Origin of the sequence: Ruminococcus sp. NATIVEDY161 (genome assembly GCF_045819895.1) — a bacterium.
Classification (GTDB): domain Bacteria; phylum Bacillota; class Clostridia; order Oscillospirales; family Acutalibacteraceae; genus Ruminococcoides.
The window spans coordinates 57,672-173,014 of sequence record NZ_CP162392.1 but is presented as its reverse complement, the minus strand read 5'-3'; the positions used below and the strand labels follow the sequence as shown (position 1 = coordinate 173,014).

Annotated in this window: 104 protein-coding genes and 6 tRNA genes (1 of these 110 only partly in view); 15 read left to right on the top strand and 95 right to left on the bottom strand. The window is 45.0% G+C overall.

What is annotated here, in order from left to right:
• The 57 genes from AB1I50_RS00795 to AB1I50_RS00515 form a co-directional block, all read right to left on the bottom strand.
• Nucleotides 1-186: the 5' portion of an AAA family ATPase gene (locus tag AB1I50_RS00795; RefSeq protein ID WP_407724323.1), read on the bottom strand. 1,725 nt of this gene lie to the left of the window's left edge; only the first 186 of its 1,911 coding nucleotides appear in the window; the start codon lies at nucleotides 184-186; its stop codon lies beyond the left edge, outside the window.
• Nucleotides 187-573: 387 nt separating this feature from the next.
• Entirely contained in the window at nucleotides 574-1,857 is a 1,284-nt protein-coding gene (locus AB1I50_RS00790) for a diaminopimelate decarboxylase (protein WP_407724322.1), read from the bottom strand.
• 263 nt (nucleotides 1,858-2,120) lie between these two features.
• On the bottom strand, nucleotides 2,121-2,705 hold the full coding sequence (yihA, locus tag AB1I50_RS00785; RefSeq protein ID WP_407724321.1) for a ribosome biogenesis GTP-binding protein YihA/YsxC: 585 nt from the start codon (nucleotides 2,703-2,705) through the stop codon (nucleotides 2,121-2,123).
• A gap of 57 nt (nucleotides 2,706-2,762) precedes the next feature.
• A complete protein-coding gene (gene lon / locus AB1I50_RS00780; protein ID WP_407724320.1) occupies nucleotides 2,763-5,168 on the bottom strand; it encodes an endopeptidase La in 2,406 nt (801 codons plus the stop codon).
• Between the two features lie 168 nt (nucleotides 5,169-5,336).
• Nucleotides 5,337-6,674 carry an ATP-dependent Clp protease ATP-binding subunit ClpX gene (gene clpX / locus AB1I50_RS00775; protein ID WP_407724319.1) on the bottom strand — a complete coding sequence of 446 codons (1,338 nt, stop codon included), beginning with the start codon at nucleotides 6,672-6,674 and terminating at the stop codon, nucleotides 5,337-5,339.
• Between the two features lie 13 nt (nucleotides 6,675-6,687).
• A complete protein-coding gene (gene clpP, locus AB1I50_RS00770; protein ID WP_407724318.1) occupies nucleotides 6,688-7,269 on the bottom strand; it encodes an ATP-dependent Clp endopeptidase proteolytic subunit ClpP in 582 nt (193 codons plus the stop codon).
• Nucleotides 7,270-7,319: 50 nt separating this feature from the next.
• A complete protein-coding gene (tig, locus tag AB1I50_RS00765) occupies nucleotides 7,320-8,606 on the bottom strand; it encodes a trigger factor (protein WP_407724317.1) in 1,287 nt (428 codons plus the stop codon).
• Between the two features lie 65 nt (nucleotides 8,607-8,671).
• Nucleotides 8,672-9,361: a metallophosphoesterase gene (locus AB1I50_RS00760; RefSeq protein ID WP_407724316.1), complete on the bottom strand. Its 690-nt coding sequence runs from the start codon at nucleotides 9,359-9,361 to the stop codon at nucleotides 8,672-8,674.
• Nucleotides 9,361-10,869 (bottom strand): threonine synthase, encoded by a 1,509-nt coding sequence (gene thrC, locus AB1I50_RS00755; protein WP_407724315.1) that lies wholly within the window; start codon nucleotides 10,867-10,869, stop codon nucleotides 9,361-9,363. Before thrC ends, AB1I50_RS00760 begins: the two co-directional genes overlap by 1 nt.
• 58 nt (nucleotides 10,870-10,927) lie before the next feature.
• Nucleotides 10,928-11,305, bottom strand: coding sequence for a YraN family protein (locus AB1I50_RS00750; RefSeq protein WP_407724314.1), 378 nt, complete (start codon nucleotides 11,303-11,305; stop codon nucleotides 10,928-10,930).
• Nucleotides 11,302-11,904 (bottom strand): ribonuclease HII, encoded by a 603-nt coding sequence (locus tag AB1I50_RS00745; protein ID WP_407724313.1) that lies wholly within the window; start codon nucleotides 11,902-11,904, stop codon nucleotides 11,302-11,304. The genes AB1I50_RS00750 and AB1I50_RS00745 overlap by 4 nt, the downstream gene beginning before the upstream one ends.
• 1 nt (nucleotide 11,905) lies before the next feature.
• The gene (ylqF, locus tag AB1I50_RS00740) at nucleotides 11,906-12,790 is read right to left on the bottom strand and encodes a ribosome biogenesis GTPase YlqF (protein ID WP_407724312.1); all 885 of its coding nucleotides are present in this window, start codon (nucleotides 12,788-12,790) and stop codon (nucleotides 11,906-11,908) included.
• Nucleotides 12,791-12,857: 67 nt separating this feature from the next.
• Nucleotides 12,858-13,595: a signal peptidase I gene (gene lepB / locus AB1I50_RS00735; RefSeq protein WP_407724311.1), complete on the bottom strand. Its 738-nt coding sequence runs from the start codon at nucleotides 13,593-13,595 to the stop codon at nucleotides 12,858-12,860.
• A gap of 101 nt (nucleotides 13,596-13,696) precedes the next feature.
• On the bottom strand, nucleotides 13,697-14,044 hold the full coding sequence (rplS, locus tag AB1I50_RS00730) for a 50S ribosomal protein L19 (protein ID WP_407724310.1): 348 nt from the start codon (nucleotides 14,042-14,044) through the stop codon (nucleotides 13,697-13,699).
• A 186-nt stretch (nucleotides 14,045-14,230) separates the two neighbouring features.
• Nucleotides 14,231-15,148 (bottom strand): RluA family pseudouridine synthase, encoded by a 918-nt coding sequence (locus tag AB1I50_RS00725; RefSeq protein WP_407724309.1) that lies wholly within the window; start codon nucleotides 15,146-15,148, stop codon nucleotides 14,231-14,233.
• Nucleotides 15,141-15,611 (bottom strand): signal peptidase II, encoded by a 471-nt coding sequence (gene lspA / locus AB1I50_RS00720; protein WP_407724308.1) that lies wholly within the window; start codon nucleotides 15,609-15,611, stop codon nucleotides 15,141-15,143. The genes AB1I50_RS00725 and lspA overlap by 8 nt, the downstream gene beginning before the upstream one ends.
• A gap of 62 nt (nucleotides 15,612-15,673) precedes the next feature.
• Nucleotides 15,674-18,439: an isoleucine--tRNA ligase gene (ileS, locus tag AB1I50_RS00715; RefSeq protein WP_407724307.1), complete on the bottom strand. Its 2,766-nt coding sequence runs from the start codon at nucleotides 18,437-18,439 to the stop codon at nucleotides 15,674-15,676.
• Nucleotides 18,440-18,470: 31 nt separating this feature from the next.
• Nucleotides 18,471-19,166 carry a DivIVA domain-containing protein gene (locus AB1I50_RS00710; protein WP_407724306.1) on the bottom strand — a complete coding sequence of 232 codons (696 nt, stop codon included), beginning with the start codon at nucleotides 19,164-19,166 and terminating at the stop codon, nucleotides 18,471-18,473.
• Between the two features lie 12 nt (nucleotides 19,167-19,178).
• On the bottom strand, nucleotides 19,179-19,925 hold the full coding sequence (locus AB1I50_RS00705) for a YlmH family RNA-binding protein (RefSeq protein WP_407724305.1): 747 nt from the start codon (nucleotides 19,923-19,925) through the stop codon (nucleotides 19,179-19,181).
• Nucleotides 19,912-20,376, bottom strand: coding sequence for a cell division protein SepF (locus AB1I50_RS00700; RefSeq protein ID WP_407724304.1), 465 nt, complete (start codon nucleotides 20,374-20,376; stop codon nucleotides 19,912-19,914). Before AB1I50_RS00700 ends, AB1I50_RS00705 begins: the two co-directional genes overlap by 14 nt.
• Nucleotides 20,377-20,391: 15 nt before the next feature.
• Nucleotides 20,392-21,105: a YggS family pyridoxal phosphate-dependent enzyme gene (locus AB1I50_RS00695; protein ID WP_407724303.1), complete on the bottom strand. Its 714-nt coding sequence runs from the start codon at nucleotides 21,103-21,105 to the stop codon at nucleotides 20,392-20,394.
• Nucleotides 21,083-22,363 carry a biotin/lipoyl attachment domain-containing protein gene (locus tag AB1I50_RS00690; protein ID WP_407724302.1) on the bottom strand — a complete coding sequence of 427 codons (1,281 nt, stop codon included), beginning with the start codon at nucleotides 22,361-22,363 and terminating at the stop codon, nucleotides 21,083-21,085. The genes AB1I50_RS00695 and AB1I50_RS00690 overlap by 23 nt, the downstream gene beginning before the upstream one ends.
• Nucleotides 22,356-23,306, bottom strand: coding sequence for a tRNA (adenosine(37)-N6)-dimethylallyltransferase MiaA (miaA, locus tag AB1I50_RS00685; RefSeq protein ID WP_407724301.1), 951 nt, complete (start codon nucleotides 23,304-23,306; stop codon nucleotides 22,356-22,358). Before miaA ends, AB1I50_RS00690 begins: the two co-directional genes overlap by 8 nt.
• A 4-nt stretch (nucleotides 23,307-23,310) precedes the next feature.
• The gene (gene mutL / locus AB1I50_RS00680; protein ID WP_407724300.1) at nucleotides 23,311-25,341 is read right to left on the bottom strand and encodes a DNA mismatch repair endonuclease MutL; all 2,031 of its coding nucleotides are present in this window, start codon (nucleotides 25,339-25,341) and stop codon (nucleotides 23,311-23,313) included.
• Between the two features lie 15 nt (nucleotides 25,342-25,356).
• Nucleotides 25,357-27,945, bottom strand: a complete 2,589-nt coding sequence (gene mutS / locus AB1I50_RS00675) for a DNA mismatch repair protein MutS (protein ID WP_407724299.1) — start codon at nucleotides 27,943-27,945, stop codon at nucleotides 25,357-25,359.
• Between the two features lie 37 nt (nucleotides 27,946-27,982).
• On the bottom strand, nucleotides 27,983-28,387 hold the full coding sequence (locus tag AB1I50_RS00670; RefSeq protein ID WP_407724298.1) for a YlbF/YmcA family competence regulator: 405 nt from the start codon (nucleotides 28,385-28,387) through the stop codon (nucleotides 27,983-27,985).
• 23 nt (nucleotides 28,388-28,410) lie between these two features.
• Nucleotides 28,411-29,823 carry a tRNA (N6-isopentenyl adenosine(37)-C2)-methylthiotransferase MiaB gene (gene miaB, locus AB1I50_RS00665; RefSeq protein WP_407724297.1) on the bottom strand — a complete coding sequence of 471 codons (1,413 nt, stop codon included), beginning with the start codon at nucleotides 29,821-29,823 and terminating at the stop codon, nucleotides 28,411-28,413.
• Between the two features lie 109 nt (nucleotides 29,824-29,932).
• Entirely contained in the window at nucleotides 29,933-30,589 is a 657-nt protein-coding gene (locus tag AB1I50_RS00660) for a sporulation protein YunB (protein WP_407724296.1), read from the bottom strand.
• A gap of 49 nt (nucleotides 30,590-30,638) precedes the next feature.
• Nucleotides 30,639-31,145 carry a CD1247 N-terminal domain-containing protein gene (locus AB1I50_RS00655; protein WP_407724295.1) on the bottom strand — a complete coding sequence of 169 codons (507 nt, stop codon included), beginning with the start codon at nucleotides 31,143-31,145 and terminating at the stop codon, nucleotides 30,639-30,641.
• 12 nt (nucleotides 31,146-31,157) lie between these two features.
• Complete coding sequence (gene efp, locus AB1I50_RS00650) at nucleotides 31,158-31,715, bottom strand: elongation factor P (RefSeq protein ID WP_407724294.1); 558 nt, start codon at nucleotides 31,713-31,715, stop codon at nucleotides 31,158-31,160.
• Between the two features lie 97 nt (nucleotides 31,716-31,812).
• Nucleotides 31,813-32,886 (bottom strand): aminopeptidase P family protein, encoded by a 1,074-nt coding sequence (locus AB1I50_RS00645; protein WP_407724293.1) that lies wholly within the window; start codon nucleotides 32,884-32,886, stop codon nucleotides 31,813-31,815.
• Nucleotides 32,873-33,316, bottom strand: coding sequence for a type II 3-dehydroquinate dehydratase (aroQ, locus tag AB1I50_RS00640; RefSeq protein WP_407724292.1), 444 nt, complete (start codon nucleotides 33,314-33,316; stop codon nucleotides 32,873-32,875). The genes AB1I50_RS00645 and aroQ overlap by 14 nt, the downstream gene beginning before the upstream one ends.
• A 63-nt stretch (nucleotides 33,317-33,379) precedes the next feature.
• Nucleotides 33,380-33,556, bottom strand: a complete 177-nt coding sequence (gene rpsU / locus AB1I50_RS00635; RefSeq protein ID WP_015523801.1) for a 30S ribosomal protein S21 — start codon at nucleotides 33,554-33,556, stop codon at nucleotides 33,380-33,382.
• A gap of 129 nt (nucleotides 33,557-33,685) precedes the next feature.
• A complete protein-coding gene (gene leuS, locus AB1I50_RS00630; RefSeq protein WP_407724291.1) occupies nucleotides 33,686-36,097 on the bottom strand; it encodes a leucine--tRNA ligase in 2,412 nt (803 codons plus the stop codon).
• A gap of 29 nt (nucleotides 36,098-36,126) precedes the next feature.
• Complete coding sequence (gene rsfS / locus AB1I50_RS00625) at nucleotides 36,127-36,480, bottom strand: ribosome silencing factor (RefSeq protein ID WP_407724290.1); 354 nt, start codon at nucleotides 36,478-36,480, stop codon at nucleotides 36,127-36,129.
• 3 nt (nucleotides 36,481-36,483) lie between these two features.
• Nucleotides 36,484-37,059, bottom strand: a complete 576-nt coding sequence (yqeK, locus tag AB1I50_RS00620) for a bis(5'-nucleosyl)-tetraphosphatase (symmetrical) YqeK (protein ID WP_407724289.1) — start codon at nucleotides 37,057-37,059, stop codon at nucleotides 36,484-36,486.
• Nucleotides 37,060-37,063: 4 nt separating this feature from the next.
• On the bottom strand, nucleotides 37,064-37,672 hold the full coding sequence (gene nadD, locus AB1I50_RS00615; protein ID WP_407724288.1) for a nicotinate-nucleotide adenylyltransferase: 609 nt from the start codon (nucleotides 37,670-37,672) through the stop codon (nucleotides 37,064-37,066).
• On the bottom strand, nucleotides 37,669-37,974 hold the full coding sequence (locus AB1I50_RS00610) for a YhbY family RNA-binding protein (protein ID WP_407724287.1): 306 nt from the start codon (nucleotides 37,972-37,974) through the stop codon (nucleotides 37,669-37,671). The genes nadD and AB1I50_RS00610 overlap by 4 nt, the downstream gene beginning before the upstream one ends.
• An 11-nt stretch (nucleotides 37,975-37,985) precedes the next feature.
• Nucleotides 37,986-38,579, bottom strand: coding sequence for an RdgB/HAM1 family non-canonical purine NTP pyrophosphatase (gene rdgB, locus AB1I50_RS00605; RefSeq protein ID WP_407724286.1), 594 nt, complete (start codon nucleotides 38,577-38,579; stop codon nucleotides 37,986-37,988).
• Nucleotides 38,580-38,584: 5 nt separating this feature from the next.
• The gene (gene ftsY / locus AB1I50_RS00600; protein ID WP_407724285.1) at nucleotides 38,585-39,499 is read right to left on the bottom strand and encodes a signal recognition particle-docking protein FtsY; all 915 of its coding nucleotides are present in this window, start codon (nucleotides 39,497-39,499) and stop codon (nucleotides 38,585-38,587) included.
• Nucleotides 39,500-39,511: 12 nt separating this feature from the next.
• Nucleotides 39,512-43,087 (bottom strand): chromosome segregation protein SMC, encoded by a 3,576-nt coding sequence (gene smc / locus AB1I50_RS00595; RefSeq protein ID WP_407724284.1) that lies wholly within the window; start codon nucleotides 43,085-43,087, stop codon nucleotides 39,512-39,514.
• Nucleotides 43,084-44,052, bottom strand: a complete 969-nt coding sequence (locus AB1I50_RS00590) for an elongator complex protein 3 (protein WP_407725349.1) — start codon at nucleotides 44,050-44,052, stop codon at nucleotides 43,084-43,086. Before AB1I50_RS00590 ends, smc begins: the two co-directional genes overlap by 4 nt.
• 22 nt (nucleotides 44,053-44,074) lie before the next feature.
• On the bottom strand, nucleotides 44,075-44,752 hold the full coding sequence (rnc, locus tag AB1I50_RS00585) for a ribonuclease III (protein WP_407724283.1): 678 nt from the start codon (nucleotides 44,750-44,752) through the stop codon (nucleotides 44,075-44,077).
• 13 nt (nucleotides 44,753-44,765) lie between these two features.
• Nucleotides 44,766-45,746 (bottom strand): phosphate acyltransferase PlsX, encoded by a 981-nt coding sequence (gene plsX, locus AB1I50_RS00580; RefSeq protein ID WP_407724282.1) that lies wholly within the window; start codon nucleotides 45,744-45,746, stop codon nucleotides 44,766-44,768.
• Between the two features lies 1 nt (nucleotide 45,747).
• Complete coding sequence (gene trmFO / locus AB1I50_RS00575; RefSeq protein ID WP_407724281.1) at nucleotides 45,748-47,061, bottom strand: methylenetetrahydrofolate--tRNA-(uracil(54)-C(5))-methyltransferase (FADH(2)-oxidizing) TrmFO; 1,314 nt, start codon at nucleotides 47,059-47,061, stop codon at nucleotides 45,748-45,750.
• Nucleotides 47,061-49,151, bottom strand: a complete 2,091-nt coding sequence (topA, locus tag AB1I50_RS00570; RefSeq protein ID WP_407724280.1) for a type I DNA topoisomerase — start codon at nucleotides 49,149-49,151, stop codon at nucleotides 47,061-47,063. Before topA ends, trmFO begins: the two co-directional genes overlap by 1 nt.
• Before the next feature lie 10 nt (nucleotides 49,152-49,161).
• On the bottom strand, nucleotides 49,162-50,370 hold the full coding sequence (gene dprA, locus AB1I50_RS00565; protein WP_407724279.1) for a DNA-processing protein DprA: 1,209 nt from the start codon (nucleotides 50,368-50,370) through the stop codon (nucleotides 49,162-49,164).
• A complete protein-coding gene (locus AB1I50_RS00560) occupies nucleotides 50,367-51,149 on the bottom strand; it encodes a TrmH family RNA methyltransferase (protein WP_407724278.1) in 783 nt (260 codons plus the stop codon). The genes dprA and AB1I50_RS00560 overlap by 4 nt, the downstream gene beginning before the upstream one ends.
• Nucleotides 51,150-51,219: 70 nt before the next feature.
• Nucleotides 51,220-51,570 (bottom strand): 50S ribosomal protein L20, encoded by a 351-nt coding sequence (rplT, locus tag AB1I50_RS00555; RefSeq protein ID WP_407724277.1) that lies wholly within the window; start codon nucleotides 51,568-51,570, stop codon nucleotides 51,220-51,222.
• A 55-nt stretch (nucleotides 51,571-51,625) separates the two neighbouring features.
• Nucleotides 51,626-51,823, bottom strand: a complete 198-nt coding sequence (gene rpmI, locus AB1I50_RS00550) for a 50S ribosomal protein L35 (protein ID WP_407724276.1) — start codon at nucleotides 51,821-51,823, stop codon at nucleotides 51,626-51,628.
• 51 nt (nucleotides 51,824-51,874) lie between these two features.
• Nucleotides 51,875-52,465, bottom strand: coding sequence for a translation initiation factor IF-3 (gene infC / locus AB1I50_RS00545; protein ID WP_407724274.1), 591 nt, complete (start codon nucleotides 52,463-52,465; stop codon nucleotides 51,875-51,877).
• Nucleotides 52,466-52,609: 144 nt separating this feature from the next.
• A complete protein-coding gene (locus AB1I50_RS00540; RefSeq protein WP_407724273.1) occupies nucleotides 52,610-54,385 on the bottom strand; it encodes a CDP-glycerol glycerophosphotransferase family protein in 1,776 nt (591 codons plus the stop codon).
• A 24-nt stretch (nucleotides 54,386-54,409) separates the two neighbouring features.
• Nucleotides 54,410-55,075: a ribulose-phosphate 3-epimerase gene (locus tag AB1I50_RS00535; RefSeq protein WP_407724272.1), complete on the bottom strand. Its 666-nt coding sequence runs from the start codon at nucleotides 55,073-55,075 to the stop codon at nucleotides 54,410-54,412.
• 10 nt (nucleotides 55,076-55,085) lie between these two features.
• Nucleotides 55,086-56,135 (bottom strand): galactitol-1-phosphate 5-dehydrogenase, encoded by a 1,050-nt coding sequence (locus tag AB1I50_RS00530; protein WP_407724271.1) that lies wholly within the window; start codon nucleotides 56,133-56,135, stop codon nucleotides 55,086-55,088.
• Nucleotide 56,136: 1 nt separating this feature from the next.
• A complete protein-coding gene (locus tag AB1I50_RS00525; protein WP_407724270.1) occupies nucleotides 56,137-56,832 on the bottom strand; it encodes an IspD/TarI family cytidylyltransferase in 696 nt (231 codons plus the stop codon).
• A 147-nt stretch (nucleotides 56,833-56,979) separates the two neighbouring features.
• Entirely contained in the window at nucleotides 56,980-58,068 is a 1,089-nt protein-coding gene (locus tag AB1I50_RS00520) for an NAD-dependent epimerase/dehydratase family protein (RefSeq protein WP_407724269.1), read from the bottom strand.
• Nucleotides 58,058-58,798, bottom strand: coding sequence for an IspD/TarI family cytidylyltransferase (locus AB1I50_RS00515; protein ID WP_407724268.1), 741 nt, complete (start codon nucleotides 58,796-58,798; stop codon nucleotides 58,058-58,060). Before AB1I50_RS00515 ends, AB1I50_RS00520 begins: the two co-directional genes overlap by 11 nt.
• A 283-nt stretch (nucleotides 58,799-59,081) precedes the next feature.
• On the opposite strand from AB1I50_RS00515, the gene AB1I50_RS00510 reads away from it, so the two are divergent.
• Together AB1I50_RS00510 and AB1I50_RS00505 are read left to right on the top strand one after the other, a co-directional pair.
• Nucleotides 59,082-60,002, top strand: a complete 921-nt coding sequence (locus tag AB1I50_RS00510; protein WP_407724267.1) for a CPBP family intramembrane glutamic endopeptidase — start codon at nucleotides 59,082-59,084, stop codon at nucleotides 60,000-60,002.
• 7 nt (nucleotides 60,003-60,009) lie between these two features.
• Nucleotides 60,010-60,435, top strand: coding sequence for a nucleoside deaminase (locus AB1I50_RS00505; protein ID WP_407724266.1), 426 nt, complete (start codon nucleotides 60,010-60,012; stop codon nucleotides 60,433-60,435).
• Nucleotides 60,436-60,475: 40 nt separating this feature from the next.
• Here the strand turns inward: AB1I50_RS00505 and AB1I50_RS00500 are convergent, their stop codons facing one another.
• From AB1I50_RS00500 to AB1I50_RS00470, 7 genes are all read right to left on the bottom strand, one after another.
• Nucleotides 60,476-60,784 (bottom strand): hypothetical protein, encoded by a 309-nt coding sequence (locus AB1I50_RS00500; RefSeq protein WP_407724265.1) that lies wholly within the window; start codon nucleotides 60,782-60,784, stop codon nucleotides 60,476-60,478.
• A gap of 8 nt (nucleotides 60,785-60,792) precedes the next feature.
• On the bottom strand, nucleotides 60,793-61,335 hold the full coding sequence (locus AB1I50_RS00495) for a prolyl-tRNA synthetase associated domain-containing protein (protein WP_407724264.1): 543 nt from the start codon (nucleotides 61,333-61,335) through the stop codon (nucleotides 60,793-60,795).
• 353 nt (nucleotides 61,336-61,688) lie between these two features.
• Nucleotides 61,689-61,763: transfer RNA gene (locus AB1I50_RS00490), tRNA-Gln, on the bottom strand.
• 40 nt (nucleotides 61,764-61,803) lie between these two features.
• Nucleotides 61,804-61,879 (bottom strand) — tRNA-Lys (locus AB1I50_RS00485).
• 3 nt (nucleotides 61,880-61,882) lie between these two features.
• A tRNA-His gene (locus AB1I50_RS00480) sits at nucleotides 61,883-61,959 on the bottom strand.
• A gap of 107 nt (nucleotides 61,960-62,066) precedes the next feature.
• A tRNA-Arg gene (locus AB1I50_RS00475) sits at nucleotides 62,067-62,143 on the bottom strand.
• 113 nt (nucleotides 62,144-62,256) lie between these two features.
• Nucleotides 62,257-63,354: an AAA family ATPase gene (locus AB1I50_RS00470; RefSeq protein WP_407724263.1), complete on the bottom strand. Its 1,098-nt coding sequence runs from the start codon at nucleotides 63,352-63,354 to the stop codon at nucleotides 62,257-62,259.
• A 157-nt stretch (nucleotides 63,355-63,511) separates the two neighbouring features.
• Between AB1I50_RS00470 and AB1I50_RS00465 the strand changes: the two genes are divergently transcribed.
• Nucleotides 63,512-64,537 carry a branched-chain amino acid aminotransferase gene (locus AB1I50_RS00465; protein ID WP_407724262.1) on the top strand — a complete coding sequence of 342 codons (1,026 nt, stop codon included), beginning with the start codon at nucleotides 63,512-63,514 and terminating at the stop codon, nucleotides 64,535-64,537.
• A 119-nt stretch (nucleotides 64,538-64,656) separates the two neighbouring features.
• Here the strand turns inward: AB1I50_RS00465 and AB1I50_RS00460 are convergent, their stop codons facing one another.
• From AB1I50_RS00460 to AB1I50_RS00450, 3 genes are all read right to left on the bottom strand, one after another.
• Nucleotides 64,657-66,864: a polyribonucleotide nucleotidyltransferase gene (locus tag AB1I50_RS00460; RefSeq protein WP_407724261.1), complete on the bottom strand. Its 2,208-nt coding sequence runs from the start codon at nucleotides 66,862-66,864 to the stop codon at nucleotides 64,657-64,659.
• Between the two features lie 194 nt (nucleotides 66,865-67,058).
• On the bottom strand, nucleotides 67,059-67,322 hold the full coding sequence (gene rpsO, locus AB1I50_RS00455; protein WP_092970427.1) for a 30S ribosomal protein S15: 264 nt from the start codon (nucleotides 67,320-67,322) through the stop codon (nucleotides 67,059-67,061).
• Between the two features lie 148 nt (nucleotides 67,323-67,470).
• Nucleotides 67,471-67,821 (bottom strand): helix-turn-helix domain-containing protein, encoded by a 351-nt coding sequence (locus tag AB1I50_RS00450; protein ID WP_407724260.1) that lies wholly within the window; start codon nucleotides 67,819-67,821, stop codon nucleotides 67,471-67,473.
• Nucleotides 67,822-67,999: 178 nt separating this feature from the next.
• On the opposite strand from AB1I50_RS00450, the gene AB1I50_RS00445 reads away from it, so the two are divergent.
• Nucleotides 68,000-68,075, top strand: a tRNA-Thr gene (locus AB1I50_RS00445).
• A 303-nt stretch (nucleotides 68,076-68,378) separates the two neighbouring features.
• Here the strand turns inward: AB1I50_RS00445 and AB1I50_RS00440 are convergent.
• The 13 genes from AB1I50_RS00440 to AB1I50_RS00380 form a co-directional block, all read right to left on the bottom strand.
• Nucleotides 68,379-69,824, bottom strand: coding sequence for a YdcF family protein (locus AB1I50_RS00440; protein ID WP_407724259.1), 1,446 nt, complete (start codon nucleotides 69,822-69,824; stop codon nucleotides 68,379-68,381).
• Nucleotides 69,825-69,927: 103 nt separating this feature from the next.
• Nucleotides 69,928-70,016, bottom strand: a tRNA-Ser gene (locus AB1I50_RS00435).
• 105 nt (nucleotides 70,017-70,121) lie between these two features.
• Entirely contained in the window at nucleotides 70,122-70,379 is a 258-nt protein-coding gene (locus AB1I50_RS00430) for a GIY-YIG nuclease family protein (protein ID WP_407724258.1), read from the bottom strand.
• The gene (locus tag AB1I50_RS00425) at nucleotides 70,369-71,730 is read right to left on the bottom strand and encodes an MATE family efflux transporter (RefSeq protein ID WP_407724257.1); all 1,362 of its coding nucleotides are present in this window, start codon (nucleotides 71,728-71,730) and stop codon (nucleotides 70,369-70,371) included. The genes AB1I50_RS00430 and AB1I50_RS00425 overlap by 11 nt, the downstream gene beginning before the upstream one ends.
• Nucleotides 71,731-71,901: 171 nt before the next feature.
• On the bottom strand, nucleotides 71,902-72,198 hold the full coding sequence (locus tag AB1I50_RS00420; RefSeq protein ID WP_407724256.1) for an STAS domain-containing protein: 297 nt from the start codon (nucleotides 72,196-72,198) through the stop codon (nucleotides 71,902-71,904).
• Entirely contained in the window at nucleotides 72,195-73,385 is a 1,191-nt protein-coding gene (locus AB1I50_RS00415) for a CapA family protein (RefSeq protein WP_407724255.1), read from the bottom strand. The genes AB1I50_RS00420 and AB1I50_RS00415 overlap by 4 nt, the downstream gene beginning before the upstream one ends.
• Before the next feature lie 9 nt (nucleotides 73,386-73,394).
• Nucleotides 73,395-75,089, bottom strand: a complete 1,695-nt coding sequence (locus tag AB1I50_RS00410; protein ID WP_407724254.1) for an ATP-binding SpoIIE family protein phosphatase — start codon at nucleotides 75,087-75,089, stop codon at nucleotides 73,395-73,397.
• Nucleotides 75,090-75,201: 112 nt separating this feature from the next.
• On the bottom strand, nucleotides 75,202-76,935 hold the full coding sequence (locus tag AB1I50_RS00405) for an MATE family efflux transporter (RefSeq protein ID WP_407724253.1): 1,734 nt from the start codon (nucleotides 76,933-76,935) through the stop codon (nucleotides 75,202-75,204).
• Nucleotides 76,936-76,949: 14 nt separating this feature from the next.
• A complete protein-coding gene (locus AB1I50_RS00400; protein ID WP_407724252.1) occupies nucleotides 76,950-82,883 on the bottom strand; it encodes a non-ribosomal peptide synthetase in 5,934 nt (1,977 codons plus the stop codon).
• 231 nt (nucleotides 82,884-83,114) lie between these two features.
• Entirely contained in the window at nucleotides 83,115-84,026 is a 912-nt protein-coding gene (gene tsf, locus AB1I50_RS00395) for a translation elongation factor Ts (protein ID WP_407724251.1), read from the bottom strand.
• 39 nt (nucleotides 84,027-84,065) lie between these two features.
• Nucleotides 84,066-84,803 carry a 30S ribosomal protein S2 gene (rpsB, locus tag AB1I50_RS00390; RefSeq protein ID WP_407724250.1) on the bottom strand — a complete coding sequence of 246 codons (738 nt, stop codon included), beginning with the start codon at nucleotides 84,801-84,803 and terminating at the stop codon, nucleotides 84,066-84,068.
• A 198-nt stretch (nucleotides 84,804-85,001) separates the two neighbouring features.
• On the bottom strand, nucleotides 85,002-85,826 hold the full coding sequence (locus AB1I50_RS00385; protein WP_407724249.1) for a hypothetical protein: 825 nt from the start codon (nucleotides 85,824-85,826) through the stop codon (nucleotides 85,002-85,004).
• Between the two features lie 315 nt (nucleotides 85,827-86,141).
• Nucleotides 86,142-86,429 carry a PRC-barrel domain-containing protein gene (locus AB1I50_RS00380; protein ID WP_407724248.1) on the bottom strand — a complete coding sequence of 96 codons (288 nt, stop codon included), beginning with the start codon at nucleotides 86,427-86,429 and terminating at the stop codon, nucleotides 86,142-86,144.
• 106 nt (nucleotides 86,430-86,535) lie between these two features.
• Between AB1I50_RS00380 and AB1I50_RS00375 the strand changes: the two genes are divergently transcribed.
• The 3 genes from AB1I50_RS00375 to sigE all read left to right on the top strand — a co-directional run bounded on the left by AB1I50_RS00375 (nucleotide 86,536) and on the right by sigE (nucleotide 89,133).
• The gene (locus AB1I50_RS00375; RefSeq protein ID WP_407724247.1) at nucleotides 86,536-87,405 is read left to right on the top strand and encodes a DegV family protein; all 870 of its coding nucleotides are present in this window, start codon (nucleotides 86,536-86,538) and stop codon (nucleotides 87,403-87,405) included.
• A 226-nt stretch (nucleotides 87,406-87,631) separates the two neighbouring features.
• On the top strand, nucleotides 87,632-88,438 hold the full coding sequence (locus tag AB1I50_RS00370; protein ID WP_407724246.1) for a sigma-E processing peptidase SpoIIGA: 807 nt from the start codon (nucleotides 87,632-87,634) through the stop codon (nucleotides 88,436-88,438).
• Complete coding sequence (sigE, locus tag AB1I50_RS00365; RefSeq protein ID WP_407725348.1) at nucleotides 88,438-89,133, top strand: RNA polymerase sporulation sigma factor SigE; 696 nt, start codon at nucleotides 88,438-88,440, stop codon at nucleotides 89,131-89,133. The genes AB1I50_RS00370 and sigE overlap by 1 nt, the downstream gene beginning before the upstream one ends.
• 51 nt (nucleotides 89,134-89,184) lie before the next feature.
• On the opposite strand, the gene AB1I50_RS00360 is transcribed toward sigE, so the two are convergent.
• The 3 genes from AB1I50_RS00360 to pfkA all read right to left on the bottom strand — a co-directional run bounded on the left by AB1I50_RS00360 (nucleotide 89,185) and on the right by pfkA (nucleotide 92,132).
• The gene (locus AB1I50_RS00360; protein ID WP_407724245.1) at nucleotides 89,185-89,511 is read right to left on the bottom strand and encodes a hypothetical protein; all 327 of its coding nucleotides are present in this window, start codon (nucleotides 89,509-89,511) and stop codon (nucleotides 89,185-89,187) included.
• A gap of 71 nt (nucleotides 89,512-89,582) precedes the next feature.
• The gene (locus AB1I50_RS00355; protein WP_407724244.1) at nucleotides 89,583-91,094 is read right to left on the bottom strand and encodes a hypothetical protein; all 1,512 of its coding nucleotides are present in this window, start codon (nucleotides 91,092-91,094) and stop codon (nucleotides 89,583-89,585) included.
• Nucleotides 91,095-91,163: 69 nt separating this feature from the next.
• Nucleotides 91,164-92,132, bottom strand: a complete 969-nt coding sequence (gene pfkA, locus AB1I50_RS00350) for a 6-phosphofructokinase (RefSeq protein WP_407724243.1) — start codon at nucleotides 92,130-92,132, stop codon at nucleotides 91,164-91,166.
• A gap of 181 nt (nucleotides 92,133-92,313) precedes the next feature.
• On the opposite strand from pfkA, the gene AB1I50_RS00345 reads away from it, so the two are divergent.
• From AB1I50_RS00345 to AB1I50_RS00335, 3 genes are all read left to right on the top strand, one after another.
• Entirely contained in the window at nucleotides 92,314-93,267 is a 954-nt protein-coding gene (locus AB1I50_RS00345) for a glycosyltransferase family 2 protein (protein ID WP_407724242.1), read from the top strand.
• 140 nt (nucleotides 93,268-93,407) lie between these two features.
• Nucleotides 93,408-96,386, top strand: a complete 2,979-nt coding sequence (locus AB1I50_RS00340) for an acyltransferase (RefSeq protein WP_407724241.1) — start codon at nucleotides 93,408-93,410, stop codon at nucleotides 96,384-96,386.
• A 104-nt stretch (nucleotides 96,387-96,490) separates the two neighbouring features.
• Complete coding sequence (locus AB1I50_RS00335) at nucleotides 96,491-98,212, top strand: phospho-sugar mutase (protein ID WP_407724240.1); 1,722 nt, start codon at nucleotides 96,491-96,493, stop codon at nucleotides 98,210-98,212.
• Between the two features lie 947 nt (nucleotides 98,213-99,159).
• On the opposite strand, the gene AB1I50_RS00330 is transcribed toward AB1I50_RS00335, so the two are convergent.
• Complete coding sequence (locus AB1I50_RS00330) at nucleotides 99,160-99,408, bottom strand: helix-turn-helix domain-containing protein (RefSeq protein WP_092965399.1); 249 nt, start codon at nucleotides 99,406-99,408, stop codon at nucleotides 99,160-99,162.
• Nucleotides 99,409-99,909: 501 nt separating this feature from the next.
• On the opposite strand from AB1I50_RS00330, the gene AB1I50_RS00325 reads away from it, so the two are divergent.
• The gene (locus tag AB1I50_RS00325; protein WP_407724239.1) at nucleotides 99,910-100,410 is read left to right on the top strand and encodes an RNA polymerase sigma factor; all 501 of its coding nucleotides are present in this window, start codon (nucleotides 99,910-99,912) and stop codon (nucleotides 100,408-100,410) included.
• 5 nt (nucleotides 100,411-100,415) lie between these two features.
• Nucleotides 100,416-102,509, top strand: coding sequence for a beta-propeller domain-containing protein (locus AB1I50_RS00320; RefSeq protein WP_407724238.1), 2,094 nt, complete (start codon nucleotides 100,416-100,418; stop codon nucleotides 102,507-102,509).
• Nucleotides 102,510-102,560: 51 nt separating this feature from the next.
• Here AB1I50_RS00320 and rpiB read toward each other — a convergent pair whose 3' ends face one another.
• The 4 genes from rpiB to AB1I50_RS00300 are packed head-to-tail and all read right to left on the bottom strand — an operon-like array spanning nucleotide 102,561 to nucleotide 105,808.
• The gene (gene rpiB, locus AB1I50_RS00315) at nucleotides 102,561-103,010 is read right to left on the bottom strand and encodes a ribose 5-phosphate isomerase B (RefSeq protein ID WP_407724237.1); all 450 of its coding nucleotides are present in this window, start codon (nucleotides 103,008-103,010) and stop codon (nucleotides 102,561-102,563) included.
• Nucleotides 103,007-103,717, bottom strand: a complete 711-nt coding sequence (gene tsaB / locus AB1I50_RS00310) for a tRNA (adenosine(37)-N6)-threonylcarbamoyltransferase complex dimerization subunit type 1 TsaB (protein WP_407724236.1) — start codon at nucleotides 103,715-103,717, stop codon at nucleotides 103,007-103,009. The genes rpiB and tsaB overlap by 4 nt, the downstream gene beginning before the upstream one ends.
• A complete protein-coding gene (gene tsaE / locus AB1I50_RS00305; protein ID WP_407724235.1) occupies nucleotides 103,717-104,139 on the bottom strand; it encodes a tRNA (adenosine(37)-N6)-threonylcarbamoyltransferase complex ATPase subunit type 1 TsaE in 423 nt (140 codons plus the stop codon). Before tsaE ends, tsaB begins: the two co-directional genes overlap by 1 nt.
• Nucleotide 104,140: 1 nt before the next feature.
• Nucleotides 104,141-105,808 carry a formate--tetrahydrofolate ligase gene (locus tag AB1I50_RS00300; RefSeq protein WP_407724234.1) on the bottom strand — a complete coding sequence of 556 codons (1,668 nt, stop codon included), beginning with the start codon at nucleotides 105,806-105,808 and terminating at the stop codon, nucleotides 104,141-104,143.
• A 180-nt stretch (nucleotides 105,809-105,988) separates the two neighbouring features.
• Between AB1I50_RS00300 and AB1I50_RS00295 the strand changes: the two genes are divergently transcribed.
• On the top strand, nucleotides 105,989-107,110 hold the full coding sequence (locus AB1I50_RS00295) for an FtsW/RodA/SpoVE family cell cycle protein (protein WP_407724233.1): 1,122 nt from the start codon (nucleotides 105,989-105,991) through the stop codon (nucleotides 107,108-107,110).
• A gap of 13 nt (nucleotides 107,111-107,123) precedes the next feature.
• Here the strand turns inward: AB1I50_RS00295 and AB1I50_RS00290 are convergent, their stop codons facing one another.
• The 4 genes from AB1I50_RS00290 to AB1I50_RS00275 all read right to left on the bottom strand — a co-directional run bounded on the left by AB1I50_RS00290 (nucleotide 107,124) and on the right by AB1I50_RS00275 (nucleotide 110,723).
• Nucleotides 107,124-108,377 (bottom strand): CdaR family protein, encoded by a 1,254-nt coding sequence (locus AB1I50_RS00290; RefSeq protein ID WP_407724232.1) that lies wholly within the window; start codon nucleotides 108,375-108,377, stop codon nucleotides 107,124-107,126.
• On the bottom strand, nucleotides 108,374-109,228 hold the full coding sequence (gene cdaA / locus AB1I50_RS00285; protein WP_407724231.1) for a diadenylate cyclase CdaA: 855 nt from the start codon (nucleotides 109,226-109,228) through the stop codon (nucleotides 108,374-108,376). Before cdaA ends, AB1I50_RS00290 begins: the two co-directional genes overlap by 4 nt.
• A gap of 131 nt (nucleotides 109,229-109,359) precedes the next feature.
• Nucleotides 109,360-110,499 carry an aminotransferase class V-fold PLP-dependent enzyme gene (locus AB1I50_RS00280; protein ID WP_407724230.1) on the bottom strand — a complete coding sequence of 380 codons (1,140 nt, stop codon included), beginning with the start codon at nucleotides 110,497-110,499 and terminating at the stop codon, nucleotides 109,360-109,362.
• The gene (locus AB1I50_RS00275; protein ID WP_407724229.1) at nucleotides 110,496-110,723 is read right to left on the bottom strand and encodes a putative Se/S carrier protein; all 228 of its coding nucleotides are present in this window, start codon (nucleotides 110,721-110,723) and stop codon (nucleotides 110,496-110,498) included. The genes AB1I50_RS00280 and AB1I50_RS00275 overlap by 4 nt, the downstream gene beginning before the upstream one ends.
• A 167-nt stretch (nucleotides 110,724-110,890) precedes the next feature.
• On the opposite strand from AB1I50_RS00275, the gene AB1I50_RS00270 reads away from it, so the two are divergent.
• Together AB1I50_RS00270 and AB1I50_RS00265 are read left to right on the top strand one after the other, a co-directional pair.
• Nucleotides 110,891-112,402 (top strand): YdcF family protein, encoded by a 1,512-nt coding sequence (locus tag AB1I50_RS00270; protein ID WP_407724228.1) that lies wholly within the window; start codon nucleotides 110,891-110,893, stop codon nucleotides 112,400-112,402.
• Between the two features lie 167 nt (nucleotides 112,403-112,569).
• Nucleotides 112,570-114,051, top strand: coding sequence for a DUF1846 domain-containing protein (locus tag AB1I50_RS00265; protein WP_407724227.1), 1,482 nt, complete (start codon nucleotides 112,570-112,572; stop codon nucleotides 114,049-114,051).
• 83 nt (nucleotides 114,052-114,134) lie between these two features.
• Here AB1I50_RS00265 and AB1I50_RS00260 read toward each other — a convergent pair whose 3' ends face one another.
• Genes AB1I50_RS00260 through AB1I50_RS00250 form a run of 3 tightly spaced genes read right to left on the bottom strand, consistent with a single transcriptional unit; the run spans nucleotide 114,135 to nucleotide 115,324 of the window.
• On the bottom strand, nucleotides 114,135-114,614 hold the full coding sequence (locus AB1I50_RS00260; RefSeq protein ID WP_407724226.1) for a hypothetical protein: 480 nt from the start codon (nucleotides 114,612-114,614) through the stop codon (nucleotides 114,135-114,137).
• A 34-nt stretch (nucleotides 114,615-114,648) separates the two neighbouring features.
• On the bottom strand, nucleotides 114,649-115,071 hold the full coding sequence (locus AB1I50_RS00255; protein WP_407725347.1) for a S24/S26 family peptidase: 423 nt from the start codon (nucleotides 115,069-115,071) through the stop codon (nucleotides 114,649-114,651).
• A complete protein-coding gene (locus AB1I50_RS00250) occupies nucleotides 115,064-115,324 on the bottom strand; it encodes a PqqD family protein (RefSeq protein ID WP_407724225.1) in 261 nt (86 codons plus the stop codon). The genes AB1I50_RS00255 and AB1I50_RS00250 overlap by 8 nt, the downstream gene beginning before the upstream one ends.
• Nucleotides 115,325-115,343 lie beyond the last annotated feature (19 nt).

The following is a 115,343-nucleotide window of genomic DNA, read 5'->3' as shown; positions in this document are numbered from 1 at the left end:
AAGCGCCTTCATAACGCTTTCGCCGTTAGCCGAGCACACAGGACAGCTCATAACAATCCCCTTGCTCCCTTCCCTGATATCAAGGCTCGGTCGGTGGTCGTCATGACACGGACAAAGCGCCTGAAAATGATTGCCGTTAAGGCGTTTTACGCCGTTTAGGTGATTTAGAAGTTGATTAATATTCATATTAATCCTCCTTATTTTTTTATTAAAAGGAAAAACTCCTTTCACCTATAAACCCAAATTTAAAAAAATTGCAGTGTTTTATGCAATATTTTAAAAAATTTTTTAGAGTTTAATGTTTAGAGTTTAGAGTTTAATTAATTTAGCGGAAACGTTTGTTGATAGTTTAAAGGCTCCCCCATTACTTGTCATGGGGGAGCTGTCAGCGTTAGCTGACTGAGGGGGCGGCTTTTCCTTTAACGCCCCGTTTTGTAATGCAACGTATAACTCGTGCTAATTCACACGTAGCCCCCTCCGTCATTTTGCAGAGCAAAATGACACCTCCCCCGTAGCTTGCGCGACGGGGGAGGCTTTAAATATTTATTCAAACGTTTCCTGTAAATTCAATTATTATTTATTACTCAACTTACCGTACTCACCAAAATCGAAGGTCGCAAAGTAGTCCTTCGGTTCCTCGGCGCGTCTGATAAGCTTATGGCTTCCGTCTGAGCAGAGCAGAACCTCTGCCGAGCGGAGCTTGCCGTTGTAGTTGTAGCCCATCGAAAAACCGTGAGCGCCTGCGTCGTGGATATATATAATATCGCCCTTGTCGATTTTCGGGAGCATACGGTCAACCGCGAATTTGTCGTTATTCTCGCACAGACCGCCTGTCACGTCATACTTATGGTCGCAGGGCATATTCTCCTTGCCGAGCACCGTGATGTGATGATATGAGCCGTACATCGCAGGACGCATAAGATTAGCCGCACACGCGTCAAGACCGATGTACTCCTTGTAAATGTGCTTTTCGTGGATTGCCGTGGCAACCAATGCGCCGTAAGGAGCGAGCATATACCTGCCGAGCTCGGTATAAATAGCGACGTCGCCCATACCGTTGGGGACAAGGATTTCGTCAAACTTCTTGTGAACGCCCTCGCCGATTACGGCAATATCGTTCTTCTGCTCCTCGGGCTTGTAGTCAACTCCCACACCGCCCGAAAGGTTGATGAACTTGATATGTACGCCTGTTTTCTTTTGAAGCCTTACCGCAAGGTTGAACAAAATCCCTGCAAGCTCGGGATAATAGCCGTTGGAAACGGTGTTTGAAGCGAGGAAAGCGTGAATTCCGAACTCCTCGGCGCCCGCCTCTTTGAGCTCGATAAACGCCTTCTCCATCTGCTGTTCGGTCATTCCGTACTTTGAGTCGCCGGGAGTGTCCATAACCTGAACCTTGTCCTCGCTGTCAGCCATCTTAAAAACTCCGCCGGGGTTAAAGCGACAGCAGATTGTCTTTGGAACTCCGCAGACCTTCTTGATAAACTCCACATGGGTGTAGTCGTCAAGGTTGATGTACGCGCCCATATCGTAGGCGAGCTTCATATCCTGCACCGGAGTTACATTCGAGCTGAACATAATATCACTGCCGGTAATTCCGCACGCCTCGCAGAGCTGTAATTCGGTGTAGGACGAGCAGTCCATACCACAGCCTTCCTCTTTGAGGATTTGCATAATATAGGGATTGGGAGTAGCCTTTACGGCAAAAAACTCCTTGTAACCCTTGTTCCAGCTGAAAGCCTTGTAAAGCTCACGTGCGTTCTCTCTGATACCCTTCTCGTCATACAGATGAAAAGGCGTAGGAATATCCTTGATAATATCCCGAGCCTGTTCAAGAGTAATAAACGGCTTCTTTTCCATTGTACTTCCCCCTAATATTTTTGCATTTTGATTTATATTGTAGGGGCGGACCCATGTGTCCGCCCGAGAAACGTGAACCGAATTTACCTTACAATCCGTTTTAATCGCGATAAACGGACGTTTAATTCAGCACACAAAAAAACACATATGAGAATATATGTTGTGTTCCTGTCCTGCGGGCGTCCGTAGCCTGACGGCAACCCTTTTGTCGCTACGCGACATTTCCCCTGACAGGGGAATTTCACATGGGTCCGCCCCTACGATTAACAACAGACATATTCCTCTATCGCCTGCTTTATATCATCCAAACCCTCTCCGTTAACGGCAGAGAACGGAATTAGCTGTACGCCCTCATAGTCCTGAAGCTCGTCCATAACCTCGTCAATGCGCTTTTCGTAGGCGGTTTTTTTGAGCTTGTCCTTTTTTGTCAGGACGATGACAAAGGGCGCGTTGCAGTTGTAGAGAAAGTTAATCATATCGTAGTCGTCCTTGGTCGGCTTGTGGCGGATGTCCACAATCTGGACGATAAGCGCGATGTTGCGCTCTGAGGACAGATATCCCTCTACAAGAGACGCCCACCGCTGTTTTTCGGTCTTTGAGACCTTTGCATAGCCGTAGCCCGGCAAATCGACCATACGAAAATCGTTTAGCTTATAAAAGTTAATCGTAGCCGTCTTGCCCGGCTGAGCGCTCACCCTTGCGAGAGCCTTGCGCTGAACCAGCTTATTGATAAGCGAGCTTTTGCCGACATTGGAGTGCCCCGAGAACACAACCTCGGGCATATCGGACTTTGGGAGCTGACTGACAGTTCCCGCCGCATATTCAAAACTAACTTCGTTGAAATTCATTTTAAAACACCTTGTTTTTAAACTCTAAACTCTTAACTCTAAACTCTTAACTCTTTATTACTGCCTAACCCCTGCCGGACTTGCTTTCGGCTCGACAGGCAAATTAATGTCGTTCCACGCCTTTTCGCTGACCTTTACGGGGTTGATTACCGCGAGCTTCACGACCTCGGTGAAGTCCTCAACCGCGATGAAATCTACCTTTTCCTTAACCGCAGGGTCGAGCTCGGACAAATCGGGCTCGTTGAGCTTCGGGATAAGCACCAGCTTTATTCCGTGCTTGTACGCCGCCATACTCTTTTCTTTAAGTCCGCCGATAGGCAGAACCTTGCCCCTCAGGGTAATCTCGCCTGTCATTGCGATATCGCACCTTACGGGCTTTGCCGAAAGCGCAGAATAAATCGCAGTAGCCATTGTAATGCCTGCCGACGGGCCGTCCTTGGGCACTGCGCCCTCGGGAGCGTGAATGTGAATGTCCTTATTCTTGTAGAAGCCGGGGTCAACTCCCAGCACATTTGCATGGCTTCTTATGCAGGTGATCGCGATATGCGCGCTCTCCTTCATCACGTCGCCGAGCGAGCCTGTCAGCTCGATCTTGCCTGTGCCTTCCATAACAGCAACCTCGATCGGCAGAAGCTCTCCGCCGACAGACGTCCACGCCAAGCCGTTAACAACGCCGATTTCGTTCTTCTTGCTATAGGTGTCGGGCAGGTACTTTTTGTTGCCCAAAAGCTTTTCAACTGCCTTGTCGTCAATCTTAAAGACTTCCTCGCCGTTCTCTAGCTTTTTAACCGCGCACTTGCGCATTACGGAAGCGATATAGCGCTCTAAGGTACGAACTCCCGACTCTCGGGTGTAGTAGTCGATGATGGTGTAAAGCGCTTTATTCGTGAATTTTAATTCTTTATTAGAAAATCCGTTGAGCTCCAACTGCTTTGGCACAAGGTGCTTTTTGGCGATATTGAACTTTTCCTCACGGGTATAGCTGTTGATCTCGATGATTTCCATTCTGTCCCTGAGCGGAGCAGGAATTGCTCCGAGGTCGTTCGCCGTGGTGATGAACATAACGTTCGAAAGGTCAAACGGAATGTCGATATAATGGTCGGTAAACTTGTAGTTTTGCTCAATATCGAGCACCTCGAGCAGTGCCGAGGTCGGGTCGCCCTTGTAGTCAGCCGACAGCTTGTCAACCTCGTCGAGGATAATAAGCGGATTGTTTGTGCCTGCATTTTGAACCGCAGCCATAATTCTGCCGGGCATTGAGCCGATATATGTACGCCTGTGACCTCGGATTTCAGCCTCGTCCTTTACGCCGCCGAGCGCGATCCTCTCGCTTTTTCTGCCGATAGCATTGGCGATAGATTTGGCGATTGAGGTCTTGCCCACACCGGGAGGGCCTGCAAGGCAGATGATCTGTCCCTTTTGCTTGTCGCTGAGCTTCCTGACCGCAAGCTGTTCAACAATTCTGTCCTTGATTTTTTCAAGCCCGAAGTGAGTTTTGTTGAGCTCTCTGCGGATTTTCGAGATAACGATTTTGTCCTTTGTAGAGGTGTTCCAAGGAAGGTCAAGCACGGTGTCAAGATAAGTGCGGATCACCGAAGCCTCCTGAGAGCCGTAGGGCATTTTCATCAGCTTACGGCACTCCTTAAGCAGGGTTTCCTGACTCTTTTCATCAAGCTTAAGCTCCAAAATCCTGTCGGCATAGTCCGCCGCTTCATCGGAAGGATTGTCATCTTCTCCGAGCTCCTCCTCGATAACCTTCTTTTGCTCTCTGAGGAAAAAGTCGCGCTGGGTTTCGTCAATCCTCATCTTGGCTTTAACAGTGATTTCTTCCTCGATTTTGAGAATATAAATCTCGTTCATCAGCTCGTCAAGCACGGTTTCGAGCCTGTCGTACTGATTGAGAGTTTCGAGTATCATCTGCTTAATGGTGTAGTCAAGCGGAATGTTCGCCGTGATATAATCGGCAAGCTCGCCTGTTGACTTGCAAAGCGCAACCTTGAAGATGATGTCGGGCGCGGTTTTGGGCGCAATCTCAATAAAGCGCTCAAACTGCTCCCTGACCGCACGAATAAGCGCGGTATCGCGCGAGGTGGGCGGAGTAATAGCGTCGGGAATAGGCTCAACCTCAGCCATCATACAGCCCTTGTCAAATACGGGCGATTCAATTTTTGCACGGTACTTACCCTCAATAACAATTCTCGTGGTGTTCTCGGGGAGCTTTTGCACCTGAATAACCTTTGCGACAACTCCGATTTTATATAAGTCAATCAGCTTAGGTTCGCTGTCGGATGCGTCAATCTGCGCCGAGAGGAAGATAAGCTGGTTGGTTTCCATCGCTTTTTTAATAGCGGTAATGCTCTTTTTTCTGCCAACATCAAAATGAATTAAAGACTTGGGAAAAACAACAAGCCCTCTGAGCGGCAGAACAGGAAGCGTCAGGGTGTTTGTATTTTCAAAATCCATTATAAGTCCTTTCTATAACCCTCATAAATTATAAATTTCAAACTTCTGTATATAAACAAGTAGGGGCGCACCAATGTGTGCGCCCGTTTTATACCGTCTTTTGTATTTATCGGGCGGACATTTCAGTCCGCCCCTACGGTTTTTACTAAAACGTATCTGCTTTTAAATTTACGAAGCCGAGCTTCTCTTTGTGCGCTTAAGCGCCGGCTTACCGGATAACTTAACAGGGAAAGAAGGCTTTTCTTTTCTCCTGATAATCTGAGGAGAGGCATTATCCGTAACAACCTCTTTGGTGATGATGATTTTCTCAATCGTGCTGTCGGACGGTGTTTCAAACATCGGGTTTTTAAGGATACCTTCCATAATGCCCCTGAGTCCTCTTGCGCCTGTGCGCTGTTCGTGAGCCATATCGGCAATAGCTTCAAGCGCTTCATCCTCAAAGTAAAGCTCAACATTATCGAGCTCAAAGAGCTTTTTGTACTGCTGAACAATCGAGTTCTTGGGAACGGTGAGGATTTTTACAAGCGCCTCGGTGTCAAGACCGCTGAGCGCCGTAATAACCGGCAGACGACCGATAAGCTCGGGGATAATGCCGAATTTTACGAGGTCGTGAGCCACAACATCCTTCATCCAGTAGGTTTCGTCAAGCTCCTTTTTGGACTTAACGAGCGACTCAAAGCCGATTACCGAACCCCCTTGGCGCTTTTCGACAATCTTTTCAAGTCCGTCAAAGGCTCCGCCGCAGATAAACAGAATGTTCTTGGTGTCAATCTGCAAAAACTCCTGCTGAGGGTGTTTTCTTCCGCCCTGAGGGGGAACATTGGCAACAGTGCCCTCGACAATTTTAAGCAAAGCCTGCTGAACGCCCTCGCCCGAAACATCGCGGGTAATTGAGGGGTTCTCGGATTTTCTGGCAATCTTATCAATCTCGTCGATATAGATGATACCGCGCTGAGCGCGTTCGATATCGTAATCCGCAGCCTGAATGAGCTTTAAGAGGATATTTTCGACATCCTCGCCCACATAACCTGCCTCGGTAAGAGTAGTTGCGTCGGCAATAGCAAACGGCACGTCAAGAGCCTTTGCAAGCGTTTGAGCGAGCAAGGTCTTGCCCACGCCCGTCGGACCGAGCAAAAGCACGTTGCTCTTTGAGAACTCAACGCTGTCGTCGCCTGCCAAAGCGCGCTTGTAATGGTTATAAACCGCCACGCTCAGGGTGATTTTGGCGTCGTCCTGACCGATAACATACTCGTCAAGAATAGCCTTGATCTCCTTGGGCTTAATAAGCTTGCTGACATCCCCGGGAACATCCTGCCCGGGAACAGCCTTACCATTGGGAGAAGGACTTAAATCGTTCTCCCCCGACTGGTCGAGAATATTCATACAAAGGTTAACGCAACGGTCGCAGATATAAGCACCGTTGCCCGCAATAAGGCGCAATACCATATCCTGGGGCTTTCCGCAGAATGAGCAGTAAATTTCCTTATTGTTGTTAGAATTAGCCATTTGCTTTCCTACCTTATCTTCTGTCAATTACCTTGTCAATAAGTCCGTATTCCATAGCCTGCTGAGCAGTCATAAAGTTATCGCGCTCGGTGTCGTTTTTGATAACGTCAAGGGGCTTGCCGGTGTTCTCTGAGAGAATTTGATTAAGCCTTGCCTTGGTGTCAAGCATATACTTGGTATGGATTTCCATATCGGTAGCCTGACCTTTATATCCGCCGAGAGGCTGATGTATCATAATTGTTGAGTTCGGCAGGGCAATTCTCTTGCCCTTTGCGCCTGATGAAAGCAGAAAAGCTCCCATACTCGCCGCCATACCCATACAAATTGTGGAAACATCGCACTTGATGTAGTTCATTGTGTCGTAAATCGCGAAGCCGTCTGTAACGCTTCCGCCGGGACTGTTGATGTAAAGGCTGATGTCCTTGGTGGGGTCCTGGCTTTCAAGGTACAATAGCTGTGCCACAACTACGCTTGCGGTAGCGCTGTTAACCTCGTCGTTGAGGATAACGATTCTGTCGTTTAACAGTCTTGAAAAAATATCATAACTGCGTTCGCCGCGGTTTGTCTGTTCAACTACATATGGTACCAGTGCCATAATATCAAAACCTTTCTAAATTATAGTTATCAATTCGCGCTTAAATATTCTTATTTAATAACAGCGCTGTTCTTTACAATGTCAAGAGCCTTCTGAACCTTGATGTCCTCAGAGAGTGAGTCGGCAGGAATAGCAGCCTTGACCTGATTAACGTCCATCTTGTAAGCCTCAGCCATCTTGGAGTATTCGTCCTCGATGTCGGCCTCGGTTACTTCGATGTTTTCCTTAGCAGCGATTGACTGTAAAGCAAGTCTGAGCTTAACCTTCTTCTCAGCTTCTTCCCTGTACATCTCACGAACAGTGCTCTCTTCCATGCCCATATACTGCATATAGGTCTTCATATCAATGTTCATACCCTGCTGACGGAGACGCATTTCAAAATCTCTCATCATATCGTTAACCTGATTTTCGTACATAGCCTCGGGAATATCGCCCTGAGCAAGCTCGATAAGCTTAGCAGCGATCTGGTCGTCAATATCCTTCTGAGCCTCGTCCTTTAAGCGGGCTTCAATCTGAGTTCTGAGCTCAGCCTTGTACTCGTCAACGGTCTCCTTCTCGGAAACGTCCTTTACAAAGTCATCATCAAGCTCGGGAAGCTCCTTTTCCTTGAGCTCGTGAAGCTTGATCTTGAACTCTGCCTCTTTGCCGGCAAGGTTCTCAGCCTGATAGTCCTCGGGGAAGTTAACGTTGATACTAAACTCCTCGCCTGCCTCGTGGCCTACAACCTGCTCCTCAAAGCCGGGGATAAAGTTGCCTGAACCAAGTGCGAGACTGTACTTCTCAGCCTTGCCGCCCTCAAAAGGAACTCCGTCAACAAAGCCCTCAAAGTCGATAACAGCTGTGTCGCCGTCCTTGGCAGCTCTGCCCTCAACCTCAACAAGTCTGGAGTTGCGGTCGAGAACCTTCTTGATCTCCTCGTCAACGAGCTCGTCAGTAACCTCGGTTGACTTCTTCTCAATCTCAAAGCCCTTGTAGCCGTCGATGTCGAGTGTGGGCTCAACAACGATTACGGTTTTGAAGGTGAAGCCGTTCTTGCCTGCTTCAATTGCTTCGAGCGAATTAACGGCAACAATCTTTAAATCCTTCTCCTTGGCAGCCTCATAAAGAGCGTCGGGATAGCAGTCCTGCATAGCGTCCTCATAGAACACCTCAGAGCCGTACATCTTCTCGATAATTTTTCTGGGAGCCTTGCCCTTTCTGAAGCCCTGAATGTTGATATTTTTAACCTGCTTTTTGTAGACGGTGTTTACAGCTCTTTCAAAAGTTTCGCCGTCAACCTCTACGGTAAGCTCGTAGGTATTTGCTTCTTCCTTTTTTGTACATTCCTTAAGTGCCATTTTAAATTCCTCCAAATAAAATATATCGTCTTATTATATCACAATACTTAGTATAAATCAAGTTTTTATCTAACCAAAACAGGCGTAAACTGTACCCTGTCGCAGGAAATCAGCTTAAATTCGATTCCCTTGTACTCTCCTTCGAACGCCAGACGGAAATTTTGCTTGCCGTGAATGTGCCCATAGTAGCATTTTTTTATGCCGTATTCAAGCAGAACGTCCATAATCTCCTTACATTCTATGCCCCTGTAATAAGGCGGATAATGCAAAAAGACTACCGGTTCCTTACCGGTCTTTAAGGCTTCTTCAATCGACATTTTAAGCCGTCCGACCTCACGGTTGAGGACTTTAATATCCCCGGGCGTGTCGTTTTCGAGGAACCAGCCCCTTGTTCCGCAGATTGCGTAATCTCCGCAGGCGTAGGCGTTATTGAACAAAATACTGATTGTGTTTAGCTCATTTTCTGCAAGGAGCTTTTCAATCTTGCTCTTTGTGCCCCACCAATAGTCGTGGTTGCCCTTTAAGAAAATCTTTCTGCCGGGCAGACTGTCGATAAACTTAAAGTCGGTCACGGTTTCTTCAAGCTTCATTGCCCAGGAAATATCTCCTGCCACAACAACGGTGTCGTCGTCCTTAACAAGGCTTCTCCAGTTCTTTTCAAGCCGTTCTACATAGTCGTTCCAGCCCGAGAAGATATCCATCGGCTTATCCTCGCCGAGCGACAGATGAAGGTCGCCTATTACAAATAGCAACATTACTCAATTCCGAGAGCTCCGAGCACGTACTGAGGCATACTGTCAACCTCGGTAACATCGGAAAATCTCGCAGTTTTATTCTTAAGTCCCGCAAGCGGAGCGGGTACGGCAGTCTTTGAAATCTCGTTGAGCATATCGACCATATCAAACTCGGTCTCGGGAAGCTCAGCATTAGGCGCAACAGCCTGCAAAACAGCCTTTGAGAACTTGTACGGGCTTGCTGTAGAAGCGATTACCGCAGGGGTATTGTCGCCTGTCTTATCCACATACTGCTCATAAACGTTAACCGCAACCGCAGTGTGGGTATCGCAGAGGTAGCCTTCCTGGTCAAAAAGTCTTTTGATAGTAGCCTGAGTCTGCTTATCGTCACAGCAGCCGCCGAAAAATTTGTCGGTGATAACCGCCTTAACGCTGTCGCTGACCTCGTATTTTCCCTCGGTTTTAAGAGCGTTCATCCAATCCCTTGTAGTCTCGTCGCTGTCGCCTGAGAGCTTATAGAGCAGTCTTTCGAGGTTGCTCGACACGAGAATATCCATAGACGGAGAGATTGTTGTATAAAAATGTCTGTTCTTATCATAAACGCCTGTATTAATGAAGTCCGTCAGGACGTTGTTTGAGTTTGAGGCGCAGATAAACTTGTTAATCGGAAGCCCCATAAGGCAGGCATAGTAGCTTGCGAGGATATTTCCGAAGTTACCTGTCGGAACAACAACATTGATTTTATCACCGAAAGCGATTTTGCCGTCGTTCACAAGGTCGCAGTAAGCCGAGATATAGTAAACAATCTGAGGAAGAAGTCTGCCCCAGTTGATTGAGTTCGCGGACGAGAAAAGCATATTGTTTTCAGCCAGCTTTTCGGCAATCTCGGGAGTTGTAAAAATCTTCTTAACGCCTGTCTGAGCGTCATCAAAGTTGCCCTTGATTGCGCAAACCTTTACGTTTTCGCCTTCCTGAGTGTTCATCTGGTGCTTCTGCATAGGGCTAACGCCGTCAACAGGATAGAAAACGATGATGTTTGTGTGGTCAACATCCTTAAAGCCCTCTAAAGCCGCCTTGCCGGTATCGCCCGAGGTGGCTACAAGAATAACGGCGTCCTTGCCGTCATATGTCTTTTTAAGCGACTTTGTAAGGAAGTGCGGAAGTATCTGCAACGCCATATCCTTAAATGCGCAGGTCGGGCCGTGCCAGAGCTCGAGAATATTAAGGCTCTTGCCGTCAAGCTTTGCGTAAGCCATAGGCGCAGGATTTTCAGAGCCGAACTTTTCGGCAGTGTAGGCGCTGTCTACGCAGTCGTCGATTTCTTCCTTAGTAAAGTCTGTTAGGAAGTCAGAGAAAACCTTTTTGGCTCTGCCCTTGTAGTCCAAAGACAAAAGCGCCTTAAAGTCATCCTCGGTATATTTCGGAAACTCCTGAGGAACAAAAAGTCCGCCGTCCTTTGAAATACCCTGAGCGATAGCCTGAGCAGAGGAAACGACCTCGTTTTTGTTCTGTGTGCTGTTATATAACATAATTATCTTCCTTTCGATAAACTGTAACAATTTATTTTACTACATTATTCGCAGATTGTCAAAGATTAATTATAAAAGCGTTCTCGATATAATTTATTCTGTCGAGCTTTAAGGTTTCTTTATCGACAAAAACCTCGCTGACATCAAACCTGCACTCGCTCTCTATGCTGTTCTGTATAAGATATGCGGTTGCGGTTTTGATTATTTTACTCTGCTTGCGAAAATCAACCGCCTCATAAGGCTGAGATAAAGTACCGCTGTGACGGGTTTTGACCTCTACAAAGCAGATTGTTTTACCCTTTGAAGCGATAATATCAATCTCTCCGTAGCTTTTGCGGTAGTTTCGGCTTAGGATTTTATATCCGTTCTTTTTGAGGTAAGCGGCGGTGTAGTCCTCGCCCCTATCCCCTGTCTTTTTTGTTGTATGCTTAATCATTTGTTCAAAATCTTTGTCAGGAAGCTCAGCCTGTGGTACTTGCAAGGACCGTATTTTTTGAGCGCCTCAACATGCACCTTTGTGCCGTAGCCCTTGTGCTTGTCAAATGAATATTCGGGAAATTCCTCGGCATACTTGTACAAAAGCCTGTCCCTCGACACCTTCGCCAAAATCGACGCGCACGCGATGGACATTGACTTTGCGTCACCCTTGATGATAAACTCACTGTCAATATCGAGGTTCGGCAGTCGGTTGCCGTCAATCATAGCGTAGTCAGCCTTGACATCAAGCTCCTCTACCGCCCTTTTCATAGCAAGCATTGTGGCATTTAAGATGTTCATTTCTTCAATCTCCTCAACGCTTGCGAAGGCTATTGAGTAGGACAAAGCCTGTTCCTTTATAACGTCAAAGAGCGCTTCACGCTTTTTTTCGCTGAGCTTTTTAGAGTCGTTAACTCCCTCGATAATAGTATTTTCGGGCAGTATTACCGCCGCCGCACATACAGGCCCTGCAAGAGGTCCTCTGCCTGCTTCATCAACTCCGCAAACAGCCTTATAGCCCTTTGCCGCAGCTTCTTTTTCAAATTCAAGCCAATCCATATCAATTCTCCGTTAAAGGTCTTCCGGGCATTTCAACCGTAATTCTGCCGAGCTTCGCCGCCCTGAACTCGTCAAGGAGCATAATCGAAGCGCGCTCGGTGTCGATTTCTCCGCCCGACACCAACATTCCTCTCTTTTTTCCTATATAACGTAAAAGCTCATAGGAATCTGTATTCTCAAAATCCATATCTTCAAGCTTAAAGCGCTCGATAAACTCCGCAGGCTTCAGGCGTTTTAGGAAGTCGAGCAGACGTACCGCCAAAAGCTCGGTGTCGATTACCTGATCCTTAACAGCACCGGTAAACGCGAGGTGTTCGCCAACGATTTTATCGTCGAACTTAGGCCACAAAACTCCGGGAGTGTCGAGCATTTCGAGGTTATTCGAGATGGTAAACCACTGGTTACCCCTTGTAACGCCCGGTCTGTCCTCAACCTTAGCGCGGTTCTGCCTGGAAATTCTGTTGATAAACGAGGACTTGCCGACGTTCGGAATTCCGACAATCATTATCCTCATCATCGGATTTTTCATACCCTTTGATTTAAGCCTGTTAATCTTCTCCGCAAGCACCTTGTTAACCGCCTGCGGAAACTTATTAAGCCCTCTTCCGCTTTTGCAGTCAACGGCAATCGCTGTAATATTTTGCTTTGCGAAGTAATCAATCCACATCTTGGTTGCGGTCTGATTAGCCATATCGCACTTGTTAAGGAGTATTACCCTCGGCTTACTCTGAATAATTCCGTTTAAGTCGGGGTTGCGGCTGCTTACCGGAATACGCGCGTCGATAAGCTCAGCCACGGCGTCAACAAGCTTTAGGTTAGCCTGTATCTGCCTTTTGGTTTTCGTCATATGGCCGGGAAACCATTGAATATTTTGCATATCACTCATATTTTTCCTCACTTTATAAAAAACAAAGCCTATTTCAAACTGATGAAACAGGCTTTAGATTAGTTGATTAATAAAGATAACCGAAGTGGTTAAACGGAAAAGCTACAACCTGAGCCTTGCCGATAACATCCTTTACGTCGATAAGACCAATCTCCGTGCTCCGGCTGTCAAGCGACACCTGACGGTTATCACCCATTACAAAAAGCTTGCCCTCGGGAATAACCTCGGGAATATCATTGTTGCCGTAATTGCCCGAGAAGGTTGTGCCCTTAATATACGGCTCGTCAATTACAACGCCGTCTACGATAATGCGGTCATTCTCTTTATCGAGCTTAATAGTCTGGCCTTCCTTGGCGATAACGCGCTTGATGATGGGCTTTTTGTACTCAGCGCCGTGAGAGATAACGACAATATCGTTATTGTTGGGCTGGTAAAAAAGATTAGTTACAATTACCTTGTCGTTAGTTTGAAGCGTGTCGTTCATAGATGTGCCGTCAACGTCAACCAGTCTGAACACAAACGTCAGGCATACAACGACAATGGCAATAGCAAAAACAATACAGCGGATCCAGTCGTAAAGACCTGCCGTACCGCCCTCCTCCTTTGCGGAGAGAAAATATTCCTTGCCGTCCTCGGTTTTTGGCGGCTCTTTTTCTTTTTCAGGCTCAGCATCCGCCTTATAAGGCACATAGTAGCCGTCGTAATCGGGAGTTTTGTCCTTTTTATCTTTAGAAAGATACATTTCGGGATTTATCTCAACAGCGAGGTCGTAGTCTTTATCCAAGCCTTTTTTATTATCGCTCAATTCGTTCACCTGCTTTGTCATAAAGTGCCAATGAAGCAATTATCCTGTAGTGTAAGAAAAAGGGGAACTTTAAGCAAGTCCCCCTTTAAGTATTCGAGAATTTACTTACGAATCTGTTCCTTAACCTTAGCAGCCTTACCAACTCTGTCACGGAGATAATAAAGCTTGCTTCTGCGAACCTTACCGTAACGAACAACCTTGATGTCCTTTACGTTTGGTGAGTGGAGAGGAAATACTCTCTCAACGCCAACGCCGTAGGCTACACGTCTTACGGTAAATGTCTCAGCAACACCGCTGCCTCTCTTGGCAATTACAGTGCCCTCGAACATCTGAATTCTTTCTCTGTTACCTTCACGAATGTTTACTGATACTCTGATAGTATCACCGATACCGAACTCGGGAGTAGTCTCTTTAACCGAACCGGCAGCAATTGTTTTTAATGCGTCCATTTTTATCCTCCTAATATTTACCCGATATTCATACCTAAAAGCAGCGGACTATCAGTTCTTAAATGACGGCATAAAACCGTTATTTGAGCCACGTCGCAGGTCACGACGGAACCAAATGCTAAAATATTATACCATAAAGGAATTAATAATTCAAGTCCTTTTTTCAATTATTTTTATAATAATGAATTAAGAACTTATTTTCTTTAATTTTTCCAAAAACTCAGCAAAATACTGCGGAAGCTCTGAATTGAATTCGAGGTACTCTTTACTTCTCGGATGAACAAAGCCGATTTTCTTTGCGTGCAGGCATTGTCCCTCAAAGCCGACCTTCTCTTTTTTTACTCCGTAAACCAAATCGCCTGCAACAGGATGACCGAGGTACGCCATATGAACCCTTATCTGGTGGGTTCTTCCGGTTTCAAGCCTGCATTTTATGTGGGTATAACCCCTGTAGCGCTCGATAACGCTGTAGTGAGTAACGGCTTTTTTGCTGTTCTTTTCGGTAACGCACATCTTTTTGCGGTCGTTCGGGTTTCTGCCGATAGGCGCGTCAACCGTACCGCTGTCGTCTTTGAGATTGCCGAACACAACCGCCTCATATTCCCTTGTAAAAGAGTGCTCCTTAATCTGCTCGGCAAGTCCCGTGTGGGCAAAATCGTTCTTTGCGACAATCAGCAGACCGCTTGTGTCCTTGTCAATTCTGTGGACAATTCCCGGGCGCATAACGCCGTTAATTCCCGACAGACTGTCTCCGCAGTGGTACAGCAGAGCGTTTACAAGCGTTCCGTCGAAGTTTCCTGCCGCAGGGTGAACTACCATTCCCTTGGGCTTATTAACAACAAGCAAGTCGCTGTCCTCGTAGACAATATCGAGCGGAATGTCCTCAGCCTTGGCTTCATAAGCGACAGGCTCAGGCACATTTACCGTGACAATATCCCCTGCGCTGAGCTTTTGCTTTTTATTAACAGCCTTGCCGTTAACGCTGACAAGCCCTTTTTCAAAAAGAGATACAGCCGAGCTTCTTGAAATTCCTATACCGCTTTCGGCTACGAACTTATCAGCCCTCACGCCGTCGGTTACACATTCAAGCCTGTGCTCAGTCATTTTTAATTTCCTTTTTACCCTTGGCGGACTTAATCATAATATACACCGCAAGCGCGATTACACCGCCCGTAATGCAGTAATCCGCAAAGTTGCACACCGGCGGAAAGAACGAAAGACTTAGATAATCTATAACATAGCCGTAGAGAATTCTGTCGATAAGATTGCCTATACCGCCGCCGATGATAAGTCCTGCAAGCACATAAAACAGCTTGCCCTGCGGACGTTTAATGAACATATAGAGAATAATGGCGATAATCATCAGCGAAGTAAGCACAACGAAAATCCAGCGGTTGTCCTGAAACATACCGAAGGCAACTCCGCGGTTTTCCACATAGCTGAGCTTAAAAACTCCGGGGATAACGTCAACTGTACCGGCAGGCTTGATGTTATTTACAACGCTAATCTTAATTATCTGGTCTACGGCAACCACCGCGGCGGCTATAATCAAAGCGATAAAAGGCATAATTCCTCCGAAAGATAAATCGGCGCAACCAAAATCGCACCGATTTATTAATTATAATTATACTATTTAAGGTTTTCACAGCAGCGGCTGCAAAGCGTAGGATGTTCGCTGTTCTGTCCGACCGTCTTGCTGATAGCCCAGCAGCGCTCGCACTTCTCGCCCTCAGCCTTTTCAACGCTGATTTCAAGCTCTCCGCCGTTGTCCTTAACCTCGAGCTCCGAAACGATAAACGCATCCTTAAGCTCTGACTCAGCCTTCTTGAGGAAGTCAAGCTTAGCGTTACCTGCCGAAAGAGTAACCTTACTTTCGAGCGAGCCCTTGATTGTCTTTTCCTTAACAAGGGGCTCAATCGACTTTTTAACGTCGTCTCTGAGGTTGTGAATTTCATCCCAGAAGTTCATAAACTCCTCGTCATAAGCGATATCAACCTTTTCGGGCATATCGTTATAAATGACATGAGATTTAACGTCGCTCTCGCGGTGAGGCATATATTTCCAGATTTCATCTGAAGTATAAGCCAAAATCGGGGTTAACATTCTTGTCATGGCGTTGAGGATAAGATAAATCGAGGTCTGAGCGGCACGTCTGAGCTTGCTGTCAGCCTTCTCGGTATAAAGTCTGTCCTTCAAAACGTCAAGATAGAAGTTAGACATATCAACAACGCAGAAGTTGTGAATACTGTGGTATACAATGTGGAACTCGTACTTGTCATACGCATCCTTAACCTTGTCGATAAGGCTGTTGAGCTTAAGGAGAGCCCACTTGTCGATTGCGGTGATCTCGTCAAGAGATACCATATCGGTATCGGGGTTAAAATCAGAGAGGTTGCCGAGAATGTATCTTGCGGTATTTCTGATTTTTCTGTACGATTCCGAAGTTTGTTTAAGAATATCAAAGGAGATGTTAACATCTGACTGGTAGTCGCAGGAAGCAACCCACAGACGGAGAACGTCAGCACCGTACTGCTTGATAACCTCCTGGGGACTGATACCGTTGCCGAGAGATTTACTCATCTTGCGCTTTTCCATATCCAAAATCATACCGTGAGTAAGTACGGCCTTGTAAGGAGCAACGCCTGTTGTGGCAACAGATGTAAGGAGCGAGGACTGGAACCAGCCTCTGTACTGATCGTTACCCTCAAGGTAAAGGTCAGCAGGGAATTTAAGGTAATCACGTCGCTTTACAACGGCGGTGTGTGATGAACCGCTGTCGAACCAAACGTCCATAATATCCTTTTCTTTATCAAAATCAGCGCATCCGCACTTTTTGCACTTTGTACCCTCGGGCAAAATCTCGCTTGCGTCGTGGTCGAACCAAGCGTTAGAGCCTTCCTTGCCGAAAAGCTCTGCAACAGCTAGCATAGCGTCCTTTTCAATAAGGGGCTCGCCGCAGTCCTTGCAGTAGAAAATCGGGATAGGCACACCCCATTTTCTCTGACGAGAGATACACCAGTCTTTTCTGTCGCGAACCATCGAGGTAATTCTGTCCTTACCCCAGGCAGGGATCCACTCAACAGTGTTGATTGCGTCAACGGCCTCGTCCTTGAAGTCGTCAACCGAGCAGAACCACTGGTCTGTCGCTCTGAAAAGAATGGGAGATTTACATCTCCAGCAATGCGGATACTGGTGGATAATCTTTTTAAGAGCAAACAAATTGCCGTCATTATCAAGCTTGATGGCGATTTTCTTGTTTGCCTCGTCGGTGGTAAGACCCGCGAATTCTCCTGCTTCCTCGGTGAGAACGCCGTCGCCGTTAACCGGGCAGATTACGGGAATCTCGGGGTAATTACGGCAAACGTTGTAGTCGTCAACACCGTGACCGGGAGCGGTATGAACGCAGCCTGTACCGCTTTCGAGAGTTACGTGGTCACCGACAATAAGCAGCGACTCACGGTCAAGGAACGGATGCTGAGTTTTCATATACTCAAGCTCACTGCCCTTGATAGTCGCAACAACGGAGTAGTCGGTAATTCCGGCTTCTTCCATTGCGGATTTATACAAATCGGTAGCCATTACGTAGTACTCGTCGCCGTGCTGAATAACGGAGTACTCATAGCGCGGACCTACGCAGATTGCTACGTTTGCAGGAAGAGTCCATGTGGTGGTTGTCCAGATTACAAAGAACACCTTAGACGGGTCAATGCCCATAGCGGAAAACTTGCCGAGGTCATCGGTAACTTGGAATTTTACGTAAATTGAATGGCAGGGATCCTCAGCATATTCAATCTCAGCTTCCGCAAGAGCGGTTTTACATTCGGGACACCAGTAAACGGGCTTTAAACCGCGGTAGATGTAGCCCTTGTCTGCCATTTCGGCAAAAACTTTAATCTGCTCTGCCTCAAACTCATGCTTTAAGGTAATGTAGGGGTGATCCCACTCTCCGATTGCGCCGAGGCGCTTGAACTGCTCGCGCTGGTCGTTAATATAACCGGTAACAAACTCCTCGCAGAGCTTTCTGAGCTCTACTACAGAGATATCGGCAGAGCTGCCGATACCGGCTTTTTGTCTGGCTTTAAGCTCTGTGGGCAGTCCGTGGGTATCCCAACCGGGAACAAACGGAGCCTTGAAGCCTGCCATATTTTTGTAACGAACAATAAAGTCCTTTAAGATTTTATTAAGTGCGTGGCCGAGGTGGATATCGCCGTTAGCATACGGAGGTCCGTCATGAAGCACAAAGAGCGGTTTGCCTTCGTTATGCTCCATCAGCTTGTCGTAAAGCTTTTCCTCCTCCCAATTTTTGAGCGTTTCAGGCTCGCTCTTGGGCAGACCTGCACGCATTGGAAAATCGGTTTTAGGCAGATTAAGGGTTGCGTTATAATCTTGGGACATTGTTTAATCTCTCCAGTAATTTGTTTATTAATTATTCGGCAGAAACGTCGTAGTTATCTCCGAATTTAAGGTGATTGAACTTGCTCTGGCGCTTTACGGCAACCTTTGTATCGTCAGCAGGCTCAGAAATCTTGGGCTGAACCTCCTGAACAGGCTGTACCGGCTGAGCAGGCTCGGTCTTAACTTCCTCTGCGGGAGCGTAGTTAATCTCATCCTCTGCAACAGGCTCTGTGGGATATTTCTCGTCAAGAGCCTTCTGTGAGTTTTCGAGGTCAACCGAGGTGGGAAGCTCGTCAATAGCCTTAATGTGAGTTCTGTAAAGCTCGATAAGCTCGTTTCTGAGGGCAACGGTGTCAGCCTGAAGTGAAAGGTAGTTGTCCTTCTCCATAGCTGTCATTTTGTTAGCCTCAACGGAAAGAGCCTGAGCCTTTTCCTCTGCGTCGCGGATAATTCTGCCTGCCTTTTCCTTTGCTTCCTTGATGCAGGCGTCGCTCATCTTCTGAGAAGTGAGCAGAGCGTTTCTGACGGTTTCCTCGTCGGCTCTGTACTCCTCGAGACGGGTAGCAAGTCTGTCGATTTTATGTACAAGGTTTGTCTTTTCTTTTTTGAGCTGTTCAAAAGAGGCGATTACCTCATCGATAAACTCGTCAACATCCTCAGCGTTATATCCGCCGCTGAAGGACGCTTTTCTAAAGCTGACGTTTTTAATCTCATCAATAGTTAACATATATTCCTCTCCTTATCTGTAATGAATAATTGATATTCTTATCCGATGTTTTTTGGTCTCACCCAGTACACCGTTAATTTTGAATTTACCCTTTCCCCTGATTGTCAGAGTGTCGCCTTCATTCACGGTTTTGCTGATATTTGTACACTCAATAAAATTCAGGGTAACACTGCCCGATAAAATCACGCTTTTTGTCTTTTCGCGCGAGAGCCCGGAAACAGCCGCAACAATATTGTCAAGCCGTGCGGATGACACGATAACGGACTTTTCCTCTACTCCTCTGCCCTTCGGCAAAGAGTTCAAGTCGGCGTCACCGACCTTTACTCCTGCTCTGCCGATTTTCGAAATCTGCGATTTTATATACTCGGCAATCTCACTTTTTACAAAAACGACGCACCTGCCGTCCTCTACCAATATATCCCCGACTGTCTCGCGCTCAATTCCGAGCGACATCAACGCCCCTAAAAAGTCGCGGTGAGTCAGCTTGTCCGCAGGACGGAAGCTAAACTGAACCGCCGCAATAGGAAATTCAGGATTATCTTCATAAAAATCCAGACAGAGAACCTTGCGTTCGCTTTGCTCGTATCCGCCGAAAAAGCTGTAGCTGTTAAATCCGACAGATTTAAGATATCTCTCTGCCTGAGCCTGCTCCGCCTCGCTTAAAAACGAAAAGAAATATGGCTTTTGCCGTTTTTGGCATAAAAAGACCGCGTCATCGAGCTTGGATATAAAAAGCTTGTCTTTATCAGAAGTATACACCGCTGTTTTCAAGCTCGTCAAGTAAATCGTCGCCTGTCAAATCAACGTTGCTGGGAATAATAATATATGTGTTGGAGGCAACTCTTTTGATTTTACCGTTGTTTGCGTAAGCAACACCGCTGAGGAAGTCGAGAATTCTTCTCGCCATATCCTTGTTGGTGTCCTCAAGGTTAAGAACTACGGTGTGAGTTTTAGTAAGCTCGTCAGCGATAGCTCTTGTTTCCTCACCAAAGCGCTCGGGCTTAAAGATACCAACCTGAAGCTTTGCGGTAGCGTTAATATTTACAACCTTGTTTCTGGAAGAACCGGTTGATGTCTGTCTCGGTCTCTCCCTAACAGGTTCCTCTTCTTCGTAATCGTCTCCGTCGTCGGCGTAGCCGTACTCGTCGTACTCGTACTCGTCGTCGGGAGCGTCCCACATACGTTTAAACTTGTTAACAATTCCTGCCATTTACTTTTCCTCCTGTTATGTGTAGTTTCTTGCTCCGAAAAGCGAAGAACCAACTCTTACCATATTTGCGCCTTCGAGTATTGCCTCGTAGTAGTCGGCTGACATACCCATCGACAATATACTCATATTTATATTATCTAATTTTTTTTGCGATATGTCAATAAATAACTTGTGCATATTATTAAAATATTTTTGAATTTTTCGTGTATTATCACAAATCGGGGGTATTGTCATCAGTCCTCTGACCGAAATTGACTCCAATTCAGCGATTTGGCAAAGCAATTCTTCGAGCTGTTCCTCAAACACGCCTGACTTGTTTTCTTCCCTGCCGATATTGACTTCTACCAATATATCGGTTGTGATATTCCTTTTCTTCGATTCCTTAGAAATTTCCTTTGCAAGCTTTAGGCTGTCTACCGACTGAATCAAATCAACCTTGCCGGCGATCTGCCTAACCTTGTTTGTCTGAAGATGTCCGATAAACTGCAAAGAGCAATTCTCAAGGTTATAATCCTCATACTTTGAGAGCAGCTCCTGTACCCTGTTCTCACCGATATGGTCAAGTCCGAGCGATATCGCGTGGTTAATCGTAGCGGCGTCAACGGTTTTTGTAGCGGCGAGGAAGGTAATGTCCTCACGCTTTTTGCCGATTTTCTGAGCCGCCTCCGCGATCCTCTCGTTAATTACCTTGTAGTTATATTCAACGTCAGCTAATGACCTTGCCGTCATACAAGTCATCTCCTTTTATAATAACTTTATCGTAGAGCGAGATTGTCTCGCCGTTAAACAAAATACCTTCCTCGGGCTGAGTGTCGCAGATTACATAATCGTCGTCAGAATAGAGGATTGAGATTTGCTTGAACTGAACCTCGCTTCCGTAGAGCACATAAACGCCCTGAACCTTCTTTTGCTCCTTGTGAGAATTGTCGTTCTCGTCATAAGTGGTCTTTGTAACGTAATCGTCGTGAATAGCGCGTTTGCTCACGCGAAGTCCCGTAAATGTTCCGAGTCCGATTTCGATAGGCTCTTGCCTTGCCTGCAAAAGACCGTTGTTCATATAGTCGCACTGTAAAATTACAAGCGCTTTACCGTCGGAGTTCTGGGTAATCTTATAAATCTCGGCAGGAATAGCCTCGGTGCTCGCCTCGGTCAAAAGCACCGTAACGGCGCTGTCCCAGATTGTAAGGTTCTGCGCATCGTCGTGACTGACCTCGCAGGCTACATACCATTTAACGTTGCTGACAACCTTTCCTGCGGTGTTGTCAGGAACATCCGACTGCTTGATGTTTCTCAGTCCGTCCAAAGTCAGGTTGTCAATATCGGAATATTTTACGGCGTTTTCATATCCGTCGCAGTACTCCGAGAAATATCCTGCCTTCGGGCTTTCAATAGAACCTGTGCTCTTTCCTGCGGACGACCTGAGCGTTTCTATTTCAGCGGAGAGGTCGTTGATTTCCGCGTTAAAGTTTTTAAGGTTGCCTGTGTAGAGCAGTCTTTGGTTGATTGAAGCGAGCAGATTATCCGAGTCCGACTTTACGCCCGTTATATTGTGCTTATTGGCGTCGTCAAGGTAAGTAATCAGCTTGCTCTTGATGTTGTTGTTTATTATATCAAGGCTCATTGTGCCTGAGATTGTATTCTTCTGTATGTATTCAAGCGAGTCCTTTTTTGCTTGAAGCTTGTCAGCCATAGACTGCGCAATAGCGTCCTTCTCATTGGAGTAGACCTTCGCGATTTCTCCCTTGATGTTCACGGTGTCTCCGCTTGAACAGGAGTAGGACAAAATTCCGTTTGTGTTGTTCGGAATAATATTTTCATCGCGGATAATAAATCCGTTTGAATAGATTTTATCTGTAACGGTTACCATAACGGCGTTCTCCGTTGGGTACATATCAAAGTTTGCGCTTATAAGCAGATATGCAACATATACCACCGCAAGCACGGTAAGCGCCGCAACCAGTATTCTTTTAAATAGCAGTTTATCCATAAGTCAATCCTTTGTCTGTAATTTGAACCGCCTGCTCAAAAAGCTGTTCAAGTGAATCTGCTTTGTCGGGATACAGCCAGTTAATTTCCTTGTCACGCTTAAACCACGTGATTTGTCGTTTGGCGTATCTTCGTGTTTCCTGTTTTAACTTTTCAATACATTCTTCCAAAGGGAGCTCTCCTTTTAAGTAAGGAAAAAGCTCCTTGTAGCCGATAGCTTTTACGGAAGTAAAGCTAAGCTCTGAGTTGAAAACACGCTTTGCTTCCAAAATAAGCCCTGCCTCAACCATAAGGTCAACGCGCTTGTTGATTCGGTCGTAAAGCTTTTGTCTGTCCTCAAAGTTAAGTCCGAGCTTGATAGCGCTGTACGGACTTTCTTCGTTTTTTGAATTCTTATTCTGTTCGGTGATGGTAATGCCTGTGGTTTTATAAAACTCAATCGCGCGGATAATGCGTTTAGGATTTTTTTCTGTTTCAAGACGTTCAGCCGATTCTCCGTCAAATTTTCTGAGCATATCGAGAAGATAATCAACACCTTCGGTATAATACAATTCCCGGAGTTTTTCGCTAAGCTCGGTATCGCGCTGACTTTCGTGAAAGCTGATGTTGTTGAGGAGAGAATCGACATATAAGCCTGTTCCCCCGACAATAACCGGAATTTTACCTCTTGAGGAAATATCCTCAATACACTTCTTCGCGTCGTCAACAAACATCGCTACCGAATACGTTTGATTAGGTTCGAGAAAATCCATCAGGTGATGCGGAATTCCCTGCATTTCCTCAACAGTGGGCTTTGCGGTAGCAATTTGCATACCCTTGTAAATTTGCATTGAATCCGCCGAGATTACCTCACCGCCGTACCTTTTTGCAAGCTCAACGCCGAGCCTTGTCTTGCCTGAGGCGGTAGGCCCTACAACCGTGATTAATTTAATTTTGTTGTTCAAATAATCACGCCCTGCCAAACTGATTTTCAATCTCGGATTTTTTCATGGTAACGCAAATCGGTCTGCCGTGCGGGCAGTATCTGATTTGCGGATTTTTTTCAAGCGTTTTAATAAGCTCAATGAGCTCGTCGGCGCTGTTCCTGTTGCCTGCCTTTACCGCGCTTCTGCAAGCGACATTTGCGTAAAACCAATCCATTTTCTCGGTGTAAATATCGGTCTTGCCCTGCGCGATATAACCTGCCATCTCGGTTATGCAGTCAGGTATTTCAGCCGCGTCGATATACTGCGGAGCGCTTCTGACAATCACAGTTGAATTGCCGAAGTCCTCAACGTCAAACGAACAGTCGGAGAACATTTGCAGATTATTAATCGCCGCGTCGTATTCGTTTTTGCCGAGGGTTACGGTGACAGGCTGCAAAAGAATTTGCGCGGAAGCGCCTGCCTTTTCCGCTTTGAGCTTTTCGTAAATAATTCTCTCGTGAGCGGCATGCTTGTCGATGAGAATCATCTCTTTTTTGTTTTTCTCGACGATTATATATGTGTCAAACAGTTCGCCAATGTACTTAATCTCATCCTCCTGCTCATCAAGCAGAGTGGGAATTGAATTGTGATTTTCGGTAACGGTCAGCTCACTGTTGTTTTCAATATCAAGCTTTTGCTGAACAAAGTCTATTTCGGGCTCTGCCTCAATTGTTTCTTCCTCGAAATCGGGGTCAATCAGCGGAATTTGCTGTTCTTCCCTCGCCTTTGCTTTGAATTCCTCAATCTTCTGCTCTTTGAGCTTTTCGTTTCTGACAGCCTGCTTTGAGTAAATCTCAAACGGATTGTCGTTGTCTGAAACTCTGAGATTGTCAATATCGGGCTTAATGTCGAGTTCTGAGATAATATCGCTTTTAGGCTGGGGCTGAACAGGCTTTTTCTCAGGTGTAATCTTAGCCTTTGCCTTTTCTTCCTTTTGAATGATATATCCGCCGCTTGTGAACGGATTGAATTTTTTAATATCGTTAAAAGCGGTGTTATTCTTAAAGGTCACCTGCTTTTTGTTGTCGTTTTTAAGGAGCGAGGACTTTACGCCGTGATAAACCGCGTCGAAAACAGGGCGTTCGTTAACAAAACGCACCTCAATTTTTGCAGGGTGAACGTTAACGTCGATCACCTCAAACGGAACGGTGATGTTTAACACGCAGGACGGAAACTTTCCGACCATAATCGAGCCCTTAAACGCTTCTTCAATCGCCGCCATAGCGGTTCTTGACTTAACGTAACGTCCGTTAATAAAGAAATTCTGCATATTGCGGTTTGGGCGCGAGTGAACAGGCTTTGAAACATAGCCTGAAATTTTTACGGAATTCAGCTCATAATCGACAGGGATTAAGCCGTTTGCAAATTCTCTGCCGAATACGGAATAGATTGCCGATAGCAGCTTGCCGTCACCGAAGGTCTTAAGCGACTGCTTGCCGTCGCGGATATATGTAAACGCGATTTCGGGATGTGAAAGCGCTGTTTTGTCAACTATATTCGAAACGCTGATACCCTCGGAGACGTCCTTTTTAAGGAACTTTGCCCTTGCAGGGATGTTGTAGAACAAATCACGGATAATAAACGTTGTTCCAACAGGACAGCCTGCGTCGTCGAGAGAAATTTCCTCGCCGCCTTCAATAATATAACTTGTTCCGACGTCCTCGCTTACGTTCCTCGTAATCAGCTGGAGCTTCGACACCGCGCTGATTGAAGCGAGAGCCTCTCCCCTGAATCCAAGGGTAGAAATATTGTTAAGGTCGTTTTCATACTTAACCTTACTTGTGGCGTGGCGGAGGAACGCGACCTTTACATCGTCACGCGCAATTCCGCAGCCGTCGTCAGTGACGCGCATAAAGGTAGTTCCGCCGTTTTTGATTTCAACGGTAATGTTCTTCGCGCCTGCGTCTATTGAATTTTCAATCAGCTCCTTGATTACGGAAGCAGGTCTTTCAACGACCTCGCCTGCCGCGATAAGCTCTGCAACGTGCTTGTCAAGAACATTAATAACTCCCAATGCTGTCACCTGCCTTTATATCATATTCTTAAGTTCATATAGTAAGTTCATCGCCTCAATCGGGGTTAAGGTGTTGAGGTCAACGTTTTTAATTTTATCAATAACCGGACTTTGCGCAACTCCCAAAATTGAGAGCTGTGCGTCCTCGTCGGGGTTTGACTTTTTAACAACGGTCTCTGCCCTGCCGCTTTCGAGCTCGGCTAAAATTTCCTTTGCCCTGCCGATAATCGTATTCGGCACACCTGCGAGCTTTGCAACCTCAATACCGTAGCTGTCGTCGGCTCCGCCGGGAACAATCCTGCGCAGGAAGGTGATGTCGTCACCGCGCTTTTTAACGGCAATGCTGTAGTTTTTAACGCCGTCGAGCAAATCTTCCATAACCGTGAGCTCGTGATAGTGAGTTGCGAACAAGGTCTTTGCTCCGAGTTTCTTTTTGTCGGCGCAGTATTCGAGCACAGCACGCGCTATGCTCATACCGTCAAAGGTCGAGGTACCTCTGCCGATTTCATCCAAGATAAGCAGACTTCTTGAAGTCGCGCTCTTGACGATATTCGCGACTTCGTTCATCTCCACCATAAAGGTTGACTGTCCCGAAGCCAAATCATCGGAAGCGCCTACCCTTGTAAAAATGCTGTCCACAATTCCGATTTGAGCGGATGAAGCAGGAACAAAGCTTCCGATTTGCGCCATCAAAACAATTAATGCAATCTGGCGCATATATGTAGACTTACCTGCCATATTCGGGCCGGTGATAATCGCCACGCGGTCGGATTTGTTGTCAAGGTTAACGTCGTTCGGAACAAACGAAGCGTTCTTAAGCAAAAGCTCAACAACAGGATGGCGCGAGTCCTTAATCTTAATCGCCGTCGATTGTGTAACATCGGGACGTACATAGCGGTTGTCGGAAGCGACATTCGCAAAGGAGTTAAGCACGTCCAAAGTCGCAATAGCCTTTGAGGTTCTCTGAATTCTCTCCAAGCTGTCGGCAACCTTCAGCCTGATTTCTTCAAAGAGCTTAAATTCAAGCGCTACCGAACGGTCCTTTGCCCCTAAAATTCTCGCCTCAACCTCTTTAAGGTCGGGGGTGATGTAACGCTCGCAGTTTGTAAGAGTTTGTTTACGGATGTATGTATCGGGAACCATATTTTTATAGGAATTAGTAACCTCAATATAGTAGCCGAAAACTCTGTTATATCCAACCCTTAGCTTGGGAATTCCCGTAAGCTCCTTTTGCTCGGTTTCAATCTGAGCAAGGATATCCTTTGAGTTATTCATATCATTGTTGATAACGTCAAGGTCGGAGTTATAGCCCTGTTTAATCATTCCGCCTTCCCTGATTGTAAAGGGCGGCTGTTCGACAATGGCGCTGTCGATAAGCGAGTGAATATCCTCGAGCAGGTCAATATTTTTATAAATCATCCTCAAATGCGATGCCTTGCACTCGCTTAAAAAGGATGAAATTTGCGGTAAATCCTTTACGGCTGAGCAGAGAGAACGCAAATCCCTCGCATTCGCAGAGCCGTAGACAATCTTTGTCATAAGTCTGTCGATGTCGAAAATGCCGGATAAATTCTCGGTTAGCTCCAAACGGGGAACCGTATTGTTGACAAGCTCCTCAACAGCGCTCTGACGGTTGTTGATTGTCGAAATATTCATCAACGGATGTTCAAGCCAAGAGCGGATAAGTCTCTTGCCCATCGCCGTCTTTGTCTTGTCGATTACCCAAAGCAGCGAACCGCGTTTTTCTTTGCTGAGCATAGTTTGAGTAAGCTCCAAATTGCGCTGGGTGTTGTAATCGAGCTTCATATACTGCGATTCGGAATAGGTGTCAATCTGATTAATGCGCTCAAGACCGTTCATCTGGGTTTCTTTGAGGTAATTAATCAAAGCGCCTACCGCGCAGATAACGTCGGGCTTGTCCTTAATTTTATCAAACTCATTACCGAAATGATTTGAAGCGGTCTTTGAGCAAAGAGTAAATCCGAACTTTTCGTCCTCGAGCAGTTCAACGCCTGCGGAAAGCTTTTGTTTAATAAAGCCCGGGAGTTGTTTAATCTCGATAATCTTTCCGCCGAGCAGAATTTCCTTGGGAGAATAGCTTGAAAGCTGATTTATCAGTTTATTGTAGCTATCCTTACCGCTTATTTCGGTAGCGTTTAATTCTCCTGTAGAAATATCGCAAAAGCATACGCCGATAGTCTTATCCGAAGAATACAGACAGCAGATATAGTTATTCTTGCCTTCCTCGAGCATACTCTGCTCCATAACCGTACCGGGGGTGATTACGCGGATAACGTCGCGCTTAACAAGTCCCTTGGCGGCTTTTGGATCCTCGGTCTGCTCGCAGATTGCAACCTTGTAGCCGCGTGATACAAGCTTTGCGATATAGCCCTCGCAGCTGTGGAACGGAACTCCGCACATCGGAGCGCGTTCCTCCTGACCGCAGTCCCTACCTGTAAGTGTAAGCTCAAGCTCACGTGAAGCAGTCAAGGCGTCGTCGTAAAACATCTCGTAAAAATCACCGAGACGGTAAAACAAAATACAATCCTTGTTGGCTTCTTTAATTTCAAAATACTGCTGCATCATCGGGGATAACTGAGCCATTAGCCTACACTCCTTTCAAAAATTTCCAGTGAATTAATCAGCCGCAGCCGCCGCAGGTTGAGCAGCTGCCTGTGCAGTTCTCATCGTAATCGGCAGTCTCGGGATCTCCGCCCTCTGAGCTCTGAGAAATAATAGCGTTAACGCGATTGATTACCTTATCAAACTCGCCCTTAGCCTCGTTATATGCAATCATATGCTCGTTGGACATAATCTGTGAGTAAACCTCGCGCATATCTGTGTTGAGCTTGTTGAGCTTGTCCTGATCTCTGTCCTTTTTCTGAGCTTCCTCGTTAATAGAAAGTCTTACGATATTAAACTGACCGATAAGGTTCTGAAGCTCTGCGTCAGCGTCGGCTTCGCTCTGAACCTTGTGCAGCTTAATGTAAGCCTCCTCCTGCTGAATTGCTTTTCCTAATTCTCTTGCAAGTGCTATTGTGTCCATAAATATACCTCCGTGTTTTAATTCTAAACAAGCTCGCCCTTTAATATCCAGTTTCGGGCGCTTGTGATTTTTGCATTTTGGAATGTGCCTATCAAATCTTTATCGCCGTTAAGCTCTACAATTATATTGCCGCTTGTACGGGCGTTTAATTCACCTGTTTTTTCTTTTACGCTCTCAATGAGCACCTTTTCGGTCTTGCCGACCATAGAGGAACAGCGCTTGGCGGCGATTTCCTCCTGAACGTCAAGCAGCTCTTGGAACCACTTGGATTTTTCCTCGGCAGAGATTGGATCGTCCATTTTCTCGGCAGGAGTTCCCGCTCTGGGAGAGAAAATAAAAGTAAATAAAGACGTAAACTCAACCTCGCGAATAAGCGATAAAGTCTCCTTAAAGTCCTCGTATGTTTCTCCCGGGAAGCCGACAATTATATCGCTTGTGAGCGAAACGTTCTCGATTTTCTCCTTGGCGTATGAGATAATATCAAGATACTTTTTGCGGTCGTAGTGGCGGTTCATCGCCTTTAATATCCTGTCCGAACCGCTTTGGAACGGCAAATGCAGGTGCTTAGAAATATGCTTCGACTGAGCAATAGCATCAATCAGCTCTTTTGAACAGTCCTTTGGATGGGATGTCATAAACCTCAACCAGTAATCGCCGTCGATGCTGTCAATCTCCGAGATGAGCTGAGCAAAGCTGACGGGGTTTTCAAGCGTTTTGCCGTAGGAATTTACGTTTTGACCGAGCAGGGTAATATCCTTGTAGCCGCTTAAAATCATATCGCGCGCTTCGGAAACGATAACATCCTTTTCTCGGCTTCTTTCTCTTCCCCTTACATACGGAACAACGCAGTATGTACAGAAGTTGTTACAGCCGTACATAATCGGGAGCCAGCCCTTGAAGTTACCGTCACGGTGGGTCGGAATTCCCTCGTAAATCTTTTTATCATCGTTGCCGCGCTCAAAAACACGCTTGCCGTTTACGAGCGAGCTGTACATAAGCTCGGGAAAATGGTGAAGCGAGTGAGTGCCGAACACTAGCCCTACAAACGGAAAGCTCTTGTAAATTCGGTTTGCAACATGCTCCTGCTCCATCATACAGCCGCAAAGAGCTATTAAAATCTGCGGATGTCTGCGCTTGATATTCTTTAGCGCTCCGACGTTGCCGAAAACTCTGTCCTCGGCATGCTCCCTGACAGCGCAGGTGTTGAAAAGAATAAAGTCGGCATTTTCGGGTTCTTCCGTAAAATCAAAGCCCGATTTGCTGAGCATACCCTTAATCTTCTCGCTGTCGGCGACATTTTGCTGACAACCGTATGTGCGGACGAACGCGAGCGGTTTTTCGCCGCGCTTGCGAATCTCCATAATTTCGGAGATAAGCTTCATATATTCAATTTGTTTTTCAGACAGTTTATCGGACTTAACAGTGTTAACAGCCAAATAAACGCCTCCTAACCCATTTTATCTATTATCCAAAGTATTATATCACAGATTGGAAGGCATTTCAATAACTTATCACCGTTTTATCACAATATTTTGAAAAAATGTATTAATACACCAACCGATTACCACCATATGTTGTGGGAATCTCCCCTACGATTACCGACTGAGCAAGCTCGTAATCCGTGTCGAAGGTCATTTCACCGCTGTGGTCGACAGAAGCTGTCACAATATGCGAGGAAATTATTAGGCGTATGTGGTGAATTGTCTGGTTGATTCCGGCGCTTTCAAATGTACTCTCGATCCTGGAATTGAAGTTTCCCGTCAGGCAAAAGGTCAATGGAATTTGAGGACCGAGGTTTGACAATAAGGTCAATCCCGTAAACGCGCCGAGCGGTATTTCCATTTTTGAGTGCTTTATTTTCGCGACCTCATCCTGAGCGGACTTTGTAACAGCCGCCTTGAAAATATTGATATTCTTTGAGTTAGTCTCGATTGATTTCACACTGCCGTCACCTGAGTATTTTACAACGGCAAAATCACCGTAATCATAATCAAGCTCATTTAGAGTATTCTGCACTGCGTCGGACAGCGCGTCGGTCGTAATCTGACCTGCAAAGTTCACTATGTAATCCTGAGAAAAATCCGACGCCTTTCCCTCAAACGCACGAACAGCAAAAACAATAAGCATAGCCGCCGCGATTATCACGCAGTACAGTCTTAGTACCGCAAGCCCCGAACGGCGTTTTGTCCGTCTGTAAAGCAAAAAATCACCCCTCGTACATAATACACGAGAGGTGATGTTAAGTGATATTTTATTTTTTTTCAGCCTCTTTATCGGCGTCGTCAGCCTTTTCTTCAGCCTTGTCATCAATCTTTTCATCACAGCCCGAGCAACCCTCGCAGCTCTGATTACATTCGTCTGCTTCGTCATCAAAAAGACCGGAAAAATCAAACTCCAAAAGCTCGCCGCAGTTGGGACACTCAATCTCGCCCTCAAGCAGAACGTCCTCTGAAACATTGATTTTCTCTCCGCAAGCACCGCAGGTTACCTCGTAAAAAGGATTATCCTCGTCGTCATACTCGTCATACTCAACGTCGTCATCGTACAGCTCAGACTCAACCTCGGACAAATCCTCGTCAATCTCGTCAACCTGGTCGGCAAGCTCATCATAGAGCTCCTCCATATCGGTAAGGTCGTAAGCAATATCGTCAAGCAAATCGACAATAGCGTTAATTACCTTAACCTCGGGCTTGCTTTGATCAAGCGCAAGACCTTCTGCAAGGCCTTTGATATAAGCTATTTTTTCAGTAATTGTCATATTAAAAACCTCTTATGCTCTGCCCATGTACTCGCCGGTTCTGGTATCAATCTGGATAACCTCGCCCTCGTCGATGAAGAGCGGAACCTTGATCTCGGCACCAGTCTCGAGTGTAGCGGGCTTAGTGGCGTTTGTAGCTGTGTCGCCCTTAAAGCCGGGATCGGTCTTAGTAACCTCGAGCTCTACAAAGTTGGGCGGCTCTACGCCGAAAACATTGCCCTTGTAGGAGAGAATTTTGCAAACCATATTCTCCTTAACGAACTTAAAGCTGTCACCGAGAACGCTCTTGTTAATCGGAATCTGCTCCCAGGTCTCGGTGTCCATAAAGTAATAAAGGTCGCCGTCGTTGTAGCTGTACTCCATATCCTTTCTCTCGATGAAAGCTGTGGGATATTTATCGTTGGGGTTAAAGGTCTTTTCAACTACCGCACCTGTAATAACGTTTCTGATTTTTGTTCTTACAAACGCAGCGCCTTTACCGGGTTTTACGTGCTGGAATTCGATTATGGAAACAACCTGTCCATCCATTTCGAATGTTACGCCGTTTCTGAAATCACCTGCTGAAATCATTCTAATTACCTCCTGATATTTCTTTTACAGAAATATAACTATTCCGTAAAATTACTTCATCTTATTATACTAAATTTTAACTGAAAATGCAAGTACTTTAAACAATTATAAGCTCTTTGGGCAAAGAAACAAAGTTTTTGCATCCTTCATCAGTCACGCAGAGCATATCTTCAATCCTTACGCCGAACTCATTCGGCAGGTAAATTCCGGGTTCATCGGTGATTACCATACCGCTTTTTAAGGTTATTTCTCCCCTTGGCGATACTGTAGGCGCTTCGTGAATATCAAGCCCTACTCCGTGACCTGTTGCGTGACCGAAAAACTTACCGTAACCGTGTTCCGAGATAATATCTCTCGCGGTTTTGTCAACCTCGCTGCATTTTACACCGGGTTTAATCTTTTCAAGCGCGGCAAGCTGAGCCTTTAATACGATATTATAAATCTCAGTCATCTTGTCCGTAGCGTACTTTACTGCGACGGTTCGGGTGGTGTCGCTGTGATAGCCCTCATATACCGCGCCGAAGTCAAAGATAAAGAAGTCGCCTTCCTTAACAATACCGTCAGACGGCACGCCGTGCGGAAGCGAGGTCTTTTTACCGGTGATTGTAATTAAGTCAAACGACTTGCACTCAGCACCGTAAATGTTCATCAAATATTCAAGCCGTGCGGAAATTTCCTTTTCGGTAACTCCGGGCTTAACGTAGTTTAATACTTCAAGGTACGCCTTTTCGGCAATATTTTGAGCCTTTTGTATTTTTTCTATCTCCGAGCTGTCCTTGATTATTCGTATGTCGGCAATATGCTTGCACAGCTTTTGGTCTGCAAAGCAGTCGATATTATGCTGAGCTAGGAACTTTTTGAAAAACTCAAAGCGAGAAACCGTAATACTGTCGGCTTCAAAGGTTACGCTGTTTATCCCCTCTTTAGTGAGAATGTCAAGCAAATCCTGCGACAGCTTGCTGTACATAACAACCTTACAGCCGCTTGACTTTTTCTCAGCCGCCTCGGCGTAACGGAAATCGACAATAAGGTAACTGTTTTCGCCTGTTACAAGCAAATAACCCTCGCTGTGGAAAAATCCCGAAAAGTAGCCGATATTAACTTCATTTGTAATAAGCAGGGCTTCATCTTTATTTTTTATAAAGCCCTTTAGTTTATCAAGCCTTGTCACGTGTAAGCTCCTTTAACGCATCAATTGCCAAAAAGTAGCTGAGCTTTCCGAAGCCAGCAATCTGTCCAATGCAGACAGGGGCAATTACCGACTTGTGCCTGAACTCCTCACGCGCGTGGATATTCGACATATGCACCTCAACATAAGGGATATTTACGCAGGCAATAGCGTCGCGCAGAGCGTAGCTGTAGTGAGTAAGCGCTCCTGCGTTAATTGCTGCGCCGTCATATTCTCCCAAGGTTGAATGGATTTTGTCAATCAAATCGCCCTCGTGGTTTGACTGGAACACATCACAGTCAAAGCCCTTGTCCTTTGCATACTCCTTGATTTGAGCTTCAATGCTCTCGGCTGTCTCGGCGCCGTAAACGCCCTTTTCACGAATGCCTACCATATTGAGGTTAGGACCGAGCATAACAATAATTTTTTTCATAATATACACCCCTGATATTTAAGCAAAATCAAAAGCGGACAGCATACACTGTCCGCATATTGGTTACCTGTATTTGCGTTTGCGAGCTGCTTCAGATTTTTTCTTACGCTTTACAGAGGGCTTTTCATAAGCTTCTCTCTTGCGAACCTCAGCAATAACGCCAGCTCTGGCACACTGCTTTTTGAATCTTCTCAAAGCGCTTTCAAGAGATTCATTCTCTTTTAATCTAATTTCTGCCATCTATCTTCCCTCCCATCTGCCATATGGCATGGGTACTTTGCATAATTTGCATTAGCTATTATACAATATGTTGCTAAAAAAGTCAATAGAAATGTAGAATTTTAGAAAAATTTTTGATATTAAATCATTTTATGGCTTTACAACAATATTTACGAGCTTTTTGGGAACGACAATTTCTTTAATAATGTTCATTCCGTCGGTAGCCGCCTGAACCTTTTCGTCAGCCTTAGCGAATGTGAGCAACTCGTCCTTTGAAGCGTCAACGGGCACATTGAGCTTTGCCTTGATTTTGCCGTTAACCTGAACTACAATCTCAACGGTATCGTCCACGCACTTGCTCTCGTCATACTCAGGCCACTTTGCTTCCGCAAGGATTCCGTCGCCTAACTTGCAAGCTTCGTAAACTTCCTCGGTAACGTGAGGCGCAAACGGATTGAGCAGGATTGAGAAAATTCTCAGCTCCTCTTTGTTGATTGACTTAATGTTTGAAATATCGTTGATAAGCGCCATAAGAGCGGCGATTGCGGTGTTGAACTTGATATTCTCGATATCCTCGCCGACCTTCTTGATTGTCTTGTGGAACGCACTTTCAAGCTCGGGACGGATTTTGTCGCCGTCGATGAGGTTGTTCTGTAAGTTCCAGTAACGCTCAACAAATCTGCGGCAGCCGCGGATGCTAGCCTGACTCCACGGAGCGGCCTTTTCAAAGTCACCGATGAACATCTCGTAAAGGCGCATTGTGTCGGCGCCGTACTCGTTAACAATGTCGTCGGGATTTACAACGTTACCCCTTGACTTACTCATTTTTTCGCCGTTCTCACCGAGAATCATTCCGTGAGAAGTACGCTTTGCATACGGCTCCTTTGTGGGAACAACGCCGATGTCATAGAGGAACTTGTGCCAGAAACGGCTGTAAAGCAGGTGAAGCGTTGTGTGCTCCATTCCGCCGTTGTACCAGTCTACGGGCGACCAGTAATTAAGCGCCTCTTTTGAAGCTAAAGCTTCACTGTTGTGGGGATCCATATATCTCAGGAAATACCACGATGAACCTGCCCACTGAGGCATGGTGTCGGTCTCTCTGTGAGCAGTGCCGCCGCACTTGGGACACTTTGTGGTAATCCAGTCTGTCATCTTAGCAAGCGGAGACTCGCCGTTGTCGGTAGGCTCGTAGGACTCTACCATAGGCAGCTTAAGCGGAAGCTCGTTCTCGTCAATCGGAACATATCCGCACTTGTCGCAGTGAACAATCGGGATAGGCTCGCCCCAGTAACGCTGACGTGAGAATACCCAGTCGCGTAGCTTATAGTTTACTTTAGAGTGACCTTTTCCGTCTTTGGTAAGCCAGTCAATAATCTTAACCTTAGCCTCGTCAACAGTAAGACCGTCGAGCATACCTGAGTTCACCATAATACCGGTTGCGCAATCGGTGAACGCTTCTTCCTGTACGTTGCCGCCCTTTACAACCTCGATAATCGGGAGATTGAACTTCTTTGCAAACTCCCAGTCACGTGTATCGTGAGCAGGTACAGCCATAATAGCGCCTGTACCGTAAGAAACGAGAACATAGTCCGAAATAAAAATCGGAATTTCGGTATTGTTAACAGGGTTAATCGCCCTAACACCGTCGAGCAGAACGCCTGTTTTATCCTTGGCAACCTCTGTACGCTCAAAGTCGGACTTACGTGCCGCAGCCTCCTGATAAGCGCGGATTTCGTCCATATTGCCGAGCTTGTCCGCCCACTTTTCAATAAGCGGATGCTCAGGAGAAATTACCATATATGTAGCACCGTAAAGCGTGTCGGCTCTGGTGGTATAGATTGTCAGAGTATCGCCTGTGGTTGTGGTAAAATCAACCTCTGCGCCTGTGCTTCTGCCAATCCAGTTTCTCTGCTGAGCCTTAACTCTGTCGGGATAATCAACCAAATCAAGGTCGTTAATAAGTCTGTCGGCATACTCGGTGATTTTGAGCATCCACTGAGATTTAACTCTGTGTACAACCTCGCTGCCGCAGCGCTCGCACACGCCGTTGACAACTTCCTCGTTAGCGAGAACGCACTTACACGAGGTACACCAGTTAACGTTCATTTCCTTCTTATAGGCAAGTCCGTGCTTAAAGAGCTGAATAAAAATCCACTGAGTCCACTTGTAGTAGTCGGGATCTGTTGTGTTGACCTCTCTGCTCCAGTCAAAGGAAATACCCAAGGACTGAATCTGCTTTTTGAAACGCGCGATATTGTTCTTTGTTACAATCTCGGGGTGAATGTGATTTTTTATAGCGTAGTTTTCAGTGGGCAGACCGAACGCATCCCATCCGATAGGATAAAGAACGTTGTAGCCCTGAAGTCTGCGCTTTCTCGCTACGGTATCAAGCGCTGTGTAAGGACGCGGATGTCCTACGTGTAGTCCCTGTCCCGAAGGATAAGGGAACTCGATTAAAGCGTAAAACTTTTCTTTATCGCTTTTTTCATCAGCGTGGAAAACGCCCTTTTCTTCCCAAATTTTCTGCCATTTAGGTTCGACCGATTTGTGATTATATTTCAATTTAATCCCTCCAAGAGAATGATTATTTATTAGTCAACTACGCCGGTTAGGTCAACAGGCTTGCCGTCCTGCCAAAGTCTGTCAAGGTCATAAAACTGCCTTGCTTCCTCTGAAAAGACATTTACGATTACGTCGATATAGTCGAGCAAAATCCAGCTGTTTGAGCGGTAGCCCTCGATATGGCTGACAGAAACGCCTGCCTTGTCAAGCTGATACTCAACCTCGTCGGCAAGCGCCTTAACGTGGGTTGAGCTGTTACCTGTAGCGATAACCATATAGTCGGCAAGCACCGAAATATCGGTAATCTCGATAACCTGAATATCAAGTCCGATTTTTCCGCTTATTGCCTTAGCCGCCGCAATCGCGGTATCATAAGAAGTCATATATTAATCCTTTCTGTTTCTTTGTAAAACGATGTCGTTATATCCGAAAAGCTCGTCGGGATGAATGGGATTTTCGAGCGACGACAGCTTGTTGAAGGTAAATTGATAGCTAAAAATCATCGCGTCCTCAAGACTTTTGCGCGAAAGCTGGCGCATAACCTCAACTCCGCTGTAATCCCTTCCCTTTGCGGTATAGTCAGCGGTATAGATAATCTTTTCAAGCAGGCTCATATTAGCCCTGCCTGTCGTATGATAACGAATAGCATTAATTATATCAATATCGGTAATTCCGAGTTTGGTCTGAACATACACGCTTCCGCTAACAGCGTGCCAAAGCTTAGGCGCGCCTTTTTGAACATCGTCTAAGATTATACCACCGCTCTCGATAATTTGCAACTGCTCATCCTTCGGAACTTCCTTTGTGATATCGTGCAAAATTCCCGCGGTGTAGGCTTTTTCCACATCACAACCGTAAAGCTCGGCAAGTTTAACAGCTTCGTCCGCAACATTCACGCTGTGATTATAGCGGTAATCGCCCATAAGCTCTCTAATTATTTTTTTATAATCGGTGCGTTCCATCAAATCACTTCCGATATAGTTTATTATCTGTTATATACCTGAAAACTTCAGGTGTAATCATTTCCTTTATCTTTTGAAAATCGCTGATGTTTTCTCTTACAAATGTAGATGAAGCGGTGTCAAAAACCGTGTGCGACAGAATAACGGTTTTTGCGTTCATCGGTTTTAACACTTCGTCGGCATAGGCTTTCATCTTTTCAAAATCCTGCTCTACCCTCGGCACACCGATAATTGACGCCGTATCAAAGATAATCTCAGGCTTTTTCCATTTATCGAGCGTTAAAAACATATCAGCGCCTGTTATCAAAAACAACTCGTCGTTTTTATAAAGCTCTTTTAATTCGAGCAGAGTTTGATACGTGTAGCTTTTCCCCTGACGTTTTAGCTCAATATCGCACGATTCCATTTGAGGATAATCCTTCAATGAAATGTCAAGCATATTTAGCCTGTCCTTACCGCTCGCCAAATCGTTACTGACCTTGTGCGGAGGGGTGTTGTCGGGAATATAAAGAATTTTATCGAGCTTCAGCTCGTCAAGAACCGCCTTACCGAGCCTTATATGCCCAAGGTGGATGGGGTTAAACGTTCCGCCGTAAACGCCGATTTTGCTCATCTTTTTTTAGCTTTTGGCAGGGTGATTTTCGGCTCGTCAGGGTTCATACGGTAAAGCACAAACTTTGAACCGATAACCTGAACCACATCCGCGCCGCATTTTTCGGCAATCATATCCGCCGCCTCGCGCGATGAATAAGCGCTTGTTTCAAGAACCTTTGCCTTGATTAACTCCCTTGCGGTGAGCGCGGTGTCAGCCTGCATAATAATATTGTCGGTAATCTCACCCTTGCCGATAATCAGGATAGTCTCCATGGTGTTGGCAAGTCCTCTGAGATACGCGCGTTGTTTGCTTGTTAACATAAAATTACCTCTTACGAAAATTCATTTTCAAGCTCTTGCTTGAGCATTCTTAAAGCCTTGCCGCGGTGACTTACCTTGTCCTTTTCCTCCGCGGAAAGCTGAGCAAAGGTCTTATCGCCGTAAACAAAGATAGGATCGTAGCCGAAGCCGCCGTCGCCGACAAAGCTGTGTCCGATTTTGCCCTCGCAGGTTTCTTCAATCTCAATCTTTCTGCCGTCGGGCAAAATACAGCAAATTGCGCAGGTGTAATGCGCTCCGCGCTTTTCATCGGGAACTCCCTGCAATTCTTCAAGGATTTTTGCAGTGCGCTGTTCGTCGTTAAAGCAGTCCTCGGGACTGTAACGGGCTGAATAAATACCCGGTCTGCCGTCGAGCGCGTCAACGCAGATTCCACTGTCGTCTGCTACTGCCGGCATACCTGTCTTTTGGAAAGCCGCGTTTGCCTTAATAAATGCGTTCTCCCAAAAGGTTTTTCCTGTTTCCTCTACCTCGTCGAGCACAACTCCGGCTTCCTTTGCGGAAACCGCCTCAATTCCGAGGGGATTTAATATTCTTTCAAGCTCAACAAGTTTTTTTGCGTTATTGGTTGCTATGATAAACTTCATTAAAATTACTCCGATTTTGCGAAAAGTGCTTTGGTGAATTCTTCGGCGTTAAAGGGCTGTAAATCGTCAATCTGCTCGCCTACGCCGATATATTTTACGGGGATGCCCAAGCCGTCCTTGATTGCGAGCACAACGCCGCCCTTGGCAGTGCCGTCAAGCTTTGTAAGAACTATACCTGTAATTCCTGTTGCCTCTCTGAACTGCTCCGCCTGATTAACGGCGTTTTGACCGGTTGTAGCGTCAAGCACAAGGAGCTTTTCCTTTGCGCCGTCGGGCAGCTCCCGGTCGATTACTCTGTTAATCTTTGCCAGCTCGTCCATAAGGTGCTTTTTGTTGTGAAGACGTCCTGCGGTATCGCAGATAATAACGTCCGCGCCTCGCGCCTTTGCAGCAGCGATTGCGTCAAATATTACAGCCGCAGGATCGCTGCCCTCTCCCTGCTTTACAATCTCGCAGCCCGAGCGTCTTGCCCAAACGTCAAGCTGGTCAATAGCCGCCGCGCGGAAGGTGTCCGCCGCAGCCAAAATTACCTTTTTGCCCTCGAGGGTAAGCTGCTTTGCAAGCTTGCCGATGGTTGTGGTCTTACCCACGCCGTTTACGCCGATAACAAGAATAATCGACGGCTGAGTTGAGATATCGAGTTCCTCACCGCCCGAAAGCATTTCGATAATAATCGCTTCAAGCAAAATATGAATATGCGAAGGATCTGTTATTCCCTCTTTCTTTACTCTTACTTTGAGCTCATCGACGATTTTCTCGGCGGTTCTAACGCCTACATCGCCCATAACAAGGAGTTCTTCAAGCTCCTCATAAAGCTCGTCGTCAATTTTTGTAAACGAACCGAGCATTGAGTCAATCTGACCTACAACAGCGGTTCTGGTCTTTTTTAATCCGTCTCTGATTTTACTGAATAATCCCATAATAATGTTCCTTTATTTTGTTTCTATACCAAGCTTTGAAGCCACCTCGGTCGAGCGAAGCTCAAGAAGCTTGGAAATTCCTTCGTCCTGCATAGTTACACCGTACAAAACGTCTGCTTCTTCCATTGTACCGCGCCTATGGGTGATGAGAATAAACTGAGTTTTTTCGGTCATTCTGCGCAGATAGCTTGCAAAGCGGAATACGTTTACATCGTCAAGCGCCGCTTCAATCTCATCCATTACGCAGAACGGAGCAGGTCTTACCTTCATAATCGCAAAGTACAAAGCGATTGCGACAAGCGCCTTTTCTCCTCCCGAAAGAGCGTCAAGGTGGACAACGATTTTGCCGGGCGGATGAACGATAATATCAATACCGCTGGTAAGGATGTTTTCGGGCTCCGACAGTGACAGTGAAGCCGTACCGCCCCCGAACAGCTCCTTAAACGTGCGTGTAAAGTTGCTGTTGATTTGGTCGAAGCTCTCTACAAAGACTTCTTTCATCTGCTTTGTAAGAGTAACAATCAGCTTTTCAATCTCGTTCTTTGACTTCTCAACATCAGCAACCTGAGCGCTCATAAACTCGTAACGCTCGGAAACTTCCTTGTACTCCTCAATTGCGCTGACGTTAACGCTGCCGAGGTTTTTAATACTGCGCTTAAGCTCGTTTAGCCTTGACTGAGCTTTTGCGTTGTCCTCAATTTCAATCGCAGTTTTTTCAGCCTCACGCTTTGTAAGCTCGTACTCGTCCCAAAGCTTTGAAATAATATTGTCGTATTCCTTTTGAATGTTGATTTTGCGTTCTTCAAGTCGCGCAAGCTCTCTGCCTGAGACCTCGCGCTCGTTATTTTTATCGCGCTCAACATTTCTAATCTCAACACTGCGCTTTTCAAAAAGCTCGCGCTGAGCGGAAATAGCCTCAATCTGCTCATTGATTGACTTTTGTGTATTTTCAAGAACCGCAATATCGTTTTGATACTGCTCGATATTCGCTTTAATTTCAGCAATCGTTTTTTCAACGTCCTCAATCTGTGCGAACATCATCGCTTTGCGTTTGTCGTTACCCGAGCCTGTGTTACGCGCAAAAACAATCTCTGCGTTGAGCGCGTCAATATCCTTTTGCGCGGTTACGATTTCAAGGCGAATATTCTGTAGCTTAACGGTAAGCTCCTCACGCTTTTGGGTAAGCTCGGCGCGGTTTCCTGTGACGGAATTAACCTTCTCGTCAATCTCCGCAATTTTCACGTTCAACTCGGCAAGCTGAGCCTTTGCGTTCTTTTGACTTTCCTTAAAGCCGTTTATCTTTTCGGTGCAGTCGGCAAGCTCCTGCTCAGAGTCCGAAATTGCCGTCTGGGTATTGTTAATCTCATTATCGCAGGCGCGTTTTTCGGCTTCAAGCCTTACCAAATCCTGCTGTTTATTTGACAAATCGGCACGGTAGCCGAGCAAATCAGCTTCAATCGAAGCACATTCGCGGTTGATCTGTTCGCTGAGTGTTTCGGCTTCCTTAACCTTTGCAATAAGCTTGTCTGTCTGTGCCTTTAACTTTTTGATATCAGCCTGACGGCTCAAAACACCTGTGTTTCTTAGCTGTGAGCCGCCCGTCAGCGAACCGCCTGCGTTGACAACCTGGCCGTCAAGGGTTACTACCTTAAAGCGGTATGAATATCTTTTTGCGATTGAAGCCGCGCTGTTTAGGTCATCTGCAATTACAATTCTGCCCAAAAGTGAGGACAGAATATTAGCATACTTTTTATCGCACGAGCAAAGCTCTGAGGCAATACCGACAAAACCATAACAATCGTCAAGTCCGTTTTCCTTGAGCTCTCTCGGCTTAATTGTGTTAATCGGCAGGAAGGTCGCGCGTCCGCCGTCTGTACTTTTTAGGAAGCGTATAGCCTGCTTTGCGTCCTCGTCGGTCTCAACAACAATGTTCTGCATAGCAGCGCCTAAGGCGGTTTCAATAGAAACAGCATACTCCGAAGGAACGGAAATAACCCTTGAAACAGGTCCGCAGATACCCTTTAACCGTCCGTTTTTAGAGGCATTTACTACCGACTTAACGCTCTTTGAAAAACCTTCAAGGTTGCGCTCGAGGTTTTCGAGAAAGTCGATTTTCCTCTGGTGCTCTCTCAAATCGAGGCTTTGCTTTTCGCTTTCAGACTTTAACTGAGCACGTTTTTTATCCCTTGATTCAAGCTTCAGGCTTAAACCCTCAATTGAATTTTCAAACGACTTAATGTCGTCCTTTGCGGATTTAATATCTTTTATATACTGTGCCTGTAAATCTACAAGCTCGTTAAGCTGTGTTGTTTTATCCTCAACAGTCTGTGTAAGAGTATCTTTTCTCTGTTCGAGCTCCGCGATACCCGTGTCAGCAGTCATATCAATTACTCTCGCGTCGGCAGACTGAGTGGTAAGCGTTGACAGCTCAGCGGTTAAGCTCTGGAGCTCGTCTCCGCTCTTGCTTGAATCGAGGTTAATTACATTTAACTCCTCAGATACTTTGGAATACAGCTTTTGCTTGCCTGTAATTTCCGCGTCGAGAGTTGTTATCTTCTTTTGTTTATCGTTAATGCTCTGCTCGAGCTTTGACATATCATCATCGGCTCGCTCAATTTCGCCCTTAATTCGCTCGATGTTCTCATTATGGTGGAGAATGTCGTTCTCAGCGACGGAGATAAGCGACTTTTTCTCTGCAATATCGGAATCAAGCTTTGAAATTTCAGCTCTAAGCGAATCCGCCTTTGCTGAAAGCTCGCCGTTCTTTTGGTATATTTCCTCGGTCTCGGACTGAATCTCGGCAAGCGCCTGCTCTGCTTCTTCATACTGATTACGTGCAATAGAGATTTTCTCGTCCTGAACCTTTAGGTTATCCTGACTTTTATCGAGAGAGATAAGCCAAAGAGCAATTTCAAGTCCGCGCTTTTCCTCGGAATACTTCAAAAACTGCTGAGCCTTTTCGCTCTGCTTTTTAAGCGGCCCTACGCGCTCTTCAAGCTCGGTTACTATGTCGCGCAGTCTTAGCAGATTGTCCTCGGTATTCTTAAGCTTACGCTCCGCGTCAATTTTGCGGTAACGGTAGCGCGAAATACCTGCGGCTTCTTCGAAAATCTCTCGCCTGTCCTCACTTTTTGAGGACACAATGCTGTCGATTTTACCCTGACCGATCATCGAATAACCGTCACGACCGAGTCCCGTATCCATAAACAGTTCGTTTACGTCCTTAAGCCTTACAGCCGCTTTATTTATTAGATATTCGCTCTCTCCGCTACGGTAATAGCGCCTTGTAACGGCAATTTCGTCGCCGTCAAAGTCGAGAAAGCGGTCTTTATTGTCAATGTTCAGAGTAACCTCAGCATAGCCTGTGCGCTTACGCGTATCGGTTCCGTTGAAAACAACGTCCTCCATCTTGGAGCAGCGAAGGCTTTTAGGCGACTGTTCGCCCAAAACCCAGCGAATGGCGTCGCTTATGTTACTCTTACCCGAACCGTTAGGGCCTACGACAGAGGTTATGCCCTGCTCAAAGGATAATTTAGTTTTATCCGGAAAGGTCTTAAAGCCCTGAACCTCCAGAGATTTTAATCTCATCTTACTTCCCCTAATTTTAACTCATACTTAGAAAGTTCGTTGTCAAAATTCACGGTAAGCTCATATCCCAAAGCGTTAAGCTTTTTGATATTGCTCTTCTTTTGTCCCAAAAACTTTGACAGCGACCTTTGATTTATAAATACATCAAATTTTTTTGATGATAAATTTGATGTTTGTTCTATAAAAGAATTATAAAATATTTTTGACTCGCACAGTTCCTTAAATGCAGGATGATAATTATCACCGAGACTGTCATCAACAAGGCTGTCGGAGTAATGCAAACCGAGCCTGATTATGCTTATCCCGTCGCGCTCAAACATCAAAATCAGCCTTGAGCAGAGTTCCACACTTTCATCGAGCGTATACGGTACAAACTTGCCCGAGTGATAAAAATCAGCCAAATCGGTGTTCTTCATAATTACAGTCGGGTAAATCCGCACAGTGTCGGGTTTAAGCGCGATAAAGCTCTCCGCCGTTTTAATGTCCTTGTCAAAATCCGATCCGTACAAGCCCGTCATCATCTGCAAGCCGAGTGAAAAGCCGAATTCCTTAATCCGCTTTGAAGCGTAAACAACGTCCTCTGCCTTGTGACCGCGTTTGTTTAATTCTAATACAGAATTATCCATTGACTGCGCTCCGAGCTCGATTGAAGTAACGCCGTACTCTTTTAAAAGCGTGAGCACCTCATCGTCAATACAATCCGGCCGCGTCGAAATCCTTATACCCTTAAAAACTTCCGTAAAAGGCTTTGCGGCTGTGAGCAGTTCAAGCATATACTGCCTGTCGATTGCTGTAAAGCTTCCTCCGAAAAACGCAATTTCAGTTTCCTTAGCTCTATCTCCCAAGTCGGAAACGGCTTTGGTCAAGGTGGTTTTTACATCCTCGCCTGTCGGCTGATAAGCCTGTCCTGTAATGCTTTTTTGATTGCAAAAGCTGCACTTGTGAGGACAGCCGTTGTGCGGTATAAAAATAGAAATATTAGCGTGTTTAATAACCCATCAGCTCCAAGGCTTCTCTTGCCGCCTGCTGTTCAGCCTCTTTTTTGCTTTTTCCGCCGCCCTTGCCTATAACATTGCTGTTAAGGTGAACCTCTACAACAAAGTGCTTGTTGTGGTCGGGGCCGCTCTCGTCAACGAGAACGTATTGCAGCTTTTCGCCGGGATTTTGCTGAACAATTTCCTGCAAGGTGGTTTTGTAATCCTTAACGCGCTGTTTTTTCTGGTTCTTAATCGCAGGGATTACAAAGCTCAGAATGTGCATAGAAGCAGGCTGAATTCCGCCGTCAATATAAATTGCGGCGATTAACGCCTCGAACGCATCTGAAAGGATTGACGGTCTTTCCGCTCCGCCGTTGTTGCGCTCACCCTTGCTGAGAACAAGGTACTTGCCCAAATCAATCTGCTTTGCAAACTCATAGAGTGACTTTTCGCAGACAAGCGAGGCTCTCAGCTTTGTGAGACCGCCCTCGGGTAAGTCGGGACAGTTCTGAAAGATGTAGTCACTGACTACAATCGACAAAACCGCGTCGCCCAAAAACTCCAGACGTTCATTATATTTAACATGCTGAGCCTTATGCTCGTTGGCGTAGCTCGAATGAGTAAGCGCCTCGTTCATAAGCTCAATATTCCTAAACCGGTAACCGATTTTTGCTTCTAATTCTGTCATTTTATATCTCCGTTTACAGTGAGGATGATATTTCTTTAATCGCCTCAGCCTCTACGTATTCCATAGAAAGCTTAACGGCGTTCATCAGCGTAACTGCCTTTGAGTCGCCGTGAGCCTTAAATACAGGCTTCGAACAGCCCAAAATAGGCGCTCCGCCATAGGCGTTGTAGTTAAACTTGGTTTTAAGCTCTTTTAAGTCCTTCATAACAAGCGCAGCCGCGAGCTTACCCTTTACGCTGTCCGCAAACATATGCTTCATCTTCTTCATAAGGGTAATTGCAACGCCCTCGTAGGTTTTTAGAATAAGGTTGCCGGTAAAGCCGTCGCATACTACAACATCGCAAACGCCCTCGGGAATATCCCTTCCCTCAACATTACCGATAAAGTTGAGCGGACTTTCCTTTAGGAGCTTGTAGGTCTCCTGATAAAGCTCGTTACCCTTGTGCTCCTCGGTGCCGACATTGGCAAGCGCAACTCTGGGCGACTTAATCTTCATAACCTTTTCCATATATACCGAGCCCATAACCGCAAACTGGTAGAGCATTTCGGGACGGCAGTCAACATTTGCTCCGCCGTCGAGAATCATAAAAAAGCCGGTTGATGAAGGAAGAACAGGAGCAAACGCAGGGCGTTTGATACCCTTAATTCTTTTAACCGCGATTGTCGCGCCGACGCACAGCGCTCCGCTGTTGCCTGCGCTGATAAACGCATCTCCCCTGCCCTCGTTAAGCAGTCTTAAGCCGACAGCCATTGAGCTGTCCTTTTTTGTTTTGAGAACCGCGTCGGCTTTATCGTCCATAGTGATAACCTCGCTGCAATCCTCAATCTCGATATTATCCAAAGAAATGCTGTTTTTTTCGGCAGTCTCGCGGATAATTTTTTCGTTACCCGTAAGAATGATATTTGCGCCGAGCTCCCGAACAGACTTCTCGCAGCCCTTGATGATTTCAAGCGGTGCGTTGTCGCCGCCAAAGGCGTCTACAATAATTTTCATATCATTCACCAATATCCCTTAAATATTTATTAAGCGAGTCAAGCGCTCTTTGGGAGTATGCCGCGCCCCTCTCTTTTTTATCTCTCGGTCTGTTTTCAAGCTCAGGCAGTACACCGAAGTTTGCGCCCATCGGCTGAAACTTCTTAACCGTAGGATCGGAAATATACAACGACAGCGCTCCAATCATAGTATCGTTCGGCAGAGTAAGCGTTGATTTGCCCTCTAATACTCTGCAAGCGTTAATTCCTGCCATTATTCCTGCGGAAGCGCTCTCCATATAGCCTTCTACGCCTGTGATTTGACCTGCAAAAAATAACCTGTTATTTTCTTTTACAGAAAAATCAGAGTTCAAAATCTTCGGCGAGCAAATAAACGTGTTGCGGTGCATTACACCGTAGCGTACAAAGTCAGCCTTGTGAAGTGCCGGAATAAGCGAAAATACACGCTTTTGCTCCGGAAATTTCAGATTTGTCTGGAAGCCGACAAGGTTGTACATTGTACCTGCCGAGTTTTCTTTTCTGAGTTGCAATACCGCCCACGGTCTGTGACCTGTCTTTGGGTTAACCAAGCCTACCGGCTTCATAGGGCCAAATCTCAAAGTACCCTCTCCGCGCTGAGCCATAACCTCAACGGGCATACACCCCTCGTAAACCTTTGGATTATTTACGTCAAAGTCGTGGAGCGGCGCACGTTCTGCCGAGACAAGCTCGTTATAAAAGTTCTCGTACTCCTCTTTGTTCATCGGACAGTTGATATAATCGTCGTCGCCTCCGCGGTCATATCGCGAGGCTGTAAACGCGTACTCCATATCAACGCTCTCCGCGGTGACAATCGGAGCGGCAGCGTCAAAGAATGACAGCGAACCGCCAAAGTGCTTTTCTATATCCTTAGCAAGTCCGTCGGAGGTCAGCGGTCCTGTCGCGACAATCGTAATCGCGTCGTCGGGAATTTCCATTAGTTCCTCGCTGTAAACCTTAATATTCGGTTCTGCGTTAATTCCGTCGGTGACAAGTCCGGCAAAAATCTCTCTGTCAACCGCCAAGGCTCCGCCTGCAGGTACAGCGCACTTGTCGGCACATTCCATTAAGAATGAACCGAGGACGCGCATTTCTTCCTTAAGCAGACCTGCGGCGCTTTCGAGCCTTTTAGCCTTCAGCGAATTGGAGCAAACGAGCTCTCCGAACAGGTCGGATTTATGCGCAGGGGTTTTCTTTTTCGGCTTCATTTCATAAAGATGAACCTCATAGCCGCGTTTGGCAATCTGCATTGCCGCCTCGCAGCCTGCAAGACCTGCGCCTATAACATTAATATACATTACTTATCTTCCGTTTTTTGAGTTTGGGTATAGCCGCAGCCCTCTTTTGCGCAGAACAATGTGGGCTTTTTGCCCTTCTTTTTGTAGAGCACCTCTCCGCACTGAGGACATTTCTCATTGGTCGGCTCGTTCCAGCTTACGAAATCGCACTCGGGATAATTTGAGCAGCCGTAGAAAATCCTCTTGGTCTTTGTGTGCTTCACAATGATATCTCCGCCGCACTTGGGGCAAACTGTACCTGTTTTTTCAACGTATTTCTTAATATTTTTACAGTCGGGGTATCCCGGACAAGCAATAAACTTGCCGTATCTGCCAACCTTAACAACCATTTTACGTCCGCACTTTTCGCAGACAATATCGGTTTCGTCCTCTTTGAGCTTCAGCTTAACGCCTTCCATTTCGGATTTAGCGTCTTTTAACGTCTGCTCAAAGTCGGAGTAGAATTCAGCCAAAAGCTCATCCCATTTAACGTCGCCGTTTTCTACGCTGTCAAGCTCCTCCTCCATTTCGGCAGTGAACTTGACATTTACGATGTTCGGGAAACGCTCCTTGAGAAGCTTTGTTATAACCTCACCGAGCTCGGTCGGAACAAGGGTTTTGGCTTCACGCTTAACATACTCACGGCTTGTCAGAGTGGTGATTGTTGCGGCGTAGGTTGAAGGTCTGCCGATACCGTACTCCTCGAGCGTTTTAATAAGCGAAGCTTCGGTATAACGCGCAGGCGGCTGGGTGAAGTGCTGGTTCTTTTTAAGCTCCTTAAGCCTTACCGGCATATCCTTTTCAAGCTCGGGAAGCTGCGAGGACTTCTCCTCCGCCTCGTCCTTACCCTCAACATAAAGAGCGGTAAAGCCCGGGAAAGACACATAATAGCCCGAAGCCTTAAAGGTGTAGCCGTTTGCTTCGATGTCTGCCTGAGTGGTCTTTTGAACGCACTCAGCCATTTGGGAAGCGGTAAAGCGGCTCCAAATCAGCTTGTAGAGCTTATACTGGTCAAGCGTAAGACTCGACTTTATCTTGTCTGGCTCAAGGCTCGGCATTGAAGGTCTGATAGCTTCGTGACCGTCCTGAGCGTTTTTACGCGACTTAAAAAATCTCGGCTTTGCAGGCAAATACTCGCTGCCGTAAGCCTGTTCGATGTACTTTGTAACCTCGTCAATGGCTACGTTTGAAATTCTGAGTGAGTCGGTTCTCATATAGGTTATAAGACCGGTTGCGCCCATTCCCTCAATATCAACACCTTCGTACAGCTCCTGCGCGACCTTCATTGTACGGCGCGACTGGAAGCCAAGCTTTCTTGATGCTTCCTGCTGTAATGTTGAAGTGATAAACGGCGGTGCAGGAGATTTTTTGCGCGTACCGTGCTTAACCTTGGTAACAACATAATCCGCGCCTTCTAAATCAGCTTCTATTTTATCAGCCTGTTCGGCGTTTTGAATTTTAATCTTTCCGTTTTTATCGGAATACAGCGAAGCCGAAAAGGCTTTTCTGCTGCCCTTGGGGATAAACTTCGCGTCAACCGTCCAGTATTCCTCGGGCTTGAACTTTCTGATTTCGTTCTCTCTGTCAACAATAATTCTCAGAGCTACCGACTGAACTCGTCCTGCGGAAAGTCCTCTGCGGATTTTCTGCGAGATAAACGGACTGAGCTTATATCCCACAAGGCGGTCGAGAATACGCCTTGCCTGCTGAGCGTTTACAAGGTCGGTATTGATTGCGCGTGGATTTGACATTCCGTTCTGCACGCCGGACTTTGTAATCTCGTTAAACTCAACGCGTCTGCAATAGTCATCGGGAAGTCCGAGAATATATGCCAAGTGCCATGAAATAGCTTCACCCTCGCGATCGGGGTCGGTTGCGAGGTAAACGTTATCGCTGTTCTCAGCGAGAGATTTAAGCTCCTTAACGAGCTTTTCTTTTCCTTTAATAATATCGTATTTCGGTGCAAAGTTGTTTTTGATGTCAACGCTGAGCCTTGCCTTGGGCAAATCTCTCACGTGTCCCATTGAAGCAACAACCTCGTAGTCCTTGCCGAGATACTTTTTTATAGTCTTTGCTTTGGCAGGTGACTCCACAATTACCAAATCTGACATTATTTTCCTCCTATTTCAAAACAAATCTTCTGCCGGGCTCCGCCTTAACAAGCCCCATAATCTGGAGCTGTGTAAGCGCAACCGACACCCTGAACACAGGAATGAACAACTGATTAGATATCACGTCAATGTGAACAGGCTCGGCAGATAAAAATTCATATACCTTCTTTAAGTCGCCCTTAAGCTTGACATCAGGCTTATGTACGGGCTTTTGTTCGGGTTCGGCGGTTTTATCCGCCTTGTTATTATTTGACGGCTTTTTATAAACCATGCCTTTTACGGGAATTTCCTCGATATCGGCAAAGTTTAATTCGTCGATTTCTTTATACCCATCCTTCAAATATATATTATCAAAGGCAGACAAAATATCCATAAAATCGGTTACAGGTATCGCCGTGCCTTCTTTTATCCTCGCGTTGGAGCCCTCATTTTGAGGGCTGTTGTTTCCGAGCAGAGCAAAAAGCTCCTTGCCCATTTCAAGAGCGTAGTTTGCAGTAATCAGCGAACCGCTCTTAATGCCCGACTCAATTATCAAAACGCCGTTTGACAGCGCCGCGATAATCCTGTTCCTCGCAGGGAACTGATAGCCTATCGGCGGAGTGTCGGGCGGATATTCGGATATAAGCGCACCGTCATTTGTGATAGCATCACGCATATCCTTATTCTGGGGCAGATAATTATAGTTTATACCGCAGCCCAGTACACAAACAGTCTTGCCCTTTGCGGCAAGTGAACCTCTGTGAGAAGCGCAGTCAACGCCGAGCGCACCTCCGCTCACGGTAATTACGCCGCACTTTGAGAGCGCGTAGCCGAATTTATAGGCGTTGTGAGTGCCGTAATTCGACGCCCTGCGCGTACCGACAATGCCGATAGACAGCGTGTTGTCAATATCGGGCAGATTACCGCTTACATACAAAACCGCAGGCGAAGCGTAAATGTTGCGCAGACACTCGGGATAAACGGAATCGTCGATACATACTATCGAATATCCGAGCTCCTCGCAGCGCTTCATAATTTTATCGGCTTCACTCTTTTTGATGCTCTTGAGCTTATTTATATCGCCGTTAGAAAGCACGCCGCAAAAGCGCCACTCCTTTTCACCGCCGAGGCAAAACTCTGCGATGTCGGTGTACAGCTCATAAAGCTTATTGATTTTGTCCGTATTATAGCCTAAGGCTAAGGTAATCCAAATCCAGTATCGCGCGTTTTTAGAAATCATTTTACCATTTCCCAAATAATAATCGAAGCGGCGGCTGAGGCGTTGAGCGACTCGGCTTTTCCGCCCATAGGGATTGTAATTTTATGATTGCAGGCGTTAACGGCACTTTCAGTAAGACCGTTGCCCTCATTGCCGATAACGGCAACAGAAGATTTTGCAAAGCTGATATTAGTAATCGGCTCTGCGTCTTTATCAACCACGGCGGCATAAGAAGTTAAATCAGGATTTTCCGAAAGAAACTGAGCAATACCGCTCACGGTATAAAAAGGTAGCCTGAACACCGCGCCCATACTGCCGCGCACAACCTTGGGATTGTAGATATCACAGCAATCAGAGGTCATTACGACCGCAGAAACGCCGAACGCCTCGGCGGTACGCAGTACCGTTCCGAGATTGTTGGGATCCTGTATATTTTCGAGCGCAATGAATTTTCCGCCATTCTTTATTTTATCAAACTCAGTGACTTTGTCAAGTGTTTTTATCACACAGAGTACGCCCTGGGGAGTTTGAGTGTCGCTGATATGGCTGAAAATATCGTTTGTAACGATAAAAGCCCTGTCTGATTTTTCGCACAGCTCCCCTATTTTTTCGGGATGTTTATCAAGTGCGCCTTGAGTTGCAAAGACCGTATCAATATCCGCTCCGCTTAAAAACGCGTCATAGCAAACTCTCAACCCCTCAGCGACAAAAAGTCCTGTTTTACGCCTGAACTTTGCATTGTTTAATAATTTTACGGTATTTTTAATATTAATATTATCCTTGCTGGAAAGTGTAAGCATTATAATCTCCGTAATTTCCGTAATACAAGTAAAAGCGTTTGGGAATCCCAAACGCCTATACAATTAAATATTAAGCATTTTTAACCTGTTCAACAAGTGCTGTGAAAGCAGCGGGATCTGAAATAGCGATTTCAGAAAGCATTTTACGGTTAAGAGTGATGTTAGCCTTCTTAAGACCGTTCATAAATGTTGAATAGTTTGTGCCGTTAGCCTTGCAAGCCGCAGAAATACGTGTAATCCAAAGACGACGGAAATCTCTCTTTCTCTGCTTACGGCCAATATATGCGTAGTTGCCGGATTTCATTACGGCCTGTTTAGCCATCTTAAAGTGCTTGGATTTTGCACCCCAGTAACCCTTGGCAAGCTTTAAAAACTTTTTTCTTCTCTTGCGAGTCATCATCGCACCTTTTACTCGTGCCATTATACATTACCTCCGATATTTTGAAATGAATTAAGCGAAATTAGTTAAGCGAAAATTATTTGTAAGGAATAAGACGCTTAATCTGCGGTGTGTTTGTCTTGTCAGCAACAGTAGTCTGACGCAAACCTCTTTTACGCTTTGTAGTCTTTTTGTTCAAGATATGGCTTTTGTTAGCGTGAGCACGAATAACCTTTCCGTTCTTGGAAAGTTTAAAGCGCTTTTTTGCACCGCTGTGTGTTTTAATTTTAGGCATTTTTATATCCTCCCTTGAATAATTTACTTGTTAATGCAAGCTGAAAAAGGCTTACTTGTTCGGCTTTGGCGTAAGAAACATAAGCATTTGGCGGCCTTCAAGCTTAGCTGGCTTTTCAACAACTGCAATCTCCGAGCAAGCCTCGGCAAAGCGCTTCATTGTTTCAAGTCCTATTTCGGGATGTCCCATTTCTCTACCGCGGAAACGGATAGAAACCTTAACCTTATCGCCGTGCTTAATAAACTTAAGGGCGTTGTTAAGCTTTGTGTTAAAATCGTGAGTGTCGATATTAAGCGAAAGTCTGACTTCCTTAATGTCAACAATATGCTGATTTTTTCTGGCTTCCTTTTCCCTTTTTGACTGCTCAAAGCGATATTTTCCGTAGTCCATAATTTTGCAAACGGGCGGTTTGCTCTGCGGAGCAATCTTAACCAAGTCAAGGTTCTTTTGCTCTGCGATTTCAAGCGCCTGCTTAGCGGACATAATACCAAGCTGCTGGCCGTCAGAACTGATTACTCTCAGCTCCGCGTCACGGATTTCTTCGTTTATCTGAATGTTGTTATCCTTCTTGCCGATTGTTAAGCACCTCCAAAGCACTAAATAGAAAAATAATAATGCGGACAGAAATACATCCGTCCGCATAACAATACACTAAACACACTAAATAGGAAATAGCATTGTATTGACCCGTGCAGACGGTACCCCACAGGTGAAAGCATTTCTGCTTTGCTTTATTTTACCGGTTAATTATATAACAGAATTAAAATATTGTCAAGTGTTTATTGATTATTTTTTCAAATTATCGTAAATCAGGTCTACAACCCTATCGGTTGACTTGCCGTCGCGATAATCAAAGAACATATCCGCAAAGGGCTTAATGCGGTCTGTGCAGTAGTCCTCTTTGTTGATAGCGTCAATAAGCTGTTCGGTTGAGTAAACAATCTTACCCGGAGCATAAAGCTTAAAGTCAAAGTAGAAGTCGCGCTCATTGATGTATTTTTCAAGGTCAAATACATAGAAAATCATCGGAATATCAATGAGCGAAGCCTCGAATACGAGCGACGAATAGTCGGTTATAATTACGTCGGTAACAAAGAGCAGGTCGTTGAGCTCATTATCCTCGGAAAGGTCAATTACCCTGTCGGTGTACTTTTCGGGGATAGGCTGAACATCCTGAACAAAGGGATGGTGCTTAACGATAATCGCGTAATCGTCGGGGATTTTTGAGCAAACCTCGTCGATATCGAACATCTCTGTAGGATAAAACGCAGTCTCCTTAACCATTCCTCTGAAGGTCGGCGCAAAAAGGATAATCTTCTTGCCGAAGAACTCGGGATGCTCCTCAAAGAACTTATCTCTCGCTTTTTGCTTATATTCCTCATCAAAGAACACATCGGTTCTCGGAATACCCGTAGCCACAACCCTGTCGGTAGCGATACCGAAGCCCTCGGAATGACACTTTTTGCAGTACGTAGAGCTGACTGTAACGTAATCGTAGCTTCTGTGGTTTCTTGTAGCCTGAGGCGAACCCTTCGGCTTTGAAAGTCTGGTAAAGCCAAAGGTCTTGAACGCTCCGCAGGCGTGCCAAAGCTGGAACAGCGTTGTGTCTCTGCGAAGGTTAATATAGTGAATTTGAGGTGTAAATTCATCGAGAACTACAATCTTACTTGTAGCGCAAGCCTTTGTAAACTTCAAAATCTCACCGAAGGTCATTTCGGTAATTGTGTGGTCGTTTAGAATAAAGTTTATATCAAGGCTTTTGTCATCCTTAAGCTTGTCGTAAACAAAGGCAAAGTTACCCGACAAATCGTCACGTCTGAGCGAAATGAAGGTAATTTTGTTTTCCTTGATTTTGAATATACTGTAAAAATCATAGCAACGGCAGAAGATATATCTTTTAACCTTCCACAGCGACAAATCGGTTGTCGACACTCTGGAAAAACGCCAGAATACATATGCGATAAAACGCCTTACAGGGCTTTCGTCGTTAAACCTCGCCGGAAGAAGCAACACGCCGGTAAATCTTAAAATCGCCTCAATAATAAACAGAGGGAACATAAGAATCGCAAAGCCAAACTCGATAATCTTAACGATTGTGTTAACAAGTCCGACAACGAACCTTGCCGCCGGAGTGTGAACTATTCTTCTTCTGTTGGGATAAAAATCGTAACGGTTGCCGTTGATTTTTATTCTGTAGTTTCTGTCGTCGGTTTCTAACAGCTCAGGAGTTAAATCAACATTGATTTTCTCCTCGTAAAAATCAGCAAAACCGAGATTGAAATACATATTAAAGGGCTTGTAGCTGTTGCGGGTTTTCCAGAACAGGTAGTTAAGCGTGTATATGTACTTGCCCGAGAAAAACACCTTGCCGTCAATGTGGGTAACATTTGTGAGAACAAACGGAATACGCCTGTCCTCCTTGCCGTTGTCAAAGTGCATTACAAGCTTCGGATTTGATAAAAAGTGAGAATTAATACTCGGATCGGCAATAGAACCCATAACAGTAAGAGTCATCTTATTTTTTTCAATTATAAGCTCTTTTACCTGAATTTGATATTCCACAAAAGCACCTCTGTAATCAAATACTTACTCAACAAGTTTATTCATTCTTTCAACGCTCTCCTCGAGCTCTAAGCCCTTTTGATAGAGCGAAGAAGAACCGGCAACAAACATATCAGCACCGTTTTCGCGCATTTTTTTGCACAAATCCCAGCTAACATGACCGTCAACCTCCATAAGAAGTCCGGGCTTGTTATCGTCAAGCAGCTTGCGAACCTTCGCAAGCTTTTCAAGACTTCCCTCGACAATCGGACGTCCCGCAAAGCCGGGATAAACCGTCATAACGAGCACGCCGTCGATTATATCAAGGTAGTCAAGCAAAACCTCGGGTTTTGTGTCGGGGCTGATAGCGATAAACGGAGAAGCCTGTCTTTTTCTGATTTCACCGATAACATCAGCCAAATCAGGGCAAGCCTCGTAGTGAACGGCTACAATGTCGCCTTCACCGATATCCATTCTGTCAAAATACTGAACAGGCTCATATGCCATAATATGAATATCGCGTCTCATATTTTTAAGCACGCTTTTTACGGACTTAATAAGGTTTGTGTCAAGCGTGATGTTCGGCACAAACTTGTTGTCCATAAAGTCAAGGTGAATAAAATCAACACCTAAATTGTCAAGCGCCTCAAGCTCAGATTGAAGATTGAGCACGTCGGCGCACATTAAGGACGGAGATAGCTTTCCTTTCATAGTAAGCTCCTTAGTCGTTAACGACCATAATCTTAGCGAAGAACTCTGAGTTGTTCTTCATAATTTCAAGTCCCTTGTCCATAGTTTCAAGGTCATATTTATGAGTAATCAGCTTTTTAACGTCAATTTTGCCGTTAGCCATAGCGTCTACAACCATATTCCAGTCGCTCTTGTGAGTATCGCTGTAGCTTGAATTCCATGTACCGAAAATTCTAAGCTGCTTTCTGAGAATTTGCCAGTAGGTGTTCTGAGGGAAGGTGAAATCGCCGTGGGGATTTCCTACAAAGATAACCTTTCCGCCGCTTGCAGCAGCTTCAAGACAATTGCAGGCAGTAAGCGCAATACCAACCGCCTCAATAGCGATATCTGCGCCTACTCCGCCGGTCATTTCCTTAACCCAAGCGATAGCGTCCTCGTGCGATGAGTTGCAGTACTCTGTAAAGCCCATACTCTCGATAAAATCCCAGTTGTTTGCGTCGGTTCCAACGAGCAGAACTCTTGCTCCCCATGCTCTCGCCCACTGAGCGATAAGCATACCGATTGTGCCCGGACCAAAGATAACAACGTTATCGCCTACCTCAATCTGAGCGCGTCTGAGCGCGTGAAGCGCAACAGCCGCAGGCTCGGTCATAGCGGCTTCCTCAAAGCTGAGGTTATCGGGAATGGGAACGAGATTCCACACGGGAACTCTTACATACTCGGCAAAAGCGCCGTCGCTGCGAGAGCCGAGATAATCATAGGACTTACACATCTCGTAGTCGCCGTTGTGGCAGTTTTCGCATTTCATACAGGGAATCAGCGGAAAAACAGCCGCCCTTGTGCCGATTAATTCTTTATTTTTATCATCACCTACTCCAACAACCTCGCCCGAAAACTCGTGGCCGGGGATTGTGGGAAAATGGTATGTTCCGTTTACAAAAATACGCGGAATATCCGAGCCGCAGATACCGCAAGCCTTAACCTTGAAAAGCACCTCGTCAGGCTTAACCTCGGGCATTGGATAGTCGCAGTACTCAAGATTTCCGACTGCTCTTAAAACTCTCGCCTTCATTGTATCCATATCAAACATCACCTTTCAATATAGTTTCAAAGGTCTCTAAATCCTCAATAGTTGTGATTTTCAGGTTGCGCTCGCTGCCCTTGACCATACGCACTTCCATACCATGGCGGTATGCAATCTCACTGCTGCCTGCGGTAGCGCCGATTTCTTCATCGGTAACCTGATTATGTATATCAAAGTATTTTCTGAACTTAAAGCTCTCGGGAGCCTGCCCAGCGAAAAGCTCGCTTCTTTTGAGCAGGCAGCCGATTTCCTGACCATCCTTGCTCTGATAAACAGTGTCCTTGACCGAAATAACGGGCATTGCACCGTCGTAATCGGTAGCGCCCTTGATACAGTCGGAAATAATCTGATCCGACACAAGCGGACGAGCCGCGTCGTGAACGATAACGATATCGGTATCTGGAACGTTTTTGTCGATGCACTTAAGTCCGTTATAAATTGAATGTTGTCTTGACTGACCTGCCGGAGCGTAGCCCTTAACCTTGGTAACGCCGTACTTTTGCACGTACTCCTCGGCAAAGTCCTGCCACTGCTCACTGACAACTATAACAATGCTGTCAATCGCGCTGTGCTTCTGAAAAATATCAAGACAGTAAGAGATAATAGGTTTATCCTGAACCATCAAAAACTGCTTTGGTCTGTCAACTCCCATACGGCTTCCAACGCCGCCTGCGAGGATAATTGCTGTATTCATAAAAATCTCCTGTTTAATGCGAAAAAGCACAAATTTATACATCTAATATTTTATCATATTCTGGTGTATATTGTCAACTAAAACACAACAGATTGTGGTTTTAGCAAAAATCCAGTGCTTTTTTCGTATTTGACTGGTTATATTAAACTAACGATTTTGCTCCTCGAGAACTTTAACCGCTCTTTTTATTCCCTCTTTAAGAGTTACAATAGGCTTCCAGCCGAGTTCCTTAAGCCTTGTGCTGTCGAGAATTTCAGGCTCAGTAGAAAGCGGAGTTTTAAGTATCTGAGGTTCAGCCTCATCCTCGGAATTTTGAAAGCTGAGCATAATATTCCTCTCGGGGAACGCCTCGCACGCGGTTTTTGCAAAGCCGCGGATAGTAGTATTTGACTTTTCGTAAGCAATATTATAAGGAAAGCCGTTTTCTCCGCTGAGAAGTACGCAGAGCATAGCTGACGCGGTGTCGGTTACATAACAGAACGAACGGTTAGCCGCGCCGTTGGATTTTAAGAGAATATTCTCCTTCTTAACGACATTTGCGATAAACTGCGCCCATACTCTGTCGTCGGTAAGCGAGCTTGCGCCGTAAATATACGCAGGACGGCAAAGCTTTACGTTAAGACCATACTCCTTAATATAGCTTGCCGCCAAGGTTTCGGAAGCGCGTTTGCCCATAGCATAGCAATTCTTATATGACGTAAAGTCAAGATATCCCTCGTCAGCCTCGGTAAGATACCCCTTTGAACCGTAAACCTGGCCGTAAACCTTAAGGCTCGAAATAACAAGAGTAGACTTAGCCTTTGACTTCAACGCAAAATCGAGCACGCTTGATGTGCCTGTTAAGTTAGCGCTGATAGTGCCCACAGGATCGGTTTCAAACTGAATATTGCTCGCCTGACTCGCCGCGTGAATGATATAATCCGCTCTCTCGGCTTCAATAGGAGAAGAAACATCCTGAACGATAAGCGTTAAATCTTCCCTTAAAAGCAGGGAATCGAACTTTTTCTCTGCCGACGCTCTGTTCCTGACAAGAGCATATACGCTGATATTATCATTATATAAGTCGTTGCGCAAAAGCAGAGCGAATACAAGGTACGAGCCGATAAAGCCGTTTGCTCCCGTAATGAGCACGGTGCTGTTTTTAAGCTTTTCCCACTCGATAAAATCCGCCTGCGCAATTTCAAGCACATCGGAATATACAGAATTTAAAATATTATCCTTAACCTTATAATCCATACTTTAATTCTTCCTTAGCGAATTTTTTGTAATTCTCATAGTAAAACTGCGAACGGAGAGTGATTAAATCCTCGGGAGTGGTGACTTTAATATTAAACCTCTCCCCTTTGAATATATGCACGCTCTCGCCAAGCTCAATAAACAGCTCGCTTGATGAAATCGGGTTTGTAATACCGCGCTTTTCAGCTTCACTATGTGCCCAAAGAATTCTCTCCATAGTGTAACCCTGCGGAGCTTGGGTAATGTACATTGTATTTCTGTCGTAGCTCTTTTTACAGCTTGTGCCGTCGGTACTGTACAACAGCGAGTCTATACTCGGTGTAACCGGAACTGCGGTTTTATGCTTTTTGGTCTCCTCAATGCAGTCGGTAATAAGCTTTTCCGAGAGCATCGGGCGAACGCCGTCGCAAATCAAAATAATATCGTCGGGATTTTTCGAAAACTGAGACACCGCCATAACTCCGTTGTGAATAGAAGCGTAGCCGGTCTCTCCGCCCGGCACAATAGCCCTTACTTTTTTTATGCCGAACTCCTTAACAAGGTCAACAAGATAATCAATCCAGTCCTCCTTGCAGGCGACAACAATTCCGTCAACCATAAAATGCTTGGCGAAATGCTCCATTGTATGAACTATAATCGGTTTTCCGCCGACCTCCAAAAACTGCTTTGGCAAATCAGACGACTGCATTCTCGCGCCGATTCCGCCGGCAAAAAGCATTGCGGTTACCATATAGTCATCCTCCCGAATACTGTACATAATTATTCAATTTCACAATACCACCAAACTCAGGTTTTGTCAATTTACATTCTTGTAACGGTTAAATTACCTTGCAAATCGGATTTGTATATGATAAAATATTAGAATGGATGTGATGTATATGTATAATTATTTGCCACCGCAACCTCAATACAATCAAAACGCGGGGTTCAATTATGTTAATCCGACAGAATATATAAGAAAAATTGAAAGAAGAAAACTAAAAAAGACCTCAAACGGTCTCGGCTTTTACATAATGGCGTATTATTTGACAATGCAAATTGTCGGCGTAATCGTCGTTACCGTGCTTGAGCTTTTCGGCGTTTCTCCTACTGAGCCTACAGTTGAGTATCTTCTCGACATTTTGCTCAGCGTATTGGCGGCTTTTGTCCCGGGCATTATTTACCTTGCCGCCTCGGGCTTCAAGTTCGGTGAAGCGTATAAAAAGACCTTTGTTCCAATCACATTGCTCATCAGCCTTGTATTTATCGGTATGGGACTTGCGATGGTTTCGAATACAGCGGCTCAGCTTATGGACGACAACCTGTCTTTGTTCGGTCTAAAAAACTCGGCTTCAATGACTAACGACAGCTTGCTTAACCCATTTCAGACTATTCTCTATATGTTTGCCGTTTCCGCTGTTCCTGCATTTGCGGAAGAATTCGCGTTCCGCGGAATTGTTATGGGCAGGCTTAAAAAATACGGCAAATGCTTTGCGGTTATCGCTTCATCGGTAATGTTCGGCGCTATGCACGGCAACTCAACGCAGATTGTTTTTGCGTTTATACTCGGACTTGTTTTCGGATTTGTTGATATGATAGCCGACTCAATTCTGCCTTCAATAATTATTCACTTTATTAACAACTTCTATGCAGTTACCTTTGATGTTCTCCGTTCGAACACTAATATCGACGAGCACACTTATTATCTCATCAATCTTGTTGTAGTTGTAATCTTCTGTATCGGCGGATTGTTATCATTTATCTACCTTGTGAAAAAGGATAAGAGCATATTCAAATTCAGTTCAACTGAAAAATCCGAGGAAGCGGAAGCCGACCTGCTTACATACAAAGAAAAAATCAAAAGCTTCTTCCTCACTCCGGGCGTTATTATCTCACTGTCGATGTTCCTTATAGTTACAATTTATTTCTTACTGCCAAATGGATTACTCAACTGATAAATTTATGAACGCCGCCATTGAGATGGCTAAGGAAGCGTTCGACGACGGCGAAGTTCCCGTAGGCGCTGTTATTGTCAGGGACGGAGAAATAATAGCCAAAGGCAGAAACAGACGTGAAAAATCCAAAAACGCCCTGCTTCATGCCGAGGTAGACGCGATAAACAACGCCTGCAAGGCTCTCGGCGGATGGCGACTGTGGAACTGTGAGATTTACATAACCCTTGAACCGTGTCCGATGTGCGCAGGAGCGATTATTAATGCTCATATCCCAAAGGTGTACTTTGGCGCTTACGACTTTAAGAACGGCTCATGCGGAACAATCACAAATCTTTTTGAAATGCCGTACAACTTCAAGCCCGAGTATCACGGCGGAATTATGGAAGAAGAATGTGCAAAACTTTTGAAGGACTTTTTTAAGAAGTTAAGATAATGCAAAACCGACTTAAGCTTTATTGCCTAAGTCGGTTATTTTATTTATTGATTTTTCTGCGGTGCATTTTTTCACCTTTGGGAATACACCTAACCTTGAACACAATCAAATATCCTGCAATAAGCGCAAGGAACGTTGTCTGCGTATAGAAAAATACGCTCTGCTCCTTTGTCATATAATTTGAATGGTCTTTAAGCGAACTGTCCGGAGAAGTTGTGTACAAAGGCACGAACTCTCCGTCCTGAGTTATTACGGAGCCGGAGTTTGCTTTTTCGGCAGCGCTGATGGTAGGGATAAACGTTAATAGCATTACCGCTGAAAGGATTGTAACGATTAGTCTTTTCAACATAATGCCACCTATTCCCCGACAAGCTTCACTACAGCCATATCATGCTTTGTATACGGCAGAAATACGTTGATTAAATCGGATGTTTTTATCTTCAAGCTCGAAGTATTAACGCAGGGATGACAGCCGATATACTCGTCCTTGAGCAAATCCTCGTCCGCAATCAAGCTGACGTTATTCTCCGTATCGTTTTTAAGTCCCATAACGCTGACCGCACCGGGATTGATGTCGAGATATTCGAGCATTTTGTCCGCAGAAGCAAACGAAAGCCTTGCCGAGTTTATCTGAGCCGAAAGCTCCTTGGTCTTAAATGGCTTATCAGCAGGCATAATCAAAAGATAAAACTTAGTCTTTTGCCTGTTGCAGAGGAACAAGTTCTTGCACATTACAGCGCCGAGGACATCATCAATCGCCTTGCAGTCCTCCATAGTCATAGCGACCTCGTGGTCAACTCTGCTGTACTCAATACCGAGAAAATCCAGACAATCATAAACCGAAATCTCGCGTTCTTCCCTGCCCGAGCAATCCTCGGGACGTCCGTTATATAATTCCATAATAACCTCATTATATTTATAGTTTTTTTGCAGAAATATTATAACATACAAACTGCGTTACCGCAAGGGGATTTTAACGTAATGAAATCAAAGAATCCCGCCGTCTTTTCCAGCCAACAAAAAGGGCACCTGCAAAGGTGCCCTTTTGTTGGCTGGGCCGGCGTATGTTTCGCTTAAATCTATAGTTTCAGCTCGTTTTATGCGGCGTGTTTAATTGTATAAGTTTGTAGAACGCTCTCCTTAAAAACGTCACACTGTGACGTTTTTACCTCGCTACGCTCGGCACAGTCGCCTTCGAATCCCGCCGCCTTTTCCAGCCAACAAAAAGGGCACCTGCAAAGGTGCCCTTTTGTTGGCTGGGCCGGCGGGATTCGAACCCACGGATGACGGAGTCAAAGTCCGTTGCCTTACCGCTTGGCGACGGCCCATTATTAAGTTAAAAGCCGCACAAGATTTCCTGTGCGGCTGTGGTGACCCATCGGAGATTCGAACTCCGGACACCTTGATTAAAAGTCAAGTGCTCTGCCAACTGAGCTAATGAGTCAAATGGGGTGGGATACCGGATTCGAACCGGTGGTCTCCAGTGCCACAAACTGGCGCGTTAACCAACTACGCTAATCCCACCATATTCGCGCTGATTTATATAAAATATAAATTTAGCGCAGAATGGCGCGCCAAAGAACTTTACTGATGATAAGATCGCCTTCGAGTCCCTTTTGGCGCGACTTAATTGGCGCGCCAAAAGGGACTCGAACCCCTGACCTACTGCTTAGAAGGCAGTTGCTCTATCCAGCTGAGCTATTGGCGCATTTCTGATTAAGTCAGCTTTTATATTATATCCACAATGCGCCCGATTGTCAATAGATTTTTTGAATTTTGTCAAAATTACTGCATTGTTTACTTTTAGTCAGAATAACTTAATTAAAATTTTCCGCCGAACTTTACCGCTAAATACTTATTTTTATACTCTTTCTCAAAAGACACCTCTCTGATTACCTTCACAAAGTCAGGCAAAACATAAGGCTGATTTTCCGTGAGCAGCTCAATTTCAAGCGTTGCTCTGTCAACAAAAAACGGGAAAACATCAAGCTCGTAATATGTCGAATTTAGAGCTATGCAATATCTGTCCTTACGTATAATACCGTGCACATACTCCTTTTGAGAAAGATAATCGTTATATTCTTTTTCGGAAATATAATTCTCTATCTCAATATGCGATAAATCATTTATTTTTCTCTTTACCGTTTTAATATATACAGCCTCTTCCCTGCTTCCGCGCCTACGAATTCTGAACCTGCCCTCATCGGGAGTTTCAAGATACGCCTGCTCAATCGCTACCCTGCGGCAGGTTGGGATAGTTTTGAGATACTCTGTATCAGGGTACTCAATCAAAAACTTTCTTTCAATTTCAAGCGGCTTCGGAATTCCGATAACTGCCTTGACTTCCTCTAAAAGACGGTTTAATTTCCCCTTAAAATCCGTGCTGTTGTCGATAATTCTTAGGTGCGGAGTTCCTGCCCATACCGAAAGAATTATTTTATCAAGCTCTCTCGCCTGCTCAGGCGTTTCATTCCTTGCGGAATTGCTTAGATTATAGTATTCTTCAGCGCCGTCGGCGGCGGATACAAGATGAAAAACTCCGTCGTACATACATCTGATTTTATTCTCATTTAACCCAAATAAAGCGGAATATCGTTTGAATTCATCCTCAGTAACATATGCACGGTTATCGAGCAACCCTTTGTCGCAAATTATAACCGATACATCACTTTTTAAATTCTCTGCAAGTTTATAAAGCTCATTTTCCTTATTATACTGCTCCTCAAACAGCTTGCTGTGAAATTCAAAGCTTCCGTCAATATTAGGAGAAAGTCCGCTGTTAAAAAGCTGTGTAGCGGTTTCATCAAGTATATAAACATCCACTCCCAAAGCTGCAAGCTCATTTTTCAAAAACTTAAGCGCCTCGGTCTTTCCGCCGCAAGGCCCTCCGGTTAAAGCTATTTTTATGATTTTGCCCATAACAAACCTCTGAAAATAATTATAAGAATTAATATATTAGTATTATATATTGTATTATTATTAGTTTAATTCTAATATAGAATTATATCAACGTATTAAAGTGCTAAAATTAAGTTTAAAGATTTAAATGTTCTTTTTATGAAAGGAAGTTTTTATAATGGCAAAGCAAAACATTGATTGGTCAAATCTCGGTTTCGGATATATTCCGACAGGAGAGCGCTACGTTGCCAACTACAAGGACGGCAAATGGGGCGAGGGCTTTCTCACTGAGGATTCTATGATTACAATGAGCGAGTGCGCAGGCGTTCTCCAGTACGCTCAGACAGTTTTTGAAGGACTTAAGGCGTACACAACTCAGGACGGCAAGATTGTAGTTTTCCGTCCCGACCTCAACGCAAAAAGACTTATTGACAGCTGTAAGCGCCTTGAAATTCCCGAAGTTCCCGAGGAAATGTTCCTTGAAGCTGTTGAAAAGGTTGTAAAGGCAAACGCTGACTTTGTACCTCCTTACGGCACAGGCGCAACTCTTTATATCCGTCCGTATGTTTTCGGAATGAACCCTGTTATCGGCGTAAAGCCTGCCGACGAGTATCAGTTCAGAGTATTCACCACTCCGGTAGGTCCCTACTTTAAGGGCGGCGCAAAGCCGATTACAATTAAGGTTTCCGATTTTGACAGAGCCGCTCCTCACGGCACAGGTCACATCAAGGCAGGTCTTAACTACGCAATGAGCCTGCACGCAATCGTAACAGCTCACGCAGAGGGCTTTGACGAGAATATGTACCTCGACGCGGCTACACGCACCAAGGTTGAAGAAACAGGCGGAGCGAATTTTCTGTTCATCACAAAGGACGGAAAGGTTGTTACTCCCAAGTCCGACAGTATTCTCCCCTCTATCACACGCCGTTCGCTGATGTACGTTGCCGAGCATTACCTCGGACTTGAGGTTGAGCAGAGAGAGGTTTACTTTGACGAGGTTAAGGACTTTGCTGAGTGCGGTCTTTGCGGAACAGCGGCTGTTATCTCACCTGTTGGCAAAATCTACGACCACGGCAAGGAAATCTGCTTCCCCGCAGGTATGGAAGAAATGGGCCCGATTACAAAGAAGCTTTACGAGACATTAACCGGAATCCAGATGGGCAGAATTGAAGCTCCCGAAGGCTGGATTAAGGAAATCTGCTAATCAAATAAAAACAACTGTCATTCTAAGTTTTCGGAATGACAGTTTTCTTTTTCTCGTTTAAAAAATTTAACGGCAGCCGAGCATTGAGTTCGACTGCCGTGTATTATTCTAGAATAGAATTATCTTCTGTTTCTTCTGTCGTTTCCTCTCGGTCTGCGGGGACGGCTGTTTCTTCTGTCGTCGTCGCCGTTATCCTCGGGAGTAAGACCGTCAACATCAATCAGAACCTGACGGCGGCTGAGGTTAAGTCTGCCCTTGTCGTCAATCTCCTGAACCATTACGCGGATAATGTCTCCTACGTTAACAACGTCGGTAACGTTCTCTGTGCGCTTAACATCGAGCTGAGAAACGTGAACAAGACCTTCCTTGCCGGGAGCAATCTCAACAAATGCGCCGAAGTCCATAATTCTTGTTACCTTGCCGAGATACATTGCGCCGGGCTCGGGATCGCTTGCGATAGTCTGAACAATATCAACAGCTCTCTTGCACTTCTCGGTATCAAGACCTGATACGAATACCTGACCGAACTCGCCATCCTCTTCGATGTCAATCTTAACCTCGCACTCAGCCTGGATTTCCTTGATAACCTTACCGCTCTTACCGATAACCTCACTGATTTTGTCAGCAGGAATTGTTGTTGTAAACATCTTGGGAGCGTAGGGTGAAAGCTCCTCTCTGGGCTGTGCGATAGCCTTAAGCATAACCTCATCGAGGATAAAGATACGCGCCTTGTGAGTCTTTTCAAGCGCTTCCTTAACCATCTCGGGAGTAAGACCGCTGATCTTAAGGTCCATCTGAATAGCTGTGATACCCTCGTGAGTACCTGCTACCTTAAAGTCCATATCGCCAAAGAAGTCCTCAAGTCCCTGGATGTCAACCATTGTCATCCAACGCTCACCTTCTGTGATAAGGCCGCAGGAAATACCGGCAACAGGAGCCTTAATCGGAACACCTGCGTCCATAAGAGCAAGGGTAGATCCGCAGATTGAACCCTGTGAGGTTGAACCGTTTGAAGAAAGAACCTCAGAAACAAGTCTGAGAGCGTACGGGAACTCCTCAACCGAAGGAATAACCGGAACAAGCGCTCTCTCGGCAAGTGCGCCGTGACCGATTTCACGTCTGCCGGGACCGCGGCTGGGCTTTGTCTCACCTACTGAGTAGCTCGGGAAGTTGTAATGATGGATATATCTCTTCTCGGTCTCGCCGTCAATGCCGTCGAGCAACTGCTTGTCCGAAACAGGGCCGAGTGTAGCAACGGTGAGAACCTGAGTTTGTCCTCTGGTGAACATACCCGAACCGTGAACTCTGGGAAGTACCGCAACCTCGCTTGCGAGAGGACGGATGTCATCCATTCCTCTGCCGTCAACACGCTTCTGCTCGTCGAGCAGCCAACGGCGAACGATAAACTTCTGAGTCTTGTAGAGGCACTCGTCAATAGCAGCCTCCTGCTCGGGATAAATCTCGTCAAACTTTGCGTGAACAGCCTCGTAGATGGGCTTTAAGCGATCATCACGTACTGTCTTGTCGTCTGTATCAAGAGCAACCTTAACATCCTCCTCTGCAAACGCCTTAATAGCCTCGAACATATCGTGGTCGGGCTCAAGGCTTGCAAACTCAAACTTAGGCTTGCCGATTTCGTCCTTAATCTCATTGATGAACTTGATAATGCTCTGGTTAGCCTCATGGCCTGCCATAATAGCGTTGTACATATCATCATCGGATACGCAGTCAGCGCCTGCCTCAATCATAGCGATTCTCTCGCTTGTTGAAGCAACTGTGGTAGCCATCTTGCTTACCTTTCTCTGCTCCTCGGTGGGATTGATTACGTACTCGCCGTCAATCATACCAACCGAACAACCCGAAATAGGACCGTTCCACGGAACATCAGAGATAGAAATCGCGATTGAAGCGCCGATCATAGCTACGATCTCGGGCTGGCAATCGGGATCTACGCTCATTACTGTGCAGACGATAGAAACGTCGTTGCGCATACTCTTGTCAAAAAGAGGACGGATAGGACGGTCGATAACACGGCTTGTAAGAATTGCGTGCTCCGAAGGTCTGCCCTCTCTCTTAAGATAAGAGCCGGGAATTCTGCCTACCGAGTAGAGCTTCTCCTCGTAGTCAACCGAAAGAGGGAAAAAGTCAACTCCCTCTCTGGGCTTTGCAGAAGCGGTTACAGCGCAGTGAACTACGGTCTCACCGTAGGTTACAAGACACGCGCCGTTAGCAAGCTGAGTCATCTTGCCTGTTTCAACCTTAAGAGGTCTGCCGGCAAACTCAGTTTCGAACACTCTGTACTTGTCAAATGTCATAAAACTGTTCATTGTAAAATCCTTTCCGAAGCAATAGCTTCAATAAATTTATATTAACGGGATTTCACACTGATTTAGCAATAAAAACACAGCGTAAAACATTTTGCGCGGTCTTTTTACCGCTAAAATACAGTAAGTGAATAATCCCGTTATATTTGAATTTAGGGCAAGAGAGCTTTCGCTCCGCTTGCCCTTGTTTTGTAAGATTACTTACGGATACCGAGTCTTGCGATAATTGAACGGTATCTCTCGATGTCTACCTTCTTGAGGTAACCGAGAAGGCTTCTTCTCTGACCAACCATCATAAGAAGACCGCGTCTGCTGTGGTGATCCTTCTTATGAATCTTGAGGTGCTCGGTAAGGTCGTTGATTCTTCTTGTAAGAAGAGCAATCTGAACCTCGGGAGAACCTGTGTCGCCCTCGTGAAGAGCGTATTCAGCCATGATAGCCTGCTTTTCTTCTTTTAACATTTTTATTCCACCTTTTAATTTATTTTGCCCGAATCTCAGAAAAAGGCTGTGAAACTCCGCATTTGCGGCTTACCCCCTAATCCGTGAAACAGGTCAACTGTTATATATTATCACAAAATCCTCTTAAAGTAAAGAGTTTTTGCAAAAATTATTTTGCATTATCGGTTCGTTTTTTCATCTGTTCAATAAGCTTTTCCTTGTCTTTTTCAGACAAAAGATTAAATAACCTCAAAAATTCTCTCGCCTTTACGTCCTCGGAAGTGTTATCGCTGAGCACCTCCGCACCGGTGTTTTCAGACAAGAGATAATTCAGGTCAACGCCGAAAATCTCAGTAAGCTTTTTAAGCGCGGCAATATTAGGTTCGGTTACACCGGTCTCGTACTTAGTATAAGTCGTGCGGTTAATCTTAAGAATATCCGCAACATCCTTTTGTGTTAAACCCATACCCTTTCTGAGCGTTTCAAGCTTAGAGCCAAGGCTTGTTTTTTCGTTGTCCATTATCTCACCGCCAAAACCTATCAATTAATATTATATCTTATCGGCAACAGCGAATTCAATAAATGTGAAAAACTTTCTCACATCAGAATATTTGAGATAAATATTGCGGAAATAAAAAATTTACTATTGAAATTATTTTGAAATTAATGTATAATATCTTAGTCGAGTAAATAAAATTGCTGGAGTAGCGCAGTTGGTAGCGCAACTGATTCGTAATCAGTAGGTCGTGGGTTCAAGTCCCATCTTCAGCTCCATAAATAGAGACTATCATTTAATGTCGCGGTCTACGTTGTGATCGGAGTAACTTCACCGACTTTGGTAGTCTCTTTTTCATTTAAAGTAATCGGTATCGATGAAACGATTGTAATTATTTTCATCAGGAGTATTGATTTTTTCGGAATTATCAGTTATATTATCCTTATAAAAAGGTGTATCGTTTAATACCGACGGCAGATACTTGCCCGAAGTAACTTGCGGTACGCCTTTTTATCTTTTGGAGTATACATTACTTAAGCTTAAATATGCAAAAAGAGTACCGCGCAGGTACTCTTTTTTTATTAAATATGAAAGAAATACATCGCAAAAACAGTTACTGCAATCGTCAAAATAATTGCGATGTGGCTCCATTTTTTATCAGCGAGAAGTCCAACGAATTCTCTTAAAAAGGCATTCAGGTAAAAATACGGCTTTGTTTTCGCGGAGATTCCCTGAACCTTAAATCCGATTTTATTCGCCAGGATATATCCGCGGAAAACGTGGTAATTTGTAGTCGCAAAGGCAATTTTCACGTTATCAATACCGCCGGAGTGTTTCTCAATAATATTCTTTGAAAACTCCATATTCTGCATTGTGTTAACGCTTTTGTCCTCGCGTGAAATCTGCTCCTTAGGAATTCCGGCGCTGAGAAGATAGTTTTCCATAGCCTCGCCTTCTGAAATCACCTCATCTTCACCCTGACCGCCGGAGGGTACAAATACCGCGTGCTTGCCGGTTTTCTCAAACTGCTTTTTCTCAAAAGCAACTGCGCTGTCTACACGCCCCTTCAAAAGCGGAGTAAGGCTTCCGTCATTTCTGATTGCACAGCCGAGAATAATAATGTAGTCGCGGTCAAGCGACGGAGTAAATCTTGTCGCTAAAATTGTACATGCAACCGTTGAAATGAACATACATTCAAAATACGCGACAATATAAATCATCAGTAACCAAATAAAGATAGAATTCGGAATATTCCATAGGAAAATAGTTCCACCGAGGGTGAATGTCATTCCTACGCCCCAAAGTACAGCGAATATAATGCCGAGCGTGTTAACGGGACGGCGTCCCTCATGGCGTATCAGCCAAATATTGCTGACAGCAAGCATAACAGACATAAACAACATAATCGGAGTCAGTCCGATGAGCAAAACGCCTCCTGTTTCTTTAATCAGCGAAGCCAACCGGGGTATTGAAACGACTGAATTGTTGATAATCTTATATGTTATGTAAAGGAACAAAACCGCTGTATAAATTCCGATACCTCCGCAGGCAATCATGGTGTGCGAAAAATCACCTTTTTTATTATGTTCCGCAAAAATCCATAACATAACAACCATTATGGCAAAGAACGATACAACAATGGCATATACAAACACCATATAGCCGTTAAAGGAGACCTCGCCTAATGAGTTGTATATCAAAATATTAAAAATGCCAACCGTCATTTGCGTTTCAGATTGCATATAATCTTCACCGTTAAAATCGTATGTAAAATTAAAGGTAGTCTCGCCTTGATTAAGAGAATCAAACTCAAAAACAAGTTCACCTTTTTCCATACGGGCATCAGTTAGCTTTACAACGTTCTCGTTGTCGAATGTATATTCATATTTCGGCAGTTCATCTTTTCCCAAAAATACATGAGTATGGAGTGTTAAGTGACTGCCATTGATGCTGATATACACAAAAGCAAACAACAAAGCCGCCAAAATGAAGATGGTCAAAAATACAAACTTTTTTCTGTCAGACATAATAAACTCACTACTTTATAGATATTATACATTTTTGTAACATAAACGCTATGAAAAAGGAAGTACAAAAAAAGAAAAACGCCCTTTTGGGCGTTTCCTTTTTTGGCGGAGACGGTGGGATTCGAACCCACGGTGCCCGGAGGCACAACTGATTTCGAGTCAGTCCCGTTATGACCACTTCGATACGTCTCCATATATTATACTATAATGATTTGAAAGATAAAACGTTTATCCCCAATCACCTGAAGTATTATAACACATAAATTTCAAATAAGCAAGTTATAAACAAAAATATTTTTATTTATGTTCAAACATACCAATAAGCTTCAGTTTTTCTTCTCTTGTCAGCCTTTTAATATGGTATTCACGGCTCATGGCTTCCTGCTTTGTTTCGAATTGCTCAAAGTATGCAAGCTCGACCGGTCTGCGTGTACGGGTATATTTTGAAGCCGTGCCGGCATTATGAGCCGAAAGCCGCTTTTCAAGATTGTTAGTCCATCCGCAGTAAAGCGAACCGTCGGCGCATTTGAGAATATATGTATAATTATCGCTCATTTTCAGCTTCTCCCCTGCTTTGTTCGGTGTTCTTCGGAAGTTTACGGAAAAATCTTACCGCTAAAATTGCCGACGGAATAACCGCCAAAGTTACCGTGAGCGGCTGCGCCTCCTGAATTCCGCTCAGTCCGCGAACGTTTGAAAGTATAAGCAACAGCGGAATAAAGAAAAGACCGTTTCTCAGCGTTGAAAGTACCGAAGCGCCGAGCTTTTTGCCTACGCTTTGCAACGCCATTTCGGTTATCATACAAAACGGAAGGAACAGTTGGGCAATCCCCTGCAAAACAAGCGCCCTGCTGCCGATTTCCATAACCGTATTATCATCACGGAAAATTCTTACAATCTCTCCCGGGAAAAGGATTAGTCCAACAGATATAACAACAACTATAATCTCCGCCAGCATAACAGAGAAATAAAATGCAGTTTTAAGCCTGTCGTACTTTTTCGCACCGTAGTTAAAGCCGCAAACCGGCTGAAAGCCCTGCCCTACTCCGAGCGCAAACGAGAACGTGAAAAAGATTACGCGCGACACTATGCTCATAGCCGCAACAGCCGCGTCGCCGTACACTGCCGCGCAGTTGTTGAGTACAACCGTGCTCAGCGAATTAAGTCCCTGTCTGAGCAAGCTCGGCAAGCCTGTACCAATAATCTCAGGCAAAAACTTCGGCACAATCAGCTTAACTGACAACCTGCACTGGGTTTTATGAAGCAGGAACATCGAAAGTAACACGAAGAATCCAACAATTTGAGAAATACAAGTCGATAAGCCTGCGCCTGCAATACCCATATTTAAGCCGAACATCAGTATCGGATCGCCTGCAATATTCAATACCGCTCCCACAATCAAGCCAATCATACCGAGCGTAGCCTTGCCCTCATAGCGTAATAGATTATTCATAGTAAAGCTTGCGGTTATAAACGGTGCGGCTACCAAAATATAGCTGATATACGTTTGAGCATATGGCGAAATTGTTTCGGTACTGCCAAGGAGCATTACAAGAGGTTTAAGTACAAAGGCGCTGATAATTGCGACCACAGCGCCGAATAATAACGTGAAAAAGAAACCGGTTGAAGCGATTTTTGAAGCCTGTTCCGTGTTCTTTGCGCCGAGAAGCCGTGAAATTATACTACCCGAGCCGTTGCCGAACATAAAGCCTATCGCCTGCAAAACTGCCATAAACCCGAAAACAATTCCGACTGCTCCGCTTGCGGAATTTCCGAGCTGACCGACAAACGCCGTGTCGACAAGATTATAAACGTTAGTGACCATCATACTGATAATCGCAGGTATAGACAGCTTTATAATCAGTCTTGACACAGGAGTTTTTGTCATTTTATCAAATTGTGACATACTTTTCGTTTTCATTGTCATCACGCTTCATAAAAACAAGAGCCTCCGTTTAAGCGGAGGCTCAAAATTCCATATTAGAATTATTCACCATAGAAGTGAAGCATTTCGCCTATTTGGCTCAATCGTATGACTAATTATAACAAATAATTGCCATTTTCGCAAGTAAAAAAATTATCGGATGTTAAGGTAATCGGCAAAGCCTGTGATGTTGAAAATCTCCATAACTTTTTTATTTACGTTTTTCAAAACAAGCCCGTTTTTATCCTCAAGCAAATCATTGGCATTCAAAATTGCTCTCAGCGCGGCTGAACTCACATACTCAACACCTGCCATATCAAGCGTCAAGGAGTCGTTTTTTGATCCAAGCTCGTTGATTTTGCTCTCGAATTCTTCCACGGTTACGTGATCGATTTTTCCCTCGGGAGCGATTACAGGCGCTCCGTTTTCTTCATAAACGTTGATTGTCATTGTGTATTCTCCTTTGTATCTTTTTCTTTCAGCAAATCGCTGAGGATTTGATTGCCGACTTCATTAAACTCCTCGTTTCGCATAAACATCTGAATTCCGAGAAGCTGTTCACGTGTGTAGGAATTTTTCAAGTATTCGATTAATTCCTTCGGACTTAACTCTTTTCGCTTTTCGGAATCCGCGGGATTTATTCCGCGTAAAGCCCAGAAAAACATATTAGTCCAGTTTGCGCAGTCTTTACCGAACTGTTCTTCAAATTCCGCTTTTGCGGTTTTATCTTCCTCAAGCAGTTTATCATGAACCTTGCTTCGTGCGTAAAACTCGCTTAGGTCTTGTTGCTCGTCATATAAGCAACCCTTTTCCGTACGCAAAATACGGTGAGGCTTTGCAGTAAAGCCGTTATCGGTAATGTCAAGCTCCAGTACCAAGCCTTCTGCCAAAAGCGGCGTAACATCATCACGGAAATGGAAGCAGAAATTACCCTGACCATACAGAAAATATGAATTATTATATCGTTCTTCTTCACCGATTGCATGCGTATGCTGTGAAATTACAACATCTGCGCCGTTGTCCGCCATGCGGTGAAACCGAGTGCGCATTTTTTCACTGTTATAATGCGTGCCCTCAATACCGCCGTGATAAAACACAATCAAAAAGTCGCTCTGCTCTTTGAGCTCCTTTAGCTCACGGCAAACGCGGTATTCGTCGTAAAGATTAACCCCCGGAAAATCCTCACGCGGAGCGTTCTCAAATTGCTCGGTGACATTATATAGAATGATTTTTCTTCCGCCGTCGTCAATCTCGGCATAGCTCTTGACAGACTTTGAATTATCGCCCCAGCCGAAATACCCTATGTTATTTTCAGACAGAGTTTTGCAGGTGTCAAGATACCCCTGCTTTCCGTAGTCCATCGAATGGGTATTGCCGAGAGTCGCGTAATCAATACCGAGGTTTTTTATAGCCTTGATAGTATCGACAGGAGCTTTTATACTCGGGCCGATTTTTTCAATCGGCGTGTCGCTGTCGGTAAAACAACCTTCAAAGTTACATATTCTGTAATCCGCTGAACCAAACAGCGTGCAGAGCTTTTCTCCGAACAGCGTCTTAACATCCCCTGCTCTAAACAATTCATAATTACAAGGCATCGGGAGAAGATCGCCTGCGATAATTATTTTTGTATCCTTCATACAACCTCCTTAGAAATCCATTTCCAACGTCAGGACATTGTGACCGTCCAAATATGCGTAGCCGGTATCGCTCATCAGCTTTTTCACAATGAATATACCCAAACCGCCCGGGCTGCGCTCGGAAAGCGGCAAAGTGATGTCGGGCTCCTGAACAAGAAGCGGATTGAACGGCTTGCCCTTATCCTTAAACATTATCGTCATTCTGCGGTCACGGCACTTGGTCAAAATTTCTAGCTCACCGCCGTTTTCGTAGGCATAGGATTCAATGTTAGCGAGAATTTCGGACGTTGCGATAGAAATATTGCTCACAGTCTGACCGTCGCAGCCTGCTTCGGCACATCGTTCGCAAATGTAGTCCGTAACGCTGTCAAATGTCTCTTTTGTGAGGAAAAATGTTTTGCTGTCAGGCGGCGTAACCTTTAGATAATCCTTGAACGAAAGCGCCAAAATAGTTACGTCGTCTTGGTGTTCTTTGCCGTTTTCAAACTCTTTTACCGACTTGCGAATGGAGTTAACCAAATCCTTTTGGTTTTGCTCTTTATTAGTGTCGATAACTTCAATCAGCCTGTCGTCGCCGTAAAACTTCTCGTCAGGCGACTGCGCCTCGGTAACGCCGTCGGTATAAAGCACAAGCTTATCTCCCGGATTAAGCTTTGTACGGTTTTCCATATACCGTACCAGCTTTTTTCTGCCGAGGACAAAGTTTGGTTTTTCAACCAAAAACTCGGCTTTACCGTCCTTGCGGATAATTACGGGGTAATTATGTCCTGCGTTTGAGAACGACAAAACTCCTGTTGTCAGGTCGATATAGCCAAGCCAGCTTGTAACAAAAAACTTTGCGGGATTTGACTGCTGCAAATAGCGGTTTGTTTGCTCAAACACCTTATCGGTAAAGTTATGCGATTGAGCGTAAACCTTAATCAGCGTTTTTGCCAAAGTCATAAACATAGCCGCAGCCATTCCGTGACCTGAAACGTCGCCAATCACAATCGCCAAATGCGTTTCGTCAATCAGAAAATAGTCGTAAAAGTCTCCGCCGACCTCAGTCGCGGTAGTCATATCGGCATAAACTCCGTAGGAATTGTTGTCGGGAAAATCCCTCGACAAAATACCCTCTTGAATATTGCGTGCAACATTAAGCTCCGCCTCGTTAGAGAGGTTTTTGTTCATCAGCTCGCCCTGCTTGATTGTAAAACTCCTGCTGTTGAACGATAAATACACAGAAACTATTATCAACGCAAACGCGGCAATCAATAAAAAGCTTCGGTTCTGAAGTAACGAAACAATATTTTCATCCGCAAAGTTGAACGCTGTCCGAAACATTGAAAAAAAGTTGTAAACAATTCGTCCGTTGTCATCGAACATCGATTCCGCTACCGACATAAAGCAGATGTACATCATAAGCAAGCACAGCAGTCCGGTAACAGCGGTAAAACGCGGACGCAGATAAAAGCTGTTTATAATTGGCAAGAGGATAAACAGAAACGCTCCCAGCTCGTTAAATCCGCAAAGGAAGAAAATCGCTACCATTATCAGAAAATTATCTACATATTTTATCCACGGATAGCTTTTTTTTCTGAAAACTACGTTGATGATAATACCCGGCAAAAGTATAAAACCTGCTCTAAGCCCAAAATAAAACCGTGTATCATCCCAATCGTTTAGCAAAATATAAATCAGCGCAGCTGCCTCAAGCGCAATCATCAGCATTAAATAGATAAAGTTAATGCGCTGTTCGGCTGAGCGGAGTAAATCTCTTGTGTATTTTGATTGATTTGATATTTTTTTATTATTTAGTATACCGCTCACCACCCTGCTAATAACTTACGGCAACATTAGTGACGTTAAAGCCCAAAACACGGTTGTAATTAATAGATGAGCTTAACATTCTTACAAGCTCCAAGCCTGTAATGCGCTTTCCGCTGTTGTCAATGTAATCGGTGGGGTCAAATTCAGCACCGTTGTCGCGCAGACGGACATTAACCTTGTCCGGCATTACACGCACACACACATCAACGGCGCCGTTGCCTTTATTTTTTGAATAAGTCGCGATATTATGACAAAGCTCCTCAAGGGTAACTCCGATAGCGTTGACGGTATTTTCGGGAACATTCTGCTCCTTACAGAATTTCATAGCCTCCTCGGACGCGCGGATAGCCTCGGGAATCTCGTTCTTAATAGAGAAGTCGTACATAACGCCATCCTCTTCCTCGATACCGAGAATGTTCTTTTTATTTTGTATTTTTTTACTGATTACCATGGCAATCAAGGTTATTAGTACGGTGACAGCCTTTGAAACCGGGAAGGACATCCACAGCCAGTAAATATCGTAATGAGCGAACCAATACATAAGCGGAACGATTGTGAGAACTCCGTCGAGCATTACAAGCAAGTTGGCAAGTCCACGTTGTTTCGTCGCCTGGAAAAACGTTCGCATTACGTAAATTACCGCGAGTATCGGGATGTTTATTGAGAATATGCGGAAGGTGACCGCAAAAATATCGGCAGTAGCCGCGTCGTTAAGTCCGTATAGCGCGGCAAGCTGAACAGGAAACAGCTCAGATACTATCAGCACGAATACCGACAGCGCAACGGTGACAATCATACCATACCGCAGAGTTATCCGCTGACCGTTCGCGTCCTTTTCGCCGTACAATGCGCCGAGAATCGGAAGCAAAGTCATTGAAGCGCCTTCTACCAATATAAACGCGAGGCTGTTCAGCGAGAATGAAACCGATGCGATTTTACCGCCCATAACTCCCGTGAACGATAGGATAATCGCGTTTGTAAAGAACAATCGCAGGAAGTTGCACACATAGATAAGTGCCGAGGGAAGTCCAACGCTGAAAATCTTTCCGAGCATTTTCAGCTTTTTAAGCGCTTCCTTTGTAAAGTGAACCGTGCGCTTTGCCGACTTGAAGTAAATCAGAGTAAGTAAAGTTCCTACGACATAGCCTGTAACCGTCGCCCAGCCTGCTCCGGCAACTCCCCAGCCGAAAATCGCCATATAAATGTAGTCGCAAATCAGGTTGATTATATTAGCGACAATCGGAAGCGCCGTTGCCAGCTTACGCAAGCCGTCGGTTCTGGCGTAAGCCGCTGTCTGGTTTACAACTGCCACAAGCGGAGTGAGTATCCAAAGCGGCAGGAGGTAATCTATTACCAGTCCGACGAGTTCCTCTTTGCCCTGAGCCAAAATCTGGGCAGTCGGTACCATTGTGGCGATGCCGACTATTGAAATTAAAACCGTTGAGAGTATTCCTGCCCAAAACGACAGTGTAAACACCGCGTCGGCGGATTTTTGGTCACGCTTACTTTTGTGAATGACCGAAAGCGTGTTGCCGCCGAAGGTAAACATCGCAATCGGAATACTACGCAGAAATACAATTGAAGTAGTCAGGTTGATGGCGTACAACTGCACCGTTCCGAGTATTTGACCGACCATAATGCCGTCCAAGATACTGGAAAGATAGGTTGAAGCCGTCATCGCCAGTGTAGCCACCAACAGACTTCGGTATTTTTTATTCAGAAGTGTACCGTTTCGTTTCATTTTCCATACCCTTCTTATCGTTTGAGGTTATCCTTGCGGAAGAACAGGAATCCGCGGAGAACGTTAATAAAGTCGTTAACGTATTTTTCGTTGCTCGCGTTCCAGAAGAAACCCATACGCGCGAGGATTTGTGTTGTATAGTGAGCTCTGCACGGAAGCGCTACAATCTTTTTGCCGTGGGCGGTGTTCATATACGCCGTCATACTCGAAAGAATAGCCGCCTTGTCGGGATCCTTCTGCGCCTCATTGAGCGCCTCGGCAAATACATCGTACTCAACAAATTCAATGTTGTTTCCGCTCTTGTTCATCTGACGAATAATATCACCGAGCGGCAGGGTGTGGTTGTTAACCGCGTTGAATACACAGCATGCCTGCGGCGTTTTTGCAAGCTTTAGGAATGCTTCGCAGGAGCGGTCAATCGGGCCCATACAAACCTGATTTTCAATCATAGCGTACGGGAAGCAGCCAAGCAGGCTGTAGCTGCGCAGTCTGCCCATAAAGTTGTTGGTGAGGAAGTTAATCTGGAATTCGCCGTCAGACTCACGCGCGGCAAGCGTACCTACACGGATAACCTTAGCGTCCAAGCCCTCAGCCGCGGCTTCGAGAACCTTCCTCTCGCCCATAAGCTTTGACGAGGTGTATTTGTTGTCGAGCGTCTGACCGAAGTACAGCGACTGCTCGTCAAGGTCAGCCCTACTGAGCTTTTCCATATCGTCCGTAGTACCGGATACCGAAACGGTCGAGAAGTGAATCAGCCTTGCGCCGATTTTTTCGCACAACTTGATGGAGTTAACCGCACCTCCTACGTTGATATCCTCAATGTCGGTGCCGTTTGAGAAGTGCTTAACGTTAGCTGCACAGTTGAACACGGTGTTAACCGGCAGGCTTTCAAATGGTTCAAAGTACTTATAGTCAGTAACGTCGCCGTTTAATACCTCAACGCGCTCGTTAAATTCATCCTCCAAATCTGTTCCGAAGTAGTAGAACATAATGTTTTCCAAACGCTCGCGTGCGGTATCAAACTTGCCCTTACGAATCATACAGTAAGCCTTACCGCTTTCGCGTTTAAGGAATTCCGCAAGCAGGTGAGCGCCCATATAGCCGGTCGCACCGGTAATCATAACGTTGCCGAGGTCGCGGAGCGGCTCAGACTGGAACGCTTCAACGGTGTTTTTGGAGAGGAGCTCATTAATCTTTGTATAGTCGTAATCGTCAAAATCAAACAGCTTGTTTGTATCGTTAACCTCGCCGTCCTTGAACAATTCAGCCAAGGCGCGCGGAGTGGTGTACTTAAATACATCGCCGTAGGTAATCTCAAAGCCGTTTTCGGAAGCGTCGAGCACTACCGAGGTAACGATCAGCGATGTTCCGCCGATTTCGAAGAAGTCGTCGGTTGCGCCTACGCGGTCGAGCTTAAGAGCCTTCTTAAACGATTCGCAGAAGAATTCCTCAGTAGCGTTGGCAGGAGCAACAAACTCTCCGAGACTTACAGGTACGGGATCGGGCAAAAGCTTAACGTCGGTTTTGCCGTTCGCGGTCATGGGCATTTCGTTAAGCTGTAGATAAGCGGTCGGCACCATATAATGAGTGAGGTGCTTTTTCAGCTCGTCGCGAAGCTCGTCGATGACAATCTCCTTATCTGCGGTAAAGTAAGCGCAGAGGTTGTCCTGACCGTTGAGCTTGCGGATAATTACCGTAACCTTCTTGATACCCGGCTGTGCGGCGATTAAGCCCTCAATTTCACCGAGCTCAATGCGCAGACCTCTAAGCTTAACCTGGTTGTCAAGTCTGCCGAGAATATGAACCATTCCGTTCTTATCCCACTTTGCGTAGTCGCCCGAGCGGTACATACGCGCGTTATCGTACTCAACAAACGCCGCGGCGGTCTTTTCGGGCAGGTTCTTGTAGCCCTTGGCAACGCCGATACCGCCGATATACAGCTCGCCGATTACGCCGTACGGCGATGTATCACCGAATTTATCGACAATAATTTCATTGTAGTTAAGGAGCGGTCTGCCGACGGTTACATACTCGGCGTCGGTCAAATCGGCCGCGTTACATGATACGGTAATCTCGGTTGGGCCGTAGGTGTTGACAATCTTTATGTCTGACGAGCACTTCTTAATATCGTCGCGAAGTGAAATCGGATAGCCCTCACCGCCTGACATAACGAGCTTGCACTTTGCAAGAGCGTTCTTAAACGGCTCATAGTCCATATACTGCTGTAAACGCGACGGAGTTGCGTTGATACAGTCAACGCTGTATTTGTCCATCAGCTCGGCAAGTGCGCGCGGATCGTTCATCTCATCCTCGGCGGCAAAGACAAGTGTTTTGCCGTTGCAGAACGACGCTGTGTGCTCCTTAAACGACATATCGAACGAAACAGTTGTTACTGATAGATATGTAGTTACATTATTTTTAAGATAGTAAATATGCGAGTTAGCAGGGTGCGGAGTGAGGTAGTTGCAGATACCCCTGTGATGGAGCATAACGCCTTTGGGCTTGCCTGTTGAACCGGAGGTGTAAATCATATAGCTAAGCTCGCGGTCGCTCATTTCAACATCAGGGTTATCGGTCTTGTTGCCGATAATAATATCAGCAACGTCAATCGCCTTTTCCGCGGGATAATCAGCGAGCTTGTCGCTTGTAGTGATAATGAATGAAGCCTCGCTGTCAGCGATGATATGGTTAATTCTGTCGGCAGGATACTGAGGATCGCACGGAATAAACGCCGCGCCTGCCTTGTTAACTCCGAACAGACAAGCAAAGAAACAGCTTTCTCTCGGAAGCAAGAGCGCTACGCTGTCGCCAGTTTTAATTCCTCTGTCAATCAGGTTGTTAGCGACAATATTCGCTTTTTCGTTGAGCTCGCGGTATGTTAAGGCAGCATCCTTGGCGATTAACGCAGTCTTGTCAGCGTTTTCTGCCGCACTGCGCTCAAACATTTTATGTAAGAGTGTTTCGCTGAGTTCAGCCTTTGCCTCGGTCTTAAAGCCGTCGAGAACCGCCTTCTGCTCCTCAGGCAAAGCCAGAGCGTCGCGGACGGTCTTTGTGTTGCCGCCAAGCAGACTTAAGGTGTGCTTGAGCTGACCGATAAAGTTCTCAACAACAGCGTCCTCAAGGAGCTCTGAGGAGTACTGAACCATAAAATGAAGTCCCTTTGCTCCCTTGCGGATAACAATGCCGATGTCGCGGCTCATTTTTTGAAGCGGAGAATAAAGCTCAACACTCAAGCCGTCCTTGTCGTACGCAGGCGGATTCCACATAAAGTTTACGCTCACATCAAACATCGGATTGCGAGATTCGTCACGCTGTTTAACAAATTCAGCGACAACATCCTCAAACGGCAGATATGCGCCGTAGGTTGCGTTGCGAACAGCGGTGCTTACCGACTGCAAATAGTCGCTAAGCGAAGCTGTTCTCTGAGGTTTAACGCGAACCGGAGCGGTATTTACAAACATACCGATTACGTTGTCGGCGTCTGCCGGGCGCATATTTGTCGGAATTCCGAGCACTACGTCCTCGGAAGCGGTGTATTTTCCGAGCACCATTGAAACCGCCGAGAAGATAAGCTCAAACTCGGTAACGCTGAAAAAGCGTGCGGTGTTGTCTATTTTTTTTAGTTCATCGTTGTTATAGTCAAATGTAATCTCCCTGTCGGAAAGCGGATGCACCTTCGGGCGCTTACCCTTTACAGGCATTTCGTTAACAGGAACACCGTCGGCAAACAGCTCGTGGTAGAAATCCATACCGCTCTCGTACTTAGCATTAAGGCTGTCGTCGTACAAATCTGACAAATCAATTTCCGAAGCGGTTACTTCTTTGCCGTTCAAGCCGTCAATAAGCTCCTGAACAAAGGTCTTTGCCGAACCGCCGTCAAAGGCAATGTGGTGAATTGCCATATGCAAAATCACGCTGCCGTCGGCTACAGAGTAAAGAGTCGGACGAACGGGAATTGCCGTATTAAGATTAAACGGTACTGCGTATTCGTCGATTATTTTAATAACTTCCTCGCGTGAAGAAGCGGTTTTCTCAGCAATTTCGGGCGTTTTATCGGTCAAAATGCGGACGGGCAGTCCGTTTTCCTCTCCGTAATAAGAGGTAAACGCCTCGTGCGCCTTAAATACGGCTGTCAGGGATTTTTTAATAGTCTCTAAATCCGAGCCCTTGATAATCGCGGCGATGTTGAGGTTGTAAACCGTTGAGTTTTCGTTAATCTTCTGCTCAAGGTACATTCCGCGCTCGGACGGTGTAAGCGGATAAACTCTCGCCTTTTTCTCCTTCTTTACGCGCTCTTTTCTGCTCGCCTTCTGAATAAGCAGGCGCTCAATCATCCTCGGAGTTTTGCCTGAGAAGATATCGGCAGTGGTAATCTTATAAACTCCGCACTTCTCCGATACCATGGCGCACTTAATCGAATCGCCGCCGAGAGCGAAGAAATCATCGTCAACGCCGACATTCTCTACGCCGAGAATGTCCTCAAACGCTGAGCAGAGAACCTTCTGCATATCGGTTTCAGGCGCGATATATTCGTTCTTGAAGCTGCCTGCCTCGGGAGCTGCAAGCGCGTTTCTGTCAAGCTTGCCATTTTGGTTAACAGGAAGCTTGTCGAGCTTTACGAAGAAAGCAGGAATCATATATGAAGGAAGCTTTTGCGCGATATCGGCTTTAAGCTCGTCGGGATTTATGGGCGAACTCTCAACATAATAAGCCACAAGGTAAACCTGGCCGTACTGGTTCTTAAAGTCCTTAAGAGCCGCGTCGTGAATACCGTCTGTCTGCTTGATAATCGCTTCAATCTCGCCGGGCTCAACACGCTGACCGTTGATTTTTACCATCCAGTCCTTGCGGTTGAGGTAGATAATATTGCCGTCCTCGCCCTTTTTGACAATATCGCCTGTTTTAAGCAGCTTTGCAAAGCCGTCCTGCTCCATAAAGGGATTATCGACAAAGGTTTTAGCGGTTTGGTCGGGCAAGCCTACATAGCCGTCGGCAAAGATACCTGCAAGGCAGAGCTCTCCTTCGTCAGCCTCGTTTCCGTTTTCGTCGAGAATATATGTGCGTACATCACCGATAGGCTTACCAATCGGAGTGTTTTCGTACGGCTTGTCTATCTTAAACGCGAGAACAGCGCCTGCGGATTCGGTCTGTCCGTACATTACATAAATATCAAATTCATCGCTGGCGGTATTGGATACTCGCTCGCTTCCTGTAAAGACAGTGCGCAGGCAATCGCCCTTTTGCTTAAACACCTTAAGCATTTTAGGGCTGATAAAGGTACGGTTAATTTGATTTTCCTCTACATACTCAGCAAGCAATACGGGATCGCGCATTGCTTCAAACGGCATTAAATACGCAATTATACGGGCGCAGAGAGGCGCGAAAACACCTTGAACTGACGCAACAAAGGTAAACGGTGCGCCTAAAGCCGCGTGAGCGCCTTCGGGGGTATCCGCATAACTAACGTAGCGCATAACCGAATCGGTAATGCTCGCGTGCGAATGGAGCACGCCCTTGGGCTTTCCTGTTGAGCCCGAGGTATAAATCAAAAGTGAAGGATCTTCGGGGTTTGGAACAGCGAGTTCCTGCAAAGGAGTTTCGTTTTCAATTCCACGCAAAAACTTATCGTTGATAACCGCCTTAGCACCGCAGTTACCGCGTATATACTCCAAACGCTCCTCAGGATATGTCGGTGATAGCGGCGCAAAAGCCGCGCCAACCATCCATACCGCATACATCGCGGCGATATATTCCTTGTTGCGCGGAAGCTCAATTGTAACAAAGTCGCGGTTTTTAACGCCCATTTTACTTAGCTTGGCGGCAATTTTACGCGCGTAAGCGTCGAATGCGCCGTATGTAAAATAATTATTCTCTCCCTGATCCACAATTATTGTAAAGTCAGGGTACAAAGTTACATTTTGTCTGATTTTGCTGATAATGTCGTTCACGTTAATCTTCCTTTCTCTTTGATAAATTGCTAATACTCTTTAATTATAATACATATCTTTTCTATTGTCACGTATTTTTCGTTAAAAATAACCGAATTTTACATATCGGATTGATTTTTAACTTTTCTAAAGCAATTATAACAAACAGACTGCAACAAAACCATAACAAATTGCAGAAAAAAAGTGCGATAAAACCAAACGGCTTTATCGCACGATTAATCCTGGATAAAATTATTTTACCATTGAAGCAACTTCTGCAGCGAAATCATCCTGTCTCTTTTCGATTCCCTCGCCCTTTTCAAAGCGAACGAATTTAACGATGTCGATGTTGCCGCCAAGTTCCTTGGCTGTGTTCTTTGTATACTGAGCAACAGTGAGCTTGTTATCCTTAACGAACTCCTGGTCTACAAGGCAATTCTCCTTGTAGTACTTGTTAATCTTACCCATTACAATCTTATCAGCGATAGCCTCGGGCTTACCCTCGTTGATAACCTGCTGACGCATAACCTCTTTTTCGTGGTCAATAACCTCAGCGGGTACGTCGTCTCTTGTGAGGTAAGGAGTGTTAAGAGCTGCAATCTGCATTGCAACGTCCTTGCCGTAAGCAACGAACTCGGGCTTTGCAGTGAGGTCTGTGTTGAAGTTTACGAGAACGCCGATCTTGCCGCCTGCGTGAACATAAGCAACGCAAGCGCCTTCCATACGCTCAAAACGGCGAATCTGAATGTTCTCACCGATTGTAAGAACCTTCTCCTGGAGAAGCTCTGCAACAGTCTTGTCTGAGCCTGTAGCCTGAAGTGCGAGAAGAGCCTCAACGTCAGCGGGGTTCTGCTCGATTACTGTAGCTGCGCAAGCCTTAACAAACTCCATAAATGAGTCGTTCTTTGCAACGAAGTCTGTCTCTGCATTAACTTCGATTACAACACCAACCGAGTTGTCGTCGCTTGTAGTAGCGTAAGCAACGCCCTCGGCAGCGATTCTGCTTGCCTTTTTAGCCTGCTTAGCAAGGCCCTGCTCTCTCAAAAAGTCAATAGCCTTGTCCATATCGCCGTCAGCCTGAACGAGTGCCTTTTTGCAATCCATCATGCCGCAGCCTGTTTTTTCTCTGAGTGCTTTTACATCCTGAGCTGTAAATGCTGCCATTATGAAAACATCCTTTCAAATAGTGATAGTAGTATTTAATTATTCCTGGGCAGGAGCTTCCTCTGCTGTATCCTCAGCAGCGGCTGCGCCCATCTGTCCTTCTTTACCCTCGATTACAGCGTTAGCCATAGCGCCTGCGATAAGCTTAACCGCGCGGATAGCGTCGTCGTTGCCGGGGATTACGTAGTCGATTTCATCGGGATCGCAGTTTGTATCAACAATAGCAACAATCGGGATGTTGAGCTTCTTTGCCTCTGAAACGGCAATTCTTTCTTTTCTGGGGTCAACAATGAAGAGTGCGCCGGGCATCTCTGTCATATCCTTGATACCGCCCATAAACTTCTCGAGCTTTTCAATCTCAAGGTTAAGCTTGATAACTTCCTTCTTAGGAAGGAGATCAAATGTGCCGTCCTCCTGCATAGCTCTGAGCTGCTTAAGACGAGCAATTCTTCTGCGGATAGTAGCGAAGTTTGTGAGCATACCGCCCAGCCATCTTGCGTTTACATAGTAAGCGCCTGCACGCTCTGCCTCTTCCTTAATGGAATCCTGAGCCTGCTTCTTAGTACCTACAAAGAGTACGTTCTTGCCTTCTGCGGAAATCTCACGAACAAAGTTGTAAGCTTCCTCGAGCTTTTTAACGCTCTTCTGAAGGTCGATGATGTAGATACCGTTACGTTCTGTGAAGATGTACTCCGCCATCTTAGGGTTCCATCTTCTTGTCTGGTGACCGAAGTGTACGCCGGCCTCCAGGAGTTGTTTCATAGAAACTACTGCCATTTTTATTTCCTCCTTAGGTTAAAACCTCCGCCATGCCTTGGTTTTTGCCGGGATAAATACCTGCACAAAAAAGCGCAGTCACCTTGCCGGCAGGCATAGGCGTGCGAAATGCTTATATATTATACCATAAAAAATAAAAAAATCAAGTGCTTTTTCATAACACTTGATTTCTTTAAGCTAATTAAATTAAATACTTAATTACTCGTTGAGATCAAAGAATCTCATTCCGCAATACTCGGTAACGAAGTTCTGAGTTTCGTGCCAAGCGCTCTGTCCGATGTAGAAAACAATGATTCTGTGGTTAACAGCGGAACCGCCCTGGTCAAAGATAAAGGAAACAGCTTCCTTTACAGCTGAGTTAGGCTCGGTTGCTGTTGAACCGTAGTAACCATAGTCAGAAATAATTTCATCTATAGAAGTAGTATTTGAACGAACCATAGCGTCTCTGATGCACTGCGCTACAAGTGAAGCTCCGTAATAGCCTGTGGAGCCTGCCTCGCCCATTACAAGTCTTTCGAGCTTAGCTCTGTCGTAAGAAGAAAGGCTTAATCCGCCGACCGAACCGTTTGAAGTGCTCTCGGAAGTCTCTGATGTTTCAGACTCTGACGACTCCTCGATGCTTGACTCTTCCTTTGAAGAAGTCTCTTCCTCTTTTGCCTCGGTCTTAGGCTGAGTTTCGGCTTTCTTTTCTTCTTTCTTTTCCTCCTTAGAGGATTCCTCGGGTTTTGCGGTTGTCGGTGCTACGGTTGTCTGAGGCTCAGTAGCTACAGGCAAAGTTACCTCTACACAGTTGTTTGTGATTACTGCAGAAAACTGGTCTGCGTTTCCTACTGCCATGGAAGCAGCCTTGCTGTCCTCGTAAGCGTCAACATTGGGTGCCAAGGTTGTTGTGGGGATAATAAGAATTGCGGCAGTAATAACTACAGCGGAGATTGCTGAAAAGAGTTTTACGCCTTTTTTTACTTTAACCGGCTTAACAGCCTTGTCATCACTTCCGTAGTGTTTAAGGTTTGAAGTTCTCAAAAATTTGTCCTCCCTTGGTTACTGCGCAAATCACACACGCGTATATAATAAAAAAGTATATTCGCGATGTGCTTTGGTTGAAATGCGCAACGTCTTTAGTCGTAAAATTTTATCAAACACACAATTTCAAGTGTATTAAAACACATAATTTGTCAAATTGCAAGTCCGACTGCTCAAAATCGCCTGTAACCTTTGTTACCCTTTTGTTACAACTCGATTTTTAATTGCTTTACGAAATTATAACTTGTGCACTTTACACAAAACTAAATTCTTTTTGATGTTTATTCTGCCGAAAGTTGAAAAACTTAAAAAATTTCAATTTTCCCTGAAAAACAGCCGTTTTTTGGGCTTTTTTTGGGGTTTCGGCTTGTGGCACGAAATTATGACGGCGTCCTCTCCAATTAGCCTTATTTTCTCCCACGGAATAATATAATCTTCGCGTTTTCCGAATATTCCAAATAAGAAAAATCGACCAAATATTACAAAAGCTACAACTTTTGCACTATTTTTATCCAATATGAGGTCATCAATATAGCCAATTTTCACACCATCCACTTCGCTGATAACTTCCTTGCGTCTCAGGTCGGAAAATCTGCAATCCATACTCATTCCTCCACACCAAATATCTATGCAGAATGACCACAATGTATTCATTGACTTTTATATTTAATGATGATAAAATAGTATCGTTACGAAAGGAGTAAGATTTATGAATTATGTATTTATGACCGACGCTTCATGCGACTTGACCGAAAAGCTCGTCAGCGAAATCGGCGTCAGGGTTATTCCTATGGAGTTTGAGATAGACGGAAATTACTACCTTCACTACCCCGATTGCAGAATGATGAGCCTTGAGGAATTTTACGGCCATATCAAGGACGGCGTTGTTCCCAAGACAACTCAGATTAATATTGAGGGCTTCAAAAACGCCTTTGAACCTTACCTTAAGGCAGGCAAGGATATTCTTTACACAGGTATTCCGAGCGGACTCAGCGGTACAATCAATACCTGCAAAATTGCCGTAGAGGAGCTTTTGGAGAAATATCCCAACAGAAAGATTGTCGTTATCGACTCCTGCTGCGACTCCGCAGGACTCGGATATCTTGTATATCACGCCGGCAAAAAGTATGCCGCAGGCGAATCGCTTGAGGATGTAGCAAATTATATTGATGAAATAAAGCAGACTATCGGTCACTGGTTTGTCGTAGACGACCTTGACCTTCTCAAAAAAGGCGGAAGAATTTCCTCCGTTGCCGCAACCTTCGGCAAGGCTTTGCAGATTAAGCCGCTTATCAGCGTTGACGAGACAGGCAAGCTTGTAAACGTCGGCAAAATCAGAGGAAAAAGCAACGTTATCCCAACTCTGGTTGAAAAATTCAAGCGCGACAGCAAAAATATGAAGAAGGAAACCGCGTTTGTCGCCCACGCTGATAACCTTGAAGGCGCAAAAGAGCTTAAAAAGGCGATTAAGGGACTTTGCAAGAACGTTGAGATTTGCGAACTCGGCCCGGTAATCGGCTCGCACGTTGGCTCGGGAATGTTGGCGGTGCTCTTCCTTGGCGAAAGAAACCTTAAATAATAAGTATCATTTAAAACGACAACACGCAGAGAGTTTTGTGCTCCCTGCGTGTTTTATTATGCCGTTTTTGCTAATCTCTGCTGTAAAACAGCATACTCATAAGCGCTACGCCCAAAAATCCGCCTATAAATGTTCCGATGATTATACCAATCAGCATATTTTTCCTCCTGTACTTTTTTTGACATTTATTATTACATTCCTGTGCGATAATAATAACGGTGATTGTGTGAAAACTGTTTATGTGGATGTGCTTGTGACTGTTAATATTTTTACAGACTTTTTCCTGCTTTTATGCGTTAAAAAGTTCCTCAATATCCGCGCGAAGCTGATAAGGATAATTTTGGGCAGCTTTATCGGCGGAATACTCAGTCTCACGGCGCTTTTGCCGAAAATTCCTGCCGGGCTTAATATTATAATTGATATACTCTTTGCCGCTGTGATAGTCTTTTTCGCGTTCGGTAAAACGGAAATCAAGAATTACATTAAGAGAGTTGCGGTGTATTTAGGAATATCATTTTTCTTTTGCGGAATTATGATTTTTATTTATACCGCGTTTAAGCCAAAGGGGATGGCAATTTACAATGACGTTGTTTACTTTGATATCTCCCCTGTTCTCTTAATTATTCTTACCCTGATTTGCTACTATATTCTATGGCTGTTCAAAAGACTTACAAAGGGTGATTTATCCAAAGCAGTCTGTGATGTTAGTATAGTAACGAACGGTATGAAAACAGAATTCCGCGCCGTTGCCGACACGGGATGTACCGTAAAAGAGCCTTTCTCGTCAGATTATGTGATTATCGCGGAAAAAGAGCTGGTTGATAATTTGTCTTTTGACAACAGCAAAATTAGAATTATTCCGTTTAATTCGCTCGGCGGAAAGGGAATTTTGAAGGGTTATAAGCCCGATAGCGTATTAATAAACGGAAAAAACATTCAAAATGTCTACATAGGAATATGCGAAAACATAATAAAAAGCGAGATAAAGGCGATTGTGCCATATGAGCTGATAAAGAATTGCGAGGTTATATGATGCTTAGAATAATACTTAAAATTAAAATGATTTTGCTTAATTTCAACGAGGTTTTTTACATAAACGGAAGCGATACCCTTCCCCCGCCGCTGAGCAAAGCCGAGGAACAGAGCGTTATGAAGCGGATTTCCGACGGCGACGACAGTGCAAGAGAGCTGTTGATTGTCCACAATCTCAGGCTTGTTGTGTATATAGCGAAGAAGTTTGAATCACCGAGCGCAGGAACAGAGGATTTAATTTCGATTGGCACAATCGGGCTTATCAAGGCAGTAAACACCTTTTCTCCCGAAAAGAACATAAAGCTCGCAACCTACGCTTCACGCTGTATTGAGAATGAAATTTTGATGTTCCTCAGAAAAGCTTCTCAGCTTAAAAATGAAATATCAATCGACGAGCCGCTCAACACCGACTATGACGGCAACGAGCTGCTGCTCTGCGATATTCTCGGCTCGGAAGCGGACGAAATAAACATAAATCTTGAAAACGAGGTCGATAAACACCTCGTGCTCCACGCTATATCCAATCTAAAGGACAGAGAATGTAAGATTATGGAGCTTCGGTTCGGGCTGAACGGCAAAAAAGAACACACTCAGAAAGAAGTTGCCGACAAGCTCGGTATTTCTCAGTCATACATATCAAGGCTCGAAAAAAAAATTATAAGAGAACTACGTACCGAATTGAAAAAAGCGATATAAAAATGCAGGGGTGTTATGAATACGCCCCTGCATTTCTTTCGGCAACACGGCTCAGTTACTACTCATATCGCTTTCGGAAACCGAATCGGTAGTGTCCTGAGTTTCAACCTCGTGCTCCACCATACTGCCCTCGTTGCCGATAACTCCGTCTCCGTCGCTTACTTCGCCGTTGTTCTTCATCTTCTCGGCGTTATCATCAACGGCTGAGCCTGCCTTTTTAAGTCCGTCGCCTGCGTCGTTTACAACCTTGTCAGCTCCCGAAACGACATTTGAAGCCGCTTCGGATACCGTGGAAGCGGTATTTTTTCCTGCGTTGCAGCCTGAAAAAGCCGCAAGCGAAATAATTAACGCAAAAGCAATCGCTAAAAATCTTTTCATAATATTCATCCTTATACAAAAAATAATAGCGTCGACACTCGACGCCATTATTTTTTACGTATTTAATTTATTTATTCGTGTTTCGGAAAAATATCTTCATCGGTAATAACATTTTCAGCTACAACCTCTCCTGCGATATAAACGGTAATTACAACGTTGCCGTTTTCGTCATACGAAATTGCCTTTCCCTCGCGAGTGCCCATAGAATAAGGGCAAACCTCGCTGAAACTGCCGTCGGAATCGAACCTTGCTCCTACTCCGTCGGGCGTGTTTTCAGTCCAATTACCAACATGCATTGTGCCGTCGCTGTGGCGGAAGCCTACGCCTCTGCCGTTTCTGTAGCCGTTCTCCCAATCACCTACAAAGTTCGGCTTACCGTCCTTGTAGTAGCTTACACCGAAGCCTTCGCGCTTGTCGTTATTATAACTGCCCTCGTAAACGGTAATGCCGTCGGGAGATACTGTTCTGCCCTTGCCTATTCTCAGACCGTTTTCATCAAGACTGCCGTAATATGAGTACTCGCCTTGGTCGGTCTCCTTTACCATATCCGGCTCAGGCTCGGGTTTAACCTCGTATTCGGGCTTAGTTTGTGTCTTTTCCTCTGCTTTTTCTTCAGTTGTTTTCACTGCATTTTCCTCAACTGTTTCCTCCGGCTCAATCAAAGCCTCAGGCTCTGTTTCTTCGACAATTTCCTGTTCGATTTCAACTTTTTCCTGCTCTGAAGGCTCATCATCGGGAGCAGAGTATGAAGCGACCTCACCGAATATATTTTTATTGGTTTTATGCGCCTCGTACAAAATACTCTTTATTTTGTCATAAGCGGAATATTCGCCGGTGTTTTCTTTCTTTTCTTCAACAAAGATTTCTTCCGTTTTATAATCCGCGTCGCTGAGATAATCTGCATTTTCCAAATCAAGCGGTTTTACAGCAGGCTTTGTAAAGTCATCAACAGTAAAATTAAAGCCCTTTTCATCGCCGTTTTGATTTTCAACAGCTTGCATATCGGCAGGCTTAAAGGTGGAATCGTACCTTATCATACCGCAGTTTGAGTAGATTATGCAGACGCTTTTTTGGTTGAGCAAATTTTCCGACGGATAAAGATATTCGGTAACCTTTTCCCCGTCTGCGTTAATCTTATCATATTTTATGCAGATAACGCCGTCAATTGTCACGGGCTTAACGGTAGCCAAAAGCGCGTTTTCCCTAAGATTATCATAATATTCCGTGGCAAGCCAGTTATGGAAGTTATCAAAATAAAGCCTTTTATAAACAACGCCGTTGCCGCCGTAAGTCAAAACGCAGTAAACCTCGTCAGAAATACGCTTTACTGTCTGATACGGGCTGTTATTGCTCGTAACCTTCCACAGCAGCGCCTCACCTTCCCTCATTGTATAAGATAGGTTTAGTGTGCGGTTGTCAACTTCAACGTCGGTTTTTTCGGACTGAGGATAGTGGTGAGAGTTAAAATAGTTAGCCCTCACTCCTGCCAAAGCGTCGTTTTTAAAATCAAGCTTTTCGAAATCCGCCACAAGAGCCGAATATATAATCATACCCTTAGAAAGTCTTTGTACATCTGAAAGCATATTATAATTCCTTTCCGGAAAAATTAAGGGCGAACACCGTCCGCCCTTAAAAGCAAAATAAATATTAGATTAAATAGAGATTGTCATTGCAACCTTGTAAAGCTCCATATCAAATACGCGCTCCATACTGAGAGCCTCGTCGATATCAAGGTCGGTAATCTTGCCGTCTCTCATAACTACAACGCGGTTGCCAAATCCTTGATTAAGAAGTTCAACAGCCTTATAGCCCATCTGGCTTGCAACAACTCTGTCGCGAACTGTAGGAGTACCGCCGCGCTGAACATGTCCTAGGATTGTAGCTCTCGCCTCAATACCAAGGCGCTGCTCGATGTACTTAGCAAGATCGTTAACCTTTCCAACACCCTCCGCAACAACAATAATAAAGTGCTTTTTACCTGTTTTTTGTGTATTGATAATTCTGGAAATTACGTCCTTCTCGATATTAAACTCAACCTCGGGAACGAGAATTGCCGTTGCGCCTGCGGAAATACCTGTCTGCAAAGCGATATCGCCGCAGCGTCTGCCCATAACCTCTACGATTGAGCAGCGGTCGTGTGACTGAGCGGTGTCGCGGATACGGTCAACCATATCAATGGCGGTGTTCATAGCTGTATCAAAACCAACTGTGTACTCCGAGCAGGCAATATCATTATCAATAGTGCCGGGAACGCCGATGCAGTTAATACCGGCATTTGTAAGAGCCTGAGCTCCTCTGAACGAGCCGTCGCCGCCGATTACAACAACGCCGCTGATACCCATACTTCTGCAGTAGTCAGCCGCACGCTCCTGAGCCTCTTTCTTCTTGAACTCCTCGCTTCTGGCGGTATAAAGCATTGTTCCGCCGTTGCCGATAATCTCGGAAACCGACCTGAGATTCATCTCTTTTACATCGCCGTTCAACAATCCGTTATAGCCGCGGTAAACGCCGTAAACCTTCATACCCATATTAATGCCCGAACGTACAACTGCTCTGACAGCCGCGTTCATACCGGGGGCGTCGCCGCCGCTTGTAAGTACCGCAATAGATTTCTGTGACATATTTATACCTCCAAAGGATTATATTCTCGTTTTTATTATAATACAAACCAAAAATCTTTACAAGGGTATTTTTGTATTTAAGCAGGATTTTTTACAAAAAACTTAATATAATGCGCGATTTCTTGACATTTAATTAAAAAAATAATATTATAAATGTATATTTTAGTTTGAAGGTGAGAATATGACAAAGCTTTACCTGGCTATCCCCTGCTACAATGAAGAAGAAGTTTTAAGGGATTCCGCTGAAAAACTGCTCAATAAATATAATACGATGATGAGTGAGCATAAAATTACCTTTGACAGCAAGATTGTCTTTATCGATGACGGCTCAAAGGACAGAACATGGCAGATTATTTCTGAGCTCCACAGTGAAAATCCTGTATTTCAGGGAATTAAGCTCAGCCGCAACAGAGGTCATCAAAACGCGCTTTTGTGCGGACTTATGACCTTAAAGGACAAGGCTGACGCTGTAATTTCAATCGACGCCGATTTGCAGGATGACATCAACGTTTTTGACGAGATGGTCGCAAAGTACGAGGACGGCTGCGACGTTGTATACGGCGTAAGGTCAAAAAGAGAGACAGACACCTTCTTTAAGCGCTTTACCGCTGAAGGCTTCTACAAAATCCTCAACCATATGGGAGCAAAGGTTATCTTTAACCACGCTGATTTTAGGCTTATGAGCAAAAGAGCGCTTGAAGCTTTTTCGCTGTATAAAGAGACAAATATTTTCCTCAGAGGTATGGTTCCGCTTATCGGCTACAAATCCGATATCGTAACCTATGAGCGTTCCGAAAGGCTCGCCGGAGAGAGTAAATATCCGCTTAAAAAGATGCTCGCACTCGCGTGGGAAGGCATTACCTCGCTCAGTATTCAGCCGATAAGAATCATCACTTGGGCCGGACTAATCATCTTTTTAATCAGCCTGATTATGGTAATTTACTCGATTATCGCTTTCTTTGCCGGCTGGACTGTAAGCGGTTGGGCAAGTACGCTGTGCTCAATCTGGGCGCTGGGTGGTTTGCAGCTTTTGGCTATAGGCATTATCGGAGAGTATATCGGCAAAATTTACCTTGAAGCAAAGCGCCGTCCGAGGTTTATTGTTGAAACATATCTCGGTGACGACGAAAAATAATACAAAAACAAAGCTGTCATTTTGAGCAATTCGAAATGACGGCTTTTATATTTGAAAAACCATTTTAATTCTATTTTGTATTTATTATTTTAACAATATATGATAAAATATTAGGGAATATAAAAATCAGGAGCGTGACTATGGATATTAAAAAACTCGAACGGCGCGACAGCTCGCTTGACATAATCAGAATTGTCGCCGCCTTTACTGTTTTATCCGTGCATTTCTTCTTGCACAACGGATTTTACAGTGAAACCGTAACAGGCATGGAACCTCTTGAAGGTCTTTTCTCGTTCTTCTCGACCGGCAACTATTCCGACCTGCACGGTCCGCAGATGTTCCTAATGATACAAATGCGAGTATTATTCGGCGTTTGCGTACCGCTGTTTATGATATTGACCGGTTATTTGATGAGTAAAAAGGAGCTCAGCCGGAGCTACTATAAGGGAATCAGAAAAACTCTGATTATCTTTGTGCTCGCAACAATTTTCTGTATGGTGTTTAAGTCGATTCACGAGACGCCATCGGCTAAAGCCGCTTTTTACAACTTCAACTTTGAAGCGATGTTTGAAGCTATTAAGGGCACGGGTAAATACGACCTTAAGCACTACATCCTCGGAACACTGGACTTTACCGGAGCAAACTACTCATGGTATATCGAGATGTACATCGGCTTGTTCCTTATAGCACCGTTCTTAAACCTCGCTTTTAACAAGCTTAAGACCAAAAGGCAAAGACAGGTGCTTGTCGCCTCTTTCCTTTTCCTAACCATGATTCCCACGGTGTTCAACATCTTTAACTTTGACACCGCTACGTGGTGGATGAATCCCACTCAAAACGACACCTTCCAAAAGCTTGTTCCGTCGTTCTGGATGGGCGTATATCCTGTCACCTACTACTTTATAGGCGCATATATAAGAAGGTACGGAATCAGACTAAAGACTAAGCCTATGCTTATTCTTTTCTTAATCTGCCAGTTCCTTTTCGGCGCTTTCTGCTTCTTCAGAAGCTACGGCACAACCTTTAAGTCGGGCACGTATGTATACTGGTACGGCTTTGAGCCCTGCGTACTCGCAACGCTTTTGTTTACACTGCTAAGCAGAATCAAAACAAAAGACTGGAATCCGACAGTCAAAATTGTACTGTGGAAGATTTCCGACTTAGCGCTTGGTATATACCTGATGTCGTTTGTATTTGACAGCCTAATTTACGATGTGCTCAAAAAGAGCGTACCCGTTATGGTTGACAGACTTCCGTATTACTTCATAACGGTTCCGCTGTGCTTCATCCTCTCGATGATAGCTTCGTTCATCTTAAATTTGCTCGAAAAGCTGATTGTTATTATCTACGAAAAAATCAAGGCTTATGTGGTTAAGCAAAAGTCTATGTCTGACAAGCTTTTCTGGCAGGATATATTCTTTGCGGCAATGCTTATTGCAGGACTGATTTTCTCAATCTGGAAAACCCAGTTCGGCTTCGGCGGATATGACGAATCGTTCTATCATACAATCCCGAAACGTCTGCTTATGGGCGACGCTCTGTTTGTAGATGAGTGGAACTTGTCGCAGATGTCGGCAATTTTGCAGCTTCCGTTCGTATGGCTCTACACAACAATCGCAGGCTCTACCGAGGGAATTGTTTACGCCGCGAGAGTATTCTATGTAATTGTTCACGCAGGCGCGTCGGTGCTGATTTATACAAGGCTCAGAAAGTACGGCTACCTTTCTGCAATCGGCAGCGCATTGTTCTTCATCTTCACTCCCTACAACATCATGGCGCTGAGCTACGATTCAATGGGACTTGGACTCGTGACAATTGCAGGCGTATTAATTGCCACGGCGGATTACAACAAAAAGCTGTGGATAATCCTGAGCGGACTGGCGTTTGCAGGAGCGGTTCTTTGCTGTCCGTACCTCGCGATTGCGTATATTATATACGCGGCTTGTATGGTTGTGCATATTGTTATAAAAAACCGCAATATTAAATTTGTACTTTCAAGCGAGATGTTCTCGCTGAGAACATTCCTGTTCTTCACACTCGGCGCAGGCATTTTGGCGGTTATTTTCCTCGCGTTTGTACTGCCGAAGGCAGGCTTTGGCGGAATTTTCGAAAATCTCCCCTATATGCTCGACGATCCCCAGCATGCTTCAACCTCGCTTGGTTCAAAGCTCGGAAAGTACTTCGAATACTTCTACAAATGTCACCCGTTCTTCAAGTATTCGCTTTACACCTACGGTGTTATGCTTATCGTGCTTATCTTTGACCGCAAAAGAAAGCTTCACCGTTCGCTGTATTTGATTGTTACAACCGCGGTTGTAATTTTCACCTATGTTCTTCTGCTCGAAACACTCCATTCGACAACCTACAACGCAATAATGTTCCCGATGATATTTATCGGAATAACATCATATATTCTCTGCGACAACAAGCCCAGAGAGCTGTTTGCAGGACTGTTTGTGCTCGGAATAATCTACTCGTTCTGCGTGCACATCACCTCGAACCAGTACTTCTATATTATCTCAATGGCACTGGCGGCTTCAAACGTTGCAAGCTACATTTTCCTGGCTCAGCTTATCAGGGATATGAAGGAAAGCCCTGACAACATCACCTACGCTGTATGGGTTAAGAGATTCAGCTTTATATTCGTAGCGTTTATGATTTTCCTTCAGGGAGCGTTCCAAATCGGCTCAAAGGCAAGGCACGTGTTCTGGGACGGACAGCCCGATACTCTCACCGAGAAAATCGAGGAAGGCCCTGCCGCAGGAATCTATACAACACCACAAAACAAGGACTCTTATACAACTATTTACAGCGACTTTAAGAACGCTTATGAGAACAAGCCCGAGGGCAACATCCTGATTATGAGCGACAAAACCTGGCTTTACCTCGCCGCAGAGGATATGCCCTACGGAACCTTCTCAGCTTGGCTTGCAGGCGAAAATCCGAGCACACTCGCAAGGCTCGACAAATACTACACCGTAAATCCCGACAAAACTCCTAAGTACATCTACGTTCCGAAGGACTCAAAGTGGGATTTCGAACAAATCAAATCTCAGGCTGTCAAGCTCGGATATAAAGAAAAAGAGAGCGCTCACAGCTATCAGTTTGAGAAAAAATAATAGTTGTACGTCTGAATAAAGTGTTGTAATTTTCGGCGCTTTATGGTATATTTAACTTGTAAAAATTATGCGTAATAAAACTATAATATCGGAGGGATTTTATTATGGAAATTATGAGCTTATACAATTCCTGGCTCGAAAACGCTACCGAGGATAAAGACCTTATCACCGAGCTTGAGAGCATTAAGGGTGATGAAAACGAGATTTACGAGCGTTTTTACACCGCGCTTAAATTCGGCACAGCAGGTTTGAGAGGCGTTATCGGCGCAGGTACAAACAGAATGAACATCTACGTTGTTCGTCAGGCTACCCAAGGCTTGGCAAACTATGTTCTTAGCAAGTACGGCAAGGGTTCTGTCGCTATTTCTCACGACAGCAGAATTAAGGCAGATTTGTTTATGAACGAAGCTGCAAGGGTTCTTGCCGCCAACGGAATTAAAACCTACATTACAACTGAGCTTCAGCCCACTCCCGTGCTCTCCTACCTCGTTCGTTACTTCAAGTGCCGGGCAGGTATTATGGTAACGGCAAGCCACAATCCCGCTAAATACAACGGCTACAAGGCTTACGGTGAGGACGGCTGTCAGATGACAGACAACGCCGCGGCGGCTGTTTATGACGAAATCCAGAAGCTCGATATGTTTAACGACGTAAAGACAATGGACTTTGACGAGGCTATCGAAAAAGGTCTTATCGAGTATGTTGACGACAGCGTTTATGAAACTTACCTCGACGAGGTTATGAAGCAGCAGGTTAACCCCGGAATCTGCAAGGGTTCGGGCTTAAAGGTTGTTTACACTCCCCTTAACGGCGCAGGCAACAAGCTTGTAAGAAAAATTCTTAACAGAATCGGCGTTGAGAAAGTTACCGTAGTTCCCGAGCAGGAAATGCCCGACGGAAACTTCACCACCTGCCCCTATCCCAACCCCGAAATCAGAGAAGCTCTTGCAAAAGGACTTGAGCTCTGCGAAAAGGTTAAACCCGACCTGCTCCTTGCAACGGATCCCGACTCTGACCGCGTAGGTATCGCCGTAAAGGACTTTGACGGCAGCTACAGACTTATCTCAGGTAACGAGGACGGTGTAATGCTCACAAACTACATCCTCTCCTGCAAAAAGGAACAAGGCGTTCTCCCCGAAAACCCCGTTGTAGTAAAGACTATCGTTACAACCAAGCTTATTAATAAGCTCTGCGAAAAGTACGGCTGCGAGCTTAAAAATGTGCTCACAGGCTTTAAGTACATCGGTGAGGTAATCCTTAACCTCGAAAAGAAAGGCGAAGAAAACCGCTATCTGTTCGGCTTTGAGGAAAGCTACGGCTACCTCGCAGGAACTTACGTAAGAGATAAGGACGCTGTTGTAGCATCAATGCTCATTTGCGAAATGACCGCTTACTACAGAAAGCAGGGTATCTCGCTTGCTCAGATGATTGACGACCTTTACAAAGAGTACGGCTACTACCTCAACCAAACCTTTGCGTTTGAGTTTGAAGGCGCCGCGGGTATGCAGAAGATGAGCGACATTATGTCGGGCGTAAGAGCAGACCTTCCGAAGGCGGTTGACGAGTACAAGGTTGTTAAGGTCAGCGACTATAAGCTTAAAAAGGAAACCGACCTTATCACCGGCGAGACTACCGACATCACCCTCCCCACCTCAAACGTTATCGCGCTTAACCTTGAAGGAGACAACGGCGTTATCATCCGTCCGAGCGGCACAGAGCCTAAAATCAAGCTCTATATTACAGCTGTCGGCAAGGACAAGGACGACGCGCTTGCAATTTGCTCAAAGCTTGTAAGCTCTGCTAAGAGCATTTTGGGTATTGAATAAAACATTAACTAAATAAAATTACAGCCTGTATCAAAGCACAACGCTTGATACAGGCTGTTTTTTATGTACTCGACAAAAGAGGCGGCAAACGCTGCCGCCTCTAAAAGATTCAATTAATCCTTACCCGATTGGGTTCGGTCAAATTATACTAAACTGTTCTTTGGACTCATCTCCGAAAATAAATTTATCTAAAGAAAACTAAGGTATTACATTGGACCGTTCTCCATTCGTTAAATTACCGAAATAAAATTTAACTGTACATAGGACTAATCTCCTGACATAAGATTTATATTAAAAAGAAAACTTAAATTCTCATTGGTCTATACCCGTTAAATATCAGTTTAATAAGCTCCAAAATATTAAATTGTAAAAAGTCGTACCCAGCCCAATTACAAATGGCTTCAACCTAAACCCTTTAACCAAGGCGACAAGCTTTTCATCTATATAAACATTATGAAAGCATTTAATTTACTTCTTATAAGTAAGCTCATCACGAACAAAACACGCCTGACTCAAAATCCAAAATATGTTTCAAAACATTAAAATAATCATCTGTTTCGACTTAGCTAAAAAACTTAAATCTCCCCCAAAGCATTGGGGCTTAACAGTTGGGCGGTAAGCTCCGGATAAAATCTTTAATGTGATTGATAAAAGGAATCTTAACTTTCATATCTAAGACCTCCTGTCTTTTATCTTGTCTATATTTTACCAAATAAAATTAACATTGTCAATACTTTTTATAAAAATATTTTAAATTTTATTTTTCAAATTACTATTGAAGAATTAAAAAATATGTGTTATAATAAGAATTGTGAGGGCGATAATCACCCGCACAACATCCCCAATATTAGGGGATTTTTTTATTTTAAGCGATTAAAAAGCTATAAACAATTTAAAAGAAAAAGAGAGCTGATAAATCAGCTCCCGGAATCAGCCAAAGGAATATATTACTTTTCTCTGCCGAGCAAATAGTCCACCGATACCTCAAGGATATCTGCAAGAGCTACAAGCTCAACATCTGTTACAAATCTAATCTGACCTTCAAGCTTTGAAAGACCGGATGCGTTCATATCAACACCGTTAACCTGAAGCTGTGCGAGAAGTTCCTTCTGCTTCATACCCTTTTGCTTTCTCACAAGCTCTACACGATTACCTACAAGGTTTCTGTCTCCCAATTCCTGCTTACGTAATCTCATTTTTTACTCTCTCCAAATCTAAGTTGTTTTAATTCTTTGTGAAAATTCTTATAAAATATTCTAATAAAATATTCTTAAAAAAAATTCTCCAAAAACATTATGGGACTATTATAATACTTTCAAAGAAAAAAAACAAGCCCTTTTTGTAAATAAATTTAAAAAAATGAAATTTTTTATCGTTTTTAGTTACAATCTGAGAACCGATTGTGCATATCGCCGTCTACTATCCGTTTTTATATTTATCTTTTTATTTATCTTAACTACAATCATCACCTCTGTGGAATGTTGTTAAGTCTGTTAAAACTCAACTTTTTCTTTGTGGAAGATTGTTAGATATGTTAAAGAGCCGTATTTTTGACTAATTATTACAACAAATTACAGTTTGTAATCTTTGACTTTACAAAATCTCATATACATTTTTTCGATTATTTTCATTTTTATTGCAACACTTCTCCCCTATTTTCGCACTATATATATGAACGATATCGTTGGAGGTCAGTTATGGATAACGATTTAGTAAAAAGAGCGCGAAACGGCGACAAAACCGCCTTCGCAAAGCTCTACATATCATATAAGGACAAGCTGTACCGCTACGCTTATTTTAAGTTGGGCAATACGCATGACGCTATGGACGCAGTATCAAACTGCATAACTCAGGCTTATTTGAGTATTTATTCCTTAAAAAGCGAAAAAGCCTTTTCGGCGTGGATATTTAAGATACTTTACCGCGAGTGCTGTACAATTCTCAGTAAGAAGGCGGTTGACAGTCAAATTCAGGATATTGACAGACTTAATATCGAATCACCGCAAGGCGTAGAGCTTGCTCCTGAGCTCAAAGAAGCGCTGTCCATATTATATGACGATGAAAAAGACATTGTACTCTTGTCGGTAATCGCGGGCTATAACAGCAAGGAACTCGGCAGTATGCTGGGAATAAAAGCCGCTACAGTCAGATCAAAGCTCAGCCGCGCGCTTGCCAAGATGAGAAAGTATTTGGAGTGATAGTTATGACAAATAACGATTTTGATTTTATAAAGCAAAGGTTTAACGAGAGCCCTGTTAACGCTCCCGAACAGCTTAATGAAGAATTTGTTACAGAACAAATCAATAACATTGAGCCGTTTAAAGAAAAGAAAAATCACAAAAAGCTTATCATAAGCGTTTCAATCGCTGCAGGTATTGCAATTCTTCTTGTAAACGCGATACTGATTACGAGCATATTCGGTGTTTTTAATAACGGTTCATTCTCCTTCGGCAACTTATTTAACCGCGGCAGCAACGGAATTGCCTTAACCGCCAACATCAAGAGCTTTGCAAACTACGAAGAGATAAAAAATATGCTGCACAATGTATTCGTTTATGACAACTATTTTGAATATGACGAAAGCGATGGACCGGTATTCGGCAACGACCTTGGCTCAATAAACGAAGCTTCCCCACCAAGCTTAGGCTCATCCGGCGAAGCCGGTGGATTAAACAGTACCTATACTCAGGTTCTCGGAGTTGACGAAGCGGATACAATCAAAACCGACGGCGAATACATATATTATATGGACACCGACCGCACAATCAGCATTATTAAAACCGACAACGGAAAAACTCAGTTTATAACTAAAGTTGAAAAGCCCATAACAAAAGAAATTGCCGAATCGTATTTTTCTGATTTTTACATTTATAACGACAAGCTTATTGCGCTGATTAGTTCAAGGAATCCTTCAACAAGTAATTCCGGATACAACACCGGAGTTTATCTTTACGATATATCTGACAAAAGAAATATAACTCTTTCAGACAGATTTATTCAGTGCGGTGCGTATTGTTCATCGAGGATGATTGACAATAAGCTGTATGTTGTTTCGTACGCGTACGCGAATGACGAGGATTTTATTCCTTATGTTTTCGATAATAAGTCTACAGATGATGAAGCAAACAAAAAGCAGCTCGAACCTGAAAATATTTATTCCGTCGAAAACCCGTCAAGAAAAAGCTTTGCGGTAGCAAGCTTCATTGATGTCGATGAATCGGCTCACGCGGTAACTACAAAGGCGTTTTTAGGCTCGGCAAATGAAATATACTGCAATACCGAAAACCTTTATATAACGGCGCGAAATAACGTTTGGCTTGAACAGCTTAACAGCAGTTCAAATTACGACGAAAACATCGCACAGGAATTTACTCCCAAGGAATACACGCAAATCGTCAAGGTAAAGTTAAATGAAAAGCTTGATTTTGCCGCTTCCTGTAAAGTAAACGGCTATATTATTAACCAATATTCGCTCGATGAGTACAACGGTAATGTGAGGGTAGCCACAACCTCGTCATACGGCGTAATGAAAACAAACAACCTCTATGTGCTTGATTCAAATCTCAAAGGCTTGGGCAAGGTCACGGGCTTTGCGAAAAACGAGGATATTCAGGCAGTCAGGTATGTTGAGGACACCGCGTTTGTCATTACCTATCTCGAAATTGATCCGCTGTTTATTATTGACCTCTCCAATCCGCGAAAGCCCGAGATTACCGGCTCGGTAGACATCAGCGGATATTCCACGCTGATTGTTCCGGTTGACAAAAACACAATCCTCGGAATCGGCTACGGCTCAGAAAACACCGAATTGAATATTAACGACGGCGTAAAAATCGTTACCTTTGATATAAGCGACAAAAGCGCTCCGAAGGTGCTCGATACCAAGACTTACGATTACTGCTATTCGGCGGTTCAGTACAATCCCAAGGCTCTGCTTGTTAACTTTGAGCGCGGAGATTTTACAATACCGCTGAATTACGAAAAATATGGTTACATCGACTATGACGATTATCCCGACAGCTCTTATAAAGAGGCTTCAACTACAGACCGTCACAGCGGCGTGCTGAATTTCAGAGTAGATGACGGAAAGATAAATGTTATTGACAACTACGTTTCCGGCGAATTCGGATATTATACAGCGAATACTGTGGTTGACCGTTGCGTATATATCGGTGATTACATCTATATGCTCGGCGTAAACATAGCGTATGACGAGGATTACTATGAAAAAGGGTATATTAATCCTCCCGAAGATTATGAAGCCGAGCTTGTTATTGACAGTGTAAAATATAAATAGACAAAGCAAAAGGGCGGTCAATGACCGCCCTGATTTTTTGCTGTTATAGTATTATGCTTCAAATGTACCGTTTTCAATCTCGGTAAGCATAGCCACACGTTTGTCGTGTCTGCCGCCCTCCTCGGGGGTATTGAGGAAAATATCGGTGTATTTTACCGCTTCCTCCTCAGACATTACTCTGCCGCCCATACAAAGGATGTTGGCGTGGTTGTGACGTCTGGTCATCTCCGCGCCGAAGGCGTTGTTCACAACCGCCGCGCGGACGCCCTTGACCTTGTTAGCCGCCATTGAAATTCCGATTCCCGTGCCGCAGCAGAGAATTCCGAGCTCACATTCGCCCGAAGTTACAGCCTTTGCAACCTTGTAGGCGTAAATCGGATAATCTACGCTGTCCTCGCTGAACGTGCCGAACTCCTTGTACTCAATTCCCTTTTCGTCAAGATACTTTTTAATGGCGGTAATAAGGTTAAATCCGCCGTGATCGCATCCAAGTGCTATCATTTTTGTCCACTCCCTAATCTTTTGTTTAGTTCCCTTTGCGCCTGCGGAAGCCGCAGATAAGTCGGCATAAGCTCCGCAGGTGACATGGTTTTATCTTCTGAAATGCTCTTAAACGCCGCCATAGCCGTTGAAGCGGCAGTTTGCACCCGATTATTAATCGGCGCTAAAAATACGTTAGAAAGCGAATTTTCAAGGAATTTAGCGCAAAGCTCAGCGCCGTCTCCGACAAGTATAATTTTATCGGTGATTTTTTCGAGCTCAAGCTTTAGGTCACTCAGCGCAAGCGCTCTGTCCTCGCAAAGCCTTTCAATATTAGCTCCGCTGATTTTGAAAAGAGCGTTATAGACCTGACTGCACCTTGCGTCCATAACAGCGCACACAACGCAGTCGTTACCGAGCATATTGTATGCCATACTCTCAAGTGTCGAGACCGACACGCACGGCGTGTTGTTCTTAAACGCCATACCCTTAACCGCCGCAACGCCGATTCTGACTCCGGTAAACGAGCCCGGGCCTGCGTTAACGGCAAAGTAATCAATCTCGTCCATATCCGTGCGCGTTGTCTTTAGCACCTGCTCCACCATGGGAACAAGCGTCTGGCTGTGCGTCAGCGCGGTGTTTGTATAGAACTCTCCGAGTATCTTATCCTCGGTCGCAAGGCAGACAGACGCCGCCGTTGCCGAGGTATCTACAGCGAGAATTTTCATTAATCAAACGCTCCCTCAATCTCAAATATCCTCTGATTATCGCTTTCTCCGCGTGATATTGTAATCTTAACCGCGTTTTCGGGCAAAGCGCCCTCGATGTTTTCGCTCCACTCAATCACAAGCACGCCGTTATCTATATAATCAAAGAAACCGGTGGAATACAAATCGTCCCAAGTGGTAACCCTATACATATCAAAGTGGTAAATATTATATTTACCGCCGTACTCGTTAACCAGTGCAAAGGTCGGGCTTGATACGCCTTCGTCAACGCCCAAGCCGCGGCACAAACCCCTTGTAAACGCGGTCTTACCCATTCCGAGACCTCCAAACAGAGCGATTACCTCAGTGCCCTTTAGCTTTTCGGCAATCCTCTCTCCTATCTTTTCAGTCTCCTCGGGGCTGTTGGAAATAAGCCTGTCCATATCAGAACAATCCGACAATCTTACCGTCGGAGTTAACGTCAATGCTGTGAGCCGCAGGAACCTTGGGAAGTCCGGGCATTGTCATAATATCGCCTGTGTAGACTACCACAAAGCCTGCACCGTTTGAGAGCGAAACATTTCTTACAGTAATTTCGAAGTCCTTAGGAGCGCCAAGGAGTGAAGGATCATCTGACAGCGAATACTGGGTTTTAGCGATGCAGACAGGCAGGCTGTCGGCGCCGAGCTTTTGAACCTCAGCGATTGCCTTTTCTGCCTGAGTTGTATAGTTAACACGCGCAGCACCGTAGATGTTCTTTGCGATGCAGTCGATTTTCTCCTTAACGGTCAGGTTATCGGGATAAAGCGTGCTGAAGTCTGAGGGCTTTTCGCAAGCCTCAACTACCTTCTGAGCCAGCTCAATTCCGCCGTCGCCGCCCTTGCCGAATACCTCGGAAAGCGCAAAGTCAGCACCCTTTTCAACGCAGTACTGCTCGATATATTTAAGCTCGGCGTCGGAATCCGTACCAAAGCGGTTGATAGCAACAACAACCGGCACATTGTATTTGCGCATATTCTCAATGTGAACGCCGAGGTTTACGATACCCTTTTTAAGCGCTTCGAGGTTCTCGCTTGATACCTCTGTCTTGGGAACGCCGCCGTTATATTTAAGTGCGCGGCAGGTTGCAACCAGCACGATTGCCGAGGGCTTTAGGCCTGCGTAGCGGCACTTGATGTCGAGGAACTTCTCCGCTCCGAGGTCTGAGCCGAAGCCTGCCTCGGTAATGGTGTAGTCGGCAAGCTTAAGCGCGAGCTTTGTAGCCCTTACACTGTTACAGCCGTGAGCGATATTCGCGAAAGGTCCGCCGTGCATAACCGCAGGAGTGCCTTCTAAGGTCTGAACAAGGTTAGGCTTGATAGCGTCCTTCAAGAGCGCTGTCATTGCGCCGTCAGCCTTGAGGTCGCTTGCGTAAACAGGCTCGCCCGAATATGTGTAAGCTACAAGAATTTTGCCGAGACGCTTTTTCAAGTCGTCAATATCCGCCGCAAGGCAGAGAATTGCCATAACCTCAGAGGCAACGGTGATGATGAAGTGGTCCTCTCTGGGAATTCCGTTGACCTTGCCGCCGAGACCTACAATAATATTTCTGAGTGCGCGGTCGTTCATATCAAGACAGCGCTTAATTAAAATCCTTCTGGGGTCGATTCCGAGTGTATTTCCCTGCTGGAGATGGTTGTCGAGCATAGCACAGCAGAGGTTATTAGCGGAAGTAATCGCGTGCATATCGCCTGTAAAGTGCAGGTTGATGTCCTCCATGGGAAGCACCTGGGCGTATCCGCCGCCTGCGGCTCCTCCCTTAATTCCGAACACAGGGCCGAGTGAAGGTTCTCTGAGCGCGATAATAGCCTTTTTGCCGATTTTAGCCATTGCCTGACCGAGACCTGCGGTGGTAGTGGTCTTGCCCTCACCTGCCGGAGTCGGGTTAATTGCAGTTACCAAAATGAGCTTGCCGTCGGGGTTATCCGCAACACGTGCGCTGAGCTCGTCGGAAAGCTTAGCCTTGTATTTTCCGTAGAATTCAAGCTCGTCCTCATTAATCCCCAAGCCTGCGGCTACCTCTTTGATTGGCAGAAGCTTCGCCTGCTGAGCAATTTCGATATCAGAAAGCATAGTATTACCTCCATAAAATAAAAATATGCTGAATAAATATAGTCATTCTTCAACGCTTACCATTATAACAAAAAAATAATTTATATTATTCCATTTTGAAAATATACTTGATATTGTGGCGATATTTTATTATAATACTAATTGGTAATTATTGGTATTTTATAAAAAGGCGGAGATTTTTTGAAAAACACAGCGCAAAAATTGCATTTTTACTTAAAAACAACAGATACAAGGCTTTGGGCGCAGGTTTTGGCGGCGATATGCTACAGCATTTTGCTGATAGCGAGTATGCAGCGCTCGGGCGACTACAACTATGTCAAAACCCAGCTTGCCGCGGTTTTAATCGGCTTTACGGCGGCTGTAATAATTTCAAACGCTGACTATAACTATATAATTGATAAGTGGTATGTCGCGGCAATAATCGCCGTTTTACTCGCTGTGCTTGTGTTTATATTCGGAATTCGGGTTAGCGGCACAGACGACACGGCGTGGATAAACGTTTTCGGCTACACAATTCAGCCGTCGGAGTTCATTAAAATCTGCTTCATCATCACACTGACAAAGCACTTTTCGGTATTGAAAGAAAAAGAGTTGTTAAACAAGCTCTGGGCGGTACTCAGCCTGTGCGCTCACGCAATAATCCCAATGGCGGTTATCCACATTCAGGGCGACGACGGAACTGTTCTTTTATTCGCTCTTGTATTTATAGTAATGTGCCTATGGGCAGGAATTAAGCTTAGATACTTTGCGGTTTTCGGCGCGATTACTGCGGCGCTTGTACCGCTGATTTGGGGCTTTGTAATGAACGACGAGCACCGCAACCGTCTGCTTGCCCTATTCTTCCCCGATGAAAGCACGGTTACCGGCTACGGATGGCAGCAGTATCAGGGCAAGCTCTCAATTGCGGGCGGCGGACTTTTCGGAAGCGGTATTTTTAACGGAAACAGAGTTCAGCGTGGAATTGTCCCCGAGCAGGAAAATGACTTTATACTGACAGTCGCAGGAGAGGAGCTCGGGTTTATCGGCTGTATAATCGTACTTGTCTTGCTGTTATTTATAATGCTGAGAATTCTGAAAACCGCCAAAAATTCCGCAGATTACCGCGGAAAGCTGATTTGCGGCGGAGTTTTCGCGCTTATAGCCTCGCAGGTAATTATAAACCTCGGAATGGTGCTCGGCTTTTTCCCTGTTATCGGCGTAACGCTTCCGCTGTTCAGCTCGGGCGGAAGCTCGGTTATCTGCGTATTAATATGTATCGGCTTGGTTCAAAGCGTTTACACATTAAAAAAGGAGTACCCGTAGGTACTCCTTAATTTTATGATTCTGTGATTGTCAGGTTCGCCTGATATTTTCCGTAAGCCCAACAGCTTGTGGCAGAGCTGAACTTAAACGAAACGGGCATTTGAACCGAACCGGTCTTTCCGTTTGCGTCTGTGGTGTCAATTACCGCGGTAATCTTGTCTGCGGTCAGAGCGTCAATCTCAGACTTAGGACCGACAACCGTAACAGTAATACTCTTTGATGTTACCTCAGATTTATACTTTGACAGCAAGCCCTCAACCGAGAAGGTTTCAACGTCAAACTGCTTAACCGACATAGAGCTCAAATCAAGCGTTACCGAAACAGTATTGTTATCGCTGATATTCTTACAGCTGTCGAGCACATCAAAGCTGAGCGCGTCAAACTTTGCAACGTCGTTTTTGAGCGTTGAGAAGTCAATCGCCTCAATATTAACCGCCTTAACGTTTTCAATAATTTCCTTAGGACCTGCAAGCAGAATACTCGAGGGATTAATCGTAATCATATCCTCGGTAATGTCAAGTCCGCTCGGCTTGTTGATGAATACCGGCTTAAGCGGAACGGTCTTTTCGGGCATAACCTCAACCTTAACCGCCATTGTGGTAAAGCTGAGAGTCAAAAGCTTTTGCGGAAGCTCATTGTTGTTTTCATCGTAAAGAACAATCTGGGCTACTACCTCTTTTTCCTCGGTAAGTTCGCCTTCGATTGTGCCTTTTGCAACAACCTTTTTTATCTTCATAACCTCGCTTTGAGGTCCTGAAATTTTCAGCTCCTTATACGGCATTGAGGTTGAGCCGTAATAGCCGTTTTTAACGCTGTATTCCAAGCCGTCCTGAATACTGAACGTACCTTCCTTAAAATAATCGACAACAACGTTAATCGACGATGGCGTGTTGCTGACAATCTGGAAATTGCTCGAAGGGTTTGCCTTGGTGGCTGATACCGGCAGAGTATAATTGCCGGTGGTGGAAACAGAGCTTGCGGAAGCGGTAACAATCAAATCGGATTCGGTGATTTGACCGAGCATTGTGCGGTTACCCGAAAGCGTTACCGAGGCGGTGGTTGTATCGCCTGAAAAGACCTGAAGTCCGAGGTCCTTCGCGCTGTCGGAAAGCTCCGTTTGTATCGGAAGATTACTGATAGTCACGTTAGTATCGTTCACAGAGTTCATACTCATATAAACCCAAATTCCGAACGAAACTATAAGAGCGAGTACCAGCAAAAAATAGTTGTTTTGAAAAAGCTTTTGGGTGAAGGAGGATTTTTTCATTTGGACTTCCTCCCTCTTTTAAATCTCAAATTGTTAACGTCCTCGAATTCGTCGAGCAAAAGCTCGTTGAGTTTTTTAATCAGCGTATCCCTTGTGTAATCCCTCGTGAGCTCGCCGTCAAAGGCAAGTGAGATTACGCCGGTTTCCTCGCTGACAACAAGCACAACCGCGTCGCTCTGCTCGCTCATACCGAGAGCGGCTCTGTGACGTGTTCCGAGGTTGATGTCAACGTCGTTATTGCTTGTCAGAGGAAGAATACATCCTGCGGCAAAAAGCTTGCCGTCGCGGATAATAGCCGCGCCGTCGTGGAGCGGAGCTTTGTTAAAGAAGATATTGCCGAAAAGCGCAACCGAGGTTTCGGCGTCAACAATAGTACCGGTCGCCGCGATATCGGACATCATTGTCTCACGCTCAAAGATAATCAAAGCGCCTGTGCGCGAATGTGAGAACAGCGTTGCGGTGTCGGCGGCATCGACGATGGACTTTCTGACTTTCTTTTCCCATTCGTCGCCCTTACCCTGCTTAAAAGCGCTTATCAGCCTGCCCCAAGTGTTCTTTCTGCCCATCTGTTCAAGGGCTTTTCGAATTTCGGGCTGAAAAATTATAGCGATTAAAACAACCGATGCCTCGAAGAACGCCCGTAAAAGTGATGAAAGCATTACAAGACCGAAAAGCGAGGAGAAGAAGTAAACGATAAACAGCACGAGTACTCCCTTTAAAAGCTGAACCGCTCTGGTCTCGCGGACGAGCCGGAAAAGCCCGAAGATAATAAAGGCGATTGCCAGAATATCTATTATATCGCGAAACTGGATTGTTTTGAATAACGAAAGAAAGTTATCAAAAAATTCCATTTCAGCTTTCATCTCCTTTCTCTAAGCAATCCTAAAAAAGAATTGCTTAACGTCTTGCACGGCACGATTAATAACAATCGCGTTTACTTTATTATTCTAACATATTATACGCTCTAATTGCAACCGTTTTTTCATACTTTTGAAATTTTATTCACCACATTCAAAAAATAATTAACCTGAGCGCGGTTATTGAACACCGAGGCCACTGCTCGGACGGTTCCTTTTTCAAGAGTTCCCATACTTTTATGGGCGAGCGGAGCGCAGTGAAGTCCTGCCCTGACGGCTATATTATTTTTATTAAGCCTTTGTGCGACCTCCTCGCAGTCCATATTCTTGATGTTAAAAGATATTACCGGAGCATAATTTCCGTTCAATGGAGAATCCGTATAAAGCTCCACCCTGCCGATGTTAGCAAGTCCGTCATAAAGCCTTCCGGTAAGCTGATTTTCGTAAGAGGATATATAATCCGTACCGCGTTTTAACACAAACTTTACTCCCTCGTTAAGCCCGGCAATTCCCGAGACATTCGGAGTACCGCTCTCGTATTTGTCGGGCAAAACATCAGGCTGGTTAATGTCCGCCGAAAAACTGCCTGTTCCTCCCTGAACAAGGCTGTCCGGGGTATGCTCTGAGTTTATTACCAAAACGCCCGTGCCCATAGGGCCGTAAAGCCCCTTATGACCTGCGGTGCATAAATAATCTATATCGCAGTTTTTAAGCGAGATATTCTCAATTCCTGCGGTTTGAGCCGCATCAACACAGAACAAAATTCCGTAAATTTTGCACATTGCGCCTATTCGCTTTATCGGAAGCTTTATTCCGAAAACGTTTGAGGCGTGGGTGCAGATAATCATTTTTGTTTTCGCGTTAATAAGCTCGCGAAAGTTACTTATCGTTTGCTCATCGTCGCCCTGAACAACCTTGGCGACGGAGTAGCTTACACCCTGCTTTTTAAGAGAAGCGACAGGTCGTAAAACCGCGTTGTGCTCCAAGGATGAAATAATAACGTGGTCGCCTCTTTTCAGCGTACCCTTTATTACCGTATTGAGCGCGGTTGTGCAGTTGTTAGTAAAAATTATATTCTCGGCGTTGTCCACATCAAAAAGCCGTCCGAGGTTTTCGCGGCACTTAAAAATAATCTCCGAGGATTTTATCGAAAGACCGTGACCGCTCCTGCCGGGATTGGCGCAGTTATTCATCGCGTAATTTACGGCGTTGACAACGATTTTCGGCTTTGGAAAGGACGTTGCGCCGTTATCAAAATATATCAATTGTAATCAACGGCAGACGCGCCGACAATCCTGATACCACTGTTCTTAATCAGCTCAAAAGCCCTCTCGTAATTATTCCTGACCTTTAGGCTGTAGCCGCACGAGCCCTTGCTTACGCCTGCCGGGGTTCTCACGGTTTGGGAGTATATTCCGTTTTTTCGTAAAATCTCCTTTGCCCTTAAAAGTCTTGTCATATTATTAAAAATAATTAAGTTTTTATCCATTGTTTCACCTTTTTCCAATTGCCAAAATACGGCATAAATTTGATATTTCTTTATAATATAATATGCGAGGAAAAATAATGGTGAAAATCCGACAGGTATATTATAGACAAAAGCTTGATTTTCTGTTATCATAAAACTAATAAAAATAAACTCAAACAGGAATCACTATGAAGAAGAAAAAAATAAAACCGAGATTCATATTTTTAATAGCCTCGCTGCTTATTCTTTCGGCAGGATTTCTTTCCTACGCGTTAATTACAGGCGGCAATTATCAAATAGGCGTAGTATACGGAATTGATTATATCGACAAAGACATAGAGTTTACCGAGCAGCCGAAAGCCGTAAGCTCCGATGAAAATATAGTTAAGGTAAAATCCATATACACCGTAACGGATTATTCGGGCGTACAGATTATTTGCGTAGAAACCCAAAGTGTAAATCAGGGAAAATGCAGCGTCGATATAGGCTATCGGTTACAGACAAATACACAAACCGTTAATCTGAAGTACGATTTGGAGGTACTGCCGACCGGGTTTATTTACGATTTAACAACCGACAGCTTTTCGGCTATGAAAATCGGAATTCATGTTGAAATGCTGTTTTTTATACTAATTACCGTAGTGCTTGTAATGTCATTTATCGAAAAATTCAAAAACGCCGATTTTTCGTACTCAATGGCGGTTTTGGGCGGCGTGATTCTGTTCAACGCCCTCTCGATATTAACAACATTGTCCGAGCCTTGGTTCTGGCAGGTTCACGGAAGTATAATCTCAGTACCGCTGCTGCTATCCCATGTTCTCAACAGCGGTTTCAGGTTTATCTCGATAACAACTATCCCGGTAATTTTGCTGGCGGCGGCGCTTTGCGTAAGCAACATAATACTGTTTAAAAAGGAAGGTTTTAAGCCGCACAACGCCCTCGGCTTTTTTATCGGTATCACCATACTCGCGGGATTTATAGTAGTTGAGCTAAGCGGAAATTACGAAAATATCCACTCGGAGTTCGCCTTTGCCGCACAGACTATTTTTAACTACAGCTCGGTATTTTTACTTTGCTACTTTGAGTGTATGCTCATATCCACGGCGTTTTGCGCTCTCGCGGCGACAAAGTACAAGGTGCCCTCAAACATCGACTACATCATAATCCTCGGCTGCTCATTAATGGGCGACGGCACTCCTACTCCGCACCTGATGGGCAGGATTCAGAGGGCGTATGATTTTGAAACCGGACAGTACGGCTCCACCGGCAAGCACGCAAAGTATGTACCCTCGGGCGGTCAGGGCAGCGATGAGGTTGTCAGCGAGGCGGAGAGTATGAGGCGCAAGCTTGTTGAGCTCGGAATTGACGAGGGCATGATAATCAAGGAGGACAAATCCGTCAACACCTTTCAGAATATGCTGTTTTCAAAAAGGGCTATCGAGAAGGACTGCGGAAACATCGACGGCGTAAACATAGCCTTTTCAACGACAAACTACCACGTTTTCAGGGGCTATACGCTCGCGAAAAAGGTGGGAATGAAGGTAAAGGGCTTGTCAGCGAAAACAAAGCTGTACTTCTTCCCCAACGCCTTTATCAGGGAATTTATCGGACTTATTTGGGAGCAAAAGCTAAGGCATCTGCTCTTTGCCCTGTTTATAGTCGCGTCGCTTACAACACTTTATTTATTCATTTTTTATTAAGAGTATTAAAAACAAAGGCAGGCTTAAAGCGTTTACGGCTAAAGCCTGCCTTTTGGCAAAGAAAAAATTTTTATTTTATCACTAACGAAAAATAAAAGATAATTTTTATTATATAATGTACTTTGTGATTTTGGGTGTATTGAAATATATTCTCTTTGGAGGAAAGTATGAAAATAGGATTTGACAACAACAAATATCTTGAAATGCAGTCACAGCATATCCGCGACAGAATTAAGCAGTTTGGTGACAAGCTCTACCTTGAATTCGGCGGAAAGCTCTTTGACGATTACCATGCCTCACGTGTACTGCCCGGCTTTAAGCCCGACTCAAAGCTTCAAATGCTTATGCAGTTAAAGGATGAAGCGGAAATTGTAATCGTAATTAACGCCGACGATATCGAGAAAAACAAGGTCAGAGGCGACCTCGGAATCACCTATGATTTGGACGTTCTCAGGCTTATTGATTTGTTCAAGAGCCGCGGACTCTGCGTTGAGTCGGTTGTGCTGACAAGGTACGCCGAACAGCCCACAGCGGTTAAGTTTGAAAATAAACTCACTGAAAACGGCATTAGAGTTTATCACCACTACTCAATTCCGAACTACCCCACCGACGTAGATTTGATTGTAAGCGACAACGGCTACGGAAAAAACGATTATGTTGAAACCTCGCGCAGACTCGTTGTAATCACAGCTCCCGGACCGGGTTCAGGCAAAATGGCGGTTTGCCTTTCTCAGCTTTATCACGAGCACAAGCACGGCGTGGAGGCAGGCTATGCAAAGTTTGAGACCTTCCCCATCTGGAATCTTCCGCTTAAGCATCCCGTTAATGTTGCTTATGAAGCGGCTACCGCCGATTTGAACGACGTCAATATGATAGACCCGTTCCACCTTGAAGCTTACGGAAAAACAGCCGTCAACTATAACCGCGATATCGAGATTTTCCCTGTTCTCAACACAATGTTCGAGCAAATTCTCGGCAAATCTCCGTACAAATCCCCGACCGATATGGGCGTAAATATGGCAGGCAACTGCATTATTGACGACGAAGCCGTTTGTGCCGCCGCAAATCAGGAAATTATCAGACGTTACTATCAGGCGCTTTCAAACAACACCAAGGGCGTCGGTAACTCGGACGAAGCATATAAAATCGGTCTTTTGATGAAGCAAAACAAGCTGACAACCTCAGACAGACCGGTTGTCGCCGCAGCGTTAAAAAGAGCCGAGGAAACAGGCGCTCCTGCCGCGGCAATTGAGCTTGACGACGGCAAGCTGATTACAGGTAAGACAAGCAACCTGCTCGGCGCATGCTCGGCAATGCTGCTTAACGCGCTTAAGTCCTTGGCGGAAATTCCCGACAAGGTTGACATTATCGATCCGGCAGTTATCGAGCCCATCCAAAAGCTTAAGGTTGACCACTTCGGTTCAGCTAATCCGAGACTTCATACAGACGAGATTTTAATTGCTCTTTCGATGTCTGCGGTTACCAACCCCACCGCAAAGCTTGCGATGGATCAAATCAAAAAGCTTCGCGACACCGACGCTCACGCGACGGTTATTTTGTCGGAAACCGACACGCGCACACTCAAAAAGCTCGGCATAAGACTTACTACCGAGCCTGCGTACGAAACCGACAGACTTTACAGAAAATAAGTGCAGATGGGAACATCTATCCGCATTTGGACACGTAATTATACATATAAAAAAGTTCGGCTGAAAAACAGTCGAACTTTTTTTTAGTCTGCAATAAACGGAAGCTCATATTCTTCCGTCGGTATTTCAAAATCATAGCTGCTTCCCGAGGAAGTGTCCACATCAACCTTTGAGCTGTTGCCGTTGCCGCCTGCGGTTGATTGCGAAGTCTTGCTTGAATTCGCGTTTGAGCTTTTTGCGGAATTGCCGTTTGAGCTTTGCTGAGTGTTATTGTTTGAAGCCGAGCCATTGTTATTCTCGACTTTCGCTTCATTACTTCCCGAATTCTGAACCGAGCTGCTCTGAGAAGATTTTGACTCTGCCGAGCCGCCCTGCTGCGAAGCCGCGGTTGTGCTCTGAACAGTCGCAGCCGCAGTGGTAGGCTGAACCGTCGTAGCCGCCGAAGTTGTCGGCCGGGTTACAGGCGCAGTCGTTCCTGACTCCTTGTCTCCCTCTCCGCAAGCGGAAAAAGAAAACGCGAGTATAATTGCCAAAGCGAGTAATAGTACGATTTTTCTATTCATATATTCCTCCGTAAAAGGTTGTATTTGACGCAAGTTAAGGCTTAAGGTGCTTAATCAGTAAGCCGCCTTTATTCTTTATTCGAATAATAGACCGTCTAAGCGGCAATAACTTTACATAAGACTTAAACTCGGGAGAATTGACCGGAATTGTCCTGCCTTCCCTGACTATATCTGTAAGTACGCCGATAATATGCCTGTCGGTAATACCGCGCTCGATAAACGCGCGGTTGTCGCCGCAAATATAGTATTCGCCGTTTTTTATCTTGACAATACGGTGCAGAACATACTGACCGCTGTCGCGCTTATAAAGCGGAATATCGTTCTTTTTCAGCGGCGCTGTAACCTTTTTAATCACCAGCAAATCGCGCGGTTTAATCAGCGGATACATACTGTCGCCTACATTTGTATATACAAGCTGTCCCTGCTCGTTAATAATATCCTCAAATTTTTTAGTCATCAATAGCGCCGATTCCTTTTAATTTTGAGATTACATCGCGGACGTCAGCCCTCATAACCTCTTTATCGCCGTCAAAACGGTTATAAAGCACTTCGACAATCTCATCTTCCGTAGTGTCGTTTTCAAGACAGTCCATAATAACCTCAACGCTTTTATTGCCCTGAACCAGTCCGTTAAACGGCGCGCCTGCCGTAGGTACAACCACAGCTTGACCGTCTATTGTATGCTTGATAAAATTTTGATTTAACTTCATATAATCTGTCCTTTTTCTA

Coding starts and splice junctions, on each gene's coding strand:
- yqeK (WP_407724289.1), bottom strand. CDS start 37,059: ATGGAACGCACCGATTATAAAAAAATAATTAGAGAGCTTATGGGCGAT.
- AB1I50_RS00440 (WP_407724259.1), bottom strand. CDS start 69,824: ATGTCTGACAGAAAAAAGTTTGTATTTTTGACCATCTTCATTTTGGCG.
- dprA (WP_407724279.1), bottom strand. CDS start 50,370: ATGATTTCTAAAAACGCGCGATACTGGATTTGGATTACCTTAGCCTTA.
- lspA (WP_407724308.1), bottom strand. CDS start 15,611: ATGCCTTTTATCGCTTTGATTATAGCCGCCGCGGTGGTTGCCGTAGAC.
- cdaA (WP_407724231.1), bottom strand. CDS start 109,228: ATGGAATTTTTTGATAACTTTCTTTCGTTATTCAAAACAATCCAGTTT.
- AB1I50_RS00410 (WP_407724254.1), bottom strand. CDS start 75,089: ATGATTGCGCTTGAGGCAGCTGCGCTGATTTATATTTTGCTAAACGAT.
- AB1I50_RS00790 (WP_407724322.1), bottom strand. CDS start 1,857: ATGGAAAAGAAGCCGTTTATTACTCTTGAACAGGCTCGGGATATTATC.
- AB1I50_RS00495 (WP_407724264.1), bottom strand. CDS start 61,335: ATGGAATTATATAACGGACGTCCCGAGGATTGCTCGGGCAGGGAAGAA.
- efp (WP_407724294.1), bottom strand. CDS start 31,715: ATGATTTCAGCAGGTGATTTCAGAAACGGCGTAACATTCGAAATGGAT.
- rpsU (WP_015523801.1), bottom strand. CDS start 33,556: ATGGCAGAAATTAGATTAAAAGAGAATGAATCTCTTGAAAGCGCTTTG.
- AB1I50_RS00760 (WP_407724316.1), bottom strand. CDS start 9,361: ATGTTGCTATTTGTAATAGGCGACCTTCATCTGTCGCTCGGCGAGGAT.
- lon (WP_407724320.1), bottom strand. CDS start 5,168: ATGGATTTTGAAAATACAAACACCCTGACGCTTCCTGTTCTGCCGCTC.
- AB1I50_RS00510 (WP_407724267.1), top strand. CDS start 59,082: ATGGCGTATTATTTGACAATGCAAATTGTCGGCGTAATCGTCGTTACC.
- tsaE (WP_407724235.1), bottom strand. CDS start 104,139: ATGGACAGGCTTATTTCCAACAGCCCCGAGGAGACTGAAAAGATAGGA.
- rplT (WP_407724277.1), bottom strand. CDS start 51,570: ATGGCACGAGTAAAAGGTGCGATGATGACTCGCAAGAGAAGAAAAAAG.
- AB1I50_RS00425 (WP_407724257.1), bottom strand. CDS start 71,730: ATGTCACAATTTGATAAAATGACAAAAACTCCTGTGTCAAGACTGATT.
- AB1I50_RS00610 (WP_407724287.1), bottom strand. CDS start 37,974: ATGTTAACAAGCAAACAACGCGCGTATCTCAGAGGACTTGCCAACACC.
- AB1I50_RS00340 (WP_407724241.1), top strand. CDS start 93,408: ATGGATATTAAAAAACTCGAACGGCGCGACAGCTCGCTTGACATAATC.
- AB1I50_RS00525 (WP_407724270.1), bottom strand. CDS start 56,832: ATGAATACAGCAATTATCCTCGCAGGCGGCGTTGGAAGCCGTATGGGA.
- clpP (WP_407724318.1), bottom strand. CDS start 7,269: ATGGCACTGGTACCATATGTAGTTGAACAGACAAACCGCGGCGAACGC.
- rdgB (WP_407724286.1), bottom strand. CDS start 38,579: ATGAAGTTTATCATAGCAACCAATAACGCAAAAAAACTTGTTGAGCTT.
- AB1I50_RS00320 (WP_407724238.1), top strand. CDS start 100,416: ATGACAAATAACGATTTTGATTTTATAAAGCAAAGGTTTAACGAGAGC.
- AB1I50_RS00535 (WP_407724272.1), bottom strand. CDS start 55,075: ATGAAAGGAAAGCTATCTCCGTCCTTAATGTGCGCCGACGTGCTCAAT.
- trmFO (WP_407724281.1), bottom strand. CDS start 47,061: ATGTATATTAATGTTATAGGCGCAGGTCTTGCAGGCTGCGAGGCGGCA.
- smc (WP_407724284.1), bottom strand. CDS start 43,087: ATGAGATTAAAATCTCTGGAGGTTCAGGGCTTTAAGACCTTTCCGGAT.
- AB1I50_RS00420 (WP_407724256.1), bottom strand. CDS start 72,198: ATGACAATCAACGTTTATGAAGAAAACGGAGCGCCTGTAATCGCTCCC.
- AB1I50_RS00530 (WP_407724271.1), bottom strand. CDS start 56,135: ATGGATACAATGAAGGCGAGAGTTTTAAGAGCAGTCGGAAATCTTGAG.
- AB1I50_RS00560 (WP_407724278.1), bottom strand. CDS start 51,149: ATGCTTACACTTTCCAGCAAGGATAATATTAATATTAAAAATACCGTA.
- AB1I50_RS00505 (WP_407724266.1), top strand. CDS start 60,010: ATGAACGCCGCCATTGAGATGGCTAAGGAAGCGTTCGACGACGGCGAA.
- AB1I50_RS00450 (WP_407724260.1), bottom strand. CDS start 67,821: ATGGACAACGAAAAAACAAGCCTTGGCTCTAAGCTTGAAACGCTCAGA.
- AB1I50_RS00415 (WP_407724255.1), bottom strand. CDS start 73,385: ATGAAGGATACAAAAATAATTATCGCAGGCGATCTTCTCCCGATGCCT.
- AB1I50_RS00325 (WP_407724239.1), top strand. CDS start 99,910: ATGGATAACGATTTAGTAAAAAGAGCGCGAAACGGCGACAAAACCGCC.
- thrC (WP_407724315.1), bottom strand. CDS start 10,869: ATGTTATATAACAGCACACAGAACAAAAACGAGGTCGTTTCCTCTGCT.
- AB1I50_RS00300 (WP_407724234.1), bottom strand. CDS start 105,808: ATGCTTTCTGATATCGAAATTGCTCAGCAGGCGAAGCTTCTGCCAATC.
- rpiB (WP_407724237.1), bottom strand. CDS start 103,010: ATGATAGCACTTGGATGCGATCACGGCGGATTTAACCTTATTACCGCC.
- AB1I50_RS00430 (WP_407724258.1), bottom strand. CDS start 70,379: ATGAGCGATAATTATACATATATTCTCAAATGCGCCGACGGTTCGCTT.
- AB1I50_RS00275 (WP_407724229.1), bottom strand. CDS start 110,723: ATGGATAAAAACTTAATTATTTTTAATAATATGACAAGACTTTTAAGG.
- AB1I50_RS00750 (WP_407724314.1), bottom strand. CDS start 11,305: ATGATTAAGCATACAACAAAAAAGACAGGGGATAGGGGCGAGGACTAC.
- AB1I50_RS00655 (WP_407724295.1), bottom strand. CDS start 31,145: ATGACAATTACTGAAAAAATAGCTTATATCAAAGGCCTTGCAGAAGGT.
- AB1I50_RS00460 (WP_407724261.1), bottom strand. CDS start 66,864: ATGAACAGTTTTATGACATTTGACAAGTACAGAGTGTTCGAAACTGAG.
- AB1I50_RS00515 (WP_407724268.1), bottom strand. CDS start 58,798: ATGGTAACCGCAATGCTTTTTGCCGGCGGAATCGGCGCGAGAATGCAG.
- AB1I50_RS00405 (WP_407724253.1), bottom strand. CDS start 76,935: ATGAAACGAAACGGTACACTTCTGAATAAAAAATACCGAAGTCTGTTG.
- AB1I50_RS00465 (WP_407724262.1), top strand. CDS start 63,512: ATGGCAAAGCAAAACATTGATTGGTCAAATCTCGGTTTCGGATATATT.
- AB1I50_RS00360 (WP_407724245.1), bottom strand. CDS start 89,511: ATGAAAAGATTTTTAGCGATTGCTTTTGCGTTAATTATTTCGCTTGCG.
- tsf (WP_407724251.1), bottom strand. CDS start 84,026: ATGGCAGCATTTACAGCTCAGGATGTAAAAGCACTCAGAGAAAAAACA.
- yihA (WP_407724321.1), bottom strand. CDS start 2,705: ATGAATTTCAACGAAGTTAGTTTTGAATATGCGGCGGGAACTGTCAGT.
- AB1I50_RS00670 (WP_407724298.1), bottom strand. CDS start 28,387: ATGGACACAATAGCACTTGCAAGAGAATTAGGAAAAGCAATTCAGCAG.
- topA (WP_407724280.1), bottom strand. CDS start 49,151: ATGTCAGATTTGGTAATTGTGGAGTCACCTGCCAAAGCAAAGACTATA.
- nadD (WP_407724288.1), bottom strand. CDS start 37,672: ATGAGCAAAATCGGCGTTTACGGCGGAACGTTTAACCCCATCCACCTT.
- AB1I50_RS00700 (WP_407724304.1), bottom strand. CDS start 20,376: ATGGCAGGAATTGTTAACAAGTTTAAACGTATGTGGGACGCTCCCGAC.
- AB1I50_RS00520 (WP_407724269.1), bottom strand. CDS start 58,068: ATGGATTATAAGGTTAAGGATAATATTTTAAATTCTGTATATTCCGAT.
- AB1I50_RS00380 (WP_407724248.1), bottom strand. CDS start 86,429: ATGGATTGCAGATTTTCCGACCTGAGACGCAAGGAAGTTATCAGCGAA.
- tsaB (WP_407724236.1), bottom strand. CDS start 103,717: ATGAAAATTCTCGCTGTAGATACCTCGGCAACGGCGGCGTCTGTCTGC.
- AB1I50_RS00355 (WP_407724244.1), bottom strand. CDS start 91,094: ATGCTTTCAGATGTACAAAGACTTTCTAAGGGTATGATTATATATTCG.
- rplS (WP_407724310.1), bottom strand. CDS start 14,044: ATGGACGCATTAAAAACAATTGCTGCCGGTTCGGTTAAAGAGACTACT.
- tig (WP_407724317.1), bottom strand. CDS start 8,606: ATGGCACTTAAGGAATGTACAAAAAAGGAAGAAGCAAATACCTACGAG.
- ftsY (WP_407724285.1), bottom strand. CDS start 39,499: ATGGGATTATTCAGTAAAATCAGAGACGGATTAAAAAAGACCAGAACC.
- pfkA (WP_407724243.1), bottom strand. CDS start 92,132: ATGTCACAGAAATCTATTGCGGTACTTACAAGCGGCGGCGACGCCCCC.
- AB1I50_RS00330 (WP_092965399.1), bottom strand. CDS start 99,408: ATGAGATTACGTAAGCAGGAATTGGGAGACAGAAACCTTGTAGGTAAT.
- aroQ (WP_407724292.1), bottom strand. CDS start 33,316: ATGAAAAAAATTATTGTTATGCTCGGTCCTAACCTCAATATGGTAGGC.
- mutS (WP_407724299.1), bottom strand. CDS start 27,945: ATGGCTCAGTTATCCCCGATGATGCAGCAGTATTTTGAAATTAAAGAA.
- rpmI (WP_407724276.1), bottom strand. CDS start 51,823: ATGCCTAAAATTAAAACACACAGCGGTGCAAAAAAGCGCTTTAAACTT.
- AB1I50_RS00335 (WP_407724240.1), top strand. CDS start 96,491: ATGGAAATTATGAGCTTATACAATTCCTGGCTCGAAAACGCTACCGAG.
- clpX (WP_407724319.1), bottom strand. CDS start 6,674: ATGGCTAATTCTAACAACAATAAGGAAATTTACTGCTCATTCTGCGGA.
- AB1I50_RS00745 (WP_407724313.1), bottom strand. CDS start 11,904: ATGGATTGGCTTGAATTTGAAAAAGAAGCTGCGGCAAAGGGCTATAAG.
- AB1I50_RS00695 (WP_407724303.1), bottom strand. CDS start 21,105: ATGACGGCAAGGTCATTAGCTGACGTTGAATATAACTACAAGGTAATT.
- rsfS (WP_407724290.1), bottom strand. CDS start 36,480: ATGACTTCTTATGATACCGCGATTGCGGCGGCTAAGGCAATAAGCGGA.
- plsX (WP_407724282.1), bottom strand. CDS start 45,746: ATGAAAATTATTGTAGACGCCTTTGGCGGCGACAACGCACCGCTTGAA.
- ylqF (WP_407724312.1), bottom strand. CDS start 12,790: ATGAGTGATATGCAAAATATTCAATGGTTTCCCGGCCATATGACGAAA.
- AB1I50_RS00710 (WP_407724306.1), bottom strand. CDS start 19,166: ATGTTAACTATTGATGAGATTAAAAACGTCAGCTTTAGAAAAGCGTCC.
- AB1I50_RS00470 (WP_407724263.1), bottom strand. CDS start 63,354: ATGGGCAAAATCATAAAAATAGCTTTAACCGGAGGGCCTTGCGGCGGA.
- rnc (WP_407724283.1), bottom strand. CDS start 44,752: ATGACAGAATTAGAAGCAAAAATCGGTTACCGGTTTAGGAATATTGAG.
- ileS (WP_407724307.1), bottom strand. CDS start 18,439: ATGTCCCAAGATTATAACGCAACCCTTAATCTGCCTAAAACCGATTTT.
- AB1I50_RS00260 (WP_407724226.1), bottom strand. CDS start 114,614: ATGAATAGAAAAATCGTACTATTACTCGCTTTGGCAATTATACTCGCG.
- AB1I50_RS00725 (WP_407724309.1), bottom strand. CDS start 15,148: ATGACTGAGCACAGGCTTGAATGTGTAACCGACGGCGTGAGGGCTGAT.
- sigE (WP_407725348.1), top strand. CDS start 88,438: ATGCTTAGAATAATACTTAAAATTAAAATGATTTTGCTTAATTTCAAC.
- AB1I50_RS00375 (WP_407724247.1), top strand. CDS start 86,536: ATGAATTATGTATTTATGACCGACGCTTCATGCGACTTGACCGAAAAG.
- AB1I50_RS00345 (WP_407724242.1), top strand. CDS start 92,314: ATGACAAAGCTTTACCTGGCTATCCCCTGCTACAATGAAGAAGAAGTT.
- AB1I50_RS00500 (WP_407724265.1), bottom strand. CDS start 60,784: ATGTTGAAAAGACTAATCGTTACAATCCTTTCAGCGGTAATGCTATTA.
- rpsB (WP_407724250.1), bottom strand. CDS start 84,803: ATGGCAGTAGTTTCTATGAAACAACTCCTGGAGGCCGGCGTACACTTC.
- AB1I50_RS00690 (WP_407724302.1), bottom strand. CDS start 22,363: ATGGATAAACTGCTATTTAAAAGAATACTGGTTGCGGCGCTTACCGTG.
- AB1I50_RS00270 (WP_407724228.1), top strand. CDS start 110,891: ATGAAGAAGAAAAAAATAAAACCGAGATTCATATTTTTAATAGCCTCG.
- infC (WP_407724274.1), bottom strand. CDS start 52,465: ATGCGGACGGATGTATTTCTGTCCGCATTATTATTTTTCTATTTAGTG.
- AB1I50_RS00250 (WP_407724225.1), bottom strand. CDS start 115,324: ATGAAGTTAAATCAAAATTTTATCAAGCATACAATAGACGGTCAAGCT.
- AB1I50_RS00265 (WP_407724227.1), top strand. CDS start 112,570: ATGAAAATAGGATTTGACAACAACAAATATCTTGAAATGCAGTCACAG.
- AB1I50_RS00255 (WP_407725347.1), bottom strand. CDS start 115,071: ATGACTAAAAAATTTGAGGATATTATTAACGAGCAGGGACAGCTTGTA.
- rpsO (WP_092970427.1), bottom strand. CDS start 67,322: ATGTTAAAAGAAGAAAAGCAGGCTATCATGGCTGAATACGCTCTTCAC.
- AB1I50_RS00290 (WP_407724232.1), bottom strand. CDS start 108,377: ATGAAAAAATCCTCCTTCACCCAAAAGCTTTTTCAAAACAACTATTTT.